The organism is Marinobacter alexandrii (assembly GCA_039984955.1).
Classification (GTDB): domain Bacteria; phylum Bacteroidota; class Bacteroidia; order Cytophagales; family Cyclobacteriaceae; genus Ekhidna.
Window position 1 is genome coordinate 519042 of the sequence record JBDWTN010000007.1, and the last position, 115343, is coordinate 634384.

General features: G+C 38.2%; 93 protein-coding genes and 1 tRNA gene (2 of these 94 cut by a window edge). 38 read left to right on the forward strand and 56 right to left on the reverse strand.

Annotated features, from left to right (window positions below; all coding sequences use genetic code 11):
- Positions 1-1647 carry the 5' portion of a pitrilysin family protein gene (locus ABJQ32_08705; GenBank protein ID MEP5289716.1) on the reverse strand. The gene continues 1203 nt to the left of window position 1, outside the view, so 1647 of the gene's 2850 nt are visible here — the first part of the coding sequence; it begins with the start codon at positions 1645-1647; the stop codon falls past the left edge of the window.
- A 172-nt stretch (positions 1648-1819) separates the two neighbouring features.
- On the opposite strand from ABJQ32_08705, the gene gap reads away from it, so the two are divergent.
- Entirely contained in the window at positions 1820-2809 is a 990-nt protein-coding gene (gene gap, locus ABJQ32_08710; protein MEP5289717.1) for a type I glyceraldehyde-3-phosphate dehydrogenase, read from the forward strand.
- 50 nt (positions 2810-2859) lie between these two features.
- Here gap and ABJQ32_08715 read toward each other — a convergent pair whose 3' ends face one another.
- The 5 genes from ABJQ32_08715 to ABJQ32_08735 all read right to left on the reverse strand — a co-directional run bounded on the left by ABJQ32_08715 (position 2860) and on the right by ABJQ32_08735 (position 6688).
- Positions 2860-3558 (reverse strand): hypothetical protein, encoded by a 699-nt coding sequence (locus ABJQ32_08715; GenBank protein MEP5289718.1) that lies wholly within the window; start codon positions 3556-3558, stop codon positions 2860-2862.
- Positions 3555-4676: a serine hydrolase domain-containing protein gene (locus ABJQ32_08720; GenBank protein ID MEP5289719.1), complete on the reverse strand. Its 1122-nt coding sequence runs from the start codon at positions 4674-4676 to the stop codon at positions 3555-3557. Before ABJQ32_08720 ends, ABJQ32_08715 begins: the two co-directional genes overlap by 4 nt.
- Before the next feature lie 42 nt (positions 4677-4718).
- A complete protein-coding gene (locus tag ABJQ32_08725; GenBank protein ID MEP5289720.1) occupies positions 4719-5504 on the reverse strand; it encodes a LytTR family DNA-binding domain-containing protein in 786 nt (261 codons plus the stop codon).
- Entirely contained in the window at positions 5505-6215 is a 711-nt protein-coding gene (locus tag ABJQ32_08730; GenBank protein MEP5289721.1) for a YebC/PmpR family DNA-binding transcriptional regulator, read from the reverse strand.
- A gap of 83 nt (positions 6216-6298) precedes the next feature.
- Complete coding sequence (locus tag ABJQ32_08735; GenBank protein ID MEP5289722.1) at positions 6299-6688, reverse strand: hypothetical protein; 390 nt, start codon at positions 6686-6688, stop codon at positions 6299-6301.
- Between the two features lie 127 nt (positions 6689-6815).
- Between ABJQ32_08735 and ABJQ32_08740 the strand changes: the two genes are divergently transcribed.
- A complete protein-coding gene (locus tag ABJQ32_08740) occupies positions 6816-9257 on the forward strand; it encodes an aminotransferase class I/II-fold pyridoxal phosphate-dependent enzyme (protein ID MEP5289723.1) in 2442 nt (813 codons plus the stop codon).
- 64 nt (positions 9258-9321) lie between these two features.
- The gene (locus ABJQ32_08745) at positions 9322-11025 is read left to right on the forward strand and encodes a response regulator (protein MEP5289724.1); all 1704 of its coding nucleotides are present in this window, start codon (positions 9322-9324) and stop codon (positions 11023-11025) included.
- Here ABJQ32_08745 and ABJQ32_08750 read toward each other — a convergent pair.
- Entirely contained in the window at positions 11022-11831 is an 810-nt protein-coding gene (locus tag ABJQ32_08750) for a DMT family transporter (protein MEP5289725.1), read from the reverse strand. The genes ABJQ32_08745 and ABJQ32_08750 overlap by 4 nt on opposite strands.
- A gap of 26 nt (positions 11832-11857) precedes the next feature.
- A complete protein-coding gene (locus ABJQ32_08755) occupies positions 11858-12595 on the reverse strand; it encodes an ABC transporter ATP-binding protein (protein ID MEP5289726.1) in 738 nt (245 codons plus the stop codon).
- An 11-nt stretch (positions 12596-12606) separates the two neighbouring features.
- Between ABJQ32_08755 and sucC the strand changes: the two genes are divergently transcribed.
- A complete protein-coding gene (sucC, locus tag ABJQ32_08760; protein MEP5289727.1) occupies positions 12607-13818 on the forward strand; it encodes an ADP-forming succinate--CoA ligase subunit beta in 1212 nt (403 codons plus the stop codon).
- Positions 13819-13884: 66 nt separating this feature from the next.
- The gene (locus ABJQ32_08765; protein ID MEP5289728.1) at positions 13885-14307 is read left to right on the forward strand and encodes a hypothetical protein; all 423 of its coding nucleotides are present in this window, start codon (positions 13885-13887) and stop codon (positions 14305-14307) included.
- A gap of 531 nt (positions 14308-14838) precedes the next feature.
- On the opposite strand, the gene ABJQ32_08770 is transcribed toward ABJQ32_08765, so the two are convergent.
- A tRNA-Arg gene (locus tag ABJQ32_08770) sits at positions 14839-14912 on the reverse strand.
- 238 nt (positions 14913-15150) lie between these two features.
- Here ABJQ32_08770 and ABJQ32_08775 point away from each other — a divergent pair.
- Complete coding sequence (locus ABJQ32_08775; protein MEP5289729.1) at positions 15151-15807, forward strand: hypothetical protein; 657 nt, start codon at positions 15151-15153, stop codon at positions 15805-15807.
- Between the two features lie 23 nt (positions 15808-15830).
- On the opposite strand, the gene ABJQ32_08780 is transcribed toward ABJQ32_08775, so the two are convergent.
- Together ABJQ32_08780 and ABJQ32_08785 are read right to left on the reverse strand one after the other, a co-directional pair.
- Positions 15831-16202, reverse strand: coding sequence for a hypothetical protein (locus ABJQ32_08780; GenBank protein ID MEP5289730.1), 372 nt, complete (start codon positions 16200-16202; stop codon positions 15831-15833).
- 227 nt (positions 16203-16429) lie between these two features.
- A complete protein-coding gene (locus ABJQ32_08785; GenBank protein ID MEP5289731.1) occupies positions 16430-17263 on the reverse strand; it encodes an ion transporter in 834 nt (277 codons plus the stop codon).
- A 130-nt stretch (positions 17264-17393) separates the two neighbouring features.
- Here ABJQ32_08785 and ABJQ32_08790 point away from each other — a divergent pair, with 130 nt between their 5' ends.
- Entirely contained in the window at positions 17394-18491 is a 1098-nt protein-coding gene (locus tag ABJQ32_08790) for a fasciclin domain-containing protein (GenBank protein MEP5289732.1), read from the forward strand.
- 558 nt (positions 18492-19049) lie between these two features.
- On the opposite strand, the gene lnt is transcribed toward ABJQ32_08790, so the two are convergent.
- The 19 genes from lnt to ABJQ32_08885 all read right to left on the reverse strand — a co-directional run bounded on the left by lnt (position 19050) and on the right by ABJQ32_08885 (position 39085).
- The gene (lnt, locus tag ABJQ32_08795; protein MEP5289733.1) at positions 19050-20669 is read right to left on the reverse strand and encodes an apolipoprotein N-acyltransferase; all 1620 of its coding nucleotides are present in this window, start codon (positions 20667-20669) and stop codon (positions 19050-19052) included.
- A gap of 58 nt (positions 20670-20727) precedes the next feature.
- A complete protein-coding gene (locus ABJQ32_08800) occupies positions 20728-21132 on the reverse strand; it encodes a hypothetical protein (protein ID MEP5289734.1) in 405 nt (134 codons plus the stop codon).
- 378 nt (positions 21133-21510) lie between these two features.
- Entirely contained in the window at positions 21511-22479 is a 969-nt protein-coding gene (locus ABJQ32_08805; protein ID MEP5289735.1) for an alpha/beta hydrolase, read from the reverse strand.
- Positions 22480-22550: 71 nt separating this feature from the next.
- Positions 22551-25529, reverse strand: a complete 2979-nt coding sequence (locus ABJQ32_08810; GenBank protein ID MEP5289736.1) for a TonB-dependent receptor — start codon at positions 25527-25529, stop codon at positions 22551-22553.
- A 161-nt stretch (positions 25530-25690) separates the two neighbouring features.
- The gene (gene gldC / locus ABJQ32_08815; GenBank protein MEP5289737.1) at positions 25691-26020 is read right to left on the reverse strand and encodes a gliding motility protein GldC; all 330 of its coding nucleotides are present in this window, start codon (positions 26018-26020) and stop codon (positions 25691-25693) included.
- A gap of 40 nt (positions 26021-26060) precedes the next feature.
- A complete protein-coding gene (locus tag ABJQ32_08820; GenBank protein ID MEP5289738.1) occupies positions 26061-26861 on the reverse strand; it encodes a M48 family metallopeptidase in 801 nt (266 codons plus the stop codon).
- Positions 26858-27784, reverse strand: a complete 927-nt coding sequence (locus ABJQ32_08825; protein ID MEP5289739.1) for a bifunctional riboflavin kinase/FAD synthetase — start codon at positions 27782-27784, stop codon at positions 26858-26860. The genes ABJQ32_08820 and ABJQ32_08825 overlap by 4 nt, the downstream gene beginning before the upstream one ends.
- Positions 27771-28445, reverse strand: coding sequence for a tRNA pseudouridine(55) synthase TruB (gene truB, locus ABJQ32_08830; protein ID MEP5289740.1), 675 nt, complete (start codon positions 28443-28445; stop codon positions 27771-27773). The genes ABJQ32_08825 and truB overlap by 14 nt, the downstream gene beginning before the upstream one ends.
- Complete coding sequence (locus tag ABJQ32_08835; GenBank protein MEP5289741.1) at positions 28445-29230, reverse strand: undecaprenyl-diphosphate phosphatase; 786 nt, start codon at positions 29228-29230, stop codon at positions 28445-28447. Before ABJQ32_08835 ends, truB begins: the two co-directional genes overlap by 1 nt.
- Entirely contained in the window at positions 29227-29451 is a 225-nt protein-coding gene (locus tag ABJQ32_08840) for a DUF3098 domain-containing protein (GenBank protein ID MEP5289742.1), read from the reverse strand. Before ABJQ32_08840 ends, ABJQ32_08835 begins: the two co-directional genes overlap by 4 nt.
- Positions 29452-29453: 2 nt before the next feature.
- Entirely contained in the window at positions 29454-30344 is an 891-nt protein-coding gene (locus tag ABJQ32_08845; protein ID MEP5289743.1) for a permease-like cell division protein FtsX, read from the reverse strand.
- 49 nt (positions 30345-30393) lie between these two features.
- Positions 30394-31299 (reverse strand): hypothetical protein, encoded by a 906-nt coding sequence (locus ABJQ32_08850; GenBank protein MEP5289744.1) that lies wholly within the window; start codon positions 31297-31299, stop codon positions 30394-30396.
- 1 nt (position 31300) lies between these two features.
- Entirely contained in the window at positions 31301-31840 is a 540-nt protein-coding gene (locus ABJQ32_08855) for an RNA polymerase sigma factor (GenBank protein MEP5289745.1), read from the reverse strand.
- 222 nt (positions 31841-32062) lie between these two features.
- Positions 32063-32692, reverse strand: a complete 630-nt coding sequence (pdeM, locus tag ABJQ32_08860) for a ligase-associated DNA damage response endonuclease PdeM (protein ID MEP5289746.1) — start codon at positions 32690-32692, stop codon at positions 32063-32065.
- Positions 32685-33116 (reverse strand): DUF2147 domain-containing protein, encoded by a 432-nt coding sequence (locus tag ABJQ32_08865; protein ID MEP5289747.1) that lies wholly within the window; start codon positions 33114-33116, stop codon positions 32685-32687. The genes pdeM and ABJQ32_08865 overlap by 8 nt, the downstream gene beginning before the upstream one ends.
- A 9-nt stretch (positions 33117-33125) precedes the next feature.
- Positions 33126-35591: a ligase-associated DNA damage response DEXH box helicase gene (locus tag ABJQ32_08870; protein ID MEP5289748.1), complete on the reverse strand. Its 2466-nt coding sequence runs from the start codon at positions 35589-35591 to the stop codon at positions 33126-33128.
- A gap of 73 nt (positions 35592-35664) precedes the next feature.
- Entirely contained in the window at positions 35665-37923 is a 2259-nt protein-coding gene (locus tag ABJQ32_08875) for a sodium-translocating pyrophosphatase (protein ID MEP5289749.1), read from the reverse strand.
- 93 nt (positions 37924-38016) lie between these two features.
- Positions 38017-38712 carry a GTP cyclohydrolase I FolE gene (gene folE, locus ABJQ32_08880; GenBank protein ID MEP5289750.1) on the reverse strand — a complete coding sequence of 232 codons (696 nt, stop codon included), beginning with the start codon at positions 38710-38712 and terminating at the stop codon, positions 38017-38019.
- Complete coding sequence (locus ABJQ32_08885) at positions 38675-39085, reverse strand: 6-carboxytetrahydropterin synthase (protein MEP5289751.1); 411 nt, start codon at positions 39083-39085, stop codon at positions 38675-38677. The genes folE and ABJQ32_08885 overlap by 38 nt, the downstream gene beginning before the upstream one ends.
- A gap of 104 nt (positions 39086-39189) precedes the next feature.
- Here ABJQ32_08885 and ABJQ32_08890 point away from each other — a divergent pair, with 104 nt between their 5' ends.
- A complete protein-coding gene (locus ABJQ32_08890) occupies positions 39190-39843 on the forward strand; it encodes a phosphoadenylyl-sulfate reductase (GenBank protein MEP5289752.1) in 654 nt (217 codons plus the stop codon).
- Positions 39844-39878: 35 nt separating this feature from the next.
- Positions 39879-40799, forward strand: coding sequence for an NAD-dependent epimerase/dehydratase (locus tag ABJQ32_08895; GenBank protein MEP5289753.1), 921 nt, complete (start codon positions 39879-39881; stop codon positions 40797-40799).
- Between the two features lie 12 nt (positions 40800-40811).
- Here ABJQ32_08895 and ABJQ32_08900 read toward each other — a convergent pair whose 3' ends face one another.
- Positions 40812-41696 carry a flavin reductase family protein gene (locus ABJQ32_08900; protein MEP5289754.1) on the reverse strand — a complete coding sequence of 295 codons (885 nt, stop codon included), beginning with the start codon at positions 41694-41696 and terminating at the stop codon, positions 40812-40814.
- 95 nt (positions 41697-41791) lie between these two features.
- On the reverse strand, positions 41792-43060 hold the full coding sequence (gene fahA, locus ABJQ32_08905; GenBank protein MEP5289755.1) for a fumarylacetoacetase: 1269 nt from the start codon (positions 43058-43060) through the stop codon (positions 41792-41794).
- A 125-nt stretch (positions 43061-43185) separates the two neighbouring features.
- On the opposite strand from fahA, the gene ABJQ32_08910 reads away from it, so the two are divergent.
- Positions 43186-45852: a valine--tRNA ligase gene (locus tag ABJQ32_08910; protein ID MEP5289756.1), complete on the forward strand. Its 2667-nt coding sequence runs from the start codon at positions 43186-43188 to the stop codon at positions 45850-45852.
- 365 nt (positions 45853-46217) lie between these two features.
- A complete protein-coding gene (locus ABJQ32_08915) occupies positions 46218-46391 on the forward strand; it encodes a hypothetical protein (protein MEP5289757.1) in 174 nt (57 codons plus the stop codon).
- Positions 46392-46579: 188 nt separating this feature from the next.
- On the opposite strand, the gene ABJQ32_08920 is transcribed toward ABJQ32_08915, so the two are convergent.
- The 7 genes from ABJQ32_08920 to ABJQ32_08950 form a co-directional block, all read right to left on the reverse strand.
- Entirely contained in the window at positions 46580-51526 is a 4947-nt protein-coding gene (locus ABJQ32_08920) for a LamG-like jellyroll fold domain-containing protein (GenBank protein MEP5289758.1), read from the reverse strand.
- A 117-nt stretch (positions 51527-51643) separates the two neighbouring features.
- Positions 51644-52387: a response regulator gene (locus ABJQ32_08925; GenBank protein MEP5289759.1), complete on the reverse strand. Its 744-nt coding sequence runs from the start codon at positions 52385-52387 to the stop codon at positions 51644-51646.
- A 109-nt stretch (positions 52388-52496) separates the two neighbouring features.
- Positions 52497-55385: a histidine kinase dimerization/phosphoacceptor domain -containing protein gene (locus ABJQ32_08930; GenBank protein MEP5289760.1), complete on the reverse strand. Its 2889-nt coding sequence runs from the start codon at positions 55383-55385 to the stop codon at positions 52497-52499.
- Positions 55386-55648: 263 nt separating this feature from the next.
- Entirely contained in the window at positions 55649-57628 is a 1980-nt protein-coding gene (locus ABJQ32_08935; protein MEP5289761.1) for a methyl-accepting chemotaxis protein, read from the reverse strand.
- Positions 57629-57764: 136 nt separating this feature from the next.
- Complete coding sequence (locus tag ABJQ32_08940; protein ID MEP5289762.1) at positions 57765-58991, reverse strand: alanine dehydrogenase; 1227 nt, start codon at positions 58989-58991, stop codon at positions 57765-57767.
- A complete protein-coding gene (gene tsaE / locus ABJQ32_08945) occupies positions 58988-59407 on the reverse strand; it encodes a tRNA (adenosine(37)-N6)-threonylcarbamoyltransferase complex ATPase subunit type 1 TsaE (GenBank protein ID MEP5289763.1) in 420 nt (139 codons plus the stop codon). The genes ABJQ32_08940 and tsaE overlap by 4 nt, the downstream gene beginning before the upstream one ends.
- The gene (locus ABJQ32_08950) at positions 59404-60954 is read right to left on the reverse strand and encodes a PglZ domain-containing protein (protein ID MEP5289764.1); all 1551 of its coding nucleotides are present in this window, start codon (positions 60952-60954) and stop codon (positions 59404-59406) included. Before ABJQ32_08950 ends, tsaE begins: the two co-directional genes overlap by 4 nt.
- Before the next feature lie 45 nt (positions 60955-60999).
- Here ABJQ32_08950 and ABJQ32_08955 point away from each other — a divergent pair, with 45 nt between their 5' ends.
- The 4 genes from ABJQ32_08955 (at position 61000) to ABJQ32_08970 (ending at position 64018) form a co-directional block, all read left to right on the forward strand.
- On the forward strand, positions 61000-62232 hold the full coding sequence (locus tag ABJQ32_08955) for an HD domain-containing protein (protein MEP5289765.1): 1233 nt from the start codon (positions 61000-61002) through the stop codon (positions 62230-62232).
- Positions 62229-62810 (forward strand): ATP-binding cassette domain-containing protein, encoded by a 582-nt coding sequence (locus ABJQ32_08960; protein MEP5289766.1) that lies wholly within the window; start codon positions 62229-62231, stop codon positions 62808-62810. Before ABJQ32_08955 ends, ABJQ32_08960 begins: the two co-directional genes overlap by 4 nt.
- 127 nt (positions 62811-62937) lie before the next feature.
- Positions 62938-63399 (forward strand): hypothetical protein, encoded by a 462-nt coding sequence (locus tag ABJQ32_08965; GenBank protein ID MEP5289767.1) that lies wholly within the window; start codon positions 62938-62940, stop codon positions 63397-63399.
- A 115-nt stretch (positions 63400-63514) separates the two neighbouring features.
- Positions 63515-64018 carry a hypothetical protein gene (locus ABJQ32_08970; protein ID MEP5289768.1) on the forward strand — a complete coding sequence of 168 codons (504 nt, stop codon included), beginning with the start codon at positions 63515-63517 and terminating at the stop codon, positions 64016-64018.
- Here the strand turns inward: ABJQ32_08970 and ABJQ32_08975 are convergent.
- Positions 64015-64377, reverse strand: a complete 363-nt coding sequence (locus tag ABJQ32_08975; GenBank protein ID MEP5289769.1) for a hypothetical protein — start codon at positions 64375-64377, stop codon at positions 64015-64017. The two genes, ABJQ32_08970 and ABJQ32_08975, sit on opposite strands and share 4 nt — an antisense overlap.
- Before the next feature lie 152 nt (positions 64378-64529).
- Between ABJQ32_08975 and ABJQ32_08980 the strand changes: the two genes are divergently transcribed.
- Positions 64530-65108 carry a hypothetical protein gene (locus ABJQ32_08980; protein MEP5289770.1) on the forward strand — a complete coding sequence of 193 codons (579 nt, stop codon included), beginning with the start codon at positions 64530-64532 and terminating at the stop codon, positions 65106-65108.
- Here ABJQ32_08980 and nspC read toward each other — a convergent pair.
- The 6 genes from nspC to ABJQ32_09010 all read right to left on the reverse strand — a co-directional run bounded on the left by nspC (position 65105) and on the right by ABJQ32_09010 (position 72574).
- Positions 65105-66220: a carboxynorspermidine decarboxylase gene (gene nspC / locus ABJQ32_08985; protein MEP5289771.1), complete on the reverse strand. Its 1116-nt coding sequence runs from the start codon at positions 66218-66220 to the stop codon at positions 65105-65107. The genes ABJQ32_08980 and nspC overlap by 4 nt on opposite strands.
- Positions 66217-66723: a DinB family protein gene (locus ABJQ32_08990; GenBank protein MEP5289772.1), complete on the reverse strand. Its 507-nt coding sequence runs from the start codon at positions 66721-66723 to the stop codon at positions 66217-66219. The genes nspC and ABJQ32_08990 overlap by 4 nt, the downstream gene beginning before the upstream one ends.
- Positions 66724-66726: 3 nt before the next feature.
- A complete protein-coding gene (locus tag ABJQ32_08995; GenBank protein MEP5289773.1) occupies positions 66727-67932 on the reverse strand; it encodes a saccharopine dehydrogenase family protein in 1206 nt (401 codons plus the stop codon).
- A 41-nt stretch (positions 67933-67973) separates the two neighbouring features.
- On the reverse strand, positions 67974-70601 hold the full coding sequence (locus tag ABJQ32_09000) for a DUF5916 domain-containing protein (GenBank protein ID MEP5289774.1): 2628 nt from the start codon (positions 70599-70601) through the stop codon (positions 67974-67976).
- A gap of 121 nt (positions 70602-70722) precedes the next feature.
- Positions 70723-72036 (reverse strand): hypothetical protein, encoded by a 1314-nt coding sequence (locus ABJQ32_09005; protein ID MEP5289775.1) that lies wholly within the window; start codon positions 72034-72036, stop codon positions 70723-70725.
- Positions 72017-72574 (reverse strand): RNA polymerase sigma factor, encoded by a 558-nt coding sequence (locus ABJQ32_09010; GenBank protein MEP5289776.1) that lies wholly within the window; start codon positions 72572-72574, stop codon positions 72017-72019. Before ABJQ32_09010 ends, ABJQ32_09005 begins: the two co-directional genes overlap by 20 nt.
- A gap of 78 nt (positions 72575-72652) precedes the next feature.
- Between ABJQ32_09010 and ABJQ32_09015 the strand changes: the two genes are divergently transcribed.
- Positions 72653-73945 carry a type IX secretion system plug protein domain-containing protein gene (locus tag ABJQ32_09015; GenBank protein MEP5289777.1) on the forward strand — a complete coding sequence of 431 codons (1293 nt, stop codon included), beginning with the start codon at positions 72653-72655 and terminating at the stop codon, positions 73943-73945.
- Here ABJQ32_09015 and ychF read toward each other — a convergent pair whose 3' ends face one another.
- Together ychF and ABJQ32_09025 are read right to left on the reverse strand one after the other, a co-directional pair.
- Positions 73946-75043, reverse strand: coding sequence for a redox-regulated ATPase YchF (gene ychF / locus ABJQ32_09020; protein ID MEP5289778.1), 1098 nt, complete (start codon positions 75041-75043; stop codon positions 73946-73948).
- A gap of 133 nt (positions 75044-75176) precedes the next feature.
- The gene (locus ABJQ32_09025) at positions 75177-75533 is read right to left on the reverse strand and encodes a DUF3276 family protein (GenBank protein ID MEP5289779.1); all 357 of its coding nucleotides are present in this window, start codon (positions 75531-75533) and stop codon (positions 75177-75179) included.
- Positions 75534-75647: 114 nt separating this feature from the next.
- Here ABJQ32_09025 and ABJQ32_09030 point away from each other — a divergent pair, with 114 nt between their 5' ends.
- On the forward strand, positions 75648-76547 hold the full coding sequence (locus ABJQ32_09030) for a DUF58 domain-containing protein (protein MEP5289780.1): 900 nt from the start codon (positions 75648-75650) through the stop codon (positions 76545-76547).
- A 60-nt stretch (positions 76548-76607) separates the two neighbouring features.
- Here ABJQ32_09030 and ABJQ32_09035 read toward each other — a convergent pair whose 3' ends face one another.
- The 3 genes from ABJQ32_09035 to ABJQ32_09045 form a co-directional block, all read right to left on the reverse strand.
- Complete coding sequence (locus ABJQ32_09035; GenBank protein MEP5289781.1) at positions 76608-79775, reverse strand: MBG domain-containing protein; 3168 nt, start codon at positions 79773-79775, stop codon at positions 76608-76610.
- Between the two features lie 295 nt (positions 79776-80070).
- The gene (locus ABJQ32_09040) at positions 80071-81495 is read right to left on the reverse strand and encodes a 7TM diverse intracellular signaling domain-containing protein (protein MEP5289782.1); all 1425 of its coding nucleotides are present in this window, start codon (positions 81493-81495) and stop codon (positions 80071-80073) included.
- A gap of 229 nt (positions 81496-81724) precedes the next feature.
- A complete protein-coding gene (locus ABJQ32_09045) occupies positions 81725-82069 on the reverse strand; it encodes a 4Fe-4S dicluster domain-containing protein (protein MEP5289783.1) in 345 nt (114 codons plus the stop codon).
- Positions 82070-82165: 96 nt separating this feature from the next.
- Here ABJQ32_09045 and ABJQ32_09050 point away from each other — a divergent pair, with 96 nt between their 5' ends.
- The 5 genes from ABJQ32_09050 (at position 82166) to ABJQ32_09070 (ending at position 90993) form a co-directional block, all read left to right on the forward strand.
- Positions 82166-83164, forward strand: a complete 999-nt coding sequence (locus ABJQ32_09050) for an acyl-CoA reductase (GenBank protein MEP5289784.1) — start codon at positions 82166-82168, stop codon at positions 83162-83164.
- Positions 83165-83407: 243 nt separating this feature from the next.
- The gene (locus ABJQ32_09055; protein ID MEP5289785.1) at positions 83408-86185 is read left to right on the forward strand and encodes a bifunctional aconitate hydratase 2/2-methylisocitrate dehydratase; all 2778 of its coding nucleotides are present in this window, start codon (positions 83408-83410) and stop codon (positions 86183-86185) included.
- A gap of 304 nt (positions 86186-86489) precedes the next feature.
- Positions 86490-89144, forward strand: a complete 2655-nt coding sequence (gene acnA, locus ABJQ32_09060; GenBank protein ID MEP5289786.1) for an aconitate hydratase AcnA — start codon at positions 86490-86492, stop codon at positions 89142-89144.
- 185 nt (positions 89145-89329) lie between these two features.
- Positions 89330-89860, forward strand: coding sequence for a hypothetical protein (locus ABJQ32_09065; GenBank protein ID MEP5289787.1), 531 nt, complete (start codon positions 89330-89332; stop codon positions 89858-89860).
- A 338-nt stretch (positions 89861-90198) separates the two neighbouring features.
- Entirely contained in the window at positions 90199-90993 is a 795-nt protein-coding gene (locus ABJQ32_09070; GenBank protein ID MEP5289788.1) for a hypothetical protein, read from the forward strand.
- A gap of 54 nt (positions 90994-91047) precedes the next feature.
- Here ABJQ32_09070 and ABJQ32_09075 read toward each other — a convergent pair whose 3' ends face one another.
- Positions 91048-91974, reverse strand: a complete 927-nt coding sequence (locus ABJQ32_09075; protein MEP5289789.1) for a M43 family zinc metalloprotease — start codon at positions 91972-91974, stop codon at positions 91048-91050.
- Between the two features lie 71 nt (positions 91975-92045).
- The gene (locus ABJQ32_09080; protein ID MEP5289790.1) at positions 92046-93128 is read right to left on the reverse strand and encodes a hypothetical protein; all 1083 of its coding nucleotides are present in this window, start codon (positions 93126-93128) and stop codon (positions 92046-92048) included.
- Positions 93129-93173: 45 nt separating this feature from the next.
- Here ABJQ32_09080 and ABJQ32_09085 point away from each other — a divergent pair, with 45 nt between their 5' ends.
- From ABJQ32_09085 to ABJQ32_09150, 14 genes are all read left to right on the forward strand, one after another.
- Entirely contained in the window at positions 93174-94400 is a 1227-nt protein-coding gene (locus tag ABJQ32_09085) for a M20/M25/M40 family metallo-hydrolase (protein ID MEP5289791.1), read from the forward strand.
- Between the two features lie 77 nt (positions 94401-94477).
- Entirely contained in the window at positions 94478-95722 is a 1245-nt protein-coding gene (locus ABJQ32_09090; protein ID MEP5289792.1) for a hypothetical protein, read from the forward strand.
- 33 nt (positions 95723-95755) lie between these two features.
- A complete protein-coding gene (locus ABJQ32_09095; protein ID MEP5289793.1) occupies positions 95756-96079 on the forward strand; it encodes a YciI family protein in 324 nt (107 codons plus the stop codon).
- A 233-nt stretch (positions 96080-96312) separates the two neighbouring features.
- Positions 96313-97554, forward strand: coding sequence for a hypothetical protein (locus tag ABJQ32_09100; GenBank protein MEP5289794.1), 1242 nt, complete (start codon positions 96313-96315; stop codon positions 97552-97554).
- Positions 97555-97601: 47 nt separating this feature from the next.
- Positions 97602-100034 carry an ABC transporter permease gene (locus ABJQ32_09105; protein MEP5289795.1) on the forward strand — a complete coding sequence of 811 codons (2433 nt, stop codon included), beginning with the start codon at positions 97602-97604 and terminating at the stop codon, positions 100032-100034.
- 223 nt (positions 100035-100257) lie between these two features.
- The gene (gene dnaE, locus ABJQ32_09110; GenBank protein MEP5289796.1) at positions 100258-104490 is read left to right on the forward strand and encodes a DNA polymerase III subunit alpha; all 4233 of its coding nucleotides are present in this window, start codon (positions 100258-100260) and stop codon (positions 104488-104490) included.
- Positions 104491-104619: 129 nt separating this feature from the next.
- Entirely contained in the window at positions 104620-104943 is a 324-nt protein-coding gene (gene trxA, locus ABJQ32_09115) for a thioredoxin (GenBank protein MEP5289797.1), read from the forward strand.
- 66 nt (positions 104944-105009) lie between these two features.
- Positions 105010-105615: a M23 family metallopeptidase gene (locus tag ABJQ32_09120; GenBank protein MEP5289798.1), complete on the forward strand. Its 606-nt coding sequence runs from the start codon at positions 105010-105012 to the stop codon at positions 105613-105615.
- Positions 105616-105671: 56 nt separating this feature from the next.
- Positions 105672-106424 carry a hypothetical protein gene (locus ABJQ32_09125; GenBank protein MEP5289799.1) on the forward strand — a complete coding sequence of 251 codons (753 nt, stop codon included), beginning with the start codon at positions 105672-105674 and terminating at the stop codon, positions 106422-106424.
- Positions 106421-106786, forward strand: coding sequence for a VOC family protein (locus ABJQ32_09130; GenBank protein MEP5289800.1), 366 nt, complete (start codon positions 106421-106423; stop codon positions 106784-106786). The genes ABJQ32_09125 and ABJQ32_09130 overlap by 4 nt, the downstream gene beginning before the upstream one ends.
- 28 nt (positions 106787-106814) lie before the next feature.
- Complete coding sequence (gene ggt / locus ABJQ32_09135; GenBank protein MEP5289801.1) at positions 106815-108449, forward strand: gamma-glutamyltransferase; 1635 nt, start codon at positions 106815-106817, stop codon at positions 108447-108449.
- Positions 108450-108451: 2 nt separating this feature from the next.
- Positions 108452-109174, forward strand: coding sequence for a hypothetical protein (locus ABJQ32_09140; GenBank protein ID MEP5289802.1), 723 nt, complete (start codon positions 108452-108454; stop codon positions 109172-109174).
- A gap of 43 nt (positions 109175-109217) precedes the next feature.
- On the forward strand, positions 109218-110117 hold the full coding sequence (locus ABJQ32_09145; GenBank protein ID MEP5289803.1) for an aminotransferase class IV: 900 nt from the start codon (positions 109218-109220) through the stop codon (positions 110115-110117).
- A 109-nt stretch (positions 110118-110226) separates the two neighbouring features.
- Entirely contained in the window at positions 110227-110445 is a 219-nt protein-coding gene (locus ABJQ32_09150; protein ID MEP5289804.1) for a hypothetical protein, read from the forward strand.
- A 5-nt stretch (positions 110446-110450) separates the two neighbouring features.
- Here the strand turns inward: ABJQ32_09150 and ABJQ32_09155 are convergent, their stop codons facing one another.
- Together ABJQ32_09155 and ABJQ32_09160 are read right to left on the reverse strand one after the other, a co-directional pair.
- Positions 110451-111206 carry an MBL fold metallo-hydrolase gene (locus ABJQ32_09155; GenBank protein MEP5289805.1) on the reverse strand — a complete coding sequence of 252 codons (756 nt, stop codon included), beginning with the start codon at positions 111204-111206 and terminating at the stop codon, positions 110451-110453.
- Positions 111207-111306: 100 nt separating this feature from the next.
- Positions 111307-111738 carry a peptidylprolyl isomerase gene (locus ABJQ32_09160; GenBank protein MEP5289806.1) on the reverse strand — a complete coding sequence of 144 codons (432 nt, stop codon included), beginning with the start codon at positions 111736-111738 and terminating at the stop codon, positions 111307-111309.
- A gap of 193 nt (positions 111739-111931) precedes the next feature.
- Between ABJQ32_09160 and ABJQ32_09165 the strand changes: the two genes are divergently transcribed.
- Positions 111932-114313 (forward strand): ABC transporter permease, encoded by a 2382-nt coding sequence (locus ABJQ32_09165; GenBank protein ID MEP5289807.1) that lies wholly within the window; start codon positions 111932-111934, stop codon positions 114311-114313.
- 58 nt (positions 114314-114371) lie between these two features.
- Here the strand turns inward: ABJQ32_09165 and ABJQ32_09170 are convergent, their stop codons facing one another.
- A protein-coding gene (locus tag ABJQ32_09170) for a glutamine synthetase III (GenBank protein MEP5289808.1) crosses the window boundary here: on the reverse strand, positions 114372-115343 show its end. 1191 nt of this gene lie beyond the right edge of the window; only the last 972 of its 2163 coding nucleotides appear in the window; its start codon lies beyond the right edge, outside the window — the gene reads right to left on this strand; its stop codon occupies positions 114372-114374.

The window sequence follows — 115343 nt, forward strand, 5'->3', positions numbered from 1 at the left end:
GGGATTATCTAAATAATGACCACCCATAATTCTCATGGAAAAATTAACAAGCGGTAACTCATTTGCCTCTACACCATAAATAGCGATTCCATTAGACGTTTCATCTGTCCAAATAGTCGGAGGAGTCACCAATGGCTTATCTCCGAATGACGGCTCTGCCGATCTATCAAATGAAGACTCGGTCTTTACAATTGTAAAGTCGCCTTCTTCCTCAATTACTTCGCTTTGTCCAAAATCGTTGATCCCTTCCTCTTTTATATCGGCAGCAACTGCACCTTCTACTGCTAAGTCACCTCCTCCTATAGGAACAAAATTGGTAACAATCTTATCTTGATCTAAGATATATTTTCTAAATACCCTCATCACATCATCTTTCGTTACAGCTTTTATGTTGGCTATATCTTTCTCAATGAAGCTTGGATCACCCGCGTACTCATTGTATAACGCTAATTGAAAGGCTTTTCCTAGCACACTACTAATTTCATTGTAAAAGCTTGTTTCTAATCCCGCTTTAATACGTTCTAAATCCTTTACGTCAAAACCTTCTTTATCAAATTTGTTCAGTGCTTCATTTAAAACCGTTCTTACAGAATCTAAATCAGTTCCTCCATTTGCTCTTACTCTGATTGTAAACGTCCCGGCAAGCTCATTCGAACTATTGTAAGATGATACGTCTGGTGCAACCTTCGTCTCCTCGACTACTGCTTTATACAATGCTGCTCTTTTTCCATCTGAAAGAATCTGGCCTAAAGCATCTAATGCCCATTGATCAGGGTGATATTGCTCTACCGTAGGATACGTCATCCTAATCTCAGGTAGCTGCGCAAAATTATCTTCATAATAAAATGTTTTAGTCTCAGTCAACTTCACTGGTTGTGGATCCATTGGCTTGTCCACGCCTCTAGATGGAATTTCACCGAAATATTTCGCTATCATTTCTTTTACCTCATCCTTCTTGATGTCTCCGGCAATTACCAGAGTAGCATTGTTTGGCCCGTACCATTGTTCGTAGAATTCTTTCACATCATCCAAAGTAGCTCCTTGAAGGTCTTCTAATTCCCCTATAACCGTCCAGTTATATGGATGTCCTTCCGGATAGAGTGCTTTCAAAATCACGCTTTGCGTATGGCCGTATGGTTGATTATCTACTCTTTGTCTTTTTTCATTTTGTACTACAGGCTTTTCACCTTCAAGGCTTGCCAACGAAACCGCATTTATGAAAAAGCCCATTCTATCCGATTCCATCCACAAAACTTTTTCAAGTGCATCTTTAGGTACTACCTCATAATAAATTGTTCCGTCGGTCCATGTACCCCCATTAAAAGTTCCTCCCCACTCATCAATATTTTTAAAAAAGCCTCCGTCAGGTACATTTTCTGAACGCTGAAAAAGCATGTGCTCAAAAAAGTGTGCAAATCCCGTTCTGCCAGGCTTTTCCCTGTTAGAACCTACATGTACCAGAATAGAAACAGCAACAATTGGATCTGAATCATCTTGATGTAGTATTACATCAAGTCCATTATCGAGTGTGTATTTTTCATACTCTACAGATAGGTCATCACCTGATTTTTCTGAAGGTGACGTGCAAGAAGTTATTATAACTCCAAGCGTCACAATACCAATAGATATTTTTTTGAATAGTTTCATTATAGAATTTGAAAATTGTTGAACATGCTATTTAATCAAAGATTAATGCCGATGGAAACAATTATCATATAAAAGGTTAATACTTTATATAAGTTATTGATTGAATTTGAATTGATTACTCCAAAAAGAGGTTATACTTTTGCACACTTAAATTTCAAACCAAAGATCAATCATGTCTACTAAAATCGGTATTAATGGATTTGGGCGAATAGGAAGATTAAGCTTCCGCTCACTTCTCGAGAAAAACAATGTGGAGGTTGCTGCTATCAACGACCTAACGGACACACACACCTTAGCGCATTTATTAAAGTATGATTCTAATCACGGGAGATTTCCTGGGACAGTTGAAGCAGACGACAAGCATTTGATTGTGAATGGAACGGCTATTCCTGTTTATGCTGAAAGAGATCCTGAAAATCTACCTTGGAGTGATCTTGGAGTTGAAATAGTACTAGAGTCAACAGGATTTTTCCTCGACGAGGCTGGTGCTGGTAAACATCTAAAAGCTGGAGCCAAAAAAGTAGTGATTTCAGCACCTGCTAAAGGTGGGATTCCAACGGTCGTACTAGGTGTCAACGAAGAAATTCTTACTGGAGATGAGACGATACTATCGAATGCTTCATGTACGACAAACTGCCTAGCACCAATGGCTAAGGTGTTGGACGACAACTTTGGCATTGAAAAAGGATATATCACCACAGTTCATGCATATACCTCTGATCAAAAATTACAAGATGCTCCTCATAAAGATTTAAGAAGAGCAAGAGCTGGGGCTGTCTCTATTATACCTACTTCCACAGGAGCTGCCAAAGCAGTTGGCTTAGTGCTACCTCATTTGAATGGTAAATTGGATGGAATAGCCATGAGAGTTCCCACTCCTACAGGCTCATTAACTGACCTTACTTGTGTTTTAAACAAAGAAGTAACGGCTGAAGAAATTAATGCAGCGATGAAAGCCGCGGCTGAAGGTCCTATGAAAGGTATCTTGGAGTACACTGAAGATCCCATCGTATCAATAGATATCGTAGGAAACCCTCACTCTAACATCTTTGATTCAAAATTAACTTCGGCAAGTGGAACACTTGTGAAAGTTGTAGGATGGTACGATAATGAAGCAGGTTACTCAAGTAGGGCCGCTGACTTGATCGCTAAGCTTGCTTAAGAGTTGAACTCATATAATCAATAAAAAAGGGACTCGATTGAGTCCCTTTTTTATTTAGGAAACTGTTTAATCCTTTTGAATTTTCTTATGGCTACCCTCTCACTATCTAAAAGTGTCATTTGAAAGCCTTCTTCTAAAAATTCAACAGACCAAAAGGTTCGACTTCCGCCACCATAAGGAATCAATTCTATTTCTAACTTATGTGCATGAACGTTATACACGCCATATTTTTTTCCACTTTTCGTTCCTGCAACAAACTTCCCGTCCCATCGAATAAACAAGTAGTCACTATCTGTTACTTTTTCTTTGAAAAGATCATCATTCCCCTTTAAATCATCCAACTTCCATAGCCCCAATAATTGATCTCGAGTAGTTGCAGGAAGCTTATCCGTTCTCTCTACAGAAACAACCACTTTATCTCCCTCCTCATCTCTATACCATTTCATTGAATGATCATCGAATTCAACCCTAAAAGCACCAAATGGATCAATGATTCCATTAGAAGTAGTAATTAGTAACTCATTTAATTTCTGATCAAAAGACCATTCCCCATATGAATGCTGAAGCCATCCATTGCCAGATTCTTGCGTAGAATCATCATTAAATCTTGTCCATTTTGCATCAGGCGTCATCACCTCATTCCCAACTTCTACTTTACTTATTATCCAAAGTCCAGCAATACTTTCAGCGTCTTGACCCAAAAGATTAATGGATGAAATGGATAAGATTAAAACGAATAGGTTTTTCATATTTCTTCTTTGATTAAAATTTTCAAAATATCATCGCCGGTTTTTAACTCATTTATCTGATCTCCTATATTTCCAAGCAAGGATATAATCCACTCACCTCCGTTATAGATGATCAACAGGCTTCTATACCCGTCTGTTGAACCTCCATGAATCACATAATTGCCTGGAACATCTAGCTTACCCATACGATAGTCCCCTTCTCCATCAAAGACTACCCAGCCATATCCATAAGAAATAGTAGGATTTAAGTTTCCAATATGATTCCTTAAAATCCAATTATTAGATTCATTTGAAATCAAAGTAGGATTGCTGTTCTCGATACCCCATTTAACCAAATCTTCTGATGTTGAGAATATTCTTCTCCCTAAAGAGTAATCAATAAAAGGGCTTTCGAGAAAAATGCCTTCTTTATAGTCATAAGCTTCTGCTAATAGAGGATAGGTGTGATAATTGTCTACTGGAGTAAACGTGCTGACTAGCCCCAAAGGCTTGCAAATCATAGAGTCCAAAGCTTCAGAAAAATGTTTCCTTTCAGTTATTTCTATAATTATAGCTAACAAGTGATAAGCGAAGTTGCTGTAATAAAACTGTGCACCGGGTACTCCTATAGGTTTTAATCGACTGATGAAGTCTACATAATCTTTATTATTAAAGTGAAGTCGCTTAAAGCCTTCAAATTGATTCTTCTTTAATTTTTCATCTATAGCATCATAGTCAGGAAGTCCTGATGTGTGCGTCAGCATCTGATGAATAGTGATTTGATCAGCATACTCGCCCGAATAGGTTAAATGGGTTGACAAAGTATCTGTCAATTTAAGTTTCCCTTGCTCTACCAACTGCATAATCATTACAGCAACAAACGACTTATTGAGTGAAGCTATATCGAAACGCGTTTCATTACTGATTGGAATACTCCAAGATCTGTCTGCTAAACCGAACGATTTGGAATAAATGACCCCTGATTTATTTCCAATAGTGAATGAAGCATCAAAATGACCTTCCCTATTCATGTCTACTAAAAGAGATTCAACCTCTTGCAATCGACTGTTTTGGAATGAGCAACCACTCACACTCAAGACGAGTGCTAGTGCGGAATAAATTTTTAATCCCAATTTCATGCTTCAAAGCTAGAAGTTAGAACTGGGCGATACGATACCTAATTACAATTTTGTGGCGAAATTCTCTTCTGAGTGGTGATTTAGTCTATCCTCAATTTGCTGAATGTAACTATTAGACACTGGAACAGTCTCTCCTTGCTCAAAATAGATTTTAACACTTCTAGATTTTTGTTCAACTCTATGTATCGTCAAGGGATTAACTAAATAAGACCGATGTACACGCATCAAATTAGGATAGCTTTTCTCAAGGTCTGACAATCGTCTTCTAATAATCGAAGTTTCTATGCTACCGTTTGATCGATAGACTATACTTACATAGTTATCCTCTGCTTTCACAAACATTAATTGATTTGACTTAATAGCAATACGTTCCTTTCCATTTGTTGATGTAAACACCTGTAAATCAATTGCTTTAGAAGCATTCTTTTCCAAAGACACCATCAAATAGTAAATAGCAAATGGAACAATCATCACTGAAGTAAATTCTCCGATAAGCAGAAAATAGGATTGCCAATAACTCTCAGTAAAATTCCAGAAATAATTAAAGAGTAAGTAGGTAACTGATCCAGCAGAAATTATTTCCCACGTGTTCCAACAGAAATAGCGAACAAAACTATTTATTCGTAAATAGTGAATAATGAAAAGTTCATTTAAAGCGAAAGCAGATGAAACTCCGAGTGAGAAAAAAAAGGTTCGTTCTATAAGTGAATGTCCTGAAAAGGATACTCCTTGGTCAATTCCAAATGCTTCATAAAGAAATAAAACGATACCTAAGAATAAACCAGAGCTTACTATGAGTGTGGCTTTAGCTCTGGCAGAAGCCTTCATTTATGCAATATTTGTGTAAACCGCTTGCACATCATCATCATCTTCAATCTTGTCAAGCATTTTTTCAATTTCTTCAAGTTCATCATCGGTAAACTCAACTGGACTGGTCGCTATTCTTTTTAGCGTTCCCCTTTTTACTTCAATATTCAGGTCTTCAAGAGCCTTTGACATGTCTCCAAAGTTGGTATAATCCGAATAGGCATAGATGATTCCTTCATTCTCCTCGATCTCTTCCAGTCCTCCATCTATTAATGATAACTCCAACTCTTCTATATCCATCTCTTCTGTTTTCTCGAACTCGAAAACAGATTTTCTTGAAAACATGAATTCCAATGATCCAGACGGAGCAAATCCTCCTCCTGCTTTGTTAAAGTAAGATTTTACGTTCGCGACAGTTCTAGTTGTATTGTCTGTTGCGCATTCTACAAATACTAAAACGCCATGAGGCCCTTTGCCCTCATAGGTTACCTCATTGATGTCATCACTATCCTTACCCGCAGCTCTCTTTATGGCATTCTCAATGTTATCCTTCGGCATATTCTCTGCCTTAGCATTCTGAATGGCTGTTCTGAGTTTCGCATTCATTTCAGGATCAGGTCCGCTCTCTTTAACTGCCACAGTAATGGCCTTAGCGAGTTTGGGAAAGACTTTACTCATCTTATCCCATCTTTTCTCTTTGGCTGCACGCCTATATTCAAATGCTCGTCCCATAAAATTCAAATTTAAAGAAGCTACAAATTAAGCTGATGGGCATTTTAAAATCAACAAACAGGAAGGTTGAATATGGAGAAAACTTAATCTTCTACTAAATCTTTATGCTGTTCAAGCCATTCTAATCCTTTTTCGTTATCAGTGAAGAGATGTGTCGGTTTCTTGGGCTTGCTGACTGTAATAAAAAAGTTACCAATCATCTTAGTAACTGAAGAACTAACAATTAGAGCACTGGAAATAACGAGATCATTTCCTTCATTGGCCAGATAGTCACGAGCATCTTTTGAGGTAGATTTCACATTTCGAATATCAAAAAGAGTAGGATAAGATATACCCTCTTTAAATTCAATTCTATCTTTTACCATAAGTTTCGCGACATCAAGATCCAATAGATCAAGAGGTTTGTATATCAAGTGCGCTATTCCATCTTTAATAAACATGTCTGCATAATTAGTACTCAATTCCCGTTCCATCTTCATTCATTTTTGGTGTCTACGTGAAATACGTAATTGTCACATTAGGTATTTCCCTCTATATATCGGCTGTGTCCCAAGATACTTTTGATCTATCAACAACACACAAATTAAACATTTCTAGATCATGGCAAAGATTATTCACAACAACATTTTGGACACAGTAGATTCAGTCTTCTCTATATCCAAAGAAAAAAGGTCTCTTCACTTACATGCTGAAGACGAAACCCTAGACGGTAGACATTTAACTATAAATGGAAAAAAAGCTCTTCATTTTGGCACCTGTGGGTATTTGGGGCTTGAACAACACCCTAAGCTGAAGCAAGGAGCAATAGATGCTATTGAAAAATATGGAGTTCAGTTTCCTATGTCTCGTACTTACATCTCTAATCCACTTTATAAAAAGCTAGAAGAGAAAATCCATGAGATGTACAACGCTCCTGTTGTGATATCTAAAAACTGCACGTTAGCACACCTGGCTACTATTCCTATAGTTGTTAGAGAGAATGACCTAATTATCCTTGACCACCTGGTTCATACGAGTGTACAAGAAGCTGCTAAAAAAATGCTCTCGCAAGGTGTGAAAATAGAAATGATCCGACATAACAACCTTGAAATGTTAGAGAATATCATTGAAAAAAATAGAAGCAAATACGATAGAATTTGGTACATGGCGGATGGCGTATATTCTATGTATGGAGACTATGCTCCTATTAAGGAAATGATCGCTCTTGCCGAAAAATACGACCAACTTCACCTATATGTAGATGATGCACACGGGACAAGCTGGACGGGCAAATTCGGTACAGGATATGTAATGAGTCAAATGGATCATAAACTCTACAGAAAAATGATCTTAACCTCCAATCTTGGAAAAGCATTTGGAGCATGCGGAGGATTGACTCTCTTCCCCAACGAAGAATTTCAAAGAAAAGTAAATGTATTTGGTGGGCCATTGACCTTCTCCGTTCAAATAGAGCCACCTACTTTGGGAGCTGCATTGGCATCTGCTGAGTTACACCTTAGCGGTGAAGTTCATGAGATGCAAGATGAGTTGAGGACCAGAATAAATTATTTCAATTCGCTTCTTAAGCAAACTAATCTCCCATTAGTAGAAGAAAACGATAGTCCGATATTTTTCATAGGTGTTGGAACCATGGACATGGGTAATTATCTCGTAAGAGAGATGACAAATGATGGAGTATATGTGAATATAGGTCCATATCCTGCCGTACCTGTGAAGAACATAGGTATCCGAATTACCATCTCCAGACATAATACATTGGAAGATATAGAGACTCTCGTAGACAAGTTAGAATATCATTTTGAACGAGCATTGGAATTCAACGGGCAGACATTGGAGAAAATCCATAAGGCATTTAAAATGAATCCTAGCATAATTAAAAAACAGGAAAAAAGTGTGGTCATAAATAATCAACATTTAAAGATTCAGTTATCCGAAAGTATTTTAGAAGTTGATAAAAAAGAATGGGATGAGCATCTTGGCAAACGAGGAATGTTTGATTGGAATGGTCTTAATCTGCTTGAGCGCTCGTACAAAGGAAATGAGCTAGAAGCTAACAACTGGAAATTTCGTTACCTCATCATTAAGGATGCCCAAGATGAAGTGGTTTTGATGACTTTTTACACAAGTACATTATATAAAGAGGATATTTTCTCCCGAGCTTCAATTTCCATAGCATTGGAAGAAGAGAGAAAAGTCAATCCAAATTATATGGTATCGCGAGGAATATTCATCGGTAGTCTTTTTACTGAAGGGAATCACTTATATCTCAATCAAGAAAGTAGTCATTGGAAAGATGCTCTTAACAAGCTTATTGATGGATTGTATGAATTTCAGGAGGAAGAAAATGCAATCAACATTATGTTCAGAGACTTAGAAGCAGGAAATAAAGAAATGGATGACTTCATGACAGAAAGTGGATTTGTCAAAATGGACCTTCCTGAATCTTGTATCGCTGATTTAACCACTTGGAACAATGAAGAAGAATTTATTCAAAGTTTGACCAAAAGCAGCAAAAAAGGGTTTAAGCACTACGTTAAAAAGCACGAACATCAATGCTATGTAGAATTCAAAGACAAGCTCTCTGAAGATGAATTAGCACACGCTTTAAAACTTCATAAAGCTGTAAATGATAAAAACATCGCCATTAATTCATATTTAACACCAGACAAGGTGTTTGAAGAAATGGTCGAGGATCCTAATTGGGAGTTTGGACTTGTATATATCAATAGGGACAATGCGGAAACCAATCGACCAATAGTTTATTGCTTCTGCCATAAAAATGAGCATAAAGTGTACAGCTTCATGTTAGTCGGTATGGACTATGAATACATATACGATTATTCAGGATACAGATTAGCACTTTGGGCATTAGTGAAGAGAGCGAAAGAGTTAGGTTGTACACAAGCCAACTTCGGAATCTCAGCTACGATGGAAAAGAAAAGAGTAGGTGCTAGACCACAGCAGAGAGTCGGGTACTTCCAAGCTAAGGATAACTACGCTTTGGAAATGATGGAGACCACCATCGCAAAAGAACGTGATTAGTTGATGCCAGATTGTCCACGGCCTTTTGTTGAGGGCTGTGGACTAACTTTAAACCCCAATTGAAATGGAAACTCTCGTGAAAAAGTCCCTACAAGAAAGAATAGAAGATATAAGTGCGCTAATATTTGAAGTAGCGAATGGAAACTTTGATTACACCATAGAAGCCGCAGGTGAAGATGATGAACTAGATGCCATTATATCTGGTGTCAATATGCTTGGACAAGAGCTTAAAATCTCCACGGTCTCGAAAGATCATGTTCAAAGCATGTACGATGGAGTAATTGACCCAATCGTAGTAATGGATCTCAATATGAATGTTCAGAAAGTAAATGGAGCATTCACTCAAGCATTAGGAATCTCAGAAGGGGAAGCAAAAGGTAAATATCTAGTAGAACTTATCGATTTAGAAAAAACCGCACATGATATAGCGGAAATTTCTAATCAAATGCAACAAGATGGAAAATATCAGAATGCAGAATTGTATTTTAAAACCAAAGATGATGACACACTTCCGACTTCTGCTTCCTTCTCATATCTGAAAAATGCTAATAACGAACATGAAGGTATCATGATCGTTGCAAAAGACATTACACAGATTAAGGAAACAGAAAAGAAGCTAATTGAAGCAAAAGAAGCTGCTGAAGAAGCAAACATGGCTAAGGGTAGATTCCTTTCTAATATGAGTCATGAAATTCGAACTCCTCTAAATGGAATTATAGGGTTTACTGATCTACTAAAAACAACAGAAACCGATGATGCTCAAAGTGAATACATAGAAATGATTAGTAATGCCAGCACAAATCTGGCTAAGCTGCTTAATGATGTGTTAGATCTAAATAAAATTGATCTTGATCGCATTGAATTAGAGGAAATTCCCTACGATTTCAGAGCCACATTTACATCTAATCTAAATCCTTACACTTATACAGCAAAAGATAAAGGAATAGAATTAACCTACTCTTTTGATGAAAGTGTCCCTAAAATTGTTGTTGGAGATCCTACTAGGTTGAATCAAGTTCTTGTAAATCTGGTTGGCAATGCCATAAAATTCACACAAATAGGATTTGTAGATATTACATTCTCCTCGGTTAAGAAAGGTGAGGAAATGTTCCTTCAATGCGAGGTAGCAGATACAGGTATTGGAATACCCGCGGATAAGCAGGATACCATTTTTGATACATTCACGCAATCTGACAATACCATTACAAGAAAATTTGGAGGGTCTGGACTTGGCTTGGCAATTTGTAAACAATTAGTGGAAGTAATGGGTGGCGAAATCGAGGTGATTAGTCCGTCAATCAGTAGAAGCCATGGAACAATTTTCAAGTTTACGATTCCAGTTAAAGAAGGTAAAGAAGAAGTCAATCATAAGTCTGGCAGTGATTCTGAATCGGATCAATTCGAAAATCTAAAAGTACTTGCCGTTGACGATAACAATGTGAATTTGATATTGATTAAAAGAATTTTAGAAAAATCGGGAATTGAAGTTGCAACAGCTATTAACGGCAAAGAAGCTATCCAAAAATCAAAAAGAGAACCCTTCAATCTTGTACTAATGGATATTCAAATGCCTGTAATGGACGGTCTAACGGCAACCAAATTATTAAGAAAGGAAGGCTATGAAAGTCCAATATTAGCTCTATCTGCAAATGTGGATAAAGAAAATATTAAAGCAATTAAAGAATCTGGAATGGATGATTTCTTACAAAAACCATTTCGTAAGCCACAACTAATCCAGTTACTGAAAAAATGGAGTGAAGCAAATTAAGATTTCTTCCAAGCGACATTTAAGATAACTCCAGAGAGTACTAAGGCCATTCCAGCATAAGTAACTAAGTTGTAAGTTTCATCAAAAATGAAGAATCCAAACGCAAGTGAATAAATAATCCCTATATAGGTAAGAATTGAGACTTTACTCAATTCTTCCTTTTGATAGGCCTTCGTCATGAGAAACTGTGCAACTTGAGTAAACAAGCCTATCAATATAAGCACCACCCAATCTGTGCCAGCTGGTCTCACCCACACAAAGGCAGTCCAAATACCTGATATGGGCAACATGATTAACGGGAAATAGAAAATGATTACTAAAGGATGTTCGCTTGTCTTCAGTTTTCGAATAAAATTGTAAGCCAGACCCATGAAAAAAGAAGCGCTGATTCCCATAACCAGATGCCAAAAAGAAATTCTTGGATCAAATCCCTGAATAACCATTATTCCAGCAAAACTCATAGCGAAGAACAGCCATTGAAGCTTTTTTACTTTTTCACCTACTAAATAGATACCAAGAACCGCAGTAAAGATTGGAGCTAGATACTGCAAAGTAGAAGCAGTAGCTAAAGGGATCTGTTGCAGAAGACTAAAGTAAATCATCAATGCAATCGCTCCTGCCACTCCCCTGCCAATAAGTACTGGTTTGTTATTTCCCCAGATATTCACCCTTTGCCTCGATAAAAAAAATAAGCTTATCGCTAAGGAGATAACTGACCTAAATAAGATTATTTCAATGGCGGGAATATGAGGCACTAGTTTGACACACACCTTCATCAGTGTAAAGGTGAAAGAGGCAAAAAGCATGTATTTAACTCCCTGACTCAATATAATTAGATAGTGATTACCCCATCTTTGATTTCCAGCTTTCGATCAGCCATTCCTGCCAACTCCATGTTGTGAGTAACAATGACAAACGTTTGGCCCATGTCTTTTCTAAGGTCAAAAAAAAGTTGATGCAGATCATCCGCACTCTGTGAGTCTAGATTTCCACTCGGCTCGTCAGCAAACACGATGGAGGGATCATTGATCAATGCTCTGGCAACCGAAACCCTTTGTTGTTCTCCACCTGATAGTTCTGATGGCTTATGATCATAGCGTCCTGAAAGCCCCAGTATATCTAACAACTCTCCGGCCCTTTTCTTAGCTTGTTTATTTCCTTTAATAAAAGCGGGAATACAAACATTCTCGAGGGCAGTGAACTCAGGAAAAAGGTTATGAAATTGAAAAATGAAACCTATTTGCTCATTTCTAAACTGCGACATTTTTTTTTGAGGAAGGGATGACATTTTTATGCCATTTAGCATAATCATTCCCGAGTCTGGAGTGTCCAAGGTACCCAGTATATGCAAAAGAGTACTCTTCCCTGCACCTGAAGCCCCTACTATACTTACCACTTCTCCCTTGTCAATTGAAAGATTGACTCCTTTTAGGACGTCCAGTCCTCCATAAGACTTATATACGTTATCCGCTTTCAGCATGGCGGCAAAGATATGATTATCATGTACAATTCCTTGAACACAAAGCTCTTCAACTTGGTTATACGTTTTTGATGATTTAGCTTCGCACAAAATTTAATTCAATGAACATTCACGAATACCAAGCCAAAGAAATTCTTAAGTCATACGGTGTGACAATCCAGGAAGGAGTTGTTGCAGATACACCTGACAAAGCAATAGAAGCAGCAAAGGAACTTAATCGCGAAACAGGAACAGAATGGTTCGTGATCAAAGCGCAAATCCATGCCGGAGGTAGAGGAAAAGGGAAAGTGAATGAGACAGGATCTAATGGTGTAGTGCTTGCCAAGAGCTTGGATGAAGTTGGCCCAAAAGCAAAGGACATCCTAGGCGGAACGTTGGTAACACATCAAACAGGCGCTGAAGGGAAGAAAGTAAATAAGATTTTGATAGCTCAGGATGTATACTATCCAGGAGAATCAGATCCTAAAGAGTATTATCTATCCATCCTTTTAGATAGAGGTACTGGTAATAACGTTATCATGGCCTCTACAGAGGGAGGAATGGATATTGAGACGGTTGCGGAAGAAACTCCTGACAAAATAGTGAAAGAATGGATTGATCCAGCTGTTGGCCTTCAAGGCTTCCAAGCTAGAAAAGTTGCTTTTGCTTTAGGACTTGAAGGAAATGCTTTCAAAGGCATGGTTAAATTCATCTTTTCTCTTTACAAAGCTTATGAAGCGACTGATGCATCTCAATTTGAGATTAATCCTGTTCTAAAAACTTCTGACAACAAAATACTAGCCGTTGATGCCAAAGTAAATATTGATGATAATGCCCTATATCGTCATAAGGATATCGCAGAATTAAGAGATTTAACAGAGGAAGATCCTTTGGAGGTAGAGGCTGGTGAATCCGGGCTTAACTATGTGAAGTTGGATGGTAACGTTGGATGTATGGTAAACGGTGCTGGCTTAGCGATGGCTACCATGGACATTATTAAGCTATCTGGTGGAGAGCCTGCTAACTTCCTTGATGTAGGAGGTGGGGCAAACGCACAAACTGTGGAAGCTGGCTTCCGAATTATTCTGAAAGATCCAAATGTGAAAGCAATACTTATTAACATCTTTGGAGGAATAGTAAGATGTGATAGAGTAGCTACTGGTGTAGTAGAAGCCTATAAAAACATTGGAGACATTAGCGTTCCAATAATTGTAAGACTACAAGGAACTAACGCAGAAGAGGGAGCTAAAATAATTGAAGACTCTGGACTGAAAGTAACCTCTGCTATCGTATTGAAAGATGCCGCTGACAAAGTAAAAGAAGTACTTTCTTAACTTATCTAGTACTGATAAATTAGGGGTCAATTAAAAAACCTTTGCCATAGTTGAAACTAATCGACTATGGCTTTTTTACGTTTAATAATTATCGGGATTCTATTGACCAGTTGTCATGAAGAACCCAATCGTGTAAATCGTACTGACTTAATCGCCGGATCTGATTCCTTTGGCAAAACCTGGCAAGTCAGTCACATAGATATTGAAATTGGGACAGTTACTCCATTTAGATGTGTGACGGACAACTATATCACTTACTTCCCAAATGGGAAATACGAGATCAATGAAGGTTCCTCAAAATGTGATCCAAATGATCCACCAGCTGTCTCAGGTGTGTGGTTTATGAACGAGACTCAAGAACAACTTATCGTGGAACTAGGTGATAGCATCCAGATGTGGAGAATTGAATCAATGGAATCTGATTCACATGAAATCACCTCTTTATTCAAAGAAGGGAGTAGGACATACACATTTATTTCGTCGAGATAATTCAACAATTCAAAGAATAGATTAGGGGTTATCAAATTTTAACTGTACTAACTAATAACAACAAAATGAAAACATTATGAGTATTGTCAGATTTTTTCTATCCATATTGACGGTGATCGTTTTGCTTGTTATGCTAAGCTGAGTAAAGGAAAATAACATAGATCACCGCTAGTAAAAAAGCCTTCTCAAAATTGAGAAGGCTTTTTTATGCATCCAAAGATTTACTCGTCACAGCGCTAGGAAAAAGAGTGTCTCAAAAGCCGTCATCACGAGGAATCGACGGTTCGCCGTAGCGACGATCTCACGATAAAAAAGACGCCTTTAAATCTATGAGATAGCTTCACTTAAGTTTTTGAGACACTCTCTTCATATGCACTCGGAAGGATTACTCATACACATATGCACGCACACAACCCCTCGTGAATTCCGCTTCGCTACATTTCGAACCAGGGTTCTCATCCTTCCTGTTTCTTCTACTTACTTCTATTCTTAATAAAAAAAGCATCTATCATAACTGATAAATGCTTGATGTGCACTCGGAAGGATTCGAACCCTCAACCCCCAGAGCCGAAATCTGGTATTCTATCCAGTTGAACTACGAGTGCTAATTTTGGGAGGGCAAATATAGAATGATGTTGGTTAAAATAGAACTGTTACATCTACATGACTTAACAATTATCCTTAATTTTACATTATTACAAATAGTCAAATAATTTCAAGAATGAAAGCCTACATTGTCGCCTCAATGATCATTTTATTCGCATCCAATACTTTTGCTCAGGATGGACTTCACCTCACCCCAGTGCAATATTTCATGTAGAAGCCCCTGGGGAAAATAAAGGTATGCTTATCCCAAGTCTAACTACCGCACAAAGAGATGGTATTATTACAACAACAACTCCTGCTAATAGCCTGATTATTTTCAATACTTCTCAAAATGCCTTTAATTACTACGATGGCTCAAACTGGATTCGTCTAATTCCAAACACGGCAAACTTTAATATTGATATGTCATTTGAAGGAAGTAACTATAAGATTATTAACCTGAATAACGGCATAGATTCTGGTGATGCAGTAAATAGAGGACAGTTGGACACAAAAATTACAAGAGAAAATGGTTCAGTAATCAATAGTTACATAGCTGATGATGCAGTCACACAAACCAAAATTGCATCAAGGGCAGTTACAACAACAAAAATAGCAGATGCAGCTGTCAATAGTACAAAAGTAAATACAACGATACCTACGACGGTAAATGCTCAATTGTCTGATTTCAATAATTTGCTAACTCCTGGAATATTTAATGTCTCTTCACTGATGGGTAATGCACCTCCAGGAAACTTCTCAGGAACACTAATAGTAACTCAATTTAGAAATTTCGCTCTTCAAGACGTTACTACCCAAATTATGATACCATTGGATAGTTCATCTCCCAGATATTCTCGTAGAATATTTATTCATATTTTGGACGGGACCACCACCATTCAAGCCTGGCAGTAACAACCTGCTTCTAATGATCAGACCTAGAAAGAAACTTTATCGATCGAGCTACAATTCATGGAAACTGATTTCCCATTCTTATTCTTTCCTTCGAGTCGTACCATGTCTACTTCTACCTCTAGTTTATCGTTGTTATTCTTAACCAGAATAACTTTATAAGTGACAATACCTTTTTTTCTTTTAACGGTTTCTTTAAAGCTGATTCGTTTCACCTGCTTCAAAGAAATACTCGAATTACTTCCGCGATAAGAATAAATTATTTTCTCAGATGAGCCACTCTCTCCGGTTTGATAAAAAAGTACCTCTGAAAGAACAATTTGCTCTCCATTATTTTTCACGATAGTTGCAGGAGCTTGTGCAAATGAGAAAATCAAGCCTATTAATAACACTTTCATAGATAAATGCAATTTTATAACTCTAAGATACAATAAAGACTCGCCGTTTGAGCATAAGGTTGCTATATTTATGCCAAAAAAAGAATGGAAGAAAAAGATTCGATGAAATTTTCTGAGTGGGTGGATTCCTTAACAATATCAGACGCCATGAATGTCATTTTGATGACCACTTTCACTATTGTTATAATCTGGTTAGTAATCAGAACGTTCCGAGGTAAATCATCTGCCTAAAGTTTCGCTGAACAGTACTTACAGTAAACTGCGTCTCTTTCATGACCAGATTTACCACATTCACTACAAGCTCTCTTAGCTTCTGATTCCTTTTTCTCTTTCTCAGCATTAGCCAGTTCTGTTGTGACGATTCCTGTAGGCACAGCAATAATGGCATACCCCATGAGCATAAGCGCTGAAGCTACAAACTGTCCAAAAACTGTCTGAGGCGCAATATCTCCATACCCGACGGTTGTTACCGTTACTATAGCCCAATAAATACTCCTGGGAATACTAGTGAAGCCGCTCTCCCCCCCTTCGATCATATACATCAAGGTGCCCATGATCATGACTAAAGTGACTACAGCTCCTAAAAAAACCAATATCTTGTGTCGACTGGCAGATAAAGCATTGGATAAAACGGATGCTTCTCGCAGGTATCTTCCAAGCTTCAGAATTCTGAATATCCGGAGCAAGCGAATAGAACGGATAACTACCAAGTAACTACCACCCGCAACAACTAAAGTAAGATAGGTTGGGAGTAAGGCCAACAGGTCTACAATTCCCAGGAAGCTAAAGGCATATTTCTTCGGTTTCGCTGTTATAGTCAGTCTAAGAGTGTACTCTATGGTAAATAAAATAGTAAACAACCATTCACTTATAAATAGCGCATAGCCAAACCGTTCTTTGATCTCACTGACACTTTCAAGCATCACACTCAGAACACTGAGTACTATGGCCCATAGCAGAACGATATCAAACAGTTTTCCTGCTCTGGTATCGGTTCCAAAAACAACTTCAAACAGCTTCTTTCTAAGCTTTGGGAGGTATTTGAATTCAGGTTGAGACATAATTTAATAATTAAGTCAACGTTTTGAGGTTAAAAAGTGTCATATAATTCGAACAATTTGCAACTTAGTTGATTAATCAATTAATGTTAAATTAATATTAAATTCGCACGTTAACTTAAAACCAAATACAATGAAAAAATCTCTTTTAAAATACTTTAAAGCGTTTGCATGGATCGGTGTAATGGCTTCAATGATAGTACTATCTAGCTGTGGCGATGATGATGGTGATAATGGTCCAGATGAAGTAACCGAAACTGTCTGGGAGCTTTTGGAAGCCAATGAGGACTTAGCTCTTTTAGAGTCAGAATTGTCTGCTTTTGCAGATTTAGAAGCTGCTCTAGATAATGCGGACGGTACTTATACAGTTTTTGCACCTACAGATGCTGCACTAGAACAGCTTTTAACTACACTTAGCTTAGAAAGTTTTGCCTCAGTAAATTCCGATATAGCTAAAGCAGTATTGTCTTATCACGTTGTTGCTGGCTCAGCTCTTACCTCCGCTGATCTTGAGGTAGATGCAATGCTTGCTTCTCTTCAAGGAGAAAATATTACGGTTGCTGCTGGACCAACGCTTGTCTCGGGAGCTACTTCACCAGCTACTTTCAGAACAACAGATATACAAGCAGCTAATGGTGTTATCCATATCATAGAAGTGGTACTTGTACCTCCTACTATTGGTGGACAAATTGTTGCTACATTAGGTACGTTGGCACAACCAGTACTTCTAGGAGCTGACTTTACTACCTTAGCTGCTGCTATCGCTAAAGCAGATGAGGGTAAAGAGGCTGCTGCGACAATTGTAGGAACTTTAACTGCAGTTCAAGATCTAACAGTATTTGCTCCTACTAACGCTACATTCGAGGCTGCTGAAATCACAGTTGATACGTATGATGCAGCTACTTGGGATGCAATTATTCGAAATCATGTTGTTGTTGGACAAGGTGGTGGAACTGATGATGATGTTAATAGTCTAGGACTAGATGACCTGACTACAGGATCTACATTCAATACTGCAAGTCAAGGCTCTCTGTTCATTGTAGAAGGAGAAGCAACTGCAACTGCAACTGCAGTAAATCCTAATGCTCCTGGTATCTTTATTGATAGCAATGGTGATTTCACTGGAATGAATCTTGATGCATTAAATGCAGAAGTAGTTGTAATAGATGCTGCTCCATCTGATAATGGTCAACTTCATGTTATTGCAGGTATATTGGCACCAGGCAGCTAACCTCAATAATTAATTACCGTCTGTTTGACGATTCTACTGAAAAAGTAAAACCTGTGAAGTGTACTTCACAGGTTTTTTCATATATAAGCTAAACTCACATGCTATTCCTGTCGAATGCGTCAGATTATTTGGTCAGTCCCTTTTTTCTGATTGAAAAGTTATGCTCTTTGGCTGAGATATCTTATCAGTTATATTGAAGATCTCATTTGTCAATTGCTCAATTGATAGCTCACTTTCTAGTCGTTTGATTTTTGGACAGGTCTCTCTTTCGATGTTGGCTCTAGGCCGTTTGTGAAATGTATGAATGAAGTACGCCGTTTCGTCACGAACCAAATTGTACTCCTTCCATGTTTCTATAGGTGTCATAGATCTTCAACTCTTGCTTGTAGGTCATTCTCATTTTCCACCTTCGATATCATTACCAATTAAAAGTCAATATTATTGTCTCGTTGAGAATGCTTAATCCGCTTGGAATCTTGTTTCTTGTCTTTTCATCGATCACATTTAAGTCAAAAAATCAAGGCTAGAAAATTAATAATAGTTAAGCATGGAAAGAACTTATCTAGTTTTGCTTTTTCTATAAAAAGAGATTGAAACAAGGGTTAACATAAATAAAAAATTTAAGTATCCTAACCAGTCACCATTTTTAACAAAAAAAGTCTTTATACCATTACGGTGTATTGCTGCTAAAAAGACCTTAGGCTCACTTGAAAAAGTTTTATCGATAATATGACCATTTAAATTAGTCACACTTGAATATCCCATATTAGATGATCTTACGATATACTTTCTGGTTTCTATTGCACGTATGCTAGCCGCTCTTAAAAAATGCTTAGCGCCAGATGTATTCTTATACCAGCATTCATTAAGACCTACTGTTATAAATTCAGCTCCTTTCAAAACTGACTTCCTTAATATGTTACTAAAAGCAGATTCATAACAAATAATGGGTGCATAGGCACTACCTGATTTAAGTTCAAATAAATATGATGGTCTATCTTCTCGAGAAAAGAAAAATCCTCCTCTCGACCCTACTAGCTTTCTTAAAATTGAGAAGAACTTTCCTTTCAATAAAGTTTCTTCTATCGGTACTAGGTTTTCTTTAGCTCTATGTTGCACTGAATAATCAGAATCAAGTTGAATGAAGCTATTGAATACTTTATACCATACATCATACTTAGAAGAGTATACCAAATTCGGATTTTCATGAGCTTTCTTTTCATTAATGTTATTTTCTAAGCTGTACGAAATTGCCCCTGACGATATTGGCGTTTTATGTTTTCTAACAAAATTAGATAATAGATTCATAGATTCATTTTTATCTAATTCATGAAGAAAGCCGATATCTGGAAGTGAAGTTTCGGGAAGAAGTATTAAATCTGCGGACCCAATTAAGGAAGAGGTATCCAATAATGATAAATAATATTTTGTTACTTCAGATGCTTCTCTATTATACTTTTCATTCTCACAATCGATACTAGGATGAACCACTAACACATTAAATTTATTATTTTCTTTTATATAATTCTCATTTTCCATAAGTCTAGAAATCAATATCGGAAATATAAAAAACATAGATACTCGTATAATTTTATGTAAGTGTTTACCTGAATGAGTCATCCTAAAGGACCTTACAAAATCATACAACAAAATATTTGTTAATAGCACCCAAAAGGTGCCTCCTAAAGATCCTGTTACCTCATAGAATTGAATGATATTTGGATATGAACTCAAACAGTATCCAAGATTTAACAAAGGGAATGCAATTGACCATCTAAAATGAAAAAACTCAACTGCAACCCAAAAAGTTAAAAATAAATACTTGTTGATGTTGATAAAAGATGAGTTATTGGATTTCAAAAAGAAATATGGTACCGTAAATACTAATGAATTGAGAAAACAAATGCTTAATCCAGCCGCATAAGAAACACTAAACAACCATGAGAATACAAGTATATTTATCACTAAGTTCAAAAAAAACAGTAGCAATGTAAATTGTAAACTATTCCGCTCTTTCATAATATCTACCAGAAAAAAAACTGGTAGAAAGGAGACAAAACATAGAAATGAAAGGTCATCAAAACTCCAAGACAGAACTGTAATTAATACGAAAAGGCAACATAAAAAAAATACCAACATGTTAGTTGGCATTTTTTGACTAGTGTATTTTTTCATCATAGATAAAAACTGAATATTCAATCTCTCAGGTTATCATTATTTCACACATGATCTTCCACTACCTGGGATCTCTAGAATGGTCTATTAATATTGTTCTTGATAGTGTATTTGTATCAAAGACTTGTCCGTTCGAATCAATCCAGAAGACAGTAGCTTGAATTACCAAATTATATCCACGATCTGGGTCCGGATTAGTGTAAGGATAGTCATTAGTACGGTAAGTGATTGAGCGTCCGTCGGTTCCTGTACTGGATACTCCAAGAAAAGGTTCCCATTCAACATAATACTGATCAAACTGTGGAGGTACACTTGACGTATTAATTGAAAATGTAGCTGTCTCGAATCCAGATTGATAGCTATTTAATACAATAGCGTTTGGACCTTCCAAAGTAGGTCCTCCGCAAGCCAATGAAAATTGTATCAAACAAATTGACACAAAAATAGTGAGTAAGATTTTTCGCATTTTGGTAAGTTTTAAAATTATATATTAAAAATAACGTAATCACATACAAAAAGCAACCAGCATAAAAGCAATTTTTTTTTGAATTCACTAAACTTTAAGAATTAGATAAAATGCTAGTAGATCTTGAAGTTCTCGATTTTACAGAATTATGAATAAAATCGCTTCATCAAAAAAGCTAACCAATTAAAACTTAAAAGCCTATACGATGTGATTACTGTCAATTTATGAACTCTACTGACAATATCTTAAAAGTGTTATTGGTTTGTACAATACTATTTAGAAATAGAGACTCTTCAAGTTGAATCCTCTTTAGTCATGAATATTCAAGCAAAAGCGTACTCTGTCATGTCCTGAAATAGCAATACACAAAAAGTGTAACTATATTTCGCCAGTGATGATCCTATTGATAAACTCTGCTGACTGATCTATAATGGCTTGACCCTGATCTTCTCCAAGATATGTAACATGATTATTTGGAGGATTTGTCTCTCCTGGTATCTCCATGAATTCATAAGTCACGCCTGCCGCATCCAAAGCGTCTACAATTGAACAAGATCCATACGCAAACAGTGGGAATGGAACCACGTTGGTATTTCGGTAATCACACGGAACTACCTCATCTAATGCATCGTGAACCATGAAGATTGGTGGATCATTGCTATCTATCCAAGCATCTCTTAAAACGGACCCTGAGTAACTTATAATGCCTTGTACTTCAGAAGAAGTACTTATATCATTTGTATTTCCTTCAAAACCACCGCTAGCTTCTTGAATTTCTTTCAAATAATCAGGATAGTCCTGATCATCTTCATCCAAGAAACCTACGTTCATGGACATAACAGCACCTGCAGATACTCCACCTAGTATGATCATATTCGGATCTATCCCATAATCATTGTCATTTAACGCATTGTCTCTCATAAACCTGATTGCACCTCGCATATCAGAGAGTGTTAATACAACCCCTTCTGTATAGGCTATTGAATCCTTATTTGCTACAGATGGATCATTGATCAACCTATATTGCATACTTACAACGACATATCCCTTTTTCGCATATGCACTACATAAATCTCTAATATCAGCTTTATTGCCACCTATAAATGCACCTCCATGAGCCAAAAGCAATAGCGGTCTGTTTGTTTCATTGTCTCCTAAAGGCTCAAAAACATCTAATCTTAAATTTTGCACAGATCCCAACAGACCTGCTCCTTCTCCATATATGATATCAAACGATATATCAACTTCCGAAAAAACATCTTCCACATATCTTCCAGAGAGTGATCCATCATCATCACTACACCCAAAGAACACTGCAACCAACGATATCATTAAAAATTTTCTCATATTTATAAATTAGTATTAAACAAAAAACCGCCGATTCTTGTGAAATGGCGGTCAATTTTCTATTAAATCAATCAGTTCATCAACTCGTCAAACGTAAGTGATACGTAGTAAATAGAACCAATATTTGGTCCTCCTAAGCTTTGAAGATAAGTATCTCCAAAAAGATTAGATCCACCCACTTTAACAACTGATTTAATCTCTTCTAATTTCAAAGAGATCTGAGCATCTAATGTGCTATAAGAAGGCACATCGCCTATGGCGAATGAAGATTCCCACCTAAAAGCTTCTTGCCATCGGTAAGTGACATTAAAGCCCAACTTATCCGTAAGTTTTCTATTACCAAAATTGATGTTGTATTTATGTTCTGGTGTGTTAAACTCACTGAGGTTATTTTCAGTAAATCCTCCATTCAGTTTATTCCAGCTATAGTTACCTCCTATCGTGTATCCTTTTGGCAAATTATAAGTTAATCCAAGTGCTGCTCCCTGAGAAGTGACTTCATCATCCAAGTTACTATATATCTGTGCTGTATTACCTGTGAAAGAACCATTATCAAGTGTTAATGCACTTCCATTCAGGATAGTTAAATAATTAGGATCTCCTTCTTCAGCACCTGTAACTTGGGCTGCTGTTAAACTTTCATTCGTGTGTTCGCCAGCAACCACAATACGAATTTGTGTTATAAAACTGGTATAGGTGTTATGATAATAGACAGCATCAACAAGCAGTTTATTTCCTATCAAACTTTTATACCCAACTTCAATAGAACGAACCTCTTCAGGCACAACCGGTCGAATATCTTGAGTCTCGAAAGCTTCAAGTGACAGAATAGCTTCATCAAAAGAACTACCGCCAAACACGCTATTTCTAAATGCATTAACAGAACCACCTGTAAATGCTAAAGGGACTCCAGTAGAACTGGTGCGTGCTAAATCATATGTATCATAATTATCTTGCAATCCTCCTAATAATCGCGTAGAAATAGTATTTAGGTCAATGAATTGTCCTTGAGTCGTTGGGTTTCTAAAACCCGTTTGAAAAGATGCTCTAATATTATGATCATTGGCCACTGTATAAACTGCAGAGATCCTAGGGTTGACTTGCCCATCAAAATTCTCGTTTTTATCAAATCTAACAGAGCCACTTAGCTTTAAGTCATCCGTTACATTTTTACCAAACTGCGCATAAGCTCCAAATTCGTTAATTTGAATTCCTCCATCTTCATCAGGAAATATTGTACCCTCCGAACGAAGATCAAAAATTCTATAAGATCCTCCAACTTGAAAATCCATGAAATCTACTTGATTCTTAAAATCATATTGAGCATCTGCCTGATACATCTTTGTAGCATCACTAAATTTTGGACCGAAAGGGATTGTTCCATCCAATGATTCTTCTTTTATTCTTTGAAACTCTGCTGCCTGCTCAACAGGATCTAATGGGAAAAAATTATTATCATTCAACCCTCTTGCATAATCATGAGCTTGTTGCTGGATCAATAAAGCTTGATCACGATCAGCTTGTTGATTAGAGTTTTGCAATGCTGCTAAATCTCCAGGAGCAAACCCTTCATTATTAAGATACTCAAGGTAGTTAACTCCATAAGTGGCCAACCAAGTTGACACACCGCCTCCGCTTCTAGCATCATTCATTTTTAATGCTAAGAATTCTGTAATGTAAGAATCACCCGAATTTTCAAAGGTACCATAAGCTCTCACGAAGAAATTATCGGCTCTTAATTGTAAACGGTGTTGCTGAATGCTGAAATTAGATAATGAATACCTTTGGGCTCCAGTGTAAATACTTGTACCGAATCCACCATTATATAAATAACTCAACTCTAAATCATCATTTAATCGATAGAAAAGTCCTGTATTAAACTTTATATTCCGGGAGCCATAATCAATTAAGTCAACTTCTTTCCATGGAGTGACAGACACTACATGATTCGGTAAATCTCCAGACTGGGCATATGTATTAGCACTTAAGCCTGGACCAAAGTTTCTAGATCTTGCAAGTGCATTAAAATTATCACTGAAAGGAAATATAGCCAAATTAATGGTCGCTTCATCTCCATGGAAATGCAAACGATCTGCTCCTGGATTTTCTCCGCCTATACTGGCAAATGGGTTATTGGTTGCATTTCTATCAAATTCAGAGGTCCCATGCCAATCATCTGCATACTGATAAGTAGCATTAACCTTGAAGGCGAATTTGTTATTAAAAGCTTTTGCATATCTAAGAGAAAAAGTATTTAGAAGTGCCGGATCTTGATCCGCATCATCCCCCACATGATTCACACCGGTTTTCATGTATGCACTTAAACCTTGATATTCAAAAGGGTTTTTACTGTTAACCAATAGTATACCATTAAAAGCATTCGGGCCATATAGCGCTGATGAAGCGCCAGGTATCAATTCAACACTTTCCACGTCCAGGACTGAAGGGCCATTTAGATTACCAATCGGAAAGTTCAATGCAGGAGCTTGAGTGTCCATTCCATCGATTAACTGAACGAATCTGGTATTACCTGTTGAACCAAAACCCCTAGCATTTATAATTTGGAAATTGATGCTACTTGAGGCAACATCAACCCCTTTCAGATTTGCAATAGCTTTATAATATGTATCTGCAGAAGTATTTTGAACAGCCAAAATGTCCATTTTTTCTATACTTACTGGAGATTGTAATATATTCTCTTCCACACGAGAAGCTGACACGACTACTTCCTGACCTAACAAGGTGGATTCAGCCAATTGTATATCCAACGTTTGACCTGAAGCCGTTACTTCAATTTCCTGCCGCTCATAACCTACATAGGTGATAACCAGCGTAATGGGTGGAGCTGATTGTACAGACAATGAAAAATCTCCATTGACATCTGAAATAGTACCTAAAACTGTTCCTTTCACTAAAATCTGAGTACCAATTAGTGGTTCTCCGGTTTCAGCATCTAAAACTTTTCCTGAGACGGTTGTTTGTGCGAAAGAAAAACTCCAGATAAGAGTTAAACAAGCGCCTAAAATCCATTTTGTAATATTTCGATTCATGTGGGTTAATGTTTAAGCAAATAAAATTTGGCTTTTGGTTAGATAATTAACAATAAATTCCAGCTAATGGCAAATTTTGCACATAGTTTGTTCGAACATATTATGCATGCATAATATTAATGATTTTCGGTGAAAATAAGGAATTTATAAAGTCTGAGAGATTACCCTTCGCTCTTTACGTGCTCAACTAATTTGTCACATAATGAAGAAATTTCCTGATTCATGTATTCATCTCCTGTGGCATTTAAGACGCTTTGAGCAAGTCCGCCTAAACAATCTATGTAGAAATGCTTCATCTCATCCGCAGGCATATCCTTTGACCAGAGATCAATCCGCATGGTGTTTTTATTATCATGATCCCAAAGATTCAGGCTTATTGATTTTGTTTCGGTCAAACCGGGTTGATCCTTTTCATCTGCATCCCACATGATTTTTTCAGGAATGTTCTCTTTATCTAATTCTATTACAAATTTGATTTCTGACTTTTTCATTAATAATTAAGATTATGGAATCACAATTTTGTGATGACTATTAAGGTATAGAATTTCGAAATGACTGAAATCTTGTAGCAGATTCACTATCCACTGAGGTATCACAGCCCATTGAACCTGCAATTTCGTTGATGTCTTCTACTCGTGTATCTGTACCGGAGTGTATGGATAGAAAAAAAGTTTGCCTCTCCGGTTGAACGTTTTCCATACGCTCAAAAAACAATCCTGCGGCAGAACAAGATTGCCCTGAGCCCGAGAGAAGTGACACAGAATATTCATCTGCTTCCAATTCATTGGATCGGCTATACATAAAAGATTCAGTTGAAGGATTCAATGAGTTTAGCACACTAGATAATGCTGCTTCGTCGTTACCATTCGCGATTGATTTCAGATTGTTTATACCAAATTGAAAGAAAAGTCTTTCTGTTACATGTGTGCTATCCACATGGGCAATCAAATGTGCGATCAATCCAGAAAATTGATCCTCATTCTCTAAAAAGAATATTAATCCTGTATTTATATAGATAAATCCTCCTGGTGTAGCGAAAGCGCTTCGATCTTCGCTTTTAAGTAAAGTGACGGTCCAATTAAAGTCAGATTTCAACAATGATGTGGACGATGTGATCTCGTTCAATCGAGAATTGACATAATCATAAACTCCTGAATTGCTTTCAGGAGAAATCACAGAAAAATCTACCGAACTTGATACGACTTCCGCTAATTTTTCACCTAACAAAAGTTCTTCATCAATGGTAAAATCAACTAGGTCATCCGTCCTCTTACATGATGTAATCAGAATAGCTATGAGTACAATTAAAAAAGAGTTTAACAAGAACTTCATCTTAATAGCTTTAACGCTGCTTCTTTGTCTTTATTCAATTGAATCTTTAAGTCATCAATACTATTGAACTTGAGTTCCTTTCTCAATGCTTTTATAAATTCAACTTTGATTTCTTCTGTATAAATATTTTGCTCAAAATTAAACAGATGTACTTCAATAGTACGCTTTGAACCATCAACTGTCGGTTTAAAACCAATATTAAGCATCCCTTTGTAAACATTCTTCTTTACTGTTACTCTTACGGCATAGGATCCGTCTGCAGGCAAAAGTTTGTATGCTTCAGCTATTTCAATATTTGCTGTAGGAAATCCAATAGACCTTCCTTGTTTGTTACCATCAACGACTCTACCTGTAATCGAATAGTTACGCCCCAATAGTGAGTTCGCCAGGTGGATTTCACCACTTTCTAATGTATCCCTGATTTTTGTAGAACTGATTCCCACATGATCTATCTCTTGCTTCGAAATCTCATTCACTTTAAAATCATAAGTTGGTGCGACCTTCCGGAGAAAATCAATATTACCTTCTCGATTGTTCCCAAAATGATGATTGTATCCAATAAACAACTGTTTCGTACCAACCTTATCAACTAAAATATCTTTGACAAATTGGTCTGCTGAAGAATTAGAAAACTCAGGTGTAAATGCAATTTTTAAAACTATATCAACACCTAATTCATCCAGTAAGTCAACCTTTTCATCAAAGGTGGTGAGCAATTTGAGCTTATTTTCATTTTTACTAAGTATGAATCTTGGATGAGGCCAAAAAGTGATTAAAACACTTTTTCCATTGTGATCTCTAGCATCTTCAATTAATTTTTTCAAGATAGCTTGGTGGCCTAAATGAATGCCATCAAATGTTCCTATAGTGACCACCGAATAGTCCAGCTTCTCAAAGGCATCAATCTGATCAAATACCTTCATTGTGCTGCTTGATAAATTCATCTAACTCCATCGCATCAGACAACTGATATGGGCCTACACTAGTTCGTACTAATTTCTTCAGGTACCCACCCACTCCTAGTTCCAGGCCTAGATCATGAGCCAGACTTCTGACATATGTTCCTTTTGAGCATGAAACCTTAAATCCCACATTGGGAAGGTCAGAAGAATCAATATCAAATTCGTGTATCGTTAAAGAACGTGGTTCAAGCTTCACCTCTTGATTCTTCCGTGCTTTTTTATAAGCTCTCTCTCCCCCTATTTTAACGGCAGAATGTGCTGGCGGAACTTGACTTATTGGTCCTATAAACTTCAGACGAGCAGTTTCCAAATCTGCTTCTGTTACGCCAGACCAATCTTTCTCAGAATTAAATTCAGTTTCTAAATCATATGATGGAGTGGTCTTGCCAATTTCTATAACCCCCTCATAGGACTTATCCAGTCCTTGCAATTCATTTAGCTTCTTCGTGAATTTCCCCGTTCCAATGATCAACAGGCCAGTAGCTAATGGATCCAAAGTACCTGCATGTCCAATTTTTTTTACCTTCAATACATATCGAAGCTTTTTCACCACATCAAAAGAAGTCCAATTGACCGGCTTATTGATAAGTAGAAGTCTTCCTTCTTCGTAAGTATTTTCCATTATGCTGATAAGATTGCAATGAAGCCAACAATGAAGCAATAGATAGCAAAGTAGGTCAGCTTTCCTTTTCTAACAATTTTAATCATCCATTTGCAAGCCAGAAAACCTGATCCAAATGCTGCTAAAAACCCAATGATCAAACTTGAAGTATTAATTGTGTGGGTTCCCGTATTTTCAGCATAATCCAGCAGCTCAAGTAAACTTGCTCCTAGAATAGGGATTAAAACCATCAGGAATGAAAATCGAGCTGCTTTTGATCTCTCAACACCTAGAATAAGAGCTGTCGCTATCGTAGAACCCGATCTGGAAATACCGGGAAGTACCGCAAATGCCTGCGCTAATCCAATTGTAAAAGCACTTAAGTAACCAACATTTTTCTCGCCATCTTTCTTATAATGTGCAAACAAAAGAAGGCCTCCTGTAATCAAAAGCATGGAACCTACCAGTACAAGGTTGCCTACAAATAATTCTTCAATTTGATCTTTGAAGAAGATTGCAACCACAAAAACTGGCAACATGGATAGTAGAATTTTTGCAGCGAATTGTGTTGATTCATTCCATTGAAATTTGAATATATCTTTCAAAAGAGTCAGAATGTCTTTCTTGAACACAACGATAGTTGCCAGTGCTGTTGCCAAGTGAACGATAACAGCGAAAAGTAAATTATCTGAAGATTGAGCGTCGAGCAAAACTGAGCCGATCTCTAAGTGTCCACTACTACTAACTGGAAGAAATTCGGTTAAGCCTTGAATAATTCCCAGAATGAGCGCTTCTATCCAGCTCATTCAGTCTCAGACTTTGTTTTTGGCTTATAAAAAATAGCTACAAACTGAATAATAAAGCCGAGCATAACAACGATAGGGCCTAATGTCAGTCCTAAGAAACCAAAACCGTAAGGTTCAGTATCAAGTGTCATAATGATGAACCCTAGAGCTAGGGTTATAACCCCAATGATCATTATAATGTAGTTAGCTTTAGAAAAAGCAAGTTTTCGTTTTTCTGACATATCTAATAAAGTTGGTCTAATGACATTTTTAAATATTTCCTAATAGCCCTCAATGAGCTAAAATACCCCACAATCATTCCCATTATGAGGATCAATGAAAAGAGAATCAGGAATCCATTTGTATCCTGGAGCTCTGATAGTCCTTCTATAATGGTGTTCATGTACATTGTCAATCCATAGATTATTCCTGAAGCCAAAACACCTGCAAGTAATCCATAGATCATTGATCTAAAAAGGAAGGGTCGCTGAATGAATGAGCTTGTCGCTCCAACTAATTGCATGCTTCGAATGAGGAATCTTTGAGAAAAGAGCGCGAGCTTAATCGTATTGTTAATGAGTATTATAACTACAACGAGTGAAAAAATCGCTATCGACAGCAAAATGAATCCAATCTTAGTCAAGTTTTCATTGATACTTTCAATTAAGCTTTCTTCAAAGTCTACTTCAAAAACACCCCTCATTTTCTCAACCTCTGCTTTTATTTGATTAAGGCTATCAATTGCCTGATAATCTGCTTGAATTTTAATTGCCAACAGGTCTCTCAACGGATTATCTCCTAAAAAATCTTTAAAATCTTCACCAGTGGCTTCTACAAATTGTTTTGCAGCTTCCTCTTTGGTGATCAATATGATTTGTGGCTCTTCCTTAATCAGGATATAAGGTTTCGAAGCAATCGTGGTTCTAATTTTGGTAATGTCTGATTGTGAAATGTTCTTATTGAAGTAGACCTGAACTTCGATATTTTCCTGAATACGAACACCAAGTCTGGAGCTATGAAGTAGAAGCCATCCGAAAATACCGAGGACAAGAAGTGCTACCGTGATGCTAAAAACCACGCTAGCAAAAGGATAGCTACCTAGTTTTCTTTTCTTTCTGGTTTTCTTTTCCTCCATTAAGCCACGAATTTAGGCAAAATGCAGATGGAATGGAACGTTTACAGCCTTACTTGTTTGCTCGGATAAGGTTTAATTCAGTAACTACTTCATTATTCTTAACTAAAGGTAGTTCTATGAATTTATCAGCAATCCCAACCTTGTAGTAATTATCTAAATAGTAAACATAGATTCTTCTACCTGTGGAGCTATTAATTTCAAGAATTTCATATGGTGCTTTATCAAAATCTCCATTTAAAAATAGCTTACCATCATAATATTTATACTTGATCGTATTGCTTTTGGTAATGCGAGTCTGTACATCAATCGGATCATCATTTTCTGATGCCGCAGTGTTTTCAGGAAGCTTATCAAGATCTAAACTATTGAATTGTTTTTCATCTTCAATGTTTTCTACAGATGGTGCTTCAAATTCAGGTTGAAACGAATCCGCTACTTGATTTGATTCCTCAACTGTTTCTTCGGTATCATTTTGAGATGCTATTTTCTTAATAATTTGTTCATGAGTATTCTGAGCTATAGTTTCTCCAGTTTCAAGTTTCTCTAGTTTAGTATTATTAACAGGTACATTCTCGTTACCTAGCTCCCATACATATTCAGGCGAAGTAGTTTGTGGAGCAGTAATGGTAATGGAGGTGTTTTCATTTTCTTTTTCCCCAAGAAAATATATCCCCGTTCCAATGATTGAGGCTACCATCACACCTCCCAATGACTTCATCAATGCAGACTGCTGTACAAATTCAATCCACGTTGGTCCTACATTGATTGCATCTAGTCTTGCTTTTAATTCAATTTTTCTTTGCTCTTTCAGACCATTTACAATATCGGCTTGTAAGTCAAATTCTGATTTTATAGAAGGATCAGCGTCGACCTCAGCCCGAAAGGTGGCCATTTCTGAGTCACTCATCAGGCCTGAGTGATATTTATCTATGAGCTCTTGTTGAAGGTTTGTCATTTTAATCAAAAAAGTCTTCGGTGGTATACTTACTCTTTATTAAACTATCCAGCTTTTTCTTGCACTTATATTTTTTTGTTTTTGCAGTGTCTGTATTGGCAAAATTCATCTTCTCAGCAATGTCCGGCATTCCTAAACCATCGAAATAGTAATAGGTTAAAACCTTTTTACACACATCTCCCAACTGATCAATACAGTCCGTTACAATTTTCAAACGCTCTTTAGCGTCATGTGATTGATAATCCTCTCCATCTACGGTTTCAGAACTCAAACGACTTTTTCTATCCAATTCCTTTCTCCACTGATTTAAGCAAATGCTATACAAGTATGTACTAATCTTGGAAGTCAACACCAACTTTCCACTTGTAGCTTTCTGCCAAAATGCGAGTAAGGCCTCTTGGTATACATCTTTCGCCTCATCCTCTGTTCCACTATTGGATAGCACGATCTTAGTCATCATCTTATAATATTTCTTATATAGATGATCAAGCATTCGCTCATCTCCGCGACTTATTCGCTCAAGAATTTCACTATCCTTCATACACCAAGCCAGTTTTATATACTGTAAACAACCAATTGGTAACCCCTCAATGGTGAGTAGTTAGGATTACAATCGTAAAATACGCTAAATATTACGTTAACCCCCAGATTATTCTATTGAATAATGACGAAAAATTTAGATAAACAAAATTTTTATCAGGGTAACCCAGACAAAGCCAAGCTTTCGTCTGCCCTTTGGGTAAATTATGCTTTAATGCATAATTTAGGTTAATTCAATGATGGTTCTATCAGCTATCCCAAATACTCGATCATTACTTTTAGGCTGGATTTTTTTGATTCCTGTAAACTGACCAAAAGCTGGAAGCAAGCCATGATTAGACCCGAAATAAAAGCAAGGAACTGTTATGCTTTGACGACCCTTGCCTCGAATAGATACCCCAGGATGGATATGTCCTGAAATATTGAATAGCTGAGATTCTTCACGAATATGGGTGAAAGAAAATGGGGGTATATCTAATAGAGAGACGAGAGAAAGTTCTTCAGGGTATTCAGAAAGGATATCGTGATTCCCTTCTACGAGAATGAATTCAATGTAATTATATACTTTCAAAAAAGTAAGGAAATCCTTCCACTCGTTGTTTTCAAAACTATGGAAAAGATCGCCTAAAAGGATCACCTTCTCCGGTCGATTTTCCTTAATAAGTCTCTCAAGTATATGAATGTCCGTTAAGTGTATTTTACGCGATATCGGTATTCCGTGCTTTCTAAAATGACCTGCCTTACCTAAGTGTAAGTCTGATAAGATAAGTGTTTGCCTTGAACTCCAATAAATGGCTCGTTCGGGAAGTAAGACTAGTTCTTCACCAGCAAGGGGTAAAACAAAATCACTCACTAGAATATGGAAGCCAAGTTTGAGTTCGGTAGAAAAAAAGTAAATAACCTCTCACTTTAAGGTCACCATCCTCAATCCAAAGCTTGCAATCATAGATATTTCCGTTCTCAGGATCCATAATTTCTCCTTTATGGTATTCATCATTTCCTTTATTGTATTTCATCTCTGAAATAATTTCCATTCCAATGATCTTTTGTCCTTTTCTTTCATCTTCACATTCTTCACAAATCGGATCCTGGTCTTCATCTGGTTCCCTGAACAGCTTTACAATTTTCCCAAAAAATTGTCCTTTCTGTTCATAAATCTTTACAATAGATCTTGGCTTCCCCGTTTCATCATCAATGGTTTTCCATTGACCAACAATGGTTTGAGAAAACAAACCAGAACTCACAAGTACTAGAGATATAAATACAGTTACTTTCATTCTTCAAATTTAAGTGTCTTGCACTGATCGTTCAAGTTGCATTTGCATTTTAAGTATTCGATCTGTTACATCTTCTGAACTCAGCTTTTCCCTTCTGATCATATCTACCAGAATGGGGAAAGCAAACGGGCTCGGTTTTTCTGTTTCTTTAAGAATAATCTTTTGAGAATTGATTCGCCGAATTGCCTCCATAAATCTGGATTGATCTAGTTGCAATGTCATTACCTCTTCCATTGATTGCTTAAGGAGTAGATTATGTTCATCATATTCTTTAAAAGCTTTGTAAATAATGCCTGAGGAAGCTTGAAGATGTCTTGCTTTAATATTTTTCCCAGGATATCCTTGAAAAATTAAACCAGCTATGGTTGCTACATCTCTAAATTTTCGCTGAGCCATTTCAGTCATATTAATGGATTCTTTGATGTCTTGATGGATATTCTCTTCACTGAATAGATCCAGTTCAAGGGCCTCTTCAATAGCTATTTCTTGATCTGACAATAATTCAAATCCATAATCATTCATGGAGATTGAAAAGGTGATCCGCTGAAGTTTACTTATTCTGTATGCCACCAAGCTAACAAGGACTTCATGAACAAACATTCCTTCAAATGGAAAGAAAAATAAATGATGACCATGTTCAGTCTCCACCTTTTCAATCAATAATGATTCTTTGTCTGGTATCATAGACCATTTAGATTGAAGGTCAAGGATCGGCTTTATCTTCTTTAGTTCTATATCTGTATAGTTACCATTTATAGCTGCTTGTAGCTTATTTCTTATTTGATCTGAGAGTAGCGATGAAAGTGGAAGCCTTCCTCCTCCCCATGCCGGCGTAATACCACTCTTTTTCTTCGATTTCTTCACAAAGACAGTAAGGTCTTTAATCCTCACGAACTCAAGATTTTGTCCTGCGAACCAAAAGGTCTTTCCCGGATTAAGTTTTGAGGCAAAGCTCTCTTCTACAGTCCCCAAATGTCCTCCAGTCAAAAACTTCACACTCATCGCTGGATCACCTACGATTGTTCCGATAGATAGTTTATGGCGCTGAGCAGCCCTAGGGTTTATTATTTTATATATACCATCATCATTATAGACTCTGGAAAACTCATCATACTCACCAAGTGTACTGCCTCCCGTTGTTATAAATTCTAAAGCCCAATTCCATTCTTCCGCTGTGAGGAGACGATAACAATAGGTCTCTTTAATCTCTTCAAGAATCTTCAGCGGTCTAAAACCTCCACTCACTGACAAGGTGACCAGGTACTGAACCAAAACATCCAAACACTTCTCAAGAGGTTTCCGCTGTTCAAATTTTCCTTCCTCAATGGCCGAACGTAAGGCCGCTCCTTCTATTAGTTCTAGTGAATGTGTAGGTACAAAATAAATTCTGCTTACCTCACCAGGACCATGACCACTCCTACCAGCTCGTTGTTGAAAACGCGATACTCCCTTTGGTCCTCCTATTTGAATAACGGTATCAACTGGTCTAAAATCAACTCCTAAATCTAAACTTGAAGTACAAACAACAAGTTTAAGCTTTCCTGCATGTAGTGCGTCTTCCACCCAGTTTCTAATATTTTGATCCATCGACCCATGATGCATGGCAATTATACCTGCGAGTTCTGGTGCCTCTTTTAATATTACTTGATACCAAAGTTCGGTTTGCGAACGGGTATTGGTAAATAGCAAAGTCGTATGACTGTTCTTGATTATAGGAAGTACTTTATCTATTAATTTGGTTCCTAAAAAACCAGCCCAAGGAAACTTCTCTACTTCATCAGGTAGTACTGATTCAACAATAATTTCTTTTTCAATTTCAGACCGAATGGATACGGCATCTTTATAAAGATCTTCCCCCAGTAATACTCTTCTTGCCTGAGGTAGATTCCCGATAGTTGCCGATATCCCCCATACTTTTAGCTTTCCTTCTGTTAGTTTCTTAAGCCTTGAAATGGCGAGCTCAGTAGCAACTCCACGTTTGGTACCAATCAATTCATGCCATTCATCTACAATGATACTTTTGACATTTTTTAGGTAATTGGGATAATCGCTTTGACTCAATAAAACGTGCAGACTTTCAGGCGTGATTACCAAGGCTTGTGGGGCAGTTTTTTTCTGTTTCTGTCTTTCTGTAGTCGTTGTGTCACCTGTCCTCAAGCCAATTTTCCAACGAATATCTGTATCATCACAGAATGCCTGCATGGCATTCTGGATATCTTTAGCTAAAGCTCGCAGTGGTGTGATCCAAAGTATTTGTACCTCTGGTCTTATATCTTGTGGCTCGTTATGCTTCAAAAACTCTAATACACATGGAATCCAAAGTGCATAGGTCTTTCCTGATCCTGTGGGTGCATTTAAAAGTCCACTTTTCCCATCTAAATAGGCTTCCCAGGTCTTTCTTTGGAATTCAAAAGACTTCCATTTTTTTGACTTAAACCAGTCCTCTGCTATTTGAGAAAGCTCATTATCAGACACACGTGGAAGTTACGTAAAGACACAAAAAAACCTCGATCGAATGATCGAGGTTTCAAATATTTTATTAAATGCTCTACTCAGCAATACTTACTTCTGCTTTTACTTCTTCTATTTCAGCAACTTCCGTTTCTGAAAGCTTGATTTCTTTTACTTCCGTGTCATTTGCAGCATGTGCCCCTGTTCCGTAGACTTCTCCTAAGATTGGAGCAATTACAAGTCCAACCAGACAGGTCAATTTAATCAAAATATTCATTGAAGGTCCTGAAGTATCTTTAAATGGATCACCTACTGTATCTCCAGTCACTGCAGCTTTATGAGCTTCTGATCCTTTGTAAGTCATTTCACCATCTATTAGTACTCCAGCTTCGAAAGACTTTTTAGCATTGTCCCATGCACCGCCTGCATTGTTTTGGAATATAGCCCACAATACACCTGACACAGCAACCCCAGCCATGTAGCTACCTAGTGCTTCAGGACCCATTAAGAAACCGATTAGAATTGGAGCAATGATTGTTATTGCGCCAGGCAGCATCATTTCTCTCAGAGCTGCCTTTGTAGAAATATCTACACACTTACCATATTCAGGCTGTCCAGTACCTTCCATGATACCCGGAATTTCTTTGAACTGACGTCTTACTTCTTTCACCATTTCCATGGCAGCCTTACCTACCGACCTCATTGCAAGCGCTGAGAATACCACTGGAACCATACCTCCTATAAATAGTGCAGCAAGGACATCCGCTTTGAAAATATTAATTCCATCAATCCCTGTGAATGTTACATAAGCTGCAAAAAGCGCCAATGCTGTCAATGCTGCGGATGCTATTGCAAATCCCTTACCTATCGCAGCAGTTGTATTACCAACGGAATCAAGAATATCAGTCTTTTCTCTTACCTCATCTGGCAATTCACTCATTTCGGCAATTCCTCCTGCATTATCGGCGATGGGACCGAATGCGTCAATTGCTAACTGCATAGCAGTAGTCGCCATCATAGCGGAAGCAGCTATACCTACTCCATAAAATCCAGCCAGCTCATATGCCCCCCAAATCGCACCTGCGAAAAGAAGAATTGGAGCGAATGTAGAAATCATCCCAGTGGAAAGTCCAGCTATAATGTTTGTCGCTGCACCTGTTGCAGAGTTTTGTACTATGTCAAGTACTGGTTTTTTACCTAAACCTGTATAATACTCAGTAAAGTATGAGATTGCTCCACCTACAAATAGACCTACTAGTACAGCTCCAAAAACATTTACCGAAGTAACAGTCAAGCTTCCTTCACCAAAGAATACCATAGTCATTTCTGCAGGAAGCATTAGATCAATTAGGAACCAGCAAGCAATTGCGGTAAGAATAATTGAACCCCAGTTTCCTTTATTCAAAGCAGCTTGTACTTGTGTCTCTTTAGGATTATCTCCGGATACTTTAATTAATAGTGTTCCAAAAAGAGAGAAGATAATTCCTAGACCGGCAATCACCAATGGAAGTAAGATTGGTCCAATGCCATTAAATTCATCGGTGATTGACCCACCCATATCCCTAATCACATAGTTACCAAGTACCATTGAAGCGAGTACTGTTGCTACGTATGATCCAAAAAGATCAGCTCCCATACCTGCCACATCACCAACATTATCTCCGACATTATCTGCAATGGTTGCTGGATTTCTTGGATCATCTTCAGGGATACCAGCTTCTACTTTACCAACCAAGTCAGCGCCAACGTCAGCTGCTTTTGTGTAAATTCCACCCCCAACTCGAGCGAATAGTGCGATAGACTCTGCACCTAAAGAAAAACCTGCAAGTGCTTCAAGTACGATAGTCATATCATTTACTCCATTTGTAGTCCACTGACCGCCCATAAAGAAGTGAAATAGAAAGATGAACATTACACTTAATCCAAATACTGCAAGTCCAGCTACTCCAAGTCCCATCACGGTTCCACCAGTAAATGACACTTTCAAAGCCTGAGGAAGGCTTGTTCTTGCCGCTTGCGTAGTTCTTACGTTTGCTGCGGTTGCAATTCGCATTCCGATGTTTCCTGCCCATGCTGAAAAGAAAGCACCAATTACAAATGCAACTATGATGAACCAGTGTGTGGTTTCTACCATCATTGAAATAACTCCTAAAAGAGCTCCAGCAATAACTACGAATATTGCTAGTATTCTGTATTCTGCACTAAGAAATGCCAATGCCCCTTCTCTGATGTAATTTGCAAGTTTTTGCATTTTCTCATCTCCAGCATCTTGTTTATATACCCATCGGGATTTGATGATCATCACAAGAAGACCGAGAAGCCCAAGAGCAGGCACTAAATAGATTATTTTATCCATGATTTTTTAAATGGTTTTCAAAAACAGTGCGCAAAGGTAAGTCAACTAGCTTTTATAGAAAACCATTGTATGAACTTTAGAGTGCTTCCGTGCTTATGTCGAATGTGCACTCGAATTGATATAATTCAAAAATTCATTTTTAAAATTTTGATCTTTGAATTTACCATCAAAAAAAGCTGTTCCAGTTTGGCTATTCGTATCATTCACACCGCGTGATGAAACGCACATATGTGAAGCATCCATCACCACTGCAATATCGTCTGTATTTAGTAGGGACTTTAGTTCGTTTCCAATTTGTACGGTGAGTCTTTCTTGAACCTGCGGCCTTTTAGCATAATACTGAACAATGCGGTTGATTTTAGAAAGACCTATCACTTTCCCATTAGGAAAATAAGCGACATGTGCTTTGCCATAAATTGGAACGAAATGATGCTCACAGTGAGAGTAGAATGTTATTTCTTTTTCTACGAGCATTTGATCATACTGATACTTATTTTCAAATAATCTAACCTCGGGTTTATTCTTCGGGTTTAATCCTGAAAAAACTTCTTGAACATACATCTTTGCTACTCGCTTAGGTGTACCTGCCAAGCTATCGTCTTCAAGATCCAAACCTAGAATTTGCATAATCTCCTTGAAATGCTTTGAGATAAGCTCAATCTTCAAGTCATCATCCTGCTCAAATGCATCGGGACGCAATGGAGTATCATAGGATGATCCTATATGCTGATCAGCAAATTCATCGTTTTCTTCAGGACGGGTATTCGACGAAGTTTCTTTCTGTTTCATAAAGCGTTATTTTCATCTCGTACTTCTCTTCGATTTTATCTCTTAGAAGGTCGTAAATGACTTTCACGATATTCTCGGCAGTCGGAATGAGGTTTTGGAATTCTTTTATATCTAGGTTAAGGTTTTTATGATCGAATCGGTTCAATACCTGTTCTTTCACAAGGTCGCTTAACTTCTTCATATCATATACATATCCTGTATCGGGATCAACTTCCCCAGTCAATGTGACTATGATTTCGTAATTATGTCCATGCCAGTTTGGGTTATTGCATTTTCCAAATACCGATTCGTTTTTTTCATCGCTCCAATCAGGATTATATAATCTATGAGCGGCGTTGAAATGTTCTTTTCTATTGATAGATACTCTTGGCATAAATGCGAAATTACTGGACCCTATAACAACGCTTTTAATAAAGATGTTTCCAAAGGCTATGAATTTATTTAAGCGTGCGTTTGTTTTGCCTTGAACTTCACTCTATGGAAATAGTAGAAATCAGGAAAAAAATTGAGAAATATCAAAAAGAAGGTAAACGATTATTCACTACCTCCTCCTTTCAAACGCATAGTATTCCAATGTTGCACATACTCAGCGAAATAGATAATTCCATCCCTGTTTATTTTATCAACACAGGGTATCTTTTTCCAGAAACTGTGTCGTTTAGAGATGAAATAGCGACTCAGTTGGGATTGACAATAGTTGATTTAAAACCCAATACCCCAAAGAATATGCAACGTGAAACGAATGGCAAGCTGATGTTCACCACAGATCCTGATCACTGTTGCTATTTGAACAAAACACAACCAATGGAATCAGTACTTGCTAGTCATGACGTCTGGATTAATGGCGTTCGTGGTGACCAAAGTGCAGTGAGAAAGGCCATGAAAGTAGAACAGTCTGCTCCTTTTGACAGCATTCGTTTTCATCCAATGCTAGATTGGGATAATCGTAAAATATTTGCTTACGCAAAGGAGCATAATCTCCCTAAACACCCTTTGGATGCAAAAGGATATATCAGCATTGGGTGCGAGCCCTGCACTAGAAAAATGGATTTAGATATGCAGGAGCGAGAAGCCAGATGGTTTGGATTGAATAAAGTAGAGTGTGGACTCCACACTGATCTCGTAAAATAAGGTTTCGCTAAGCTCAACCTGACAAATAAAAATAAATGAAAGTACTTATCACCGGAGGAGCCGGATATATTGGAACCAAACTGGTAAAACACCTAGTTGTTCATCCAGAAATAGAGAAAATCACTGTGTATGACAACTTAAGTAAAGGTCATCACAATTTTTTTCTGGGCAAAACTTATGAGCATACCGATAAAATCCATTCTGTTCGTGGAGATATTTTAGACACTCGCCAATTAAAAAAATTAATGAAAGATGTGGACGTTGTTGTCCATCTAGCAGCAATTGTTACCACTCCTTTTGCAAATACAGATCCTCACTTCTACGAGCAGGTCAATCATTGGGGAACTGCAGAAGTTGTGTACTGCGCAGAGGAGTCTGATATTTCAAAGTTTATTTATTTAAGTAGTACATCTGTTTATGGAGCTAGTGAACAAATAGCTGATGAATCAACCACCCCAGCTCCATCAACCTTTTATGGGATATCAAAACTTAGAGGGGAGGAGCATGTAAACCGATTGGCTGAAAAGAAAAACGCCATCAATATTCGAGGTGGAAATGTCTACGGTTATAGTAAATCGATGCGCTTCGATGCAGTTATTAATCGATTCATGTTTGATGCCAATTTTGTGAATCGTATTCAAATCAATGGCAATGGCAAACAATCCAGAGCATTTATTCATGTAGATTCTTTATGTCATTCACTTGCTCAAACAGTGCTAAAAGAGGTCAAAAGTGGAACCTACAATTTGGTGGACAAGAATTTACAAATTCTTGACATTGTAGATGTACTCAAAGAAATTTACCCTTCGCTAGAATTCATATTCACCAATCAGCACATGAATTTGCGCGAACTAAAGATTAGCCCTAAAAGTGTATTATTTGATCAAATCGAAAAATTTGAATCTAGCGAATTGAAAGCTGAGCTGGAAGAGTTCAAGCAAAGGTTTGCTTTTTAGCTATTTCTATAGTCACTCCATCATCAAAACTTTCCAAGCGGTCTCTACTTCTCCATCATTGAGTAGATCAGCGGCTAATTTATGTAGCTCAAGCAAAATATTTTCATCATCATCAAAAGAATCGAAAATGGCTCGTACTTCAGGTTCGTTTTCAAAATCTTTTACTTCTTCTTTGGTAGGTAGTAATTCCACATTACCAAGCATTCCTAAGTGATTACCTGTGAGAACAGTACTTAAGCGGATTCTATCAGGTATTCCATCTACCCCTATTCCAATGGTCGTCAGAGGTTTCGCTACCTCAAAAAGTGCATCTCCTTTCGCTCTAGCATACCAATTTCCACCCATTCTTGCTACTAAATCAATTTTATTCGGATCGATTCTGTCGTTTTCATCCAATACATGATCTGCAATGTGCATCAAAAGGATTTCGCAAATCACCAATTGACCAGCACCGCCTTGTTCACCCAATGACTTTACTTCAATGACTTTGCACTCCAATGAAACAGGTGCCTCTTTCACTCTAGGTGGCTTTACTCTTTCAGACTTCACTTCAGTAAATCCTGCTTTCACAAATTCATTCACCCCTTTCTCATACTCGGTACTGCTTAGCGACATCTGTTGCACTATATCATAGGAGACCACATTAACAACTACCTCCGCATTCTCTTTCACATTCTCAAGTGTATGCTTTATGGTATTGTCACGCCCTCTTCTAGCGGGAGAAAATATCAAGATTGGAGGGTTTGCACTAAATACATTGAAAAAACTGAATGGGCTCAGATTCACGTTTCCGTTTTTGTCTACTGTGCTAGCAAATGCAATAGGTCTTGGAGCTACTGCACTTAGAAGGTGTCCATGGAGCTGCGGTACAGGTATGTCTTTTGGGTCGATTGTCATAGTTATTTCCTTATCGTCATCGCGAGTGTACGAAGCGATCTCATCAATAGAGAGATTGCTTCAGTCATTCTTCCTTCGCAATGACTTACAATAATTTACTTTGCTGGCAATACTTTAGTTGATACTTCACCAAAACCAATGCGAATACCGTTCTGTTCCGCGTGCCCTCTCATGATCACCGTATCTCCATCTTGAATAAACTTCCGTTCACTTCCATCAGGCATAGCTACAGGCTTAGTTCCTTTCCAGGAGATCTCTAGCATAGACCCAAACTGACTTGACTCTGGTCCAGAGATTGTTCCACTGCCGTACATATCTCCCGTATTGATATTACAGCCATTTACTGTTTGATGTGCCAATTGTTGCGCCATATTCCAATACATGTATTTGAAATTAGAGTTTCCTACCACCTTTTCTTCACTGCCTTCCGGCTGGATCGCTACCTCCAAATCAATATCAAAATGCTTGTTTCCACTATATTGTAGATACGGCAACACTTTTGGTTCTTGCTTAGGTCCAGAAATTCTAAATGGCTCGAGCGCATCCAATGTCACAATCCAAGGAGAAATACATGATGCGAAGTTCTTTGCCAAGAATGGCCCAAGCGGCACATATTCCCATTTCTGTATATCTCGGGCAGACCAATCGTTGAAAAGAACCATCCCGAAAATATAATCTTCAGTTTTGTCCACAGGGATGGACTCTCCTAACTCATTTGAGCCACATGTAATAAAAGCGGTCTCTAACTCAAAGTCCAGAAGTTTACACGGCCCAAAAACTGGAGGCTCATCGTCATTCGGCTTTTGTTGCCCTTTGGGCCTGTGGATTGGAATACCAGACTCAATAATTGAGGACGATCTTCCATGATATCCTACTGGTATATGTTTCCAATTAGGCAATAACGCATTATCAGGATCACGAAACATACAACCCACATTGAAGGCATGCTGCTCGCTGGAATAAAAATCAGTATAGTCTCCAATCTGCACAGGAAGGCACATTCGCACATGGCTTTGATCTACTAGAAGTGATCCCAACAGGTAATGACTTTTTAACTCTTCGTTTCCTTCCTGAAGTAATTCAGAAATTCGATTGCGGACAGTACGCCCCATCACTTTTCCTAATTTCAGAAAGCTATTTAATACTTCATGTTCAAATATTCCTCCTGGGAGCCCTAGCCCATCTAATAATCCATGTGTTTGCAGTCCAGCTAGGTCAACAATTTTTTCGCCAATGGCTGCTCCAGTCCTGCGTGCTCCATCCTTCTTAAATATGCCAAATGGCAAGTTCTGGATAGGAAAGTCTGAGTTTTCAGGTATCTCAACCCATGATTTAAGCTTAGGATTATTTGCTGCTATTTCCATTTTTTCCATTTTACTTTTAATACTACAAATATGCAAGGCATAAATCCTTTAGCCAAGGGCTAAAAGAAGTGTGAGAGCAACTAAATTTGCAGGCTGAAAAATTTTAATAAGAAGAACAAGTTTCGATGAGCATTTCCGCACAATATGACCCGACCCAAGTAGAGGACAAATGGTACCAGTACTGGATGGATCAAAACTTCTTTCACGCTACACCAAAAACCGGCAAAGAAGCTTACACCATCGTCATTCCTCCTCCAAACGTCACTGGTGTCCTGCACATGGGCCATATGCTCAACAATACTATTCAGGACATTCTGACGAGAAAAGCACGAATGGAAGGTAAAGAAGCTTGCTGGGTTCCTGGTACAGATCATGCATCTATTGCTACAGAAGCAAAGGTGGTGCGTATGCTACGTGAACAAGGCATCAAGAAATCAGATCTATCTAGAGATGAGTTCATGAAGCATGCCTGGGAATGGAAAGAGAAATATGGGGGTATTATTCTAGAACAATTAAAGAAACTTGGCGCATCCTGCGACTGGGAGCGTACTGGATTCACCATGGATCCCAACTATCATGATGCGGTAATCAAACAGTTTGTAGATTTATTTAAGAAGGGCTACATCTATCGTGGCTTACGAATGGTTAATTGGGATACAGAAGCACAAACAACCATTTCCAATGAAGAGGTTATCTACAAAGAAGACGGTGAACAGGCAGTTCTTTATCATGTAAAGTATCGGATCAAAGACTCGGAGGAGTTTGTGACGATTGCTACTCAGCGACCGGAGACCATCATGGGTGACACAGGTATTGCGGTAAATCCTAGTGATGAACGATTCAAACATTTGATCAGCAAGAAAGCATTGGTTCCTTTCATCAATCGAGAGATCCCAATTATTGGTGATGATTATGTAGAATTGGATTTTGGTACTGGCTGTCTGAAAGTGACTCCTGCTCACGATCCCAATGACTATGAAATTGGTCAACGACACAGTCTGGATACCGTTGACACCATCAATCTGGATGGAACATTGAACGAGAAATGTGAAATCGATAAGTATGTAGGTGAAGATCGGTTCAAGGTGCGCAAGATGATCGTAAAGGATTTAAAGGCCGCTGAAATCTTGGTGAAAGAAGAAGAGTTCATTACCAAGATTGGACGTTCGGAACGAACCAACTCTGTCGTAGAGCCGAAGCTCTCATTGCAGTGGTTCATCAAGATGAAAGACATCTCGAGAAAAGCGCACAAGGCGGTGATGGACGATGAAATCCAACTTTTTCCGGCAAAATTCAAGAATACCTACAATCATTGGATGGAGAATGTACGTGACTGGTGTATCTCTCGCCAACTGTGGTGGGGTCAGCGTATTCCCGCATATTATTATGGTGAAGATGAAAATGATTTTGTAGTTGCGTATAACATTGATGAGGCAGTTGAAGAGGCTAGAAAGGCAACAGGAAATAGTAGTCTGGTTGCAGACGATTTAAAGCAAGATGAAGACGTATTGGATACCTGGGCATCTTCCAACCTTTGGCCAATTGCAGTTTTTGATGGCTTCAACGATAAATGCTTCGACAAAGAAACCGGCAAGATTGATAAGAGCAAGAACGAAGATCTAAACTTCTTCTACCCTACTCAGACGTTGGTGACCGCACCAGAAATTTTATTCTTCTGGGTGGCAAGAATGGTGATTGCGGGATATGAATACCTGGATGAAAAGCCGTTTAAGAATGTGTATTTAACAGGAATTGTTAGAGACAAGCAGCGCAGAAAGATGTCCAAGTCATTGGGGAATTCGCCTGATCCATTAGATCTAATCAAGCAATTTGGAGCGGATGGGGTGCGAACTGGGATGTTGTTCAGTTCGCCTGCAGGAAACGACTTATTGTTTGATGAAAAGCTGGTAGAACAAGGAAGAAATTTCTCTAATAAAATCTGGAATGCTTTCCGATTGGTGAAAGGATGGGAAATCAGTGATGCATCACAACCGGCAGTGAATGTACAAGCCATCACCTGGTTTGAAAATAAGCTAAACAAGGCTCTAGCAGAACTGGAAGATCACTTCTCTAAGTTCCGTATGTCTGATGCGTTGATGACAGCCTACAAGCTGATATGGAATGACTTCTGCAGCTGGTACCTCGAGTGGATCAAACCGGAGTATGGCCAGCCAATTGATACAAAAACACATGCAGCCACTATTGAATTGTTTGAACGAGTATTGAAGTTGCTTCACCCATTTATGCCCTTCATCACTGAAGAATTATGGCATGAGCTGAAAGACCGTAAGGATGGCGAAGCAATCATTGTAGCTGAGTGGCCTAAACCAGAACAATTTGATGAAGATGTGTTAAAAGAGGCTGATCTCTTGTTTGAGATTACCTCTGGTATTCGAAACATTCGAAACTCTAAAGGCATCTCTCCTAAGGAGGTATTAGAACTAACTACAGATTCTAAAGCAATAGCTTCTATTGGTGAGTCCTTACAAAAACTGGGCAATCTCTCAAACATTGCAAATGGCAACAAGCCAGAAAATGCATTCAGCTTTGTGATTGGTTCTGACGAATTCTTCATTCCTGCTACAGAGAATATCGACATTGAAGCAGAGAAGAAAAAGATCGAAGAAGAACTGAACTACACCAAAGGTTTCATGAAATCTGTAGAGAAAAAACTATCCAACGAGAAATTTGTGAATGGGGCACCAGAACAAGTGGTAGCAATGGAGCGCAAGAAGCTTGCGGATGCTGAAGCGAAGATGAAGACGCTGGAAGAGAGCTTGGCGAGTCTGTGAAAATTGTGAGAGCTTTTCTCTTTGCTTTAATTATTGGCTGCTTCCCAGGCTTATCCCAAGGGCAATCTGCATTATCAGATAGCACCACTCTTAATATCATTAGGATAGATGCTGTTTCAATATTCCAGGATACAGCAAAGTTTCTGTAGATGGATTATTAAGATCAAAATTGCCTGATAAATCATATGTGAAGCTGAAAATTCTTAAAGGTGAACATGTACTCTCTATCTCTAAAAATTCTCGATTAAAGAAGCAGTTTAGCAAAAATCAGCATTATTTCATCATTTTATTCAAAAAGGATTTCCCTGTAAGAAAACAAATGCTCATTGAGGTGACTCAAGAATATTATGACTCAATATCTCTTGATGGATTTTGGAATATTGCTGAACCAAGCACTAAAAAATGGTATTGAAGCGACACATTTCGAAATTGAGGTTATTGAAAGCGAATCTGCCGAGTTTTTAGTTCCTTTCTTTTTGCAGGGCCAAAAAGAAACAAAAACCCCTTCTCAAAATCAATCCAGCCAACCCACATGCTAACACGAGATTTTGAGGAAGCTCGCTATTGCGAGCAATGGTGACTTCAATGCGTAGAGAGGAGTAGAAAAACAGAAGAATGAAGATGCCGGCATTCGTATTTCAGCCGGTATGACATTCTTATTACGACACAAAAAAAGCGACCCTCCTCGAGGGTCGCTTGCAAAACTGCCATTAGCCTTGCTCCTTAGTTAATTCTTAATGATCAAGTGGGTGGATATCTCTCCCTTTCTTTCGATCAGTTGAAGGATGTAATTACCTTGTTTCAGATTCGATACATCCATCGTAGAGGCATTCTCAAGAGATTGGAGCAGTTTCCCATCCATGGTGAGCAGTCGCATACGTTCTATTTCACCTCCCTTTACCTGAAGTTTATGTATCACTGGATTGGGATAAACCCGTACCTCAACATCAACGACTCCCAATACCGGTTCGCTTTCAATGGTTAATATTCCATCTACAAGATTTAATTCATATAAGTCATCCGATCCACCTGTAAGTACAATTGCATACACTCCAGCTGGATTTGATGCTGTAGCGGTTGTACTAGCTGAAGGTTCAGCTTCAAGCACAGATGCATCTTCATCTAATTTGAATCCATCATAAGATATCGTTAACTCCGGGATTGCATCGCCTTCGGCAATGGTTTTATCTTCTGCTGTGATCGTGAGAGTAGCTTTAGATACTTCAAAACTCATGGTAACAATGGGTGCCGGGTTGAACTCACTACTTCCCTCCTGCGTGGCTTCAATTTCATAGCTCCCCAATCCTGTTAATGTTAGAATGTTGCCACTCAAGATACCTTGACCACTGAGTACTTCCAGATTTACACTCATGTCTGAGCTGGATGTGGCGTTCAACTCGATCACATCACCATAGACTGCATCTGTTATTTGCTCAAAAGTGATGGTCTGATTCTCTTTGTTGGAGTCAGTAACAATTAAGGATTGAATGACAGGAGTGGCTGGATTATAGTTGATATTCCCTTCCTGAATAGCCATGATTCTAAAAACTCCTGTTTCATCAGCAGTTACCACATTTTCTTGTATGGTCCCAATGCCCTCAAGCAATTCGAATCTGATATCCAGTCCAGAGGCAGAAGATGCAGAAAGTGTTATTCTATCTGTTTGAGCAATGTCCAAATCAGCAGGGGGTGTAAAGATGATCACTTGATCGGCCTTGTTGATCGTAAGTGTGCCACTCACATGATCAAATGTGTAGTTATCGTCGAAACCTTCATCAAAGACTTCAATATTGTATATTCCTACATCACTGGAAACGGTAGCTAAAGATCGCAACTCAGGCAACACATCAATATCCATCTCGTCCTCTCCTTGTACAAACCCAGTATAAGAGATGGTAAATCCCGGCAGGTCGTCCCCAAAGGTCATGATTTTATCATCTGCTGTTGCTACGAGGAGCTTTTTCTCAATGGTGAAGTTAATGATTACAATTGCAGGATTGTAGTTTTCATTTCCTGACTGATTGATCGTAACACTCGCCTCTCCTGCGCCTAATATACTTAGCGTTGTTCCATTGATTTCGACAGGCCCGGTACTGTTGTAAGAAACGTCCAGTCCTGATGAAGCTGAGGCTGTTAAAGTAATGGCTGCATCTCCATAAGTGAGTCCCGTCAAGTCACTTGTAAACGTGATGATTTGATCATCTCTCCTACTGTCCACTACCGTAAAAAGGACGGTTAAAGTTTCTGCAGGTTCATAGGTTTCATCCCCAGCTTGACTAACAGATACTTCAAAAAGACCTACGCTATTTACGGTAATAATATTACTATCAATAGACGCGTCACCAGATACTAGATCAAATTGCACAGGCAGACCAGAGGTGGCTGTTGCCGATAACAAAATTTGATTATCACCATTAGCCAGATCAAGGATTGGAATGGGATCTAAATAGATGAATTGCTGAAGCTTTGTTATGTCTACGATAAAGGTGTCTGAAACTTCTCCGCCGTTATTGTCAATAAGCGTAACTTGTATCTCCGTTGATCCACTTCCGGCAGCTGTAGGTCCGAATAACAGAAGTGAGCCAACAAGTGATGTGGAAACTATGTCGTTGTTCGTTTCAATGATGTATTCAAGATTCTGATCGAAATCCGGATCGAAAAAATAGTTGTCTAAATTTAGATCCATCGCATGATCATCAGCCGCTATCTCAATATCCGAAATGGGATTAGTTAGTGTCGGTATCGTATTATCCCTAAGCGTGTAAGGAATCCCCGTATTACCGCCATTAGAACCGATCACTGCATTGTCTGTTAAAAAAACATCTGAATTGAGTTCAATACGAAAATCTATGATAGAATACTCAGCAATATGATGGTCTGCCTGACCTTCAAACTGAAGTGTGGCTGAAGTACCATCCGGACTCACTTGTAGCAAAGGGGTGAGACCTTCTGTAAGATCCGCTTGAAAAGAACCTCCCGTTGGCGGTCTTACAATGATCTTTTGAGGAAAGTTAAATAAATTACTTGCTATTAGTCGTTCCGGGTTATCTGGGATCTTGAAAAAGTTTCCCTCCACAGTAATAACCATAGCCCCTTCCATTCTTCCTCCATTACCTGCTGTTTCCATAAATCCTCCTGTAGGAGAGCTAAAGGAAAGTGCTCCTGGATCCTGGTTGAAAAAAGCGCCATCCTGTAGTGTACCATCGAAGTTGTTGGCTCCTTCATCGCGGGCAGTAGAATACCCTTTTTGTTCATCAAAATGCCAAACAGCTGCCAGGTCAGTCGTACTTCCTGGTAAGCGAATATCTTTTCCAGCCATTATCTCACTAGCTGTCAGCTGCTTGCTCCATAGTCGTAGCTCATCTATTTGACCATTATATGATGACCAAAAATCATCAATGCTTTTGCCTATACGAAGTGGCTCATCGGCTATGCTAATATTCGAAACGGTCTCAGTAGCCACAAGTACTCCATCGATGTAAAGCTGATTTACTCCATTCCAGTCATGAACTAGTGCCACGTGATGCCACTCTCCATCCAGCAGGTTTTCAGTACCTGATAAATTAGTAGATACTCCTCCTTGCTTTATTTGTGCATATAAGTTGGAAGCAGTATGAATGAAATTATAGCCGTTGTTGGAACCCGACACGCCGTGCCGGCTAAGTAGGCTTACAGACTCCCCAGCCTGGGGTACCTGGGAGGATTTGAAGCGGAACTCAATCGTACCTGTTTGATTGTTGGTAATGCCTTCATTGATTTCTACAAACCCATTTTGAGACGAAGGTAGAAAAAGTCTACCTCCAAGATCATCATTTGCGACGATTACATCTGTGGCCGTTGCTAGTACTGTAACCCCGTTTTTTGCCTCCACAATGTATTCATACTCTGCACCCATTAGCACAGGTTTGTTGTCTACCAAAGAACCACTGGCAGCAGAGGTGACAGGATTTTGGATGAAAATTGGATTTCCAACCGGATCATCTGCCGATCCTATCTGTCTTCTGGTGATCAGAAAATCCGTGATGGGTGTATTGAGCTGAAAATCCCAATTGAGGGTCACCTCTCCGTTATCATATGAAGCATAGGCCGTACTGGATTCAGGATCACTAAGTGTCAGATTTCCTTGTACAATACCATTGAAGCTATTGACCCCATCATCGTAAACAACTCCCTCTGTCAGTGGAAGATCAAATCGCCAAACCCCTGACAGCCACTGCTCGTCACCCAGAACTCGTTTACCTTGTAAATTTGATATTGTAGTCTGGTTCAAGGCCTGGTCCCAAACTCGGAGCTCATCTATCATTCCTACGAAAGGCTCCCAAAAGCTATCTGGGCTTCCTCCCACTCTGAATGGCTCTGCAGATAAATTAATCATTGGTGTGTTGTTTATGGTTCCTTGATCTTCTCCATCGATATAAAGTGTTGTGACACCACCCCATGAATAGGAAAGTGCGACATGATGCCATTGATCATCAGCCACATCTGTATTGTTATGCGCAGTGATACGCTGTACATTCCCATCGCCATCTTTAATATCTACACGTAGACCCGAATTTGTTAGTAAGAAATTAAACCCGTTAAGAGAACCGCCCTGATCGTGCTTGCTTAAAATGGAATGACCGTTTGTTGATGTGATATCATTGGCTGCTGCCTTCATCCTGAACTCGATCGTTCCACTGCTATTGTTGCCTGAAAATAAACCAGCATCTGAAATCTGAATTTCACCTGTACCATCCAGGATCAAATTACGATCGAAATCTTTTGCTGGCTTCACCACATCCGTTTCAGAACGAAGCACCGAATTTTTTATCGATCGTACCTCATAGGTATACACCTCACCTGAGGTTACAGATTTATCCATGTAGGAGGTATCTTCTTTGGCGACTGTGGTGAGCAACTGCAGGGTTTCGTCTCCGACTTTCCTCCATACTTCATATGACCTCACAGCATCATTAGGTAAATCAACATCGCCAATCCACCGAACCGAAACACTATCCGTATACGCAATAGCAGCGATAGGGCCAAAAGGGCTACCCATGGGAACAGCTTCCACTACACTTGAAAAGGGAGTTTCACTACCGATACTCCAGTCCCTTATTATTTTTAGCCGGTAGTAGTATCGAACATCATTCTCCACCTGAGTATCTACCCAGTCGAAACTGCGCCCGTTAGGCATAGGCACAGAGGCGTGAAGGTTGGTAGGTGGGTTTGTCGTTCCTCTATAAAGTTCTGCTTGTGCCCATCTTCCTGAACGACCATCAGGAAAGGTGCCTGTCACCCTAACCTTTTCATCACCTGGAAAGACAGAAAGCTGTGCAGGCCGGAGTAAGGCTTGGCCTAAACGGCTGTCGATGGTCAGAGGACCTATGATACCGCTACGGTCATTCCGCTCCCGTACCTTATAATAATAGAGGGTTTCATCAACTGCTTCAGGATCTACCCAATCATAATTTCCTGAGCTGCTGTAAGGTAATGAAGCAATCTGAGTGAAGCTACCGAATGCCCCTGTTGTTGATCGCAAGATATCAAGGTGTGTGGGAGAGTCCACCCCTGAGTCTCCAGCAGTCCTGGTTATGGTGATGGCTCCATTACCCCATGTCATAAAAAACCTCCATTGTGCATGGACTTGTGTTGTAATGATTACAAGTAAAAAGAGTATTAAATTCTTTTTCATGGCAGTTATAGCTTTTGATTTCTATTCGAAGCTAGGGGCCACCATGAGGCATATCAATTATGTGGGATGAACGAAGGATTTATGTGTATGGAAGAACAAAAGAAGACGATGAAATTTCTACTGGAGTTTGCGCAGCTGACTAAGTAAAACATCCCTAAAGCTTTTGCCTAGCGGTATTTCATTTCCATCCACAAATACGTTGTTGCTATTGATGGCAGATATCTGCTCGACATTCACAATGTACGAACGATGGGTTCTGAAAAATCGATCTTTGGGCAACTGTGCATGAAAGTCTTTAAGGGGCATCCGGACGACAAATTTACTATCCCCTTTCAAGTGAATAATGGAATAGTTTCCCTCGGGACTTACCCACATAATCTCCGGAAAGGTCACTTTTTGATAGACACTACCTTCTTTTATAAAAAGTGAATCCTTCATTATCAGGTTTTTCACATCCTGATATCCTTTATCTTCTGATTCCGGCTTGAGTGAAAAATTGGAGAGGGCAACTTCAATTGCTGAATAAAGATCATCTTTATTGAAAGGTTTAATCAAGTATCCATTAGGATGCAGGTCTTTAGCTTTTGTTACCGTATTCTTGTCTGCATAGCTGGTACAAAAAACAAAAGGTATGAATACATTCTGATTAATGAAGTCCGCAATTTCCAATCCGCTTTGATTCTTGCCTAGTGTAATATCCAGAATAGCTAAATCAGGTTCAGTAGCAATCAGCATTCTTTTGGCTTCATCTTCCTGACCTGTGATGCCCACAACGGAATATCCTAAATCCTTCAGGATATCTTTCATATCCTCTGCAATGATAAGTTCATCTTCAACAATTAGAATTCTGACTTTATTCATAGTAATAGCTGATCACCCCATTTACAGTCTGTTTATACTTATTGCAGATAAAAGTCCATTTCCTAAGATAAATAGCTACTTGAAAAAACAGACAGGATAATCCAAAAAACTACGAATCAACCGTTTTAAAAGCAATAGTGAAAGAGACTCCATTTCCATTTTTGAATTCCATTGTCCCCTTCAATTGCCGAGCCAATATGGATACAAGCCGTAATCCCAGTGATTCACCTTTTTCAAGGTCGAATCCATCAGGAAATCCTTTTCCATCATCACAATATGCTAATTGATAGCTGTCTGAATCTGCCTTTTCAATATGAATCGAGATATGTCCCTGTCCTTCGTCAAAGGCATATTTATAGGAATTGGAAAGGAGTTCATTCAGAATCAAACCTACTGGAATAGCTGTATCAATATCCAGATGTATGTTCTCAACAACAACCTCATGTTTTATCTGACATTCTTTTTTACCATATAATTGACCTATTTGACTGATCAGTCCATTTGCATAATCGTTCAAATCAATGGCATCCAGTTTATCACTTTGATAGAGCTTTTGATGGATCAAGGACATGGTTTTAATCCTGCTTTGACCATCATTGATCAGTTTTTTCAACTCGTCAGTTTTTGCTTCTTTCAACTGCATGTTAAAAATACTCGAGATTACTTGCAGGTTGTTTTTTACTCGATGGTGTATTTCCCTCAAAAGCACTTCTCTTTCTTTCAATGATTGCTCGATTGTGGCTTTTTGAGCAATAATTTCAGAGGTTCGATCAGCCACCAGGTCTTCCAGTTTATTACGCTCATCTTCGAGATATGAAGAGCGCCATTTTACAAATCTCCAAACAAATAGACTCAAGAAAAACAGGTAAGACCCATACGCCCAGTAGGTACGGTACCAAGGTGGCAAGACTGAGAAAGAAAGTGAGGAAGACAAGATAGAACGATCGGGTGTCTTCGCCTCGAGAAGAAGGTCATAATCACCTTCAAACAGGTTTGTGATTTCCATGTAGTTTTGTGTGCTCCACGAAGACCAATCGTTGTTATATCCATCAATACGATATCTATAATAGTTATCTCCATTGGTGTAAACTGCTTTCACAGCAAAGTCAAAGCGTAACTTATTTTGTGCATACGGAATTTCGGATGAACTCAAAAACTGATCAGCAGAAATGGATGCTTTAATGGCTGATTTGGAAAAATTTTTGAAAAGGTTCGTATTCAAGTGAAAAATGTCAACTCCGTTTGTAACTATCAGTAACCCATCTTTTAATTGAACCTCCACATTCTCCTCGATTCTTGCATCAAAAAGTGGTAATTTCCATATCAGAGAGTCATTAATGAAGATATCACCTGTTAATATTTTTTCTTCATTGAAATACAACAACCATGTGCTATCTCCCTCCATATAAAAATCCTCAACCTCCAAATACAGATCAGGAAGAAACTGATTGAGCTCCTGAAACGGCCTGAATTGATCCATTGAGGAATCATAGGTATAAAACCCATCATCTGCAGTAGCAATTAAGGCCTCCTTGTAGATATCCAATGCATTACATTCTGTAATGTCGTAACGTGTTTCAGACTGATCATACCTGAACAGTCCGCTACTTGATGAGATACCCCAGAGTGAACTATCGTATTCGATCAGATCGTCTACATTCTTAATTGTTCCCTCATCCTTGTCTGTCAATACCCACTCCGGGTCTTTGTTTAAAAAATAAATCCCTTCCTGACCTCCACCTGCATAATCATATTGATTGGAAGTAATGGGGGTCAAGCTGGTAAAAGGAGGATAAAACAGTTCTTTTGCCTCGAGTCCTTCTATCTGAAAAAAATATGATAAATCGGTTGCTATAAGCATATTATCACATTCAAAGATTCTTTTGACAAGGTTTGGAGATCCCCTCACCTTTTCTGGTTCGGATTTTCCTTCTTCCAGGACGTAGATTCCATTCAGCGAGCCTATGTGTAGTTTTCCTTCAAAAAAATGAGTAGAGGTGACTTCTGTAATCCCATCCAATTGATAATATCGAACGGGGCTGTTAATGTCTATGTATGCCATCCCCCTTTTTGTTCCTATCCAAAGACCAGAACGACTATCTTCAAATACATATCCGGTTCCTTCGTAAACGCCATAATTATCCTGTTTTATCAAATCCACCAGCCTACCATTTTGATCCATAATGAGGACCCCTCCGCTTAGCGTAGCAAATGCAAAATATTCGTTGGATAGTGCAGTAGCATGATAAACTCGATGTTCTTTCAGATATTGATTTACCTCTACGTCTAGGGGTTTTAAATTTTTATTCTTATAGAGAAACAACCCATTGGATCTAGTTGCAATGAGTATCCCTTCGGGGTGAGGAACAAAAGCATTACACTTGTAGCCAAATCTTTCTGCATCTACGATAACTTCCAATTTACCATCATAGATGGTAGCCAAACCAACTTCTCTCAGTCTTGTATAGATTGTGTCGTTCAAGGTAAAAATGATATCAAAAGGAGATTCTATCGGGCCAATTCCATCGATGAGGGTAAGTTCATCCCTGTAATATCTGAAAATGTACCTGGAAGAGCGAAAATATACGCCATGACTTGAGAGATCTACTTCCCATATATTCCCAAAATCAGAAGTGCTAGCATCCAACTTATCACTCAATGAAAAATAAACAAGTTCAAAATCAAAGTAGCCGAACTCCTTTTCAGAACCTACATATATTCGACCTTTTTCTTCCTCAACCTTTAACCAAAAAATAGCCTTCTTGCCTGGAATAATGCCTTCCTTCCACCTTTCTCCATCATATTGTAATATTGAGGTTCCTGTGCCAAAGTACATGGTTCCATCTTCTGATTGATCTATGCTAAAGATTTCACGATCCGACTGATATTCTCGGGGATCAAAATACCGATGAGGGTATTTATACTGTCCAAATACTATGAAAGGAAAAATTCCGTATAAGAATAATATATATCTGAATTGTAGCACAATTGGAGCCAATCTAGATATTTTTTACCTTATTATATGTTGAAGAGACGCAATACGTGTGAAATCACAGAAAAGAAGTATTTCATCATTGAATTTTCAATATTCATCACTGAAAGACAATTCAACACCAATTATAAAGATATCTTACTTTAAGATCTTTTAGGCCTACTTCTCCGCTAGGGTATAATTTGATTGAAGTCTCTTGACAAAGTCTATGTTTGACTTACCTACACAATCTTATCTCATTGATGGAAGTTCAAGGCTGATGAGCAATGCTATCCGATCAACCCTTCTTCCAAAATTTCATTATCTTCTATAGACTGCTGTTTCTTTCCTCTCAATGAAAACCTCCCGGTTTTATCAGTTAGCTCTTCTGCAATCTGAGAGATATCGTATGAAAGGTCATGATAGCTCTGCATGATATCGGCAACATGCTTTGCAGAGGATGCTGCCTCCTCAGACCCAGCTGCCGTTTCCTCAGAAATCACCACAATCTGTTCGATCAATGAAACAATCTGTTTGATATCATTCGTCTGCTTTTGCGTAGACTTTACAATATCATTCGAGATGTTGAATGTTGTATTGTAACTTTCCAAGATTTCGCTAAACGATGTTTGAGCATTCTTAACGGAACCTTCTCCTTCTTTTACTACTCCATTCATATCCGAAATGAACTTACTCGTTTCTGTAGCTGACTTTTGAACATTAACCACCAGGTTTTCAATCTCCTTTGCAGAACTTTGGGACTGCTCAGCTAACTTCCTTATCTCATCGGCAATCACTGAAAAGCCTTTCCCAGCATCGCCTGCTTGAGCTGCTTCAATCGCAGCATTTAGTGCAAGTAGGTTTGTTTGTGAAGCAATACTTTGAATAATATTGAGTATCCCAGATATCTCTGAAGAGTACTTAGATAAATTATTAATTGACTCTGTGCTCTTGTCAAAAAACAACAAAACATCCTGAAAGCTACTTCCAACTTTCTCAATGGTTTCAACTCCGTTCTTACTTTTTTCTACCCCATTAGATGATTCATTATTTATTGCATTTGCTTGATTACTTACTCCTTTGGAAGAATCCATGATATTTTCAACTAATGCTGAAGTATTATTCACCTGCATAACCTGACTCCCCGCACCAACACTAATTTCGGAGATAACCTGAGACATCTCCGTAATTTGAAGACTTACCTGCTCACTATTTTCGTTACTTGTGTGGGCAATTGATTTAATGTTTTCTGCCTGCTGTACAATGTCATTTATTAACTCAGAAACATTATCCAGCGCCATATTAAGATTATTCGATAGCTCAAGCACCTCTCCCTTACTTTCCTGAAGATATCGTTCTTTTAGATTTCCTTCTGCCAGATGATTGATAATTCGATCCAATTCCTTAAATGGTTTTAATAATGAATCAAAAAGATTGTTGATTGATTGTCCGAGTTTACGCCATTCTCCCGTATGCGAGTCTGTCTCCATCTTCAAACTGTAATTACCAGTCTCCACAACCTTACTAATTATTCTTTCCGTCTCACTTACAGCATTCAAAAGGTTTGATTGTTGTTTCTCAAGCTCTACTCGTTGCTGATCCGATTCATCACTCTTTATTTTTAGTTGTTCAGTCTGCTCAACAATGCTTTGTTCAAACTTTTGATTGATAGATACTAAAAGGTAGAGTTCAAAAAGAATGATAAAAGAGGTAGCCGTCGTTGAAATATTGTATTTAAACAGTGAAGGATCTTTGAAAGGTAGTTCTGAGATTGGCAAGCCTAACACAGACTGAATTTGATCAAAAAACAGATAACTCAAAAACAGTCCTATCAGTGTCACATTAAAAAAAAGCCTTTCTCTCTTAAAATCAAATATCACGGCTGTACCTACAATTACTGGCCACAAATGCAACTTAGTAGTTGGTAAGCGCATGATACCAGCATCTATTCCTTTGGCAATGAATTGAAGGTTGAAATAATAAAATGATAGTATTAAGTAGAGAGCTACCCCGAACAGTAAGAATAACCGACCGTATTTATGATAACCTAATCTTATAAGTATATACCCAATAACAGGAACCGGAATGAGTGAAAGTGTTTCAAGTGCCGCTTCAGGAACTCCTGATACAATTTGAACAGCACTTAAAATAGCTAATAAGGGAAATAGAAAAACAATTAGGCAGTTAGCATAGAATATGCGATTCTTAATAATATCCTGCATACCGGAATTTGTTCCAGCATAGAGAATTTCTCTTTTAAACCAGTTCATAAATAATGATAGTCTTAATAGTTAGATAGTGAGGCTTTAAAAAGAATTAAAGTTTTTCTTTTCTCCTAGGTATATCAGAAATAAATAAGATTCTGTTGCCGTATTGACAATCATCAATCTTATTACCATTGATTAACTAAATCCTAGCTGCCATAAACAAACTAATATCTTTAAAAGCCAGATTGAAACGTTTAGCTAGACCAAGATTTGTAAGACTTCCTTTATAGGAATACACCCCCTTTTGTAACCATGGGTGTGTATAGATCATTTCATCAAATCCTCCACAGTCTCCGGCATCCAGTAAGATGGGCGTGAAGATGTTAGAAATTGCAAGGGAAGCGGTTCTAGCTACTCTGGAAGCAATATTAGGAACACAATAATGAGTTACGTCATGTTTCACAAAAACGGGCTTCTTGTGGTTGGTGAGTTCGGAAGTTTCGATACAACCTCCTTGATCGATACTCACATCTATGATCACTGATCCTGGCTTCATACTCATGACCATATCTTCAGTGACCAACATTTTGCTTTGTCCTTTTTCAAAGCGAACAGCGCCTATGAGTACATCTGCTTCTCTCACTTCTTTTTCCAACAAGCTTTGATCGTAAGTCGAAGTATATATTTCTTGCCCTAACGTATGCTTGAGTCTGCGCATTTTATAAATCTGATTATCAAACACACGAACTTCTGCTCCATGACCCAACGCTGCTCTGGCAGCAAATTCCGCAACCGTTCCTGCTCCTATTATCACTACCCTTGTTGGTGGTACGCCAGTTATTCCTCCCAGGATTACTCCTCTCCCATTGCTTGAGCTACTCAAGTACTCCGCTGCAATTACCATCACCGTACTCCCAGCCACTTCACTCATCGCCCTTACCAATGGCAATCCTCCTACTTTGTCCTGAATGAATTCATATCCAATAGCTATGAGTTTTTTCTTGTTTATCGCCTCCAGGTATTTAGCATTTTGTTTCCCAGCCTGAAAAGCAGATATCAATGTACTTCCAGATTTCATCATCTCAATCTCATCTAGTGTAGGAGGCTCTACCTTTAACACTACATGACTTTCAAAAACTTCTTTGGCACTATAGACAATTCTTGCTCCAACTTCACTGTATTCTTTATCAGAAAAATTGGAGGACTCTCCTGCTCCTGATTCTATCACAACTTCGTGACCATTGGCTATTAAAACGCCAACAGAAGATGGCTTGATAGGCATGCGTTTTTCTTGGTCTGCAACTTCACAAGGCACACCAATTTGAAGGGTTTGATGTTTTTTGGAAATTTTCGCTGGAGCTTCCTGAGGGTAAAGCGTCTGTTCTTGAGCCAACTTCGCAAATCCAGATTTTGACGATTCGTTCATTTAGGTTGTGCAGTTAGTGATCGGGTGTTATCACCTACTAATTTAATGTTTATTTGCAGGTATTCATCAGGCAAAAGTGGCTCAATGATTTGAGGCCACTCTAGTAAGCAAAAATTTCCTGAGAATAAATAGTCTTCAACTCCAACATCAACCGCTTCTTTGAGATCCTTCAATCGGTAAAAATCAAAGTGATAAACATCTTTTCCCTTATTGGTTTGATATTCGTTTATGATAGAAAAAGTTGGCGAGCTCATTTCGTCTTCCACCCCAATCTCTTTGCATATTTTTTTTGTAAGTGTGGTTTTACCTGTACCCATTTCTGCATAAAAACACCAGACCTTTATGTCACCAAAATTGCTGACTAACTTCCTGGCTACTTCTTGTAGTTCATCTTCATTATAGTTAGGGATGGTCATTTATTCGAAAGCGTAATGAACGGAATCATGATTTCCTCCATGGAAATGCCACCATGCTGAAAAGTATCCTTATACATGCGTACATAATGATTGAAATTGTTCGGGTAAGCAAAAAAGTGATCATCCTTTGTGAAGACGTATGATGAACTTACGTGCTCTTTTGGAAGTCCGAATCTCTCAGGATCACGGGTGAAGAAGACTGATTTTTCATTAAATGCCAGGTTTCTACCCACTTTATATCTAAGGTTTGTATTTGTACTCCGGTCTCCAACAATTTTTTGCGCTTTATTTACCCTGATTGTCCCGTGATCAGTTGTAATCATCACTTTCACTTTTTTATCGGCTAGTGACTTTAGCGTATCATAAAGTGATGAGTGTGTGAACCATGATTTAGTCAATGAACGATAGGCTGATTCATCTGGAGCAAGTTCTCGAATCATCTGCATGTCCGTACGAGCATGTGATAGCATATCCACGAAGTTGAATACGATGGCATTCAAATTGTTATTCATCAAGTTGGGAATATTCTCACTCAATTGTTTCCCTTCTTCAGCTCTTAGTATTTTATGATAACTAAATCGTTCTTTCATTTGATTTCGAGCCAAATTAGCTTCAAGTAATTCTCGTTCCTTTAGATTTTTTCCTTCATCTTCCTCTTCACCAACCCATAAATCAGGATAACGACGAGCGATTTCCATAGGAGTTAATCCAGCGAAAAGAGCGTTTCTGGCATACGAAGTGGTTGTAGGCAAAATAGAGAAATACATCTCTTCAGAATCAACATTAAACAGCTCGGCGACTTCAGGCTCAATCACTTTCCACTGATCATATCGAAGGTTGTCAATCACAATTAAAAACACAGGGTCGTCTCCGACTTCTGGAAAAACTTTCTGCTTAAGAAGATTGTGTGAAAGCATTGGCCGATCAATGTCTGGATCGGTAATCCAATCTTCGTAGTTGGAGGTAATGAATGCTGAAAAATTACCATCAGCCTCAACTTTCTGTGCATTCAGCACCTCTACCATGCTTTTGTCCTGTGTCTCATCCAGTTCCAACTCCCAATACACCAGTTTACGATAGATTTCCATCCAATCGTTGTGATCTTGCGCATCCATCACTCCCATCGCCAACTGCTGGAAGTCCTTTTGGTAACCCTGGTTAGTCTTCTCTGAAATGATTCGTTTGTTATCTAAGATCTTCTTTATTGAAAGAAGTATTTGACTAGGGTTCAATGGCTTGATCAAATAATCAGCAATCTTGGCGCCTATGGCCTCCTCCATGATTTCCTCCGCCTCATTCTTCGTAATCATCACCACCGGAAGATTAGGATGAGTAGACTTGATGTAGTTGAGTGTCTCCAGCCCGCTCATTCCAGGCATATTCTCATCCAGGAATACAATATCGAAATGATTGTGATCGATCTCTTCCAGCGCATCGGACCCACTATTTACCGGAGTAAGCTGATATCCTTTTTGTTCAAGGAATAAAATATGAGGCTTTAGCAGCTCAATTTCATCGTCCGCCCATAAGATTTTAAATTGCTGCATTAATTCAGTTTTAGCATTGGAGTGCTAAGTAAACTACAAACGCTGTTGAACAAAAAGAAAATCTTAAATGATCCGGTTTATGGATTCATTAATATACCCAACGATCTCATATTCGATATCATTGAACATCGGTATTTTCAGCGACTCAGAAGAATAAAGCAGCTTGGGCTCACGGATCTGATTTATCCTGGAGCTCTCCACACACGGTTTCATCATGCGCTTGGTGCGATGCACCTGATGAGCAATGCTTTAGATTCCTTGAGGAGTAAAGGAATTGAAATATCCAGCGAAGAATATGATGCGGTCATGATTGCCATCTTACTTCATGATCTAGGTCACGGCCCTTTTTCTCATACACTTGAGTTTTCCTTGTTCAAAGAGGTGAGGCATGAAAAAGTCAGTTTTTGGATGATGCAGCGTTTGAATCAAGAGTTTAAGGGTGGCTTAGACTTAGCTATCAGCATATTCGAAAATCAATACCGTAGACCATTTTTACATCAATTAGTATCGAGTCAACTGGACATTGACCGGTTAGATTATCTCAAAAGAGATTCTTTTTTTACGGGAGTCTATGAAGGATCGATAGGTTCTGAACGAATCATTAAAATGATCAATGTCGTGAGTGATCAACTGGTCGTAGAAGAAAAAGGGATCTACAGCATAGAAAATTTTCTTAGTGCACGCAGATTGATGTATTGGCAAGTATATCTTCATAAAACCGCTGTTAGTGCAGAAGTCATGCTCATTGAGATCATCAAAAGAGCTAAACATCTTACGCAACAAGGCATAAAGGTACTAGCAACTCCAGCACTATCCATCTTCCTTGAACAGAACATTACTTCAGCCGATTTTGAAGCCGATCAGGATATTTTGGAAGTCTATGCATTGCTAGATGATAATGATGTTTGGGGTTCGATTAAATTTTGGCAGGACCATGATGACAATGTATTGAGCAGTTTAAGCAAAATGCTTCTCGATCGAAAGCTCTTCGGAATTTCATTTTCCAATGATGAGATTGGAAGGATAGTCACCGATGACTTGATTCAAAAGGCGATGAATCGCTTCAAATTGCCAGAAGAAGAAGCTAGATATTTCATTAAAACCGGATCTGTTAGCAACTCCGCATACATCGCTTCAGGACAGTCTATCAAAATATTAATGAAGCATGGAAGTGTGGTAGATGTGGCCGAAGCAAGTGACTTACCAAACATTAAGGCGATGAGTACTATTGTAACGAAACATTATTTATGCGGCCCTAAAGAATTATTAAATACATGATGGTCTTGACAGGTGAAGATATTGGAAAGAAGTATGGTAAAACCTGGATTTTCAAGGGTCAAAACTTTACTCTTGAGACCGGAGAAAAAGTAGCTATCACAGGAAAGAATGGAGCTGGGAAATCCACCCTGCTTCAGTTGATGGCTGGATATCTGACCCCTTCTAAAGGAAAAATACTTATTGATGATGTTTTAATTGATGATGCTCAAAACGAATCGGTGATTATTGGTCCATACACTGAAATTATTGAGGAATTCACCTTACTTGAATTTTTAGACTTTCATCAGAAATTCAAAAAGGCTACTCATCCAATAAATGAAATGGCCGATTCTGCGTCTCTTCCGTTGAATAAACGAATTAGTGATTTTTCCACTGGAATGAAACAGCGAGCAAAGCTTTTGACTGCCTTCTTCTTTGAAAATGATTTGATATTTTTTGATGAGCCTACCTCTAACCTTGATGAAGAAGGATTTCTTTGGTGGAAAAAATGCCTTGAAAACCTCAAGGATCATCTTATTATCATCGCATCCAATGAAAAAGATGAAATCGCGCAGTGCGAGAAGTCCATTGATCTTTAAAAAAAAGGTGATCAGCGAATAATTTCATCTCCTTTTTATAGTTATCTAGGTATAAAAGTGAAAAAGTTCTACTTTTGAAAAGAACTTATATCTAATCAGACAATTATTTAGATTCAAATTATTACACATGAAACGATTATCAAACTTACTGGCTGCCTTAGTTTTTGCTTCCTTAGTTATTTTTATGTCATGCGGTGGCGGTGGTGATGATCCTGCTCCAGATCCATTAGCAGATGATCTGGCAAACCTTACTGTTTCTGGTGGTTGGTCAAATCCAACAACTGTAACTACAGATAATGGTACTGCTGATGGAGTATGGACTACTTTCGGAATTTCCTTCACAGGGACTGTTGATGGTGGGACTTACACTGTAAGTAATGTACCTGATGGTTTCAGTGATGTTTGGGCGGACGGTACCTGGACATTTGGAAATGATAATGGTTCTGTGATCACAAGAGTTCAAGGAGGAGTTACAACTGACATTACTGCTTCAATTGCAGATGGTAGTTTGACTCTTACTTTCGATGTTACTGAATCTGGTGCAAGAACCAGCGGTATCTCGGGAGAGTGGACCTTTGTTTTCAATTAATCAGAAATCGAAAAAATTAAAAGGGTAGCAATTTGCTACCCTTTTTTTATGCTCAATTTTTTTTGAATTCCTTGATAACTGATTAAAAAAGCTGATAATTCTATAACTTTGCTTTGTGCTCATTGAAGAAAAATATTTTACGCAGGATAAGAATTATCTATTGAAGTCTGTTCAGGCCTTTTCAAAAGAAGTTCTGCTAAAAGACTGGTTGGATCAGGTTCTTTCAGCATATAGTCTGCAACACAACCCAATGGGTTTAGAGGATGATTTCATCATTGAGCTTCGCAAAAAAATTACTATCGGGAAGAATTTAATTGAGGATAACTACGATATCCTAGCCGCAGTTTATCGGCATAATCACGCCGATAATCAATTGGAAATTATGTGGGACGGTAGATCTCATATGGAAGCATACGACACAGACTGGAAAGCAATGTATGACAAATGGATAGCTCAGTTGTCAATGGTCAAGGAAATCCAAAGATCCATCATTAAGTACGCTGTTTCTGAAGGAGGAATTGATCATACATTCCTAAAACAAGCAGTTCGTAGGGCAATACTGTCTCACTTTAATATGCGAATGAGATCTCAAACGATCTATCGAGTACAAGCAGCCTAGTGTCTCATTTTACAGACCTTACAAAATTTTTGTTTCCCGGGAGGTCTCTTTTTGGGTGGTCTTTTATGACCAAAGAAACTCTCTCCTTTTCTAGCTTCCTTTCGTTCAACTTTTGCGACCTTATATTGTATTTTCGCATTTGCCTTTTGCCTTTTTAGAACGTTTGCTCTAAACTCTTCTCTGCTTGTTACAGCTAGTTGATTTGCTTTTTTCTTCTTTCCAAAGATTGATTTCTTTTCCTTCTTAGCTGCTTGATATTGGGGCTTAGGAGGCTTGGGTGTATCAGCGCTGCGTGTGTTTTGAGCACTGACGGTTATGGCTAATGTGAAAAAGATACTGTATATAATTAGTTTATTCATGACCTTACTATTCCTCATAGGAACGTTCTCATTCTTAATTATTGTCAAAACTGCATAAACTCAATCTCCTATCACAAAAAAGGTTAATCTTTTGTCGATTATACAACATAAGAATTCAAACTAATTTACTTTGCCATTCGTTAGTTGGTTTCATGAAAAAAGCAATCTTCATCACTCTTCTTCTAATTTCAGTCTTTGCCGAAGCACAGATTATTAGGGAATCCGAACTTCTCAGAAGGATGGATAAAGGGGCTGAATTGATGGCAAAAGGACAATATGACACAGCTCAGGTGCTATTCCAGTCTGTGCTTCAAAACATGGATAAGCTTCCATCTCAGGTAGCTTACTACTTTGGCAGGAATAGTTTTCATTTAGGTAAGTACAAGCAAAGCATCAATTGGTTGAATAAATACATCCAACTTAAGGGAACAAAAGGACGCTATTACGAGCCTGCCATTACTTATCTTCAATATGCCGAAGATGAGTATTTAAAAATTCAACGATCTCAAGCAAAACAATTTAGAGAAGATCTGGAAGACGCAAATTATGACTGTGGCGGACTTGAAAAAATGCTATGCCCAGTATGCCACGGATCTGGAGTAGTTGTTCAAGCGGGAATTTTCGATGAAGTCTACAAAACCTGTCCCTATTCTCTTGGAGAAGGCTATCTAAGCTGTGAGGAGTATAATTTATTTATGCGTGGAGATTTGGATGCTAAAGTTGGAAACTAAGAGAGCCTATCTTTAAAATCATTGTATCCAAACTTCTTCACCAATTCGAATTTTTTGTTTTCTCGAAGTATACCTATCGAGGGGTGTTTTACTCCATTGAAAGTGCTCGTTTTTACCATGGTGTAGTGAATCATGTCTTTAAATATGATAGAATCACCTACACTTAATGGGTTTCTAAACCAATAATCATCTAAATAATCACCAGCTAAACAACTAACTCCTCCCAATCTATATGGATGCCATTTCTCTATTTGTTCATCTGATCCAGCATCCAATTTTGGTCGATAGGGCATTTCAAGACAATCAGGCATATGACAAGTAAATGATCCATCGAAGATTGCTGTCTTCTTTCCTCCATTCTCCACGATATCCAAAACAGTCGTATGAAGATCACCTGTATTCCATGCAAAAGCACTGCCTGGCTCGAGGATAACATTTAGTTCATGCTTGTCTTTAAATCTCGAAAGTATCTTAATCAAATGATTGACATTATATCCTTCACGTGTCATCAGATGCCCTCCTCCCATGTTTATCCATTTGATCTGAGACAAAAAAACACCAAATCGTTTTTCAACAGAAATGAGAACCTTCTCAAGTGCATAAGAATCAGACTCACAGAGTACATGAAAATGAAGCCCTTCGACTCTGTCTGGTAATTCCTCCAAATTTTCCTTCGTAATGCCAAGTCTGGAAACGGGGCTTGATGGATTATATAAGTCTGTTTCGACATCAGACCACTCAGGGTTTATTCGTAAACCAATACTTACATCGGTCGGCACTCTATCTACAAATTTTTTATACTGACTTAAGGAATTGAATGTAACATATGAGGATAAGGAAATGATTTCATCAAATTCTTCATCTGAGAATGCTACGCAATAGGTATGAGACTTGGTTCGCATCTCCTCATTGCAAAGTTTAGCTTCGTTGAGTGAGCTTGCAGTGGCCCCTCCTATGTATTTCTTCAAAATAGGAAAAGAGCTCCACATCGCAAACCCCTTAAAAGCCAAGATGATTTCTACTCCAGCTTTCTTCTGTACTTTATCAATTACCTGAAGGTTATGAATAAGTTTTCTTTCATCCAGAACAAAACAAGGAGATGGAATTTTCATGAAGTATACCGTTCTTTGATAATATCCAAGTGGTGTGATAAATGACCAGAAATGATGAAACCAATAGCTTCAACGCTTATTTCCACTCCACTTGCCTTGCCTGTTCTTTGTCTCACCTCCTCGCTAAACGAAGAAAACATATCTACAGTGCTCGCTCTTACGTTCGTGAATTCTGATAATAAAGAATGAATGCTTCTATCGTTTGCATATGCTTCAGGAACATATATGTTTTGATCAAATCCAGATAGTTCAGTTTTGTCATTTCTGGCAAAGCGCATCGCACGATAAGCAAAAACTCTTTCTGCATCAATAGAGTGAAGTATCACATCTTTTACTGTCCACTTATCTTCCGCATACTTATATAATCCCTGAGCTTCATTCAAAAGCTTGCAAAAAGAAATAAATGCATCCCCGGTTCGAAGTAATAGTGGCACAAGCTCACCTTCTCCTAAGGATTCAACATATCCTCGATAATATTTTGGTATCTTCTGTAAATCAATCATTTGTTAGTCCATTCCTAAGTCAATATTGTGCTTTTCATGCCAAGGTAAGCCTGATGTTTTCAGTTTTTCAAGAAAGGGATCTGAATCAAATTCCTCTACATTAAATACTCCAGCACCTGTCCATTTCCCCGTGAGCATCATAGAAGCACCAATCATCGCTGGCACACCTGTGGTATACGAAACTCCCTGAGCTCCTGTCTCATCATACGCAGCTTTATGACTGCAGTTATTCCAAATGTAGTAGGTCTTTTCATGACCATCTTTGATGCCTTTGATCCTACATCCAATGGATGTTTCTCCTTCATAGTTTTCACCTAAGTCACCCGGGTTGGGAAGTACCTCCTTCAAAAACTGAAGAGGTACTATTTCTTTTCCTTCATAGTTCACAGGCTCAATGGAAGCCATTCCAATATTCTGAATCACTCTTAAATGCGTAAGGTATTCCTCTCCAAATGTCATCCAGAATCGAGCTCTTTTTATAGAAGGGTAGTTTTTAACCAAAGATTCTAACTCTTCATGATAAAGTAGATAAGAAGGGCGTTTTCCAATATTTGGATAATCTAAGTCCTTTTTAAACTCAAATGGATTTGTTTCTACCCATTGACCATTTTCCCAAAATTTACCTTTCTGAGTAATCTCACGAATGTTAATTTCAGGGTTAAAGTTGGTAGCAAATGCCTTTCCATGATCTCCAGCATTACAGTCTACAATATCCAGGTAATGTATTTCATCAAAGAAGTGTTTTGCAGCTCGGGAAGTAAATATGCTTGTAACTCCCGGATCAAAACCACAACCTAACACCGCTGTTAGGCCTGCATCTTTGAATCGATCCTGATAAGCCCACTGCCACTTATATTCAAATTTGGCCTCTTCAAGTGGTTCATAGTTAGCTGTATCTAAATAATGAACTCCAGCTTCCAGACAGGCATCCATGATTGTAAGATCCTGATAGGGTAAGGCTACATTGATGACCATCTTTGGGTCATGTCTCTTGAACAATCCAACTACTTGATCTACATGATCGGCATCAACCTGATCTGTTTTTATAATTACGCCAAGCTGATTTTCAATGTCTTTTGCAATGTCATCACATTTAGATTTTGTTCGTGATGCCAGAACTATCTCAGAAAAAATATCTTTGTTTTGAGCACACTTGAAAGCCGTAACTCTACCGACTCCACCTGCTCCAATGATTACAATTTTGGACATATGCTAATTTTAAGTGATGTCCAAAGTTAGCAGGAAGATCATTATAGAATAAAACGGTAAGTATATTTAATTAAGAAAGTATTGCTTCCTTCAAGGTTTGAGAGTTGTGAACTCAAATCGCCAAATCCATTTTCTGATGATCTATTAAACGCTGACCCATTACTCGCCCATACAAGAAACAAGGTAGATCCTGGTATGTACTCCCACCGCATCACAAAATTTGATCTAAATTGAACGATGTTGAAGTTAGGGTCTGAAAATGAATAGTCTGCATCAGTAGAATTTGTTTCAAACACTTCATAGGATTCGTCTTCTTCGTTGAAGACAATTTCCGATTCTGAATAGTTAGCAAAACGTTGATCGTAATTCTCTGAATTAGGTAAATGAACTCGCTTAAACTCACTGAATTCGCCTGTTGCAATAAATGGCTGACCCCAAAATTCCAATGTAAGGTTTGGTGTGATATTATAATTAGCTCTTACAGACATACTATACGTTTGTCTCTTCACAGTACCTAATATGTAACGCGTATCATCTTCGAAATCCGTTTGTGTAATGTACTGGAGCTCATTCCTATTCCAATTTGCTCTTGGCGAAATGGAGATCTGCATGGCATCAGTTGGTCTGATATTCAAGTCAAGAGAAACATTATACCCTTTCGAGAAATTATTATTACCCCAATTAAATCGGTTATTTAGAGATACTCTCACTCTTTTTCGGCTATTAGATTCAACCCTAAACCAGTAGTTTATATTTCCTGGGTATTTAATTGAAGGACCTCCTCTAAGGTCCGCATTGGAAACTCGCGAAGCGCCAAACCAAGCTCCTTGTCCAAATTCCCAGTAGTTGTTAAACTCCAGGTTCATATTCATGTTGATGCCACGTCCTGTGACTGCTCCACCAAAATCATTATTGTTTTCAGCATAGATATTGTAGCGTTGTGATCTAAATGTATTCGTCACTTTATTCACTCGATATTGGGTCCAGACCCAATTGTTTATATCATCAGTTTGCCGAAGAAATCCAACATCATTCAGTGCTAGACCGGGGGACCTATAATTGCTCCCTATAGTCCATCTCCAGTCGCCACTTCTCTTACCAAACCTCACCGAAGCAGCAGATCCAACTAGATCCGTACGGGTTGAATCTACTTCTCTATGATTGTTATTTGATCTCTGAAAAAAGCGCTCAGAGGAAGTTTGTGTTCTTAATAGTGCTTCTTTTGATCCTTCTACTCGACTCATTGCATAGCGTAGCTCTATGCCATACTTTCGATCTCTAAAATTGTGATCAATATCCACTCCAGCGCTTTGTGCATTATTATGTGCTAGCTCTAAATTTTCTCCAGTATTGTCTATGCGATTCATATTAGTCGCCATAGCACCAACGACAGTTTTTCCACCGTTGATATCCTGCTGAACTCTTCCCACTAAATAGTTTGTATAAGGCTGTACTCGTTCTTGACGCATCACACCAAGTGTGTCTATTACATCTATAATCTCCCTATTTGTGAAGGACTCTAACAATCCCCACGAGAATCCTTTCGCATTCTTACCTGTCAGCTTAGCAGCTCCTAATATTTGCGTCTGGTTGGGGAAATCAGAATTCTGAATATCAGAGGGTAATCTTCCAATAGGTCTTCCCCCTATCCGACGAGAATAGAACAAATTATTTGGACCACCACTTGTTCCAAAGGTCAATAGACTACTCCCTTCAAGGAAAAAAGGTCTTCTCTCCTGAAAAAATAATTGAAAAGCCGAAAGGTTAACGGCCGATGGATCTGCGTCTACTTGACCGAAATCAGGGTTAAACGTTAAGTCAAGTGTAATATCTGATGTAATTCCAATCTTGGCGTCCAACCCTACATTTCCATTAAATTCTTTACCTTCATTTCTAAACTCATTTTCTTCTTCGATTGGGTATTTTTCCACTGATGCAAGTACATATGGCTGAATCTCAAACTGTTTCTGTGGTTTGATTCCTTTGAGACCATTCAATTCTCCAAACAAATGAACCCATCCCGGGGCGTTAGGATCTACTGGTTGCCATGTGTAAACTTCATTTCCTCTAAAGAAATTTCTTGAAAGCTGAATTCCCCAAGTGTGCGATTCTTTATTAGCAAATCGCAACTGTGATAATGGTATTTTCATTTCAGCAATCCACCCTTCACTATCTATGCTAGTGCGCAAATACCATATAGGATCCCATGTAGAGTCCCAATCGTCTCCATTATTCGAAACATACTCCTCTCCTTTTACCCCAGAAGCAGAAGCGGTGAAAGAAAACGCTGTTCGTTTGTCAAAATAGCTATCAAACATCACGGTAACACGGTCTCCATCGAATCCATCCCTCCTTGTCATTCGTCTCTCAATTTTCTCTGGCTCAGTGTCAAAAGCTCGAATACCTACATATATATATTTTGCATCATAGAGAATCTTGAATTGTGTCTTTTGAGTTGGGTCAACCATGTATTCAGGCCTGTGCCCATTGAAGTCTCCTCCCCATTCAACCTGATCCCACGCCTCATCATTTAGTAAGCCATCTATTGATATCTCTGTTTTAGTACGATCAGTTGTATAAGATTTAGTTTGAGCCTGATCTGACTGAGCAAAAAGATAAATTCCAGAAATAAAAAGAACAACGAAACTAATCGTTCTTTGATTGTGCATGGGTTAGGGTTAGTTGAGTAGTGACAGCTATACTTAATAAATTGTGACTACAAACATTACTCATCTCGAGTACTGATGGTTACAATTATTATGTGAAATAGGATTTTTTATAGATGAAAGGCTACTTAAGCGTATATCTAAGGCCAGTCTGTATTACAAATCTTGAAGGCGAATCAGTAGAATTACTTATCGAAGTAATCGCGTGTCTGTAGTTAGGTTCCAAGGTGAAATCAAATTTTTCAAAAATGGAATATCCGAATTCAAGGCCTCCAATTCCATCGAAAGACCAATCATTATATAGGTTAAGGTCATTGCTGTTCAAAATCTCTTTGGACGGATCTGAAAGATTTCCTTCTATAAGATAATTAGCAGCCAAGCCAGCATTTAGCCTGAGTTTAAACTTTCTATTCATGACAAAATAACCCGCTTTTAGTGGTAAGGAAGCTAACCGAACACTATTGTTCAATTCAACCTCATAGTCATAATTCTCCTCTACGTCAATCACTGCTTCGCGTGAACTTGTACCAATTTGAATGAATCCATTATCAACCCCGTCAGGGCCATCAGGACCATTTAAAAAATCAGTGTTTTCGATAGTGTAAACATCGACAACATTAATAGCTGCTAATCCACTGTTATCCATACTTGTATAAGACAACCCACTTTCTAATGTCCACCTTTTTCCTAGCTGAACACCAAAATCAAGACCGATTGAAGTAGCAATACCTTCTTCCATATTTTGCGATATGCTCGTCGAAGGATTGACAAAGTTTCCTGATCCTAAAGCACTAGCAAGTCCAGCGGGGTTTAATGAGTTTGTAAGTGTACCTGTTCCTCCGAAATCCGAATTGAATGATCCTGCTCCTGCTTCAACTCCAGCCCACACTTTTGTTTCAGAATCTTTTCCCTTTTTGTTTCCTGAAAGGGCTGTTCCAGGCACGTAATATCTATAGATTTCCGTTTCAACAGCAGCAGTGGCTAAATCAGGCTTTATGAAAGCTAAAAATCTTGAGGGTAGAGATATTTCAATATCATCAGAATTTACAGTCATTGGTTCTATTCTCACCTCATTGACTTCTGTCTCTTTATCTTTTTCAATCTTTCCAAATGAAAAGTCTGGGGTTAAGCTCCCAGAAAAGGACTTCTGAAATAGGTTGGCCTCAAAATCATTGGATAATAATGCATTGTAGCTGCTGTAATCTGCTGGGGATTCATTATTGCTGCTAAAACTAAATAACTGTGCACCTATTGATAACAGCGCGATTAGTACGGCCGCAACGGAAAGCCATTTATATTGATTCTTCTGTGTGGCATATTTAGAAGTCAAATCATCATTTAATACACTTTCAAGGGAATTCCATATTCCATCAGGTGCACTTACGGCCTGACCTTCAAACTTCTTCTTGATGCTATCTTCAAAGCTCTCCGGACCCATATCTTATCTGTTCTCGCTTCATTACCTTTTCCGCCAGTAGCGTTTTTGCTCTTGAATATTGTGATTTAGAAGTTCCTTCACTAATCTGAAGCTTATCAGCTATTTCGTGATGCTTATACCCTTCTATGGCAAAAAGATTAAAAATAACCTGGCACCCTGTTGGTAGTTCCCTGATTAATCCTAACAATTCATCATAACTCAAGCTGGATACAATTGATTCTCTATCACTCCAATCACTCAATTCATTTACATCTACCATTGGGTAGAGGTATAATTTACTTCTTTGATGATTTAGTGCTGTATTCACAACTATTCGCTTAATCCAATATGCCAACGACGAATCCTTTCTAAAGGATTTGATATTTTTAAATACTTTGATAAAAGCTTCCTGAAGTATATCCTCAGCCTCTTGTTGCATTTTCGAATACCTCAAGGCCACCAGATACATTCCATTGCAATACTTATCATACAGCGCTTGCTGGAATTCTTTCTTGCCTTTTTGGCATCCTTTTATCAATTTATCCTCAGTTACCGACATTCATGTTGGTTTTAATTAGACCCTAGGCTTAAAATTATAGTTGTAATATCTAATTTGGTCTTCCGTACCTATAAAGTTATGAAGAACCTATGGATATTAACAATAGCTTGTCTATTAGTCAATTGTGAACCAATTGTCCCTCAACAATCGGTCAATAATAAAAAAATAATCTTTGATAATTATGATTATGAAGATATCGTGGGCATTGCAAAACTTGCTCCAAAAGAAAATAATCAAATAAAGGAACTTGAAAACCCAGTTGTTAGCTTAAGCAACTCAGATCAATTATCTCTCTCATTTGATCTACTCACAGATCAATTTGAAAACCTGAGTGTAAAGCTGTATCACTGCAATAAGAATTGGGATAAATCTGTATTAAGGGATATGGAGTTTTTAAATCAAATCAATAACTACCGTATTACAGAATTTGACTATTCGCTCAACACCGTACAACCATATATTAACTATTCAATCGATTTACCCAAGCCAAAGATTTCAGGAAATTACATTCTGGCGGTATATAGAAGGGCTAATCCCAATGATATTATTTTGACAAGAAGGTTCCTTGTTGTTGATAGAATTACCTCAATAGACCATACAGTAAGGGTAAGTACAACAATCAATAAAAGAGAACTTAACCATCAAATAGAGTATTCTATAAGTTATGGGAATTTACTTGTAAACTCGCCTACTCAGGACGTTAGTACTGTAATCCTTCAAAATCATAATTGGAATACTTCTGTATCGGGTATCCCTCCTACATTGGTAAGAGCTAATGAAGGATACATGGAGTATCGTCATCTTGACCTTAGATCTAATTTCTCAGGTTGGAATGAATTTCGATTTGCAGATTTAAGAACACTAAGTGTCTCTGGTAGAAATGTTGGAAGGATCACCAATACTGGTTCTAAAATCATTGCTCCATTAAAACTTGATGGAAGTAGAGGTAGTCTTACTTACACTCAAAACTTCCAAGACATCAACGGAAATTTCATTATTCAAAGCAATGATCCTGGTGAGGGAATTGCTAATGCTGACTATGCTAACGTTACGTTTTCACTCAAATCTGACCAAATTAACGGTGAAGTTTATGTTTGGAGTGGCTTTAATAATTGGAGACTTACCGATCTGAATCGGATGAAATTTACTACTCAAAATGGAATCAATAGATATGAAACTACGATACCATTAAAACAAGGATATTATGAGTACCTATATTTTGTGAAAAGTGATGAACTGCCTTCCTATCATTTTGAAGGAAGTCATTTTCAAGCGGAAAACGAATACGAAATTCTTGTATATTATCGTAAGCCAGGGAATGTTAACGATGAACTTATTGGTTACAAGCGATTTAGATCTATCGAAAGATGACTAAACATTAAACCTAAAGTGCATCACATCTCCATCCTTAACTATGTAATCTTTTCCTTCTATAGATAATTTACCTGCTTCTCTGCAACCTGCTTCAGATTTATGTTCTTGATAATCTGGTATTTTTATGACCTCAGCTTTAATAAATCCTTTTTCAAAATCAGTATGAATCACACCTGCAGCTTGAGGGGCCTTCCATCCCTTCTTAATCGTCCAGGCTCTTACTTCTGTCTCTCCTGCGGTGAAGTAGGTGATTAAGTCAAGTAAAGTATATGACGCCTTGATTAACCGATTAAGTCCAGACTCTTTCAATCCATACTCTTCGAGAAACATTACTTTTTCTTCAGGGTCTTCAAATTCCGCTATTTGTTCCTCCAGGCCAGCAGAAACAAGTATTAACTGAGCTTCCTCGTTTTTTATATTCTCCTCAAGCTTCTTACTCCACTCATTTCCAGAATTGATAGATTCTTCATCCACATTGGCAACATAAATAATTGGTTTATCTGTTAAAAGTTGTAATGGCTTTGCCCAAGCTCTATGCTCTTTATCCATTTCTAACGCCCGTGCATTTTTTCCACTCTCCAGATGGCTTTTGAACTCTATGAGTACTTCATGTTCTGCTTTGGCCTCTTTGTCTCCGGACTTAGCAATCTTCTCTACTCGTTGAATACGTTTATCAACAGACTCAAGATCTCTTAATTGAAGCTCAGTATCAATTACTTCCTTATCTTCAACCGGATCTACTTTACCTGATACATGAACAATATTATCATCATCAAAGCATCGGATTACGTGGACAATAGCATCTACTTCTCTAATATTTGCTAAGAATTGATTTCCTAGCCCTTCACCCTTGCTTGCTCCCTTTACCAACCCTGCTATATCCACAAATTCCATGACTGTGGGAAGCACTTTTTTTGGATTTACTAAGTCTGAAAGAATCTGCAGGCGCTCATCCGGCACAGTAATCACACCAACATTTGGCTCAATTGTACAGAAGGGGAAATTTGCTGCTTCAGCCTTTGCATTAGATAATGCATTGAAAAGTGTTGATTTACCCACATTTGGCAATCCGACAATACCACATTGTAATCCCATAGAAAGTATTTTTAAAATAAGTGAAAGCATCTAGTTGCTTTCGGCCGGCAAAATTAGCTTAATAAAATAAAAAAGCCTCCCGACTGAATGTCAGGAAGCCTCTCTCTTCATACTTAAAAAAGTTATCTTAAAATCAATCCCACTTTAAGTCTGAATCTGAATCAGACACATCAGCATTGGCTACTGCTTGCCTCTCCTCATTATCTCTATCAAATTGCGTGAAATCCACTTCCGGCATCAATTCGTCCTTCACGTGGTTTACTGTAGAATTAAGTGCGTCAACGAATTTGTTGAAGTCTTCTTTGTATAGAAAGATTTTGTGTTTTTCATAGAAAAATCCATCATCCTTCGGTTTTCGCTTGCTTTCAGTGATTGTTAGGTAATAATCATTCGACCGTGTCGCCTTCACATCAAAAAAGTACGTACGTTTTCCCGCTTTTACTCTCTCTGAATAGATCTCGTCTCTTCCTTTTTCGTTATTATCTTCCACTTGCTTAAATATTTGTGTTAGGTATTTAGTTTTTTGCTAAAATCGGGCTAAATATACGGCATTATCTTTTTTATCTGCAAAATCCATTGATGATTAGGCAATGATTACTCAAATATGACATCAAACATTTCAGAAATTAATCAATATGATAACCTTGGCTTAATAGCGAAACAGCTCGTTGATGGGTTCATAACAGGCCTTCATAAGTCTCCGTATCATGGATTTTCAGTAGAATTTGCAGAACACAAACTGTACAATTTCGGTGAGAGCACAAGGCATATTGATTGGAAAGTATTTTCGAGAACTGACCGTTTATACACTAAGCAGTATGAAGAAGAAACAAATCTTCGCTGTAGAATTCTAATTGATAATTCTGCATCAATGCACTACCCATCTCCTGGAAAAGATAAATTGAAGTTCTCCGTTTTTGCTGCCTCTGCCCTTGCTTACCTGCTTACCAAACAGAGAGATGTCGTAGGATTATCTGTTTTTTCAGAACACATTGAACAAGAAACAGACCTCAGAAGCACAAAGGCCCATCTAAACACAATCCTATCCAAGCTTTCAGAACTTCAGCAGACGAATCCTAGCTCTAAGACTGACATTACCTCTGTGTTTCACGAAATGGCAGATAAGATTCACAAAAGGTCTCTGGTTGTCATTTTTTCTGATATGTTTCAAAATTCAAATGAAGATGACCTACTCAATGCTCTTCAGCACCTGAAACACAACAAACATGAAGTGATTCTATTCCATGTATCTGATTACACAAGTGAATTAAACTTTGAATTTGATGATCGGCCATATCGCTTTATCGATCTTGAAACGAATGAGTCAATAAAGGTAAATCCTCACGAGGTGAAAGAAACCTACCGCAAGGAAATGACAAATTTCTATCAGAATCTAAAAATCAAATGTGGAATGATGAAAATCGATTTCGTTCCAGTCAATACAAATGATTCGTTTGATAAAATTCTGGGAGCTTACCTTATTAAACGTAAAAAGATGAGATAACGAAAAAAGCGACTCCCTGGGAGTCGCTTATCGCTTTACTAAAGACTTAGCTCAGCTACCTTAGTTACTTTTATAAACCCTCATCGTTACTTTTTCTTCAGAGTTAGACATCTCCATGAGATACATTCCTGCTTTTAGCGTAGAAAAATCCACTCGTCCGCTTACCCGCTTCATTTCTTTGGCAAGCTGACCATCTAATCCATACAATCTCAAGTCCACCAATTCACTCGAATCAATCACTAAATACTCTACAAAAGGATTTGGGTAAACTTTAACTGACTTTGATAATCCACGTTCGAATCCCAACACATCAACTAGCGACACTTCAAAAGAGACTGAAGAAGTAGTTGATTTAAAATTATCTCCACCTCCTTGAGAAACTGTAACTGTAACTGTTCCGCTTGATCCATCCAGCTCAATTGTAGCCCCAGAGATAGTAGCGGGACCATTTACAGCATAAGTTAAATTCAAATCAGAATCAACTGAGGCAATCACATCGAATTGAGCATCTATTGATTCCTTATCATCAATAGGATCAATAGCTATGATTTGATCCGCTTTATTTATTGTAAGCATTGCTCCAACATAGGCAAAATCATAGTTATCTGACAATCCTCCAAATGATCCTTGATTAATGGCATAAGTACCCGCGTCTTCACCTAGTTCTCTAATCAATTCCCCAGTAAATTCATCTCCCGATTCTAGCTCACCAAATATGAGTTCGTAAGTGAACATTGGATCTTCATCACCAAAATTTTTCTCTTGATCATCAACCAAAAAGATTAATGTCTTTTGATCTATTGTCAGTTCAATATCTGTTTGACCTGCAAGGTAATTAGCATCTTCTGCCACTTGTGCTCTAATGGTTATCACTCCTACATCTCCCAGAGTTACTGTCTTATTATTGTTTCCAGAGAGGGCTGTACCATTTGCTTCTCTTTCTATATTGTAGGTGATTATTCCAGTGGAGTTGGTACTTGCTCCCAACTCAAAATCTGCATCTCCATATGTTTTTGCAATGTCAATGAAACTGATAGATGGGGCTGTTTTGAGTTCAGTACTAAAGTTCCATATAGTCTTGTCCGAAATACCTGTATAGGCATTGCCGGCTAAGTCTTCAAAAGCGGTAGACTCTATTTCTATATAATAATTACTGCTTTTCTTAAGATCAAAGACAGGATCAATTGTGACTTCCGAGTTAGATATAGTCACATTAGTATTGGAAACATCAATACTCTGCACGATCTCATCAGTCAATGCATCTTTTATTAGCACATTTCCTATACCTTTTTTCATGTTCCCATCAAATGTGATCACAAAATCTGTGGTGATGTCTAGCTCGAGAATATTATTTGTAGGACTAAAAGTATTTGCCACTGGTGCGGTATCGTCAAGTATAAAGGTCTCATCTATAGCTGGAGCATCCATTTTAAGTCCACGTAAGACTTCATTATCTTCTAGAATATCATTTGAGCCAGTCGCTACTCCGTTTCCCTTTATATCTAAATTTATTGTTCCATTTAAATTGGCTAACCCGGAGACTATTACTTCATAAATCTTTCCATCTATTTGCGATACAGCGCTAACCATGCCATCTCCAGCAGAACTTCCACTAAGAACAAAATCAGAAATATCCACATTCAAAACATTCTTGTCAAAAAGAACCTGAAAAACTACTTCATCTGCTTTAGTATATTCAGACAAAGGAGACTGTCTTGTAATAGAAGTAACTGTGACTGTCAATGGAAGAATGTTGAAAGTTATGGTCTTTACACTACTAGAAACCGTGCCATCACTAACATTGAATCTGAATTCGGTATCAGTCCCATCATTTATGAATAACAATTGATCATTGTCCAGAATCGCTTTTGATACAGTACTTCCTTCTGTCAAGGCAACTTCACCATTATCCATCATCCCTGAGTCGTCCGCATCAATAAATAATGTGCCGTCTGGTACAGATATTAATGTAATATTATCCAGAACATCCGCAGGTAAAATCCCTGTAAAGTTAAAATTGGATGTGCCAAGTACCAGCGAATTACCTGGTAAAACAGATAATGTCTTATTAGACGTTATAGGTCTTGCTGTTAGGTTTGCAGCAAGTGTTATTCTACTATTATTGTCATTATCTACATAGACAACATACGGATTATCATTATCATCAATATCAATATATATTGACTCAGATGATCCGGCTGAAAAGCCACTCACTCCTACATTTCCCCATGTAGTTCCATTAAATTTCATAACAGAAGCCATTCCAGAATTACCTCCATCACTAAATGCAACATGTGGGACATCATAACTATCTAAGGAAATAGATATTGAAAATGTATTTCCTACTGATATTCCAGCTAGTCCCACCACTGCCCAAGCAGATCCATCGTACTTCATCACAGTCGTTTTGTTACTAGTTCCTCCATCTCTAAATGCCACATAAGGCACATCGTCACTATCCAAAGCTAAATTGACTTGTCCTGAAGATTGATTAGAGAAGAGTGGAACACCTACATTCTCCCAAGTTGTGCCATTTAACGTCATTACTGAAACAGAACTGAAGATCCCATTGTCAACATCAGAATCAATATGCGCAACATAAGGAACATCATTGCTATCAAATTTGAGGCTTTGACTTTGTGCTGTACTACTAGAAAAGCCAGTATTACCCACGGGTTCCCAAGCTGTTCCATTGAATCTCATTATTGTAGTTTTTCCATCACTACCTTCATCTTCATCTCTAAACGCAACGTAGGGCACATCACTGCTATTGATGGCTATATCTATATCTAATGCCTCCGCACCAGAAAATCCAGCGATACCTACTGTGACCCAGTCAGAACCATCGAATTTCATCACCATAGCCTTACTCCCATTTGTATCATCTCCAAATGCCACATAAAGCGTATTTTGACTATCTATAGCAATTCTTGGATTTCTAACCTGTCCTGGTGAAAATCTTGCACTTCCTACATTTTCCAAAGAAGATCCATTATACTTCAGCACACTCAGGGCTCCTCCGTCTGGACCTGACTCAAAATTCCCGTCCTCAAATGCTATGTAGGGTACACCATCGCTATCAAATGCAAGACTTGGTACATCTGAGTTATTAGTTGAAGCATCTGAACTTCCTATTTCTGCCCATTGCGAAAAAGTTGTGTCTATTGAAAGAAAGAATATCAAACAAGCAATTAATACTTGATAAATTAATTTGGTTTTAAAATTCATTACTAAGGTATTTTTAAAGTTTATTCAGAAGCTCTTAAAGAGCCTGATCTCCAGAAACTGAAAATCATCTTCAACAAGACTTTATCATGACTTGTTGATGATGACAATGCTAGGATAGCACCCGCTCATTTTTCCCACCCATTTGGGTGGTTTTAGCATTTACTAGGGGTAGTTTTAGGGGTAGGTATTTATTAAGTGACTGTAAATAAGTAACTTAACCTTTGAGCTCTTCTGGCTAAGAATAGAGAACACCTAAGGTCAACAGCAAAAAAAATTATGACTATTTTAAAGAATACTATTGCACAGTCATCATTTTTTGAATAGCCTCTCCTTTGTTTTTGATATGCATCTTCAGGTAAATATTACGGGTATGATATTTCACTGTATTCAGTGAAATAAATAATTCTTCAGCCGTTTTCTGATGAGTATTTCCTTTTGAAACACACATTAGAACTTCCGCTTCCCGATCAGTGAGCGCATGTTGCCTGCTTAGCTCTGCCACCTTAAGTTCTAACGAGTTATGTGAATTTTCATCTTTTTTATCCTCCAATCTTTCTTTTAGGGTATATATCTGATTGGTATATGCCTTTATCTCTAACTGTATATTATGATTTTCTTCCTGCATGATTTTTACCCGGTAGGAAATGGCATATGTTAGAATCAGCATTTCAAATAGTGCTCCAATTTTTACGTGATCTACCGAGACCGAAAATATATTGAGTCCAAAATCTATCGGGATTACAAAAAATAGAGCTGAGAACAAAACAAGGCTGTAGCCTATCACAAAGAATCTAGCAAAATCATGTGTTTTTAAAACATAAATTCCTGCAGCCCAATAATAAAGAAGAACCAATAAGCTAATGGTATCAGCTATCGCCGTATAAAAGAAAACATCTGTGAGAATAAAAATTAGATAGAATAATGCTGAAAGGGCAAGAAGAATTATACCTCCAATTTTAGCTTTCGGCAAATAAATAGAAAGGCTTAAAAAGCTAGTGGCAAAAATTGCCCCAAAAAGAGGAATCAAATAATGCAATAGTAAATCTGAATAAGATCCAAAATCAGGCTTTAGAAACAAATCAAATACACCATCATAAGTAGCAATACCTAGATTAGTGGCTAACACAAAAAAGGAATACCACAAGAAAGTGATGTCTCTAAAAGAGAAATAGAAAAAAAGATTGATTACTAAAACAAGGCAAACAAAACCATAGTACCATCCTGTTTTAAAGAAGTAGAATTTCTGATTCAAATCATATTCTACCTTAGTATATACCTGTAAAGGAAAATAAGCTTGTCTTCCAAAATCCACCTTCAGTAAATATTCTTTTTTAGTTGTCTGTTCAACCTGTATAGCTAGATTGGTAAGCCCTACATTATCCAAATTATTAGCAATCAATTCTCCATTCTGATAGATCTCAATCGATCTAATAGTACTCTCTTTACTATCAAAGATTAAGGGGCTCATTGATTTGGTATGCTTCAAGTTGACTTTGAACCAGTACACACCATTATCAAATCCCAATTTCGGATTAGTCAGAATTTTGAATTCTTCTTCAGCTATTGTCTCAAACGTAAATTCATGACCAATGTCCTCAAAGTATAGTATTTGATTTACTACATTTCCTTGAGGAGCAGATGGGATACTAGCAACTTTAGAAAAAGAACTATCAAGTAGTGCAAGGGTGAATAGCAGTAACAAGAATAATCGGTTCGACATAGTTTACTGCTTCCTAAAACTTAGAATAGGTTAAGCTATTTGTTGTCCTGATGGAGATTAATTAATTACGATTCTCTTCAGAGGAATGAATGTTAAAGGTAATCATTCAATATCTCACACAAATAGAATAATCAACAAGTTAGCTATTGACTAGGACTAATCAGCAAAACTATTTTTCAAGAACATTTACACCCAGAGAGATGTAGTGATTGTAGGTATCTAGTAAAAACTACAGGTGCAACCACTCTTTTTTTGCAGTCAACTCCTCTTCTGTCTCTACGTAATCCGGATCTGGAACACAACAGTCAACAGGACATACCGCAGCACACTGAGGTTCTTCATGAAAGCCGGTGCATTCCGTACACTTTCCTGGAACGATATAGTAGAATTCGTCTGAGACTGGCTCTTGCACTTCCTTTGCATCTACTTTGGAGCCATCCTCCATTTCAATATCCTTGAGATCTGTACCATCAGCCCATTTCCACTCTACTCCACCTTCATAGATAGCCGTATTTGGACATTCGGGTTCACATGCGCCACAGTTGATACATTCATCAGTGATCGTTATAGCCATAGAAAATGCTTTTTTATCTTATTCTAAATGAGGGAACAAAATTAATCGTAATAAGTTTGTAGCCCAATCGACTAAGTCGACTTATTTAACTTTTTTATGAATAAGAGCGAAAAAATCAATGCATTTTCAGAGTTAGGCAAGAAGATCGCCCGACTTACCGAGCCGGAAATTGAACAACTGGCCAGATCAGCCAAAGTACAAAATGGATGGTTTTCTATAGAAAGCGTGAAGAATGCGTTGGAAGGAATCAGCTTTATGCTGAAGGAAGACAAACTCAAAGAGTGGACTAATCGATATAACCTTGAAAACACTGAACCCAAAGTTATTGGAGTTGTAATGGCAGGAAATATTCCTTTGGTTGGATTTCATGATTTAGTTTCCATCCTTATGTCTGGTCATTTTGCGGCAATTAAGCCTAGTTCAGATGACCAATTCTTGACAAAAACCATTGTTGATTGGATCGTACAAATTGAGCCAAGATTTAAGAAGAATCTAGAGATAAGAGAAAAGCTCACGGATATAGATGCAGTAATTGCCACAGGAAGTGATAATACAGCCAGGTACTTTGAATATTATTTCAAGGACATTCCACGTATCATTCGAAAAAACAGAACATCTGTCGCTATTCTATCTGGCAATGAGAGTAGCGAGGAACTGATGCATCTTGGAGAAGATATATTTTCCTACTTTGGATTGGGCTGTAGAAACGTGTCTAAGGTGTTTACTCCCAATGGATATGACTTTCGTGAAGCTTTTCCTCATTTCGAAGCATTCAAGGATGTAGCAAACCATAACAAATACAGAAACAACTATGACTATTACAAGTCAATCTATCTGGTAAACAAAACACCTCATTTGGATACTGGCTTTATGTTGGTTAATTCGACAGATGAATTAGTATCTCCAATAAGTGTACTTTTCCATCAAGAATATGATTCTCTAGAAAGCCTTCAAACTATACTTGATTCAAGAAAAGATAAAATTCAGTGTATTGTGGGTAAAGACTTTATTCCTTTTGGGAACACACAAAGACCAGAGCTTTGGGATTATGCTGATGATGTAGATATAATGGATTTTTTGTCAAGTTTGACCTGATCTATTTCAGTTATATTTTTGTCAAAAATCAGTCAAAGAATCAATTATCTTTGCCGACCCCTGAAAAGGGGCTAAGAATCAATTTTATCTTAAAACTTATATCATTGCCTCAAGATTTTTCAGAAATCGAAAAGCACCTTATTCGCCAGTTCGAATTCAAAGCATTTTTGTTTGAAATACTTAGAGGAGGAATTTATAAAGCAACTTTTTAAAAGTCTGCCTTTAACATTGAAAAGACTTAATATGAACTTATATAAAGATTACATCAAGGAGATTGAGGAACGTAAAGAACAAGGACTTCACCCAAAACCGATTGAGGATGCTGAATTACTAAGCGAAATCATCGCGCAAATCAAAGATTCAGGTAATGAACACCGAGAAGACTCGCTGAAATTCTTCATTTACAATACCATCCCTGGTACCACAAGTGCTGCAGGCGCAAAAGCTCAGTTTTTGAAAGAAATCATTCTAGGTGAATCCATTGTTGAAGAAATCACACCTGCCTTTGCTTTTGAGTTGTTGTCACATATGAAGGGCGGACCTTCCATTGAAGTACTACTTGATCTCGCTTTAGGCAGTGCTGCTTCTATTGCAGAAGAAGCAGCAAAGGTTCTTAAAACGCAAGTATTCCTCTACGATGCGGACACCTCCCGTCTAGCGGAAGCATTCAAAAATGGTAATGAAATCGCCAAAAATATTTTAAAGAGTTATGCAAAGGCTGAGTTCTTCACGAAACTCCCAGAAGTAGAGGAAGAAATTGAAATTGTTACTTATATCGCTGGTGTGGGAGATATTTCTACAGATTTACTTTCACCTGGTGGTGATGCTCACTCTAGATCAGATCGTGAGCTACATGGTCAGTGTATATTTGAACACAATAAAGACATGCAGAATGAACTTTCTGCTCTAAAGGAAAAGCACCCTGACAAGCGCGTCATGCTACTCGCTGAAAAAGGGACAATGGGTGTTGGTTCGTCAAGAATGTCAGGAGTCAATAACGTAGCACTATGGACAGGCATCCAAGCCAGCCCATATGTCCCCTTTATCAACATTGCTCCAATCATTGCAGGCACGAATGGAATTTCTCCAATCTTCTTAACCACAGTTGGTGTTACAGGGGGTATCGGGATTGACCTTAAAAACTGGGTGAAGAAGACAGATGCCGAAGGTAATGTTATTATGGACTCAGATGGTGAACCTGTTCTTGAGGAAGCTTATTCTGTTGCTACAGGAACTGTTTTAACCATCAACACCAAGAAGAAAAAATTGTACAATAGAGACAAAGAGTTGATGGACATTTCAGCTTCATTAACTCCACAGAAAGTTGAATTCATTAAAGCTGGCGGATCATACGCCATTGTCTTTGGTAAAAAGATTCAAACATTCGCAGCGAAAACATTAGGAATTGAAGCTCCTACAGTATTTGCTACATCGAAAGAGATTTCTCACGAAGGACAAGGTCTTACTGCAGTAGAGAAAATATTTAATAAGAATGCCGTTGGTACAACTTCAGGAAAAGTATTGCATGCTGGTTCTGATGTTCGTGTTGAAGTGAACATTGTAGGATCGCAGGATACGACAGGTCTAATGACTTCTCAGGAGTTAGAGGCCATGGCTGCTACCACCATTTCGCCAATCGTAGATGGTGCTTATCAATCAGGGTGTCATACTGCTTCTGTGTGGGACAAGAAAGCACAAGCAAACATTCCAAAGCTCATGAAATTCATGAATGACTTTGGCCTCATCACAGCTCGTGACCCAAAAGGTTCATATCATGCTATGACGGATGTGATTCACAAGGTATTGAATGACATTACTATTGACGATTGGGCCATCATCATTGGAGGAGACTCTCATACAAGAATGTCTAAAGGCGTGGCTTTCGGTGCTGATTCTGGAACAGTGGCGCTTGCACTTGCTACAGGTGAGGCATCCATGCCAATCCCTGAATCAGTAAAAGTAACCTTCAAGGGTGCCATGGAGGATTACATGGATTTTCGTGATGTTGTTCATGCCACACAATCGCAAATGCTTAAGCAGTTTGGTGGAGAGAATGTATTCCAGGGAAGAATCATTGAGGTTCACCTTGGAACACTTACTGCCGACCAAGCATTCACATTCACTGATTGGACTGCCGAGATGAAAGCAAAAGCTTCTATCTGTATTTCTGAAGATGACACTTTGATCGAATCACTGGAGATTGCCAAGGGTAGAATCCAAATCATGATAGAAAAGGGTATGGACAACAAGAAGCAAGTGCTTCAAGGTCTGATTGATATAGCTAATAAGAGAATTGCAGAGATTCAGTCAGGCGAGAAATCAGCACTTACTCCAGATGCGAACGCGAAGTATTATGCTGAGGTTGAAATAGATCTTGACGTAGTTGCAGAACCAATGATTGCCGATCCTGATGTGAATAATGAAGATGTTTCAAAACGATACACGCATGACACCATCAGGCCTTTATCTTACTATGGTGGAGATAAAAAAGTTGATCTAGGATTTGTTGGTTCTTGTATGGTTCACAAGGGTGATATGAAAATCTTGGCTCAAATGCTTAAAAATATAGAAGAGCAACAAGGAAAAGTTGAATTCAAAGCACCACTTGTAGTCGCTCCTCCTACGTATAACATTGTAGACGAGTTGAAGGCTGAAGGTGACTGGGAAGTATTACAGAAGTATTCAGGTTTCGAATTTGATGACAATGCGCCTAAAGGTGAAGCACGTACTAAGTATGAAAACATGTTGTACCTAGAGCGTCCAGGTTGTAACCTTTGTATGGGTAACCAAGAGAAAGCAGCTCCAGGCGATACGGTAATGGCTACCTCTACTCGTCTTTTCCAAGGAAGAGTTGTTAAAGATTCCAATGAGAAAAAAGGAGAATCATTACTTTCATCTACACCTGTTGTGGTTCTTTCTACAGCTCTGGGAAGAACTCCCACAATGGACGAATATAAGGCTGCAGTGAAAGGTATTAATCTGACGAAGTTCGCACCTTCCCGTAAGCTCCTTGTAAAATAGTTGCTAGATTAATTGTTACGAAATCAAAAGCCTGAGTTTCATGACTTGGGCTTTTTTGTTGCCCTTTCTTAAACTCCTGATTTTAGTATTCTACTTAGAAGGAACTTTAAGAAAGATCTTTAATGTTTATCTTTAAGAATCAATAACTAGTGTTGTTTCGTTAAAGTCATGCTGAATTCATTTCAGTATCTAGACAAATCGGTTAAAGAAAAGAAGATTCTGAAACAAGTTCAGAATGACTAAATAGATGTATTTCAGACCTTAGCTAAATAACATTGAATCATCACATTAAAATAAATACTCAATGCCACAGGATTTTTTAGGAATCGAAAAACAACTACCCTCACAACTTGGCAATCAAAAATATTTTAGCCTTTTTGAACTTGCCAAAAAGAAAGATGTCGTCAAAACACTTCCTTATTCGATTCGAATCCTTTTGGAAAACGTCATTCGAAATTATGATGGTTTTGCTGTAACTGAGGATCATATTAATACGATACTTTCATGGAAAGAAACTGCTGGCGTAAAAGACATTCCTTACAGCCCTGCAAGAGTTTTAATGCAAGATTTTACAGGAGTGCCCGCTGTAGTAGATATCGCATCTATCAGGGCTGAAGTAGCCAGAAAAGGAAAAGACACCTCCAAAACAAATCCCGTAGTTCCAGCTGATATGGTCATTGATCATTCAGTGGTTGTAGATCATTTTGGTGCAGCAGATTCATACCAAAAGAACGTGGACCTTGAATATGAACGAAACGACGAAAGATACAAGCTGCTAAAGTGGGGACAGCAAGCATTCACAAACTTTAGTGTGGTGCCTCCAGGCATGGGTATATGCCATCAAGTAAATCTTGAATATTTGGCAAAAGGAGTGATTGAAAGGGACGGTTATCTTTTCCCGGACACATTGGTAGGAACTGATTCCCATACCCCGATGGTGAATGGAATTGGAGTTCTTGGATGGGGCGTTGGAGGAATTGAGGCGGAAGCAGCCATGCTTGGTCAACCGATCTATATGATTCTACCTCAGGTAATCGGTTTAAAAATTACAGGTAAAATGGTGGAAGGTACCACTTCTACTGATTTAGTTTTGACCATAACCCGACTACTTCGTGACTATGGAGTGGTGGGTAAAATCGTAGAGGTATTTGGTCCCGGACTAGCAAATCTTGCCGTCACTGACAGAGCTACCATTTCGAACATGTCACCGGAATTTGGCTGTACAGATACGCACTGGCCAATTGACGAACAGACACTGGACTATATGCGCAGAACAAGTCGTCCTGAAGATCACATTGACATGGTGGAAGCTTACGCAAAAGCCAATATGCTTTGGAGAGATGATTCAGCACAAATAGAATACACTGACGTTATCGAGTTAGATTTAGGAACTGTAGAACCAACCATTTCTGGTCCTAAGCGCCCACAAGATAAAATCTTGTTGAGAAACGCTAAAACTCAAATGGTTAAGTTGCTAGATGAGTATGGAGCAAAAGGCCAGAGTATTGAAGTCTCAACAAAAGATCATGGTGACTTCACATTAGATGAATCGTCGGTAGTCATCGCTGCAATTACTTCTTGTACCAATACTTCCAACCCAAGTGTAATGATTGGCGCTGGCTTAGTTGCAAAAAAAGCCAATGAGCTTGGCCTTCAAATCAAGCCTTGGGTGAAAACTTCTCTTGCTCCTGGATCGAGAGTAGTTACAGACTACCTGAACAAATCAGATTTAACCAAAGAACTGGAAGCATTGAGTTTTTACAACGTTGGGTATGGATGTACCACTTGTATTGGTAATTCGGGAGACATGATCCCTGAAGTTCAAAAGGCAGTTATCGAGAATAACATGATTGTTTGCTCAGCCCTTTCTGGAAACAGAAACTTCGAGGCTCGTATCCACCCAAATATCAAGATGAATTTCTTGGCATCACCAATGCTAGTGGTTGCTTATGCCATAGCAGGCACGACCAACTTCGACATGAACAATGATTCGCTTGGAGATGACAGAGATGGCAACCCTGTTTACTTAAAAGATATTTGGCCTTCTTCTTCTGAGATCCAAGCAGTAATGACTGAGGTGCTTAAGCCAGAAGATTACAAATCAAACTATGAGACCATCTTCGACGGAGACGATGCATGGCAAAACCTTCAAGCACCTACAGGTCAAACATACGATTGGGATAGTAAGTCAACTTACATCCAAGAAGCTCCATTCTTCCAGAACATTTCTGAAGATGTACCAAACCCTGAGAATATCAGCGGCGCAAAAGTGCTTCTTCAGATGGGCGACATGGTAACGACAGATCACATCTCGCCGGCTGGGAAGTTTCTTCCAGAGCATCCGGCTGGAAAATATTTGATTGAGAACTCTGTAGAGAAAAAGGATTTCAACTCATATGGCTCACGACGAGGTAATCATGAAGTCATGATGCGCGGAACGTTCGCGAATGTTCGAATCAAAAATAAATTAGCAACCAGGGAAGGTGGCTGGACCACATACCATCCAACTGGTGAAGAAATGACAGTGTTTGATGCTTCTATGAAGTACCAAGAAGCTGACACTCCATTGGTAGTCATTGGAGGCAAGGAATATGGCTCTGGGTCTTCCAGAGACTGGGCAGCTAAAGGAACACTTCTACTTGGTGTGAAAGCAGTGATTACAGAGAGTTACGAACGTATTCACCGTTCCAACCTTGTGGGTATGGGCGTGTTACCTCTTCAATTTCAGGAAGGTGAAACTCAGGATACTCTTGGATTGAACGGAGAGGAAACGTATGATATTTCGGGAATATCTAACAACTTGACTCCAGGCAAACTAGTAGATGTTGTTGCAACCAAGAAAGATGGTTCAAAAGTGGAATTCAAAGCGTTGGTTAGGCTCGACTCAGGCGTAGATGTTGAGTATTATAAACATGGAGGAATTCTCAATTATGTTTTAAGGAATTTCCTTAAAAACTAGTCTTTTAAGAAGTAATCTCATATTGTAAATAAAAGCTCTCCTCAAATGCCGATTATTCTAGGCATTTGAGGAGAGCTTTTTTTCGTTTGCCCTTGCTAACCCAAGGTTTATCGAAATCCAAATCACTTTCCCTTTTTAGACGACTGTTCACTCTAGCTTTGCTCTTTATAAACTTGAATAAAAAAATGAAAAATTTAGTATTACTTTTTGCAATTGCTAGCTTGATTACATTTTCTTCTTGTGGCGAAGATGAAGACGTATTTGCAGATAATTCTTCAGTTACACTCAATATTGATGGAACGACCTATAATAAGGAAGAAAATTTCGCTGTTTCTTTCTCTCAAATAACCTTTAACGATGAAGAAACTTTTCAAATAAATGGAAGTGTTGTGAATGGCACTGATACAGTAGGATTTTCACTAAGCCTACCAAGCTTCAACACTGGCACTTACACTAAAGCGAATAACACTGACGAAGTAAAATTAAGTATTTCGTTCACAGAGGCCTTTAGTAGCTACTCTACTGATCCTTTTATTTTTGACGACATAGATACAAGTGTGATTGATTATGAGATAAATATTACTACTTCTAACGATGAAAACGTATCAGGAAACTTCGATAGTATATTGATGAATTCTGATGGAGAAACTGTTGAAGTAAGTGGTGAATTTGTATCCATCGATGGCCTAGCCGCCTTAGGTGGTTTATTTAACTAGCAATAAGATTTGGTTTAAATCCAAGATAGGCTTCATAACCTATCTTGGATATTTAATTATCAAATTTCATACAATCGTTAGTTTGCACATCAAAGTTCGTAGTAGTCAATATTCTGATTTTATCTATCTCAAGAGTTATTTACAATACCATCAGAAGTAGCTTCAATTCATAGTCATTAGCACTATACTATTCACCACCTCATTCCCTATACTAGACTTCTTGAAATCCAAGGATAACTTCATAAACATCATATTAACTTGTTTGTTATGATTATCGCTATCTCATTAAATCATCAATGAATAGCTTTAACTTTAAACAAACTGAAACAACCTATACTATGAAAACTAAAAACCGTGGATTATTATCAATCTTGGCGATAACTATTATTGGTTTTTCATGCACAGCTCCATCCAAATCAGAAGAAGGAAGTGCTAGTGAAGAAAAACCAAGCGTAAGCATTACACTCACAAAAGCACCTGCTTCACCAGAATTCCCAGACGCTACTTTAACAAAGAGTGACCTAACATTGCTAGAAAACGATTCTATGTTTTCTGTCGATTACAGCTTTGATGTAGCTAACTATGAACTAGGCATTCAAACCGAAGATGCTGCTACTAGAGGAATTGCTAATTCTGGAAAAGGACAACACATTCATTTCATTGTCAATAATGGACCATATTCAGCGCACTATATGCCTGGTGTTAACAATCAATTGGATCCCGGAAATTATGTTGTTCTAGCATTTCTTTCTAGATCATATCATGAAAGTGTGAAAAGTGAAGGAGCATTTCACATTGAAAATCTCAAGGTAGGTGAGATTGATGGAGAAGAAGCAGACTTAACAGCCCCTCACCTATTCTATAGTCGACCTAAAGGCACATATAAAGGAGAAGATACTAAGAAAGTAATGCTGGATTTCTATTTGTTAAATACTTCGATTTCTCCGGATGGAAATAAAGTAAGAGCAACAATAAATGGAAGCGAATTCATGATTGATGAGTGGGCTCCATATTACATTGAAGGATTGCCGATGGGTGAAGTAAATATAAAGTTAGAACTGTTGGATGCTGAGGGAAATGCAATCCCAGGGCCATTCAATACGGTTGAGCGATCCGTAACGCTTCAAGAATAAAATTCATTACGAACAACGATAAAATCCCAGCTTTTTCAGGCCGGGATTTTTTTATTACTGGGGTAACTGCAGTCCCTTAGATTTTAAAAGTGTTTTCCTTCGAGGGCTATTTTGAAGAACGTAGTGCATTCTTTCAATCTGATCATTGGTAAACATATTCATACAATCATCTGGGCTCCAGTTCATGTAGTTTTGAACTTGAATTTCTTCACCTCCACAACCTAAAGATAAGCTACAGGTTGTAACAGGTCTATCAACATTTGGCGTGTCATCGCAATAGTCGTTATTGTCACAATCCTGTGCCCCCCATGGATGTAGTAATCCTAGGTAGTGCCCAATCTCATGAGTCAACGTTCTTCCTAGATTATACGTGGATAAAGTATCATTTTCCCCAAAATGAGGAACATTAATGATCACTCCTTCCGCCTGAAAAGGCTCTCCTTTCGCAAGGGCGTCTTTTCCTGGAAGATCAGTCTCCGGTCCAGTGCCTAATCCCAGAAAAAGATCGGTCAAATCGATATATGGAAGTGTCCATATGTTTAAGTATTCTTCAGGATTCCAATAACTATAATATGCGCAATAATCAAATGTTGAATTGGATTCCACTGGATTATCTATCTCCAATAGATTTATCCTAACAATACCATTGGTTGATTTTCCTTCTGGTGTTTGACTTGCCAGAACAAACTCAATTTTGGCATCTCCTCCAGCTGGATGTTCGTTGAAACCATTGGTTCCTTCTCTCTTACGATAATCATCATTTAAGCTTTCTATCTGATTTAAAATACGTTCTTCAGATAGATTCCCTCCTTCTCCTATTGATTCATTATTGTGTAAAACATGAACTACAATGGGTATCGTATAAATGCCATTGGAAGGGGTTTCCAAATCAGGTTCTTCCTCAATCGGAATTACACCATTGTCCGAGCTGCATCTATTAAACAAGGTCAGGACAAGCGTACAAATAAGTAAGTTTTTCATCTTGCTCATTAGTACGTTGAGCAAATAAATCCGTTGAACAAAACGGTAGACAAAAAGTCACTATCCTAATACTAATCTACCCACTCAGCTACAAAAAGATTGGTATCTCTTGTTCCTCCATTGTTTCTATTGGATGCCCAGACTAAATACTTACCATCAGGACTAAACATAGGGAATGAATCAAACGTGTCATCAAAAGTTACTTGCTCCAATCCTGATCCATCGATATTGATTAAGAACAAATTGAAAGGAAATCCCCTTTCAGAGGCATGATTCGATGAGAAAAGAATTTTATCTCCACCTGGAGTAAAGAATGGTGCCCAATTCGCATTTCCCAAACTTGTGATTTTCTTAGCCTCTGTTCCATCAGCATTAGCAATATAAAGTTCCATTTCAGTTGGTTGAACCAATCCCTGATCTAACAGATCTTTATATTCTGTAATCTCTTCTTCAGTTTGAGGCCTTGAAGCTCTCCACACAATTTTACTCCCATCAGGAGAAAAGAAGGCACCCCCATCATACCCCAATTCATCTGTGATTTGTACTACGTCTGATCCATCCAAATTCATCGTATACAGTTCTAAATCACCAGAACGTGTAGATGTGAAAATAATTCTGTCACCATTTGGTGATACGGTAGCTTCAGCATCATAGCCCTCTTCAGTCGTAAGTTGATTAACTATTTTACCGTTTAAGTCAGCAGTAAAAATGTCATATCCTTCATAAATAGGCCAAACATACTTTCCCGTACTTCTAGACGGAGTAGGCGGGCAAAGGCTATCAGCTAAGTGAGTAGATCCATACACTATCAAAGAATCCCCTGGTAGGAAATATGCGCACGTAGTTCGACCCAATCCAGTACTTACCATCGGTGGCCTTTTTCCTTTCTCAACACTATTGATCTCTAAAGTGAAAATTTGGTCACATTCTACACCCCAATCAGCAAAGTCCGATTGAAAAACAAGACTTTTTCCATCAAAACTCCAGTAAGCTTCTGCGTTGTTTCCTCCCCATGTTAGTTGTCTGACATTTCGCAGATGCACTTCATTTTCATATCTCAATGAGTCAGTACTTGTCTCTTCACCAGAAGACTTAGTTGACTGTTGGCAAGAAAATAGAATAATGGCGATAGATAAAAATAGAAGGTTCTTCATTGAGCATTATATTTAGATCGCGAAAATAAACTGTAATTTCATGCTATGAAAAAGCATTTGTCATCTCTCTTAGTATTGGCCACTTTTTACTCTTGTGATCAGCCTTCTTCATATGATCCTGTAGCTCAGATCTCCGATGATGTTAAAATCCTTGCCAGTGATTCATTATCTGGCAGAGAAGTCGGCACTGAAGGTGAAAAAATGGCTGCCGATTACATCACAAATGAATTTAAAAAAGCAGGTCTTCAACCCAAAGGAACCGACGGTTTCTATCAATCTTTTTTTGTAAAAGATGCTGATAATCCGCATGCCCAACCATCATCAGAAAGTGGCGAAAATGGCATTACTGGATACAATGTATTGGGAATGATTGATAATCCTGGGGATGAATTAGTAGTTATTGGGGCTCATTATGATCACCTAGGCATGGGTGATTTTTCTTCGCTTCACAGAGGAGAAAAAGCTATTCATAATGGAGCTGATGATAATGCCAGTGGAGTAGCAGCAATGCTTCATCTTGCAAGGGTTTTATCAGAAAAAGAACTCGACAGAGACATCATCTTCATTGGGTTGTCAGGTGAAGAAAAAGGGTTATGGGGCTCAAATTACTTTACAAAAAATCCAACAGTCGACCTTTCCAAAGTGAATTTCATGATCAATATGGATATGGTAGGGAGGCTGGATCAATCCAAAGGATTGGCTGTAAATGGTACGGGCACATCCCCCATTTGGAATTGGTTACTTGATGAAGTGAACTCAGATAGTTTAAAGCTTATCAAAAGTGAATCTGGTGTTGGCCCTTCAGATCATACTTCATTCTATCTTCAAGATATTCCTGTCCTTCATTTCTTTACGGGGCAGCATGAGGATTATCATAAACCAGGAGACGATACTGATAAAATAAATTTTAATGGAATTCTCCAGGTCGCATCTTTTATAGAGCGAATGATATTGTTAATGGACGATGATGAAAAAATCGCTTTTACAAAAACCAAAGACAATTCTGATAACCCCAGATTTACGGTAACTCTAGGAGTTGTTCCAGACTACATGTTTGATGGTGAAGGCATGCGGATCGATGGGGTGAGCGAGGATAAACCAGCAATTAAGGCAGGCATCCTGAAAGGCGATATTGTTGTTCAATTAGGTGATAGTACTGTTACAGACATGATGAGTTATATGCGTGCACTATCTACCTATTCGAAAGGTGATAAAACAAAGGTGATTGTGGATAGAGGTGGTGAACGACTTAACTTTTCTATTGAATTTTGATTCAATTTCTAGGCATTTTTACAAACGGTTAATGGTTTGTTTTAGATGGCCTGTTGTGGGTGTGTAATCAAAAAATTATGCGCAAATTAATATACTCACTCATCATTCTAGTTACCAACTTAAGCTTTGGACAAAGTCTAAGAGAACTCTATCAGGAAGGTCTCAAAGCCTATGAAGAGAAAGAATATGCTCTTTTTCAAGAGAAAATGTATAGCATTGACACAATGCGTCCTAACTACCCAGCAGTTGTCTATAATCTAGCTGGAAGCTATGCGTTAATTGGGGATAAAGAAAAATCATTAGAAACACTTCATAAGTATGTTCTCATGGATGCTACTCAAGATTTCACAAAAGACTCAGATTTTCAATCAATTGTGAATTTGGAAGAGTTTAAAGACATTATTCAAAAACAAAGTTTACTGAAGGAGGAGAAAACAATCGATGTGGCTTATAAAATTCCCCTTCTACAAATTCATCCTGAATCGATATCGTACTCAAAAAAGCAAAAATCAATTTTCATTGGTGGAGCACATGATGGAAACATATGGGAAATTCAACAAGATAATGCACCAAAGCTATGGGCCGAATCTCCTAAAAATTCCTGGTCCATTATGGGATTAGAAGTGTCGCAGGATGAAAAAATACTTTGGGTTTGCACCTCATCCATGAATAATTTTCAAGGATATAATCAAAACGAAGAAGGTTATGCGAGTGTGTTAAAATATGACTTGAGGAGTGGCAAACTACTTGAAACGTTTGCACTTCCAGGTGGGCACAATTTTGGTGATCTTATTTCTGATTCCCAAGGAAATGTCTACATCTCTGATGGAACAGCAAATAAGATTTATTGGATAGATAAAGAATCTGGTGAATTGGAAGTCTTTATTGATATGTCTGAAACTGTTTTTAACCTTCAGGGATTGACCTTTGGTAAAGGTGAACGTAGTATTTATGCCAGTGATTACATCGACGGTATTTACGAAGTAAGTCTAAATACGAAGGAAATAGTTAAAGTCAAAATCGAAGCGAATGACGTCTTGATAAAAGGAATAGATGGACTTTATTTCTATAAAAATTCCCTCATAGGCTTACATAACGGCACTAAACCAAACAGAGTGGTTCAATATGAACTCTCTGAAAATGGAGATTCGATCATTAACAAAATAATTTTAGCTCAAGCAGGGGCATTAGGAGAACCAACGCAGGGAACTTGGGTAGAGGGTGTTTTCCACTACATCGTAAACAGCCCGTGGGCGGCATACGATAGAGACGGAAGCTTCAATCCTCAAGAAGAGCATATAATAATTGGTAAAATTGAATAGTCCAATTAGTCTAATTCTAATCGTCAATTGCTCATGTCAGAATATCTTATCGTAATTGCAGCTGAAAATGAACGTGGGCTATCACCCGCAGAAGAGCAGCACTGTATTAAAGAATATGGAAAATGGGCCGAAACACTTGGCTCAAAACATGTCACCGCAAGAAGGCTTTCTTTACATAAAGGAGAACTAATTCCAAGTAAGAAAAAACTCACAACTGATGGGCCTTTTGTAGAAGCAAAAGAGCTAATAGCCGGCTTTATTCTTATTGAGGCGGCTGATAATAAAGAGGCTACATCCATTGCGTCTTCTTGTCCTTTGAATGAATACTTTCAGCTTTTTGTCAAATCAGTATCATAAAACTATTTGATCAGTTCTTGCTCCATAGAGATGTCCGATTGTGTACAGGTTCTATATGATAATCGTACACACTCTTACTAATTAATCCACTTTAATCCCTTAGAAGGACATTGGCATAGTACTTGGCTATTCACTTCATAAGAAATGATTAATACGTTGCAGTAACTATTGCTGCAACCTTTTGTCTTTATACGACATCAAATGTGAAGAAGACCTTAAAACTCAAAAAAATTATGACACTAGTAAAAAACCTAAAAGCTATCGGCTGTGCCTTAAGTATCATAGTATCTATTGCTGCTTCAGCTCAAGATGAAGGATTTATTTATGGAAGAGTCACTACCGAAGATGGTGATGTTTACGAAGGCCCTCTAAGATGGGGGAAAGAAGAAGTTTATTGGACGGATATGTTTAATGCCTCCAAAAAAGAAAACAAAAATCTCGACTACCTATCTAACCGAGAACTGGATGAATTAGAAGATAGATACGACCATAATAATGATTTGGTATCAAGGTTCATCAGCGTCACCTGGGATAACGATAATGATCGCTTTGTCCATGAATTTTCAACTGAATTTGGAAACATAAAATCATTAAGAATTCGATCAAATGATAGAGTAGAAGTAAGATTAAAGAACGGGGAGTCACTAGATATTGATGGGAGTGGATACAATGATGTGGGCGCTAGAATCAGGGTCATGGACAGTGAACTAGGAACGATTCAACTATCATGGAACAATCTTGAGGAAATTGAATTCTTACCTACTCCATCAAATCTTGATGAAAAATTTGGGGAACCTTTATACGGTACGGTCATTTGTGACCTAGGAGAATTTACCGGATATATTCAGTGGGATCATGATGAGCGTGTAGGTACCGATGTTCTGGATGGTGAAGAAGATGGTGACGACTATGAAATTGCCTTTGACAAGATCAAATCGATCGAACGTGATGGGTATAGTAGTAGTATTGTAACGCTCAAATCTGGCAGAGAATTAGACTTGAGAGGAACCAATGATGTCGATGATGACAATAAAGGAATTATCGTTACGGTGAAAGGACTTGGTCGGGTTGATATAGACTGGGATGAATTTGATAAGGTGACTTTCAAAGAGGTGTCGAACAGTGGTCCATCTTACAGTTCCTTTTCTTCACCAAAGAAGATCATGGGTACCGTAGAGGTAGATAATGGAGATCGGCATTCAGGAGAAATCGTCTATGACTTAGATGAAGAGTACACTTTTGAATTACTAAATGGCGAAAATGATGATGTGAAATTTATCATTCCGTTTAGCAACATCAAAGAAATAACCCGTCGTGGTTCCAGATCATCAAGGATTAAACTAAGTGATGGTGACGAGTTGACTCTTGAAGAAAGTCAAGATGTGACAGAAAAAAACTCAGGTATATTAATAAAAACTGATTCAGGCAGAGTGTATGTACCATGGTACAAAGTTGAAAAAATCACCTTGAATTAATCAAAGGACTAACAGACTAACTCAAAGGACTTAAACTCAAAAATATCATGCTCAAGAATTATTTCAATGTTGCACTTCGCAACCTGTTTAAGCATAAGTTTTATTCTTTCATCAACATTCTAGGACTTTCGATAGGGCTGACATGCTTTTTAATGATTTCTCTATATGTTGTAGATGAACTGAGCTATGACAAATTCCACTCAGATGCTGAACGTATCTACCGCATGGATTTTAGTGGAAATATTAATGGTTCAGAATTTATTACTGCACTTTCAAGCGCTCCTGCTGGTCCTACTATGCCGCAGGAATTTCCTGAAGTAGAAGAGTCGACCAGGCTTAGAGGATCTGGAAATTGGACGATCAGACGTAAAAGTGAAACTAATGCCTATAATGAGGAGGATGTAGTATTTGCTGACAGTAATTTCTTCACTTTTTGGGATTTCAACTTGATAAAAGGTGACCCAAATACTTGTTTAGAAAGACCGAATACACTGGTGATAAATCAGTCAACAGCTAAAAAGATTTTTGGAGATGATGATCCAGTTGGAGAGATAGTAATCTTAGATAATGACGAAGATTGGGAAATAACTGGAGTATATGAAGATATGCCATCAAATTCTCATTTTCAATTTGGCTTAATGCTAAGTATGGAAAGTAGAGAAGAAGCAAAACAAAAATTTTGGATGAGCTTCAATTTCAATACTTATCTAAAGCTAGCAAAAGGCTCAGACCCTGACGATCTCGAAGCTAAATTTCCCGATCTAATTCAGAAATATATTGGTCCTGAAATAGAGCAATTTATGGGAGCATCTATGGAAGAATTTGCAGCAGCAGGCAATAGTGCGGGGTTTTATCTATTTCCACTAACAGATATTCATCTTGAGTCTGACAAGCTAGGAGACCTTGAAGCTAATGGCGACATCAAATATATTTTGATCTTTACAGCGATTGCACTTTTCATTTTGATTCTGGCATGTATAAATTTCATGAATTTATCTACTGCCAGATCAGCTGGTAGAGCAAAAGAAGTAGGTGTTAGAAAGGCTATGGGCGCCTACAAAGGTCAGCTAAGAAAGCAGTTTCTAACGGAAGCATTCTTGATTACATTCATTGCTATACTTATTGCCTATGGACTTTCATTCCTACTATTGGAACAGTTTAACACATTGGCAGACAAAGTGATGAATTTTGATAAACTTTTATCTCCGGCCTTCATTCTTATAATGGCGGGAGTATTGGTGACTGTCGGTTTTCTTGCTGGTAGCTATCCTGCATTCTTTCTTTCTCGCTTCAGACCAGTTGATGTTCTCAAGGGCAAGGTAAACCTCGGTCTTAAAGGAGGCGGATTGAGAAGCACACTGGTAGTTCTTCAATTCTGTGTAAGTATCATCATGATCATCGGCACAGCCATAGTATATGAACAGTTATCATATATTCAGAATAAAAAACTTGGATTCTCCAAGGATCACGTATTACTCGTTCATAACCCTTGGATGATGGGTGACAAATCAGAATCTTACAAAGATGAAGCATTACAATATGCTAAGGTGCAGTCAGCTACTTTATCAGGTTTTCTTCCTGTCCCAAGTAATAACAACAATAACTTGTGGTTTCCAGGAGCGAACCCTACAAAAGATGAAAGCTATGTCTTTAGTGAGTTTCAAGTGGATCATGACTATTTAAAAACGCTGGATATAGAAATAAAAGAAGGTCGGGATTTTTCAAGAGATTTTGTTAGCGACAGTTCGGCCATCCTTCTAAACGAAGCTGCGGTAGAACGACTAGGTTGGGATAAAGCCATTGGTGAAAAACTATCTACGTACGAAGGATCACAAGAAGAACCAACTGTAGCAACTTTTACGGTTGTTGGTGTGGTAAAAAACTTCCACTTTCAAAGTCTTCGAAATAGTATTGAACCACTCATATTTCAATTGGGAAACAGTCGTGGATTTTTAAGTTTGAAGATTGATAGTGACAATATTCCATCAACAGTTTCCTTTCTGGAAGAAAAATGGATTGAGTTTGCACCAGGACAGCCCTTCGAATACAGTTTTCTAGATCAGGAATTCAATGAGATGTATGAAAATGAGCAAAAATTGGGTCAAATATTCGGGGTGTTTGCATTCCTAGCCATTTTCATTGCTTGTCTTGGCCTTTACGGACTAGCTGCTTTTACTGCTGAGCAAAGAACAAAAGAAATCGGAGTTAGAAAGGTTCTAGGTGCCTCAATTATGAGTATCATCACTCTATTGTCAAAGGAGTTTATAAAGCTGGTTGGGATCGCATTTATAATAGCCGCTCCAATTTCCTACTTCTTTATGGACAAGTGGTTGGAAGATTTTGAAAACAGAACAAATATTGATCTTACAGTTTTCTTATTGGCTGGAATCGTTGCTCTGGTGATTGCATGGGTCACTATGAGCTTCCAGTCATGGAATGCCGCAAGAGCTAATCCTGCAAAGTCCTTGAAGGACGAATAATTTCATCTACTCTACTATATTGCCCACTCCTTTTGGAGTGGGCTTTTTTATAAGTTGACTTAGTAAGTCTTTAAGAGACCAGTAACATTGAGGTAAAACTGCCTTAAAGTAGCAAAAAGTAATCCATGTATCCACAACTTATCCACAGCTCTGATTCTTCATGGCTTTTTTTATTCTTCATCAATCTCTTTGTTTTATTTTGAAGAGAATATAAGCCTCCCCTATGTACCTCATTTTTGATACTGAAACCACTGGACTGCCTCACAACAAGTCTGCTCCTGTTGAAGAACTGGATAATTGGCCAAGACTTGTCCAAATAGCCTGGCAACTACACGATCATTCCGGTAAACTTCTGTCTATCGGAAACCATATCGTGAAACCAGAGGGATTCACAATTCCATTTAATGCAGAGAAAATACATGGTATCTCAACCAAGCATGCACTTGAAGTTGGAGAGGACTTAAGTGAGGTACTGGATAAGTTTTCAGAAGATGTTAAAAAAGCTGAAGTACTCGTCGGTCACAACATAGAGTTTGACAATAAGATCATTGGGGCAGAATATCTCCGAACCAAAAAAGACAATCTTTTAGCAGAAGCTAAAAACATAGATACCTCCATCTCGACCAAAGAGTTTTGTCAATTGCAAGGAGGTATTGGCGGTCGCTTGAAGATGCCTAAACTCATTGAACTTTATGAAAAGCTCTTCGGTGAAGGTTTTGGTGACGCTCACGACGCTGCATATGATGTAGATGCCACAGCTAAAGCTTTCTTTGAATGCCTTAAGCGTTCCATTATTCCCCCCATTGATGATACCCGTCCTTCTGATATCATTTATGAAGCACCAGATCTGGATGCAGCCAACTTTACAACCAAACGAGAAGCATCAACAGGTAAGATTGGTACTGAAGAGGTAAAAGCGGAAGACATTAAAGGAGTCTTCTGTCATCTCCATGGACATTCGCAATTTTCTGTGCTGCAAGCCACGCCAGATGTAGGAGCCATCATTGCAAAAGCTAAAGAATACGAGATGCCGGCAGTAGCATTGACTGATCTTGGTAATATGTTTGGAGCTTTCAAGTTTGTGAAAGCTGCTAAAGGTGCAGGAATCAAGCCCATCATTGGTTGTGAATTTTTTGTAGCTGAAGAGCGGTTAAAACTCCAATTCACTAAAGACAATCCAGACAAGCGATTCAAACAGCTCCTTCTGGCAAAGTCTAAAAAAGGGTATGAAAACCTGATCAAGCTTACCTCAATAGCTTATAAAGAGGGTAATTATGGCCTTTTCCCACGGATTGATCGAGCGTTGATTGAAGAGTACAAAGAAGATGTAATTGCTTTGAGTGGAAGCCTGGGGGGTGAGATTCCTCATCTGATTTTGAATGTTGGTGAAACCCAAGCAGAGGAAGCAGTATTATATTGGAAAAGCCTATTTGGAGATGACTTCTATCTTGAAGTAAATAGGCATGGACTAGAGGAAGAGAATAGATTAAATGAAATACTAGTAGATTTTTCAAAGAAGCATGACATCAAATTAATTGCTACCAATGAATACTTCTATTTAGATCAGACAGACGCTAAAGCTCATGATGTTCTTATCTGTATTAAGGAGAATCAGAAGCAAAGCACACCTATTGGAAGAGGTAGAGGATTTAGACCTGGACTCGCAAATGAGAATTACTACTTCAAGACTCAAAAAGAAATGAAAGAGTCCTTTGGAGATATTCCAGAGGCAATAGAAAATATTTCTGAGCTTGTAGATAAGATAGAAGAGTATAGCCTGGAAAGGGATGTGCTCCTCCCCGCTTTTGATATCCCTGAACAATTTCTGGATTCTGAAGATGAGAAAGACGGTGGTAAACGAGGTGAAAATGCCTATCTAAAACACCTAACCTATGAAGGCGCAGAAAAAAGATATGATGAGATCACTGATGAGATCCGTGAGAGAATAGATTTTGAGCTTGAAACCATTGCAAATACAGGATATCCTGGCTATTTCTTGATTGTCCAAGATTTTACTGCAAAAGCAAGAGAAATGGGGGTAGCCGTTGGACCTGGGAGAGGGTCTGCAGCCGGCTCAGTAGTGGCTTACTGCGTTGGCATCACCAATGTAGATCCAATCGCTTATGATCTACTTTTTGAGCGTTTCTTAAACCCAGATAGAGTATCACTTCCCGATATTGATATTGACTTTGACAATGAAGGACGGGAAAAGGTTATCAAGTATGTGATTGATAAATATGGCAAAGATCAGGTAGCTCAAATAATTACCTATGGTACCATGGCTCCTAAATCAGCTATTCGGGATGCAGGACGAGTAATGGAACTGCCACTTTCGGAGACTGATGCAATCGCTAAGCTGGTCCCAGAACAACCTGGAACAAAATTTTCGAAAGTCTTCAAAGAAGTTAAAGAGCTGGAAGATCTTAGAAAAGGAAAAGACCTCCCCTCCCAAGTACTAAATCAGGCAATTGTTCTTGAAGGATCTCTTCGAAATACTGGAATTCATGCATGTGGTGTAATCATTACGCCAGATGATATGAGCAACTTTGTTCCTCTTGCTAAGCAAAAGGATTCTGATCTTCTAGTAACTCAATTCGATAATAGCGTAGTTGAGTCTGCAGGAATGCTGAAGATGGACTTTTTGGGTCTGAAAACCTTGTCCATCATTAAGACTGCCGTTGAAAATGTTGAGAAAAGACATGGTATCAAAATCGACATTGATAAGATTCCATTGGATGATCAAAAGACCTACGAGTTATATCAGCGGGGTGAGACCAATGGTACTTTCCAGTTTGAGTCGCCAGGAATGCAGAAACATCTTCGAGCATTAAAGCCAGATAAGTTTGAAGACCTCATAGCCATGAATGCTTTGTATCGTCCAGGTCCAATGGAATACATTCCGAACTTTATAGCTCGTAAACATGGCAAGGAACAAATCAGCTATGATGTCCCTGCAATGGAAGAATACCTGGCTGAGACTTATGGTATCACCGTGTATCAAGAGCAAGTAATGCTTCTTTCACAGTCCTTAGCTGGATTTACCAAAGGTGAAGCGGATGTTCTCCGTAAGGCCATGGGTAAGAAAAAGCGGGATGTCTTGGATGAAATGAAACCTAAATTCATTGAGCAAGCAAAGGAAAAAGGACATCCAGAAGATAAACTGGAGAAAGTTTGGACTGATTGGGAGGCTTTTGCTGCTTACGCTTTTAACAAATCACATAGTACATGTTATTCCGTGGTAGCCTATCATACAGGATATTTCAAAGCCAATTACCCTGCAGAGTACATGGCCTCCGTTCTTACTCACAATCAGAGTAGCATTGATAAAGTCAGTTTCTTCATGGAGGAGTGTAAAAACCGTGGAATAAAGGTTCTGGGACCACATGTTAATGAATCTGATAAGGATTTCGCTGTAAATTCTGATGGTGAAATACGGTTTGGAATGGGAGCTATTAAAGGTACGGGCGAGTCAGCAGTACAAGCCATCATTGAAGAAAGGGATGAGAATGGTCATTTCGCTGATATTTTCGATTTCGCAAAACGCGTCAATTTAAGGACCGTCAACAAGAAATCATTTGAAAGCCTTGCCAAAGCAGGTGGTTTTGATTGTTTTGAAGACTATCATAGAAGACAATATGTAGAACTTGACGATGAAGGTTCTTCCTTGATTGAAAAATCAATCCGCTATGCTAACAGGATGCAAGAAGAAGAAGCCAGCAATCAATCTTCTCTTTTTGGTGGGGCTTCAGGTACAGACATTACAAAACCAAAGGTTGGTCGTATCGAACCGTATGGTGAAATAGAGGAGCTCAATATAGAGAAAGAAATGGTTGGACTCTACATATCAGGACATCCTCTCAATCAATTTCAATTCGAAATGGATCACCTTACTAATGCAGGCATTCACCAACTATCAGAGCCAGAAAAACTGCAAGGAAGAGATGTACGCATTGGGGGTATTGTCAGTGATGTACAACACAGAACCTCAAAAAAGGGTAATCCTTTTGGTCAATTCACCTTAGAAGATTTTAACGATAATTACACCTTCTATTTATTCTCTCAAGACTATTTAAAATTCAAGCCAATGCTAGAAAAAGGCTGGTTTCTTTATTTATCTGGTAATGTCCAGAATAGATGGAAAAGTGAGGAATTGGAGTTTAAGATTCAAAATATAGAACACTTAAGTGAAATTAGAGAGAAGATGACTAAAGGTCTTGAACTCAAAATGAGGTTAGAGGATGTCGATGCTATCACGGTAGATGAAATAGAACGAATTGCAGAACAACACCCTGGAAAGTCCCTTTTAAAAATGTCATTAGTGGGTGTATATGAAAACAGGGCTATTAACCTTGAAATGCTCAGTAGAAAGTACACCATAGAGCCAACAGATGAACTGATAAAAGACCTGCAAACAATAGAAGAACTAAAGTATAGAGTCATTTTACAAAAGAACTAATTGTCAAGGGAACAACAATCTTGTCTTTTGACATGAATCGAATAAACTATTAAAAGTACTTTTGCGTTCGACAATCAAGCAAACACAAAAACATTAATAACACACAAGACTATTATAACACACAAGACTATGTCAAAAGCAGTAGAAATTACCGATAACAATTTTGAAGAAATTATCAACTCTGATCAACCTGTATTGGTTGACTTCTGGGCGGAATGGTGCGGTCCATGTAAGATGATCGGCCCTGTGGTAGAAGAATTAGCTGGAGACTTTGAGGGAAAAGCTGTAATAGGAAAAGTTGATGTAGATGCAAATCCTGAAGTCTCTGCAAAATTTGGTATCCGATCCATTCCAACACTTTTAGTGTTTAAAAACGGTGAAATAGTTGATAAGCAAATTGGCGCTGTGCCTAAGAATGTATTGAGCGATAAGCTTACTGCTCAAATGGCCTGATAAGAAAAAACATAACTCTAAAGCCTTGGTTCGAACGAATCAAGGCTTTCTTTGTTTATTAGCTACATGAGATTATCATTTTTTGGACTCTTTCTTTTATGGGCAGTCGTTAGCCTCGCTCAAGTATTTATTCCAGTAGAAACATCCAATAGAAAATCGGTTGCTAAAATTGAGTTAACTGATATAGGGATCTTTGGAATTACCCGAAAAGCCAGGCCAGAATTTACCAAACATCTTCATACTGGTATCGATATTAAGAGACCCAAAAAAGATTACTTAAATCCTCCGTTCATATTTCCAATCGCACCTGGCAAGGTTATAAGCAAACGAGATGAAGGTCCCTATTCCCAATTGATCATTGAGCACCAAATAGATGACATAGTATTTTGGACTATCTACGAACATGTCGCATCAATATTTGTAAATCTCAATGAGATAGTTCATCCGCATAAGCCCATGGCAAGATTCTATTCAAAAGAAGAACTAGATGCCTATGGTTGGCAGTTTGATCACTTTCACTTTGAAATCCTAAAAGTTCGCCCAATTAAAATAGAATCTAATCCAGAGACACTTCAGCGAAGATTCGGATCGTATACAATGATCTGCTATGACCAAGAAACGTTAGAAAAGTATTTCTACAATCCTATTAAATTTCTGGAGAAATACCTTTAGTGTAAAATGCTGAACAGTGAATAGCCATCAGCGTTTGACTAAAAAAATGCACCCCCATGAAAAAAATATTTGTGAGACTGGGAATAACGATTTCACTTCCCATCATTTCTTTGATTGCCTTTATACTATTCCCAGGCATCTCTTATGCAAACAAGACTGATTTCGAAGGGTTGGTTGTCTATCACAACCTTCCTTTAGAAGAGGGTTATGAAAATATCCTGCGTAGTTCAATCAAACTTGTAGAGAAATCTGAACTCTTTGACAAAGAATTCATAGTTGAATTGTGTCTTGATGATCAGTCATGGTATCCCATGGTAATAAGTAGTGTTAAGGGCCCTGCATTTGGGTTTGGTCTAGCTAATAAAGTTGTTCTTAAAAGCGATGCAAGCTTTGCCGACAATAAAGCTATTGGTTATGGACAATCATGGAATTTAGCAGAATTGATTGCTCATGAAATGATTCACACATACCAATTCAATAGATATGGTTTCGGAACGTTAAGTACTCCTACGTGGAAATTGGAAGGTTATGCAGAATATGTATCGCGATCACAAGGCGAACTTAGTTTGCTTAATAAGAGCATAGAACTTATGCTGATAGAACGTAAAAAAGCCGGCGGATCTCATTGGGTCTGGATAAAAATAAAGGATGGAAGCGGACTACCCTCGCAATACTTGGTTGACAAGATTCTAGTTCAATACTTAATGGAAATAGAGACGCTAACTTATGATCAGGTTAAGAAAGATACAAGACCAAGAATTGAGGTAGAGCAACAGGTTTTAAAATGGTTTGATAAGCAAATACAATGAAACTTTTTTCTCATGCGTCATCCATTTTCCCAGTAGCTGATCCACTGGTCACCGCAGAATACTATAGAGATGTGCTTGGATTTGCGATCTCATTCAAATGGGAAGATCCTCCCTCCTACGTAATAGTCAGTCGAGAAGAAGCAATCAGCATTCACTTTGCGAAAAGTGATCATAACCTCATCAATAGTAACCACTCTAAGCTTTACATTTTTGTGCACGATGCTGATGCTGTCTATCAAGAATATTTAGATTCAGGAGCGAATATTATTGAGCCAATCAATGATACAGACTATCAAATGAGAGAATTTGTCATCCAAGATTTAAACGGATATCAGTTGATTATTGGAAAAGGTATATCCTAATACTACTAGTTTAGTATAAATTCATGGAATGAAGAAAATTGCTGCAACAACTTTTCTATTAGTTCAACTCATTTTTTCTAATGCCCAGCAGTCAGAGAACGAAATTAACGGAAGTGTAGCTACAGCTCATCCTCTTGCTACACAAGCTGGAATTTCTGTACTTGAAAAAGGTGGGAATGCATATGATGCAGCCATTGCAATAGCTTCTACTTTAAATGTGGTAGAGCCTATGATGTCAGGCCTAGGTGGTTACGGAACAATCTTAATTTACGATAAGGAAGAAGATCGTGTCAGATACTTAAATTCCAGCGGCCGATTTCCGAAAGCCACGAACACTGACTTAATGCGATCTCCCACACCTAATTATATGGAAAATAGAGTTGGGCCCAAATCAATTTCTACGCCAGGAAATTTGAATGCCTGGAAAGCCATGCATGATAATTATGGAAGCATGAGTTGGACTCAGCTTTTTGATTCAGCAATTGAGCATGCTGAAAATGGTTTCAAAATCACCCCTGGTCTTGCTAGATGGATTGCTATTGCGTATGAAGATTTCTCTCCATATGCCAAAGCGTTTTACGGACCAAACGGTACTCCATTAGATAAAGGAGATAAACTTGTTCAAACCGATTTAGCGAATACGTACAAAAAAATTAGAATAGATGGGGTAAAAGCATTTTATACCGGTGAAATAGCTCAAAGCATAGACCGAAAAATGAAGGAAGTTGGAAGCTTTCTCTCCATAGAAGATTTGAAAAATAATGAAGCCGAATGGTGGGAACCATTGAAGATGTCTTACAAAGGATTTGAAGTATATACAGCTAGCTTACCTGCAAACTCATTTGCAGCCTTCGTCAATCTTGGTATTATGAGAGAGTTAAGAAATGATGAAATAACTCACAATTCAGCAGAGTATCTTCATCTTTTTGCAGAAATGACCAAGGAATCTTATAAAGCTAGGCTGGCCTATTCTTTTGATCCTGAAGTGCGAAAAGCTCCACTGGATAGTCTGTTATCTTCAGAAATACTCAGAAAAGCAGCAGCCTCACTGAACCGGAATGCCGCCACGACTTTCATCCCTCCTTTTACTCCAGAAAGTAAAAACACAACTCATTTTGTAGTGAGCGATAAATGGGGAAATGTTGTGAGCGCTACTCAAACACTAGGAAATTTGTTTGGAAGTAGAGTTATGGTTGATGGTACTGGCGTATGGCTAAACAATTCCATGGCCTATTCTACGTTTGAGCCGAAGGGGAATCCGATGGATGCCTTTCCTGGCAGACATAAGCTTTCAGGTGATTGCCCCGTCATCATTATGAAGGATGGCAAACCATGGGCAGCATTAGGATCTCCTGGTGGTCATACCATCACTCAGAATGTGCCACAAATTATTTTCAATCTTATCGATTTTAACATGAGTATGCAGGAAGCTATCGATGCTCCAAAAATCTCATTTATTGAGCCAAATCGTATTAGAGTTGATCCTGAACTAGAAGAATCAACGATAACCAGACTAAAAAAGAAAGGACATAACATTTACAAGGGAAGTATCGGCAATGCAACAGGCATCAAAATTATTTATGATGAATCTGGTAATATTAGAGGTTTTGATACCGGAATAGACCGTAGAGGCGAAGGTAAAACACCAATAGTTGACCAATAATTATGATAATCAATCTTATTTCGGGTCCCAGAAATATCTCCACCGCTTTAATGTATTCATTTGCACAGCATTCGAAAACTAAAGTACTTGATGAGCCATTTTACGCTCATTACCTAATTCATATCGGATTAGAACATCCTGGTAGAAAAGAGACTATAGCCAGCATGTCCGCTAACGCAGATAAAGTCTTGGATGAAATTCAAACGCTTGAAAACCATCATGAAATAGTATTCATAAAAAATATGGCCCACCATCACGAAGGTTTAGCATGGAGCTATCTCACAGAAATGAAGAATGTATTTTTAATTAGAGATCCCAAACAATTGATTGCTTCATTTGCTGAGGTAATCCACCACCCAACGCTTCAGGATATTGGATTGAAGTATGAAGCTGATCTTCTAGATTTCATGCTCGAAACAAGCAAGGACAAACCTATAGTCATAGACTCAAATGATATCTTGAAAGATCCAAAAGTTAGCCTGCAAAACCTCTGCGCTAGACTTGATATCCCTTTTGAAGAAAGGATGCTTTCATGGAAAAAAGGTCCAATTCCTGAGGATGGAACGTGGGCTAAATATTGGTATAAAAATGTGCATAATTCAACTGGATTTGCAAAACAAAAGACAAGTGAGCGATCACTACCCCCACATTGTCAAGCTCTTTATGAAGAGTCTACACCCTATTATGAGAAACTCAAAGAATTCAGTTTAAATTTCAATCAATAATTTCAAAACAGCGTCAAGCTACTAATTACCTTAATTCAATCATATGCTACAAAAGTATAATCCAAAGAATGAGAACATTCAAGTGTGGGTAGGCGATCGATTATACCCGAGATCGGAAGCTAAAGTATCCGTTTTTGACAGTACAGTGCAAGGTGGTGATGCAGTCTGGGAAGGATCGAGGGTGTATAGAGAAGGCATCTTACATCTTGACGCACATTTGGATCGGCTTTTTGCTTCCGCAAAAGCTCTGGCATTTGATCATGTACCTACCCGAGACTTTGTAAAGAATGCCATTAAGCAAACATTGGAAGCAAATGGCATGGCTGAAGATACCTTGATGCGGATTACGCTTAGTCGAGGAGAAAAAGTCACTTCAGGAATGGATCCTAGGCTCAATCAAAAAGGAAGTTGCTTAATTGTTCTTGCAGAGTGGAAACCTTTAGTCTATGACAATAACTCCGGTATTCGAGTTATCACCTCTACTCAAAGAAGAAATAGTCCTCAATTTCTGGATAGCAAAATCCATCACAACAATCTTCTCAACAACATTTTGGCTAAAATTCAAGCGAATTTCGCAGGTGTAGATGCAGCTATTATGCTAGATGAACGAGGGTTCGTTGCTGAGTTGAATGACACAAATATGTTTATGGTAAAAAGTGGGAAGCTTTTTACTCCATTTGCCAATGCATGCTTACATGGTATCACACGTGGTTATGTACTGGAACTAGCAAAGAAGAATGATATTCCTACAGAAGAACGTAACCTAAGCTTAGTGGAATTCTATGATGCCGATGAGGTTTTTGCCACAGGTACGATGGGTGAACTTACCCCTGTGGTAGAGATAGATGGTCGCCCCATTGAAAACAAAACAGGATCGAAGATCCGAAAACAACTCTCTGATCTGATGCATGCATCATTACCTGAAAGGTGTGAAAAACTGTAGCAAAGTTTGCCGATACGTAAATCACGTAATCTTTGTAAATACCTAAATCACGCTTACCTAGGCTTGACATTGTTGTCATATTTGTAAGACAATTAAAACAAAAAAAGTAATGGAAGCAATTTATCTCAATCAATTAATGGACATGTCAGTAGAGTACCAAATGAATGGCTCAATGCTGAGAAGAAATGTTTTGGCTGGTAAAAAAGACGACTATGGTAAGATGTGGGTTTTGATAGAAACGTGCGGAGACTGTACTTCTTCAAGTAAGCAATGGATAGAACTTGGTTTCTTCAAAAAATGGTTAAACCAAATGGATATTGCTGCTTAATTAAACTATTCAGGATACCAATTCTTCAAGCGCACTTCGGTGGTAATACCAGAAGATTCAACTTGATTTTTAAATGAATTGATATCACTCAATCCTCCTTTACCACGATAGTGATAAGGATACACAATTGATGGTTTAAATTCTATAACAGCACTTGCTGCTTGATTTATATCCATTGTGTAAGGCAAATTCATACAAATGAATGCCACATCGATCTTTCTAAGATTTCGCATTTCTGGTATATCCTCTGTATCACCCGAAATATAGATACGCTTTCCTCCAAGCGTCAACACATATCCATTTCCTCTTCCTTTTGTATGTCTTGAATCTTCCGCTTCAGGCAAATTATACATTGGTATCGCTAGCATTTCCATTTCTTTGAAAACAATCGTTTGTCCATTTTCGATGACCGTTGCTCTGCTTTTTATCTCTTCTGACAGCTTATCCATTACCGCTTGAGGTACAAAAAATTTAGCTCTTTCTGTATTGATACTTTCTAATGTTTTTTGGTTCAAGTGGTCACCATGAATATCCGTAATCAATATAATATCCGGCTCCTTTAACCCCTCGAACCTTTCAGCACCGCCGTAAGGATCTACATAAATAGTTTGATTATTCCACGTCAAGACAAGGGAGCCATGAATTATTGGCTGAATGGTTAGGTTTCCGTCTCTTGTTTGTATGGTGTCACTCACATCAATTTGAGAAAGTGCAGGAATATAAAACCATAGAATTAAAAATAGACTTACAATGCTTTTCATATATCGGTAAACTTTAAAATCTAGTAATTAACAAAAAACCCACCTGGCATTGATGGGTCATAATTTAAGGTCAAATTCAAAGTTTTAGACTCTAAAGACCTTAATTGACTACCACCTTATCCATAGCATCGCCTTCCTTGATCTGGTCTATAACATCCAATCCTTCAACTACTTTTCCAAAGGCTGTATGGTTTCTATCCAAATGTGCTACGTTATCTCTATTGTGACAAATGAAGAACTGTGAGCCACCTGTGTTTCTGCCAGCATGGGCCATGGAAAGTACCCCTTTGTCATGATATTGATTTTCTCCATCCAGTTCGCAATCGATTTGATAGCCTGGACCTCCGGTTCCATCACCTTTTGGGCAGCCTCCCTGTATTACAAAGTTTGGTATCACTCTGTGAAAAATAAGACCATCGTAATATCCATCATTGGCAAGGTCCACAAAGTTCTTTACTGTGTTAGGAGCGTCTTTTTCAAAGAATTCGACTTTCATCACTCCTTTTTTGGTGTGTATTTCTGCTGTTTTCATAAGTAGCACAAACTTATTTGTTTCTGTTCATAAAATAGTCTTGTTAAGCTTGATTCTGCTGTTCGCAATACAAACAATTAGTGATCGTTTTTGAACAATTTTCATACATTGCTTCAATGTATATATTTGAAGATCAATTATTTGGATAGTATGGCACATCTATTGAACACTTCTCATGACCAAAATCTAAATCATGCTTAAAAATTATTTTCTCGTTGCAATCAGACATTTAAAGAGACAACCAGGGTATGCCTTTCTAAATATCCTTGGTTTAACTATAGGTATTGCTTCTGCCCTTCTTATTATGCTGTATCTCGATCAAGAACTGAGCTATGATACTCACCATGAGAAGGCAGATCTAGTATACAGAATCTCGACAGATTTTACCGAACCAGATAACTCATTTCGGTGGGCTTCTACACAGGCCGTTCTTGGAAGGGCTGTGAGTCAGGAAATACAAGAAATCGACCAATACGTACGATTCGCAGGAGGTGGTGATACCCGATTCGAGTATGAAAATATAAGCTACATCGTTGAAGACTCCTATTTGGTTGATTCCACAGTCTTTGATCTATTCACTGTAAATTTCTTGCAAGGAGAAAAAGAAACAGCGCTAAGTGCTCCTAATTGCATTGTATTGAGCAAATCTGTTTCAGATCAAATTTTTAAGGGTGAAAATCCGATTGGCAAACTCCTTCAAACAGATAACTACTCATACAAGGTAACAGGAGTTTATGAAGATATGCCCAAAACCTCGCATATCATCGCAAATGCTATGACTTCATTCAGCACGAATCAAAATTATTATAACCAGCAAAGCTGGGGAGGCTGGAGCCTTAACACCTATATTCTGCTAAATAAAAATGTAGATCCGGCAGTTGTGGAAGCGAAATTGAATGAAGAAATCATTCCAAAATATGTCGCTGTAATATTTGATCAGTTTGATATTCAAATAAAATATGAGCTTATCAATATCAAGGATATCCATCTCTATTCTGATTTTCAAGGTGAGCCAACTCCGTTGGGTAATATTGATTACATCTATATATTCTTAGCCATTGCCGTCTTTTTGGTACTCATCGCATGCATTAACTATATGAACCTTGCTACTGCAAGATCAATGAGGAGATCGCTTGAAGTAGGCATTCGAAAAGTGATGGGAGCATTAAGAGGTGCACTAATTAGGCAATTTATTGTTGAATCAGTCTTGATGGCCCTTGCTGCAGTGATCATTAGCTTAGGGCTCTTATCCATTGTCGTTCCGATTATCAATGCTCAGCTCGGAACTGATTTAGATATCACTCAGCTTGCTTCCACAAAAATCATGAGTATCATTTTAGGTATTCTCATATTTACTGGCATTCTCAGCGGCTCTTATCCAGCTTTTTATTTATCTGGCTTCAGTCCTATCAAGGCAATAAAAGGGGGAAAAAGTAGTGGTAGAACAGGAAATGTATGGATCAGAAGAGTGCTAGTGGGATTGCAGTTTGCCATATCGATATTCATGCTAGTAGGTACACTCATCATTTATCAGCAAATGCAATTTGTAAGAGAAGCAGACCTAGGCTTTGATAAAGATCAGATTGTAAGCTTTCGAATGAATAGAAATGTAAGTGAACGGTGGGATGCACTGAAAAACAATCTTATGCAAGATCCTAACATTGTCAACGCTTCCACATCTACGACTATTCCTGGTCGTGGGTTTGGGAAGAATGTTATGGATGTGGAAACAAATGAAGGAGTGATGGAAAGCTACGGAATCGATTCTTATGGGATTGATTATGAATATTTCAATGTCCTAAATGTAGAAATTGTAGAAGGGAGAAACGCATCAAGGCAATATCCAACCGATACATCTAGCGCCGTTTTAGTTAATGAGGCAATGGTCGTCCGCATGAATTGGGAAGACCCTATTGGCAAGCGCTTTCAGTTTGATCAAGACAGCACAAAATTTCACCGAGTGATTGGTGTAGTTAAAAACTTTCACCAAAACTCTCTTTACAATCCTATTGAGGCACTCATGTTTGTTCCTGTATTGAATAATTCCAATGCCATGGTCAAAATCAATGGAGATCTACAAACTGGTATAGATCATGTCAAAGCATCATGGAACGAACTCTATCCTGAACTGCCTCTTGAATATGAGCTTTTAGATCAGAATTTTCTTCAAGCATATAATGAAGATCGACTCAGAGGACGCTTTTTTCTTGGTTTTGCATTAATGATGATTATTATTTCAGGATTGGGTTTATTGGGATTGGCATCCTTTACCGCCGAACAACGAACAAAAGAAATAAGTGTACGAAAAGTACTTGGTGCTAACGTAAAGGGACTGGTATTCCTGTTGATCAAAGATTTCTTTTGGCTCATCATTTTTGGAGCCATACCTGCCTTTATCATTGGCTATCGAATAATGAATAACTGGCTTAGTGATTTTGAATATCATATTCAAATCAACCTCTTGACGTTCGTTGCAGTTTTAATCATCGTAACCATATTCGTTGTTCTCACCACTGGGTTTCAAGCATACAGAGCTGCAACTTCAAACCCTTCTGATAATTTAAAATATGAATAAGAAAAAAGCCCTGACAATGTTGTCAGGGCTTTATCTCTTTTTTCAAATCTATCTATTATTATCGCAAAAACAATAATTCTCTGTATTTCGGTAATGGCCAATCCTCATCATCAACAAACATCTCCAATTTGTCTACAGCATATCTAAGAGGTTGGAAGTATTTCCCTTTAACAGTATCACAATATTCGATAGCTTTCTCACGAATATCTTCAATCTGATTAATTCGCTTACGCTCCTCTATCATCTCATGTGAAAGTTTTCGTACGTTATTAATATGCGTAGAAACTTCCTCAATAGTCTTCTTGATTTCCGTCGCATCTAGCCCCAGGTCTTTCAATCCTTTCGCATTCTCAATTAATTTGGATTGATACTTGGTTGCCGTTGGAATAATCATATTACTCGCTATATCCCCCATCATTCTTGATTCGATCTGCACTTTCATGACGTAATTTTCCAAGCGTATCTCGTGGCGAGCTTCTATTTCTACTTTCGTCATTACTTTATGCTTTTCATAAAGCTTTATTGCTTTGTCTGTCACAGAGAAATCCAGAGCTCGAGGAGTAGTTGGTTCATTTGAAAGTTTTCTTTTTTCAGCCTCTTTTACCCATTCGTCTGAATAACCGTCTCCTTCAAATCTTACAGGTTTAGATTCTTTAATATAATCTCGCAGTACATCAATAATAGCCAAACGCTTATCTCTTCCGCCATCAATCAACTTATTCACTTTCTTGTAAAAATCGGAAAGTTGATCAGCCATGATTGTATTTAATACCATCATTGGATCAGACACGTTCGCATCAGACCCTACAGCTCTGAATTCAAATTTATTTCCTGTGAAGGCGAATGGAGAAGTCCTATTTCTATCAGTATTGTCTAGTATGATCGAAGGAATTTGATCAATACCTAATTTCATGTATAAATTTTCCCCTTTCTCTACCATCACGTCTCCAGATTTTTCCAGCTGATCCAACACTTTTGTTAATGTAGAACCTATAAATACTGAAATGATTGCTGGAGGAGCTTCATTCGC

Coding starts and splice junctions, on each gene's coding strand:
- ABJQ32_08740 (MEP5289723.1), top strand. CDS start 6,816: ATGGCAAAGATTATTCACAACAACATTTTGGACACAGTAGATTCAGTC.
- acnA (MEP5289786.1), top strand. CDS start 86,490: ATGCCACAGGATTTTTTAGGAATCGAAAAACAACTACCCTCACAACTT.
- ABJQ32_08980 (MEP5289770.1), top strand. CDS start 64,530: ATGAAAAAAGCAATCTTCATCACTCTTCTTCTAATTTCAGTCTTTGCC.
- ABJQ32_09030 (MEP5289780.1), top strand. CDS start 75,648: ATGACATCAAACATTTCAGAAATTAATCAATATGATAACCTTGGCTTA.
- ABJQ32_08765 (MEP5289728.1), top strand. CDS start 13,885: ATGGCTTTTTTACGTTTAATAATTATCGGGATTCTATTGACCAGTTGT.
- ABJQ32_08925 (MEP5289759.1), bottom strand. CDS start 52,387: ATGAATAAAGTCAGAATTCTAATTGTTGAAGATGAACTTATCATTGCA.
- ABJQ32_08875 (MEP5289749.1), bottom strand. CDS start 37,923: ATGGATAAAATAATCTATTTAGTGCCTGCTCTTGGGCTTCTCGGTCTT.
- ABJQ32_08715 (MEP5289718.1), bottom strand. CDS start 3,558: ATGAAAAACCTATTCGTTTTAATCTTATCCATTTCATCCATTAATCTT.
- ABJQ32_08780 (MEP5289730.1), bottom strand. CDS start 16,202: ATGAAAGTGTTATTAATAGGCTTGATTTTCTCATTTGCACAAGCTCCT.
- ABJQ32_08745 (MEP5289724.1), top strand. CDS start 9,322: ATGGAAACTCTCGTGAAAAAGTCCCTACAAGAAAGAATAGAAGATATA.
- ABJQ32_08910 (MEP5289756.1), top strand. CDS start 43,186: ATGAGCATTTCCGCACAATATGACCCGACCCAAGTAGAGGACAAATGG.
- ABJQ32_08805 (MEP5289735.1), bottom strand. CDS start 22,479: ATGAGAAAATTTTTAATGATATCGTTGGTTGCAGTGTTCTTTGGGTGT.
- ABJQ32_09085 (MEP5289791.1), top strand. CDS start 93,174: ATGAAAAAGCATTTGTCATCTCTCTTAGTATTGGCCACTTTTTACTCT.
- ABJQ32_09080 (MEP5289790.1), bottom strand. CDS start 93,128: ATGAAGAACCTTCTATTTTTATCTATCGCCATTATTCTATTTTCTTGC.
- ABJQ32_09150 (MEP5289804.1), top strand. CDS start 110,227: ATGGAAGCAATTTATCTCAATCAATTAATGGACATGTCAGTAGAGTAC.
- ABJQ32_09070 (MEP5289788.1), top strand. CDS start 90,199: ATGAAAACTAAAAACCGTGGATTATTATCAATCTTGGCGATAACTATT.
- ABJQ32_08855 (MEP5289745.1), bottom strand. CDS start 31,840: ATGAAGGATAGTGAAATTCTTGAGCGAATAAGTCGCGGAGATGAGCGA.
- ABJQ32_09105 (MEP5289795.1), top strand. CDS start 97,602: ATGCTCAAGAATTATTTCAATGTTGCACTTCGCAACCTGTTTAAGCAT.
- nspC (MEP5289771.1), bottom strand. CDS start 66,220: ATGAAAATTCCATCTCCTTGTTTTGTTCTGGATGAAAGAAAACTTATT.
- ABJQ32_09045 (MEP5289783.1), bottom strand. CDS start 82,069: ATGGCTATAACGATCACTGATGAATGTATCAACTGTGGCGCATGTGAA.
- gldC (MEP5289737.1), bottom strand. CDS start 26,020: ATGAAAAAGTCAGAAATCAAATTTGTAATAGAATTAGATAAAGAGAAC.
- ABJQ32_08920 (MEP5289758.1), bottom strand. CDS start 51,526: ATGAAAAAGAATTTAATACTCTTTTTACTTGTAATCATTACAACACAA.
- ABJQ32_08840 (MEP5289742.1), bottom strand. CDS start 29,451: ATGTCAGAAAAACGAAAACTTGCTTTTTCTAAAGCTAACTACATTATA.
- ABJQ32_09120 (MEP5289798.1), top strand. CDS start 105,010: ATGAGATTATCATTTTTTGGACTCTTTCTTTTATGGGCAGTCGTTAGC.
- ABJQ32_08965 (MEP5289767.1), top strand. CDS start 62,938: ATGAAACGATTATCAAACTTACTGGCTGCCTTAGTTTTTGCTTCCTTA.
- ABJQ32_09130 (MEP5289800.1), top strand. CDS start 106,421: ATGAAACTTTTTTCTCATGCGTCATCCATTTTCCCAGTAGCTGATCCA.
- ychF (MEP5289778.1), bottom strand. CDS start 75,043: ATGGGATTACAATGTGGTATTGTCGGATTGCCAAATGTGGGTAAATCA.
- ABJQ32_08885 (MEP5289751.1), bottom strand. CDS start 39,085: ATGCCAAGAGTATCTATCAATAGAAAAGAACATTTCAACGCCGCTCAT.
- ABJQ32_08775 (MEP5289729.1), top strand. CDS start 15,151: ATGCTTATCCCAAGTCTAACTACCGCACAAAGAGATGGTATTATTACA.
- ABJQ32_09090 (MEP5289792.1), top strand. CDS start 94,478: ATGCGCAAATTAATATACTCACTCATCATTCTAGTTACCAACTTAAGC.
- ABJQ32_09125 (MEP5289799.1), top strand. CDS start 105,672: ATGAAAAAAATATTTGTGAGACTGGGAATAACGATTTCACTTCCCATC.
- ABJQ32_09005 (MEP5289775.1), bottom strand. CDS start 72,036: ATGGGTCCGGAGAGCTTTGAAGATAGCATCAAGAAGAAGTTTGAAGGT.
- ABJQ32_08790 (MEP5289732.1), top strand. CDS start 17,394: ATGAAAAAATCTCTTTTAAAATACTTTAAAGCGTTTGCATGGATCGGT.
- ABJQ32_08810 (MEP5289736.1), bottom strand. CDS start 25,529: ATGAATCGAAATATTACAAAATGGATTTTAGGCGCTTGTTTAACTCTT.
- tsaE (MEP5289763.1), bottom strand. CDS start 59,407: ATGACCATCCCTAACTATAATGAAGATGAACTACAAGAAGTAGCCAGG.
- ABJQ32_09050 (MEP5289784.1), top strand. CDS start 82,166: ATGAATAAGAGCGAAAAAATCAATGCATTTTCAGAGTTAGGCAAGAAG.
- ABJQ32_09010 (MEP5289776.1), bottom strand. CDS start 72,574: ATGTCGGTAACTGAGGATAAATTGATAAAAGGATGCCAAAAAGGCAAG.
- fahA (MEP5289755.1), bottom strand. CDS start 43,060: ATGGAAATAGCAGCAAATAATCCTAAGCTTAAATCATGGGTTGAGATA.
- ABJQ32_08900 (MEP5289754.1), bottom strand. CDS start 41,696: ATGACAATCGACCCAAAAGACATACCTGTACCGCAGCTCCATGGACAC.
- gap (MEP5289717.1), top strand. CDS start 1,820: ATGTCTACTAAAATCGGTATTAATGGATTTGGGCGAATAGGAAGATTA.
- ABJQ32_08975 (MEP5289769.1), bottom strand. CDS start 64,377: ATGAATAAACTAATTATATACAGTATCTTTTTCACATTAGCCATAACC.
- ABJQ32_08845 (MEP5289743.1), bottom strand. CDS start 30,344: ATGGAGGAAAAGAAAACCAGAAAGAAAAGAAAACTAGGTAGCTATCCT.
- ABJQ32_08950 (MEP5289764.1), bottom strand. CDS start 60,954: ATGCAGCAATTTAAAATCTTATGGGCGGACGATGAAATTGAGCTGCTA.
- ABJQ32_09145 (MEP5289803.1), top strand. CDS start 109,218: ATGCTACAAAAGTATAATCCAAAGAATGAGAACATTCAAGTGTGGGTA.
- ABJQ32_09015 (MEP5289777.1), top strand. CDS start 72,653: ATGAAGAACCTATGGATATTAACAATAGCTTGTCTATTAGTCAATTGT.
- truB (MEP5289740.1), bottom strand. CDS start 28,445: ATGGAAAATACTTACGAAGAAGGAAGACTTCTACTTATCAATAAGCCG.
- ABJQ32_08935 (MEP5289761.1), bottom strand. CDS start 57,628: ATGAACTGGTTTAAAAGAGAAATTCTCTATGCTGGAACAAATTCCGGT.
- ABJQ32_08895 (MEP5289753.1), top strand. CDS start 39,879: ATGAAAGTACTTATCACCGGAGGAGCCGGATATATTGGAACCAAACTG.
- ABJQ32_08960 (MEP5289766.1), top strand. CDS start 62,229: ATGATGGTCTTGACAGGTGAAGATATTGGAAAGAAGTATGGTAAAACC.
- folE (MEP5289750.1), bottom strand. CDS start 38,712: ATGAAACAGAAAGAAACTTCGTCGAATACCCGTCCTGAAGAAAACGAT.
- ABJQ32_08785 (MEP5289731.1), bottom strand. CDS start 17,263: ATGTCTCAACCTGAATTCAAATACCTCCCAAAGCTTAGAAAGAAGCTG.
- ABJQ32_08720 (MEP5289719.1), bottom strand. CDS start 4,676: ATGAAATTGGGATTAAAAATTTATTCCGCACTAGCACTCGTCTTGAGT.
- ABJQ32_09155 (MEP5289805.1), bottom strand. CDS start 111,206: ATGAAAAGCATTGTAAGTCTATTTTTAATTCTATGGTTTTATATTCCT.
- ABJQ32_09000 (MEP5289774.1), bottom strand. CDS start 70,601: ATGCACAATCAAAGAACGATTAGTTTCGTTGTTCTTTTTATTTCTGGA.
- ABJQ32_09100 (MEP5289794.1), top strand. CDS start 96,313: ATGACACTAGTAAAAAACCTAAAAGCTATCGGCTGTGCCTTAAGTATC.
- sucC (MEP5289727.1), top strand. CDS start 12,607: ATGAACATTCACGAATACCAAGCCAAAGAAATTCTTAAGTCATACGGT.
- ABJQ32_08865 (MEP5289747.1), bottom strand. CDS start 33,116: ATGAAAGTAACTGTATTTATATCTCTAGTACTTGTGAGTTCTGGTTTG.
- ABJQ32_08730 (MEP5289721.1), bottom strand. CDS start 6,215: ATGGGACGAGCATTTGAATATAGGCGTGCAGCCAAAGAGAAAAGATGG.
- lnt (MEP5289733.1), bottom strand. CDS start 20,669: ATGATGAAAAAATACACTAGTCAAAAAATGCCAACTAACATGTTGGTA.
- ABJQ32_09065 (MEP5289787.1), top strand. CDS start 89,330: ATGAAAAATTTAGTATTACTTTTTGCAATTGCTAGCTTGATTACATTT.
- ABJQ32_08990 (MEP5289772.1), bottom strand. CDS start 66,723: ATGATTGATTTACAGAAGATACCAAAATATTATCGAGGATATGTTGAA.
- ABJQ32_09055 (MEP5289785.1), top strand. CDS start 83,408: ATGAACTTATATAAAGATTACATCAAGGAGATTGAGGAACGTAAAGAA.
- ABJQ32_08825 (MEP5289739.1), bottom strand. CDS start 27,784: ATGAAGGTATTTGATCAGATTGATGCCTTTGAGAAGCTGGACTATTCG.
- ABJQ32_08800 (MEP5289734.1), bottom strand. CDS start 21,132: ATGCGAAAAATCTTACTCACTATTTTTGTGTCAATTTGTTTGATACAA.
- ABJQ32_08750 (MEP5289725.1), bottom strand. CDS start 11,831: ATGCTTTTTGCCTCTTTCACCTTTACACTGATGAAGGTGTGTGTCAAA.
- trxA (MEP5289797.1), top strand. CDS start 104,620: ATGTCAAAAGCAGTAGAAATTACCGATAACAATTTTGAAGAAATTATC.
- ggt (MEP5289801.1), top strand. CDS start 106,815: ATGAAGAAAATTGCTGCAACAACTTTTCTATTAGTTCAACTCATTTTT.
- ABJQ32_08835 (MEP5289741.1), bottom strand. CDS start 29,230: ATGAGCTGGATAGAAGCGCTCATTCTGGGAATTATTCAAGGCTTAACC.
- ABJQ32_08725 (MEP5289720.1), bottom strand. CDS start 5,504: ATGAAGGCTTCTGCCAGAGCTAAAGCCACACTCATAGTAAGCTCTGGT.
- ABJQ32_08915 (MEP5289757.1), top strand. CDS start 46,218: ATGGATTTTGGAATATTGCTGAACCAAGCACTAAAAAATGGTATTGAA.
- ABJQ32_09165 (MEP5289807.1), top strand. CDS start 111,932: ATGCTTAAAAATTATTTTCTCGTTGCAATCAGACATTTAAAGAGACAA.
- ABJQ32_08995 (MEP5289773.1), bottom strand. CDS start 67,932: ATGTCCAAAATTGTAATCATTGGAGCAGGTGGAGTCGGTAGAGTTACG.
- ABJQ32_08735 (MEP5289722.1), bottom strand. CDS start 6,688: ATGGAACGGGAATTGAGTACTAATTATGCAGACATGTTTATTAAAGAT.
- ABJQ32_09140 (MEP5289802.1), top strand. CDS start 108,452: ATGATAATCAATCTTATTTCGGGTCCCAGAAATATCTCCACCGCTTTA.
- ABJQ32_08850 (MEP5289744.1), bottom strand. CDS start 31,299: ATGACAAACCTTCAACAAGAGCTCATAGATAAATATCACTCAGGCCTG.
- dnaE (MEP5289796.1), top strand. CDS start 100,258: ATGTACCTCATTTTTGATACTGAAACCACTGGACTGCCTCACAACAAG.
- ABJQ32_09035 (MEP5289781.1), bottom strand. CDS start 79,775: ATGAATTTTAAAACCAAATTAATTTATCAAGTATTAATTGCTTGTTTG.
- ABJQ32_09075 (MEP5289789.1), bottom strand. CDS start 91,974: ATGAAAAACTTACTTATTTGTACGCTTGTCCTGACCTTGTTTAATAGA.
- ABJQ32_09095 (MEP5289793.1), top strand. CDS start 95,756: ATGTCAGAATATCTTATCGTAATTGCAGCTGAAAATGAACGTGGGCTA.
- ABJQ32_08890 (MEP5289752.1), top strand. CDS start 39,190: ATGGAAATAGTAGAAATCAGGAAAAAAATTGAGAAATATCAAAAAGAA.
- ABJQ32_09160 (MEP5289806.1), bottom strand. CDS start 111,738: ATGAAAACAGCAGAAATACACACCAAAAAAGGAGTGATGAAAGTCGAA.
- ABJQ32_08940 (MEP5289762.1), bottom strand. CDS start 58,991: ATGAACGAATCGTCAAAATCTGGATTTGCGAAGTTGGCTCAAGAACAG.
- ABJQ32_08820 (MEP5289738.1), bottom strand. CDS start 26,861: ATGAAGTTCTTGTTAAACTCTTTTTTAATTGTACTCATAGCTATTCTG.
- ABJQ32_09040 (MEP5289782.1), bottom strand. CDS start 81,495: ATGTCGAACCGATTATTCTTGTTACTGCTATTCACCCTTGCACTACTT.